Raw genomic sequence first — 110453 nt, 5'->3', positions numbered from 1 at the left:
GGCGTTGAACACGACCCGCACAAGCGGCCGACGCACGCGATGAAGAATTTTTCCAACGCCGAATTTTCTCCCGAGGTGATCGAGATCATGACGACCGCGCTGGAAGCTGCCGTTGCGACCCTGCCGGATCCCGTGCATTCCTCGCACGTCAACGCGCTCGCCGAATCCATCCTGCGCACCGCCGGCGCTGGCGAGCGGGACGTCTCCAACCTGCAAAGGATTGCCTTGATGGAGCTGCAACTGGCGCCGCGCAAATGACGAGGCGGACATGAAGACATTGCTTGCCGCAATCATCGCGCTCTGTGCGACATTCTCGATCGCCTCGGCAAGCGGCTGGAGGACTTACCGCATCCCGGAATCCGGAACGTCGGTCGACATTCCCGCCGCGATCTTCACCGAACCGGCCGGCAAGCCTGACGGATATGGGCAGCATTTCCGCAGCTCCGACGGCAATGCCGACTTCACCGTTCAGGCCGTCGAGAACCGGCAAGGTCTGTCGCCGGCCGAATTCCTCGCCAGCAAGAATCCGCCGACGGGGATCATCTACAAACGGATCAGCTCGAACTTCTTCGTGGTCTCGAGCATCAAGCGCGACAAGATCTGGTACAACCGCTGCAATTTCGCGCGCGGCTACGTGCACTGCGTTCTGATCAATTATCCGGCCGCCCAGAAGCGGCGATGGGATGCCGTCGTCACCCGGATCAGCCACAGCCTGCGTGGTGGCTGAGCCGGCTCGCAAGACGGAAAGTCGCAAACGGAAAAGCTGCCCGGGCCAAGCCGGGCAGCAGGTGGTGAGGAATAGAGCCGCGCGATTCTAGCGCGCCGTCGTCGTCGTCCTCGACATTGTCGGCTTCGAGCCCGGCACATGCGACATCGTCTTGGTGGTCGAGCCGACCTGCTCGCCGGCCTTGACCTTGGTGCGGGTGTGCGAGCGGCTGAACGTGCCGCCATCATGGGCTTGCGCGCGGGCATTGGAGTTCAGTACCGGACCGTTGCCCTTGTTCATGCTGACGCCGGTCTTGGTCTTGCCGTCGACGGTAGCGGCGCTTCCGCCGGCCGCGATCGAAGAGCCGGTGCGGCCCGTCGCCGAGGTGGACGTTCCGCCGGTGCCGACGGTGGAGGCGGAGGTGCCGCCTGCTGCAGCCGAGCCGCCGCTGCCGCCGGTGATGCTGGTCTGCGCCAGCGATGGTGAAGTGGCGGCAAGCAGAAGCGCGACCGCCGAGGTCGTAACGAGCGTTCTCATGATTCAATCCTTTCTGTACCCTAAGGCGACGAGGTCGAGATTGTGCAGCCGTTGACGGTGATGGTGCTGGCGCTGGTGGAGCCGGGCCCACCCGCCGTCGACGAGGAGCTCGAGACGTGGCCGCCGCCCGCTTGCACATTGACCGACGATCCGCCGGCAGAGCTCGAGCTCGACAGCGAGCCGCTCGATGCGGTCGAGCCCGTCGTGCCTGAACCCGATGCGCCCGCGGCCGTGATGCTGCCGTCCGCATGCTTCACCACCGTCACCTTGCACGTCTCGCCCGACGCCGTCTTGCCGGTCTTTTCCATGGTAGCCGCCTGAGCTGCGCTAAACGTCAGTGCCAACGCTGCGATCGCAATGATTGATCTGTTCATGCGAGTTCTCCTCCAACAAAGACGAAGGAGCGGCATCGCTGCCGCTCCTGGTCAAGGCACTAGTCCTTCTTCCACTCGTCCTTGTTATGGCCCTTGCCCTTTTCGAGGCCCATGTCGCTGGCGTGGCTACCGGACTTGCCGTCGCCCATGCCGGGCGATTTCGACGAACCGGACTGGCCAACGGTCGAGCCGCCCGCAGCCGAGCCGCCAGTGCCGACGCTGGATGAGCTCTTGCCATCGCCCGCCGATGAACCACCGGTGCCGAGCGTCGAGGCCGAGCCGCTGCCCGAGCCACTGCCGGCCGCCGATCCGCCGGTGCCGACGGTCGAAGAGCTGGTGCCGCCGCCGGCCGAAGAGCCGCCGGTGCCGAGCGTCGAAGCAGAGCCTGACCCGCTGCCGCCAGCCGAAGAGCCACCGGTGCCCACCGTCGAAGAACTGGTGCCGCCGCCGGCCGATGAACCGCCGGTGCCGACCGTCGAGCTCGATTGCGCAACGGCGAGCGCCGTGCCGGCCAGCAGCGCGGCCGCAGCCGCAGAGAGCTTCAGGATCCTCATGTGCATTTCCTCCAGGTTTCCAAAAATCAAATCGCCAATCAGGCCCGGGATAAATTGGCAATCGCGGAAACGTTCCTTGTGTCGGACACGTTGACGCTTCGATTCAGCCTGAGACAGTTCCGCGACGCGAAGCGCACAGCTTTTATTCATTCAGCGTTCATCTGGTGCTGCGGCCATGGAGTCGCGTTCGCTACGATCGCCGGCTCTCAGAATGCTCCGGCCGTCACCTGACGCGTGGAGAGGCGAGAGGAAGCCGCGCGGCCATTCCGATTCGAATGCAGACCGGCTGCGCGCGCCGTGTCGCGCCGAGATGCCGCGACGTCCGGCGTTCGCGTTTCAAGCATCGTCAATGCGCCGCTCGTACCGCGATCAGGCGCGTCGGCGGCGAGCAGGGGAGTGGAGACGGTGGCGGCGATCCGAGTGGATGTGTCGAAGATGATTTTTTCAGGCAGCGCCCGTGCGGAGTGGATGCGAATGGTGGCCCGAGCGGCCTCCGGGCCGGCAGCACGCTCCGCGGGCTGCGGCAGAGAGCGATCCAGCAACAAGAGCAGCGCCACCGCGAAAATGCTTGCAAATACGACGTATCGGACGATCGGCATCAGGCGCTACCGCAAACGAGCTGTCGAAAGAATGCACGGGCGGGCCGCCGCGACGACCCGCCGTGCGGCGGTTTAGTCGATCTCCTGGACGACCATGCGGCTGCCGGGATCGACCAACATCACGCGGTTGCCCGAGTAGACGTAGCGGTACTTGGTGAGCGAGGGACCCCAGTCACTCGGCACGGCTGCGAGCTCGACGTCGCTCGGCACGGGCGAACCGACGACGATCTTTTCGCGCGTTTCGACCGGACGGATCTTGCGCTCGGTGACGTAGGACCGGATCTTGGTGCGGTACTCCGGTTCGATCTGCACGGCCGCGCCGTGCCCGGCTCCGGTCGTGGTGGTGACGGTGGTTTGTGCCATCGCGCCCGTCGACACGAGCAGAGCGGCGGCCGAAATCAACATGAGCTTCTTCATTGCGTTCTCCCTCGCCGCTGCATGCGGCGCTGCAATGAACTCGCCATCAGCTGCGCCGTTCCGGCAAAATCCGGAACGTTTGCCGTTTTTTCCCGTTCTCTCCCGGGAGGATTCAACTGGAGGAGAGGAAAATGCCTGTGTTCATTCTTTGGGCAGTCCCCGCGCTCATCGTCCTGGGCGGCGGCATCTATCTCATCGGCTATCTGCACTGAATGTGAAGGTTCCGGTTTCCGGACAAAGGAAGAAACCGGACCCCCACATCCGCTCGCGCGCTCGAGGCCGGTGCTCCGGCCACGCCGTCGCCCTCGGCTTCCGATCATCGCATTGTCACGCTCCGGTCATCTCCGCTGCATCGTCCGTTGCTCTTGTCCCGCGCGCCAGAGCCTGCTTCGTCCGGTGACGTCGGAACGGAGCTCTGGATCGTCGTTTGGCGCTTTCGCGATGCGATTCCGACGCCGCTTCGCTCGAAAACGCTCTGGGGAGAGCTGACATGCAACTGATCAGGACGTTTTCAGCGGACCGCCGCGCGATGCTCAAGGGCCTCGCGGCAGCAGCCGTGGCGCCGCTTGCGGGGCCGGCCTTTGCCGCCGAGGGACTTCCGCCGCAGCCGACCGGCTCAGTGGCTGCCATCGCCACCGACAAGTCCTATTGGGCGGCCGTGAAAGGGCTCTATGCCGTGACGCCGGACATCGTCAATTTCGAGAACGGCTATTGGGGCATCATGGCCGAGCCCGTGCGGCGCGAGTTCATCCGCCAGTCCGACATGGTCAATTATCAGAACACCTATTACGCGCGGCTGCGTGCGGGTGCGGATTTCGAGGCGGTGCGCACCAAGGTGGCGGAGGCGGTCGGCGCGCTTCCAGCTGAGATCGCGCTCACCCGCGGCGCCACCGAAGCGCTCCAGCTCCTCATCGGCGGCTACAACAGGCTGAAGCCGGGCGACAGCGTGCTCTATGCCGATCTCGATTATGATTCGATGCAATATGCGATGAACGCGCTGAAGGCGCGCCGTGGCGTCAACGTGGTCAAGTTCGACGTGCCGGAGCCCGCCACCCGCCAGGCTGTGCTCGACGCCTATGCCCGCGCCATCGAGGCGAACCCGAAGACGAGGCTTCTGCTCCTGACCCATGTCAGCCACCGCACCGGCTTCGTCATGCCGGTCGCCGAGATCGCCCGCATGGCCAAGGCCAAGGGCATCGACACGATCGTCGATGCCGCCCATTCCTGGGGACAGCTCGACTTCCGGGTGAGCGAGCTCGAGGCCGATTTCGTCGGCTTCAATCTGCACAAATGGATCGGCGCGCCGCTCGGCGTCGGCTTCCTCTACATCAGGAAGGATCGCCTCGCCGCCATCGATCGCAACATGTGCGACGAGGATTTTCCGGAAAGCGACATCCGCTCGCGGGTGCATACCGGCACGGTCAATTTCGCCACGATGCTGACGGTGCCGACGGCGCTGGCGCTGCATCAGCAGATCGGCGGCGCGGCCAAGCAAGCGCGCCTGCGCCATCTGCGCGACTATTGGGTGAGCCGCGTCCGCGGCTTCAAGGATATCGAGATCCTGACGCCGGATGAGGCCGGCTCATATGGCGCGATCACGTCGTTCCGCCTCGCCGGCAAGACCGGCAAGGCCGACAACGAGGCCATCGTTGCGAAACTTCGGGACAGCTACCGGATCATGACGGTGCGCCGCGCCGGCGTCGCCAAAGGCCAGTGCATCCGCGTGACTCCGGCGCTCTTCACCGACGAGGCCGATCTCGACCGCCTCGTCGAGGCGCTGGCCGTCATCACGGGGACGAAGACGGGGTGAGCGTCGCGGAAGCGGCGTCGTCGGGCGTCAACTGCGGCTGGAGGGCTGGATGAGGTCCCAGCGGTTGCCGCATAGGTCCTCGAAAACCGCGACGACGCCATAGGCCTCGTGCCGCGGCGGCCGGACGAAACGCACGCCGGCGGCAACCATGCGCGCATGATCGCGCTCGAAATCATCCGTTTCCAGGAAGAGGAAGACGCGCCCGCCGGTCTGGTCGCCGATGCGCGCCGTCTGCGCCGGCCCGTCTGCTCGCGCCAGGAGCAGGCCAGAACCAGGATTGCCCCGCGGCCGCACCACCACCCAGCGCTTGCCGCCGCCGAGCGGCGTGTCCTCGCAAAGCTCGAAATCCAGAGCGCGCGTGAAGAAGGCGATCGCTTCATCATAGTCGGCGACCACGAGACTGACGAGTGACAGACGCTGATTCATCGCGCGACCCGGCGAATGGCGGCAAGCTCGCTGTGGAGGAGACAGGATAGCATAACACTGTCCAGCTCGCGTGATCCTGCCGCCGGTCCCAAGAGCTAGCACGGACACACGAAGATCGTCGAGCAATTGTTCGCTCGGCCAGAGCCCGCACGTTCATCTGCCGACGCTGACCCACTCCTGGACCTTCTTCCGCCATTCCTCATCGAATCGTAAGGTGAGTTGGTTGGCAGCGTCCGGTGAGAGAAGTTGGTCAACCGCGGACATTTGTATCTCGCCAACGTCAGGTACGTCGATGTATCCGAGGCTGGCCAACCGCTGGCCAAAAGGCGGATGTGTCGAATCGGGATCGTGCTGGCGGCTCAGACTGGCGACGGCGGCGGTCATGAATCCGGGCGCTCTTATAGCTGGAATCTGATCTAAGATTCGCGCGAATGGCGGCGATGGCGCCTTGATTGCGCCGAGCACCTCCTTCTGCAGGGGAGCGAAGACGAGATCGGCCAGACGTGCTCCACAAACCTCCATCATCACCAGCGCGCGTGCCATCTCCTCGCGTCCAACCTGCTCGGCCGCTTCCAGATCGGCGGCAAGCTCGTTCTCCCGTGACAATGCCTTGTATTCCTTCTCCAGCCTTTCGAGCAGGGAATGGAGTAGGATGCGAGCAATGTATCCGGTAATCGTGTGCTCCGGATCGGCGTAGAAGAAAACGTTCTCCGCGGCCGCCATGAAATCGGCGAGGTTGGTGCCTCCCGAAGTGTGCCGAAGCCGGGCGTGCGCCACTTCATGAGCGATAACGGCACGAACCGATCGCTGGTCCAGGATCATCAACAATGGCAGACCAATGGTCATCGTGACATGCTGCCCGAACACGCCCGCATACCGGCTTTCTTCCGAGATCGAAGCGTTGAAATCGGTGTCGACCAGCAGAGTGCGGTTCGATCTGACAAAACTGCGATCGAGCTCCCTCCATGCGGCCCAAAGCCCCGGGGCGGTCTGTTCGTCGGCTTCGAAACCGCCATGCTTGCGCGAAGGCAGGAACAGGAGCCCAATTGCGAGTGCTATGGTGGCCATGGAGCTTGTGAACACAATCGGTGCCGTGGCCAGCGCCGCAATCGTGTAGCGGTCCATGATCATCAGCCAGATGGCGAGAATCGTGCATGCCAGCGCGACGACGGGAAGCACCGCATAGCGACCAAGGCGCAAGACGATTTGCAGAATAAGGCGTTTCATCCGCGTTTCGGCCGCGGAGAGCCTCAGATCACGCCTTGCCACATGAGCTGTTGCTCTGATGCAAGCTGGCGACGTCGGCACGACCCTGGCTTTCCGTGACCTGAACCAACGTGATCGCACCGGGCGTGATGATTCCCACCTGTGGCTGGGCGGAGAGGTAGGTGGTGCTGCCGGCGCGCAGATCGAGGCTCACTTTCTCGCTTCCCTGCCCGAACAGGTTGGTACTCAGTGGAAGATTGTTGACCGCAACCTCGTGGCGGCCCGGAGGCAGCTCGCAGGCGACGAACCCTGCAGCCTGGCTGCCTCCAACGACGTTTCCATCGACCGCATAATTTGGCTGGATCGCAAAACCGAGGGCGGACGAGCGATAGATGACAAGCCGCGCAGTGTTGGCCTTGACGTTCTCTGTCAGCGCCGAGCTGCCCATCGGCCCTGACGCACACCCCGCTAGCAAGAATGCTGCAACGAAAATTCCTGGACGCAAGCCCATTCAACCCCCGATCAGTCCAACAATGCCCCGAGAGATCATTGGCGTCGGTGGTGCATGAAGTCAATCACGACTTGCGGTCGTGTCACGCCTTTCAGGTCACCGCCACCCCAGCGCCGGCGCCACCTGCGTGAGGATCGCCTCGATCGCATGCGCGCAATAATCCACGCCGAGCTGGTTCGGGATCGTCAGCAGCAGCGTATCGGCTTCGGTGATCGCCTCGTCCTGGCGCAGCTGTTCGATCAGAACGTCCGGCTCGGCCGCATAACTCCGCCCGAAGATCGCGCGCGTGCGCGGGTCGATGAAGCCGATCTGGTCTTCGCTGCCGCGCTCGCCGCCGAAATAGGCGCGGTCACGCTCGTCCATCAGCGCGAAGATGCTGCGGCTGACGGAGACGCGGGGCTCGCGGCTGTGGCCGGCTTCCTTCCACGCCGCGCGATAGGCGCGAATTTGTGCCGCCTGCTGCACGTGAAAGGCCTCGCCGGTCTCGTCGTTCTTCAGCGTCGAGCTCTGCAGGTTCATGCCGAGCTGCGCCGCCCACACCGCGGTGGCGTTCGAGCCGGCGCCCCACCAGATCCGCTCGCGCAGGCCCGGCGCATGCGGCTCCAGGCGCAACAGCCCGGGAGGATTGGGAAACATCGGCTGCGGGTTGGGCTCGGCAAAACCTTCGCCGCGCAGGAGATCGAGGAAGACCTCCGCATGGCGCCGCCCCATGTCGGCATCGCTCTGGCCCTCGGCCGGCCGATAGCCGAAATATCGCCAGCCGTCGATCACCTGCTCTGGCGAGCCGCGGCTGATGCCGAGCTGCAGCCGTCCGCCGGCGATGAGATCGGCGCTGCCGGCGTCCTCCACCATGTAGAGCGGGTTCTCGTAGCGCATGTCGATCACGGCCGTGCCGATCTCGATTCGGCTGGTCTTGGCACCGACGGCCGCGAGCAGCGGAAACGGCGAGGCCAGCTGCCGCGCGAAATGATGCACGCGGAAATAGGCGCCGTCGGCCCCGAGCTGTTCGGCCGCGACCGCCAGCTCGATCGATTGCAGCAGCGTATCCGCCGCCGAGCGCGTCCGGGATTGCGGCGAGGGCGTCCAGTGCCCGAAGGAGAGAAATCCGATCTTTTTCATGCGGGCAACATATGGCTGATCGGAAGAGTTTGCGAGACGTTCCTGGAGGCGGCCTCAGATTTCGCAGCCGGTCAAGTTCAAAGCCTTGAGCAGGCCGCCGAACGCCTTGAGGCGACACTGCTCGGTCTCGTTGGCGGCCTTTGCGCGCTGAACAGTGGCGGCTCGTTTGACGCCAAATGCCTTTGGCTTCGGCTTGGGAGGTTCAGCGGTCGCGATCCGTTTCGGTTTGCTTCGCGGACGGACGATCGGCGTCGGCGCGAATGAACGGACATGCACGTCCTGCGGAGCAACCGGGTTATCCACCGAAGCGGTCTGTGTCGGCATCGCGCGGCTCTCAGCGGCAACCTCGAGGCGGTCGGCCTTCGCCAGCGCATCGTGCGAAGCGGGGATGCTTGCGTTCTGCTCGGCAGGCGGCTGGACCGTGGCGGCGATGCGACGCGGTGGAGCGCTCAGCTCCATGGCCGACAGCATTCCCACACTCAACAGGATGAGGAGGCCCAACAACGCCATTCTCAGCATAACGCGCCTCTGACCCAGGTTAGCGCCGCTGAAAATTCTGCGCGTCAATGAGGCAACTTTGCCGGCGGCCGCCGCCCAACGGCAATCATTTGTCGATAGGGTTAATTCGGTGCCGCATCTTGCCAACGCAGACCGGCTTTGGTCGCGCAAGATGGTCTGTTCGGCCGTGGCTACCGACGTGAAGTGACGACTTGAATTGCTCTTTGTCCTCGGGGCAGAGCCAGGAGGAAGGACCGAACTACTGCACCTCGGCGATCCTCGGTCCGGGTGACGGCACCTGTGCGCTCGTTGCCGACGGCCGGTTCGATGGCGACGCCGGGTCCGGAGATCGGGATGCGGCATCGGGCGGCGTACCCTGGGACGGTCGACGGGCCGCATTCGTCGGAAGCACGATCACCTTCGCGCCGACTTTCACCCGCTCATAGAGGTCGACGACGTCCTCGTTGGTCAGGCGGATGCAGCCGGACGACACCCGCTTGCCGATCGTCTCGGGCTTGTTGGTGCCGTGAATTCGATATTCGGTCTCGCCGAGATACATCGCGCGGGCGCCGAGCGGATTGCCGGGCCCGCCCGCCATGAACCGCGGCAGATAAGGCTGACGCGAGACCATCTCCGCAGGCGGGCGCCAATCCGGCCATTCTGCCTTGCGCGCCACGGTCTGCTCACCGGACCACGCAAAACCTTCGCGGCCCACACCGATGCCGTAGCGCATCGCCTGCGTGTCGCTCAGGACGAGATAGAGGAACGTGTTGTTGGTATCGATGATCACGGTGCCCGGCGTCTGGCGGCTGGCATAGTCGACCACCTGCCGGACCAAGGCTCCGGGAATTTCGGCGTCGGCTTTGGGCGGTTCGACCAGCGGCGCCGGAGTAGGAACCGGGGGCGGCGCGGGCGCTGCTGCGTGAACCTGCGGTGCCACGTAGACCGGCGTTGACGATGCCATGGCCTGGGGCGCGGACGGCTTCCGCACCGGTTGCACGTTTCCCGGGCGAGCCAGCAGGCCATACCCCAATGCTGCGATGGCCACGGCGCCAATTCCGACTCTCGCTGCCATCGGCAGTGCGATCGTCTCGACCTTCCGGCGTTTGGCCCGCTTGCTCATGTCTTCTCCCAGGTCGCCACGCCCAGGAGGAGTACCCAGCAAGATTTAAGAAACTTCGAAGCGATTTTGCTGGGACCGGAACCGTCGACCATGGTTAACGCCGGCTGAGCCCGCGGCGGCCGCGCGGGAGACCGTCGAGCGAAGCGGCGTCATTCGTCCTCTTGCTTTGGCAGCTTCTGCTTGGTCAGCTACACAAACCAATCATGCACTGGATGATGCTCAACGCCCCTCGCGTGATCAACGGCACTTTGCTCCGCGTGCGAATGGCCAATCAGGTCTGCATCTGGGATCAGCGACAGTTCGGGATGTCCGGCGCGGTGCGGGCCGTGTTCTGCCGTGTCGGTGCCATAGCCACTCTCGCGATGATCCGAACCCTTGGCCGATGGCATATCGTTCCTGAAATGAAAGGAATCTCCGGCCCCGGGCGCGGCAGCCGCTTGTGCTGCACCGGCGCCGTGGTTCGCCGGGTTGTGGCCGTCAGCCTTTTGGCCCGGCTCTGCATGCGGATTTTGAGAAGCGTTTGGATGCGCCTGGTGCAAGTCACGCTGCGATTGGCCGGAATTGGCATGGCTTGCGGGTCCGTCATCGTCGGCAAGCTGCTTGGCAGCTGCGGAACCGGGTTCCGAAGCGTGATCCGATTGTCCATGATGGGGGTCGTGCCCGGTCGAGCCCTGCTTGTCCTGATGCTTTCCGGCCGCTGCACCGTTTTCCGAACCATGCAAATCACGCTGCGATTGTCCACGAGCGGAATCGCCCTCCGGCGGGCCGAGCTCGGCATGCTTGTTGCCGGCTGCTGCATCCTTCTCCGAAGCGTGCGATTTTCCCTGGCTTGATGCGTGGTCGGGTGGCCCGTGCTCGGTCTCCGGCTTGCCGGCTGCTGCGCCGTCTTCCGAAGCGTGCAAATCGCGCTGCGCTTGTCCATGATCGCGTGCGTCGATCGCCGCTGCCTGTGTCGTGCCGCGTTCGGCATTCCTCGCGCCCGTTGCGGCCGCCTGTTCCAAGCCGCTCTGATCACTCAGAGCGTCGATGGCGCCGGATCCGATATGAGGGTTGCCGTTGTCGCCGAAGCCGTCCTCGCGCGCGGCCGCATCGATGATCTGAACCTCGTCGGCTCTGGCCATGGCGTCGCCTCGAGCAGCTTCCAACGCGAATGGTTCATGGTGTGTGTCGGGATCGAGCCAGGGCAGCTTGTCGAAGCCGTCGAGATCGGGCCTGCCGGGACTATCGAGGGCGACCAACTCGCGGGGGGCGTTCGCGTCAGCCCACGCAAAGACATCGCTCGGCTTGTCCCAAGCAGTGAACGCCTGGGCGTGACTGCTCAGGAGCGAGACTCCGACTGCCGTCATCATGAACGTGCCGGCGCTGCTCAAGCCCGGCCTTGCAGGATTGAGTGGCGGCACTGTGATCGTGCTGCCAGCAATATCGGCTCGGGATTCGATGAGCTTGGCGGCTCGCGTCGGCATGTCGGCCGGGGAGCTCTCGATACGGACGGCTCTGGCCATCTTGCCCGGAGCAGGGGCCGTTTTTGCGGAGGTGATCTTGATCGTCACGACCGCGCCGGTGCCATCTGCGGTCATGACCGTGACAGTGTCGGCATCCACAGTATCGACTTCGGTCGCGCCGGCGGATCGAACGTCCTCGAGCGCCGCCCAAATCAGAGCTGCGAGCGCGCCGACCCCGCCGTAAAGGCGCGTCAGGGCGAAGCTTGCGAGCTCCGTCCGGCCGTTGATGTCGAGCCGCGCGGATATGCGATCGATCCGCGCCTGAATGGTGCCTCGGGCGAGCTTGAGCTCGCGCGCAATCTCCTTGTTCGACATGCCGCTGGCGACCAGACGCATGATCCTGCGCTCCTGGTCCGTCAGCGCTGCCAGGCCATTTTCGCCAGACGCGCCATTGCCTGCCTTGCGGGCCGCCGGGTGCGCGTTCGGCGCCACCAGCCGCAGCGACTGCAACAGGTTTTCGGGCTCCTCGCGCATCGGTATGGCGGTGCAGGCACCCGCTGCGACGGCCGCAGCGAGATCGCCGCGTGCGATCGATGCGGTGTAGAAGACCAGCCGTGTGCGAAGGCTTTCGGCGTTGACGGCGGCCAGCATGGCTGCGGCCGTCAGATCGGGAAATCCATCCTCGACAAGCGCGACGTCCGGCGCCAACGTCCGGACGGCTTCGAGACAATCGGCTCCATTGATGCAGGACGCAACGATCTCGAAGTCACGTTCGGTCGCAAATAGCGTGGCAAAACCCTGCAAGACGATCGGACGGCGATCTGCGATCACGAGTCGGATACGACGCATCTGGTTTGGCTCGCCCGGCTTTCCCGTCTTGATTGGCCCAGAAATGCGACCCGGCTTCAGCCGCGTCACCTTCAAGAGCAGCGCAGCAACGCGCGACACCCTCGTTGGTTCCACGAGGTGTGAAGCCCGTGCGTGGGGATGTTTTCGACTTTTTGTTGCGGGGGTGCAAAGATATCGGTCCGAGCCCGATCTGGTACGGCGCTCGCATTTTCATCCAATCATTTTCCGGAGGCGCGTCATGCAGGTTTACAACGTCGTCAAGTTCAAGGTGAAGCCGGGCCAGGAAGGCGCCTTCCTCGATGCGCACCGAGACGGCAAGGCCAAATGGCCGGGACTGGAGCACGGCGTCATCATCAGGACCGGCGATCAGACCTTCTGCCTCATCGGCACGTGGTCCAGCCAGGACGCGCTGGTCGCGGCCCGCTCGGCGATGATCAAGACCCTCGACAGCTTCAGGCCGGTGCTCGAGGACCAGGGCAACGGACGCGGCGTGACGGACGCGGTGTCGGGCGAGGTCGTGCTCGCGCTGTAGCGCGGGCCGGGCCGCGACTTCATCACCCGCAGGGGTCCTTGGTCGTGAACCGCTGCGTCTTGACGCCGGGGCCACGGGCTCGTCGGAACATGACGCAGGGTTGAGGCGTGTCGTCAGCTATTTGCCGGCTGCCGTTGTCCGCCATTGGCAGTCAGGCGCTACTTTCCCCCGTCAAAGATGGAATGAGCGTCGATATTGGGATGGGCTCTGGCCGGTCATTGACCGGAAGACGCGGGCAAAATGCGCGGGACTGAGAAAACCGACGCGTAGCGCCATCTGCGCAACCGAAAGCTTGCTGCTCGCCAGCAGTTGTTTTGCCATCGCGACTCGCCGCGCATGGACGAATGCCAGCGGCGTCTGCCCGGTCGCTGCCCTGAATGCGCGATGGAAATGGCCTTCCGAGAGCTGCGCAAGATCAGCGAGATCGGCAATCCGAATTGTCGCGCTTAAATGTGCGTCGATGAATTCGGTGACGCGCCGTAGCCTCCACGCCGGCAGCTTGATCGATGTATCCTTCACTCTTGCACCACCGTATCGGCGTGCAAGGTATACAACGAGAGCAAGGCTCATCGTGTCGCAATAGATCGCGTCGAGACCTCCCTCCAGCGCGTCAACTCGTTCGAACTCCGCGAGCATGTTCCAGACGAAGCTGTCTTCCGAGCCCGACAGGGGGCCGAGTCCTTCGATCGATGCACCGGCGATTGCTGAAATCTTGGCGGGGTCGAGGGCGATCGCTGCCCATCGCCAACCCACATTGTGAAGCCGAAGCCGTCGTTCGCAGCCAGCCGGGAGAAATGAAACGGTCGACGGCAAATCGGGCCCGTCATAGCGATGCCCGCCATCGGCCGAGATTTCATGTCGCTCGGCGCCGCCGGACAGGGTCGCCATGATGAGGTGATTTGGCGACAGGATGCGTCCTTCGACGATGGAGGTCATCGGCCGGTACGCCGTTTCGAATGCGCCGTTCGCCCATTGGGTGCGCCGCCAGCCATCCGGCCGGGAGCTCAACCGATCGATTGTCGACGCATTCTCAATGACACGGTGCATCGCGACTTCCTGCGAAGCGATGTCGCCTGAATACACATTCAAGCTTGGAACCGCAATTCCTTGCAGGCCGGAAAGGGAGCATCGTCGCGTCAGGATCGGGGTGATTTGATCAGAATCCCGCGCGACAAAGCGAGAGGTCGATCCTTTCTATTGGCAGGCGACAAGTGCCGCAGGCGAAATCACGGAGATTTGCAATGGACAAGACACCACAGGATTGGCCGACGGCGACCGATCGCCGCCAGTTTCTCGGCGCCGCCACCGCGATGGGTGCCATCGCGGCGACAGCTGTTCACGCAACTTCGGTTGGCGTTTCGAGCGCCAGTGCGCAAGCGCCAGCCGGCACTGCATCGCGGGCGCCTGCGGCGGGGCCGGTACTCACCCGAACGATCGGCCGCACCAACGAAAGTCTGCCCGCGCTCGGACTGGGAACGTTTCTGACTTTTGACCTGCTGCCCGGCAGCAATCGCGACGCGCTGCGAGAGGTCACCAGGAAATATATAGATGCCGGCGTCCGGGTGATCGATACATCGCCGCTCTACGGTACCGGCGAGGTCAGCGTCGGTGGATTTCTCAGCGCGATGGGCGTGACGGACCAGATGTTCATCAGCAACAAGATCTGGTCGACCGGCGACTACCTGGCCGACGAAAGCCACGCCTTGGCCAGCATGGAGCAATCGAGGCTTCGGCTGTGGCGCGACAAGATCGACGTGCTCCACTGCCACAGCCTGGTCAATGTCGACGCGATCGTGCCACTGCTGCGCGTATGGAAGAGAGAGGGCAGGATTCGCTATGTCGGCGCCTCGGTCCACGAGAATGACTATCACAACATTCTCGTAGGCTTGATCGACAAGGATCTGGTGGACATCATCCAGGTCAACTATTCGATCTTCAATCGTCACGCCGAGGAGCGCGTCCTTCGCGCGGCGAGCGACAAGGGCGTCGGCGTGCTCACAAATATGCCGCTCGAAAAAGGCCGCTTGCACAAGATCGTCGAGGGCCGGCCGCTGCCCGATTTTGCCCGCGATATCGCTGCGGAGAACTGGTCGCAGTTCTTCATCAAATGGGTCATGGGCCATCCGGCGGTGACGACCGTTCTTGCCGCGACATCGAACCCGGATCACGCGGCCGAGAATGTCGGCGCGCTGCGCGGTCCTCAGCCGGATCAATCCATGCGGCAGCGGATGGCACGGCATATGGAAAGCATTCCCGGCTTCGCCAATCTCGCGTCGATGCAATGGTATCCTGACAAGCAGAGCATGTACCAGGGCGTCATCCGCCGTTCGCAGGCGGCATTGCGTCAGCGCATGAGTTGATCGATGAATGGCAGGCGCGCAGGGTCGACGCCTGCCCTTCTCACCTGGAAGCAATACAGGAGAAGTTCATACATGAAATGGCGCTCGATTGCTTTGCGATGTGGCTTGATGGCCGTTACCGGCGTTGCATTCGCCGATCCTGCCCAACGCGAGAATCTGGGCAAGTTTGCCATCGACCGGACCGAGGTCACGATCGGCCAGTTTCGCAATTTCGCGGCTGACAAAGCTCTGAAGACCGCGGCCGAACAGGAAGGAGGCGGACACGAATTCGCGGGCGGCTGGATCCGTCGCCGTGGCTGGACATGGGCGACTCCGTTCGGAGAACCAGGCGGCGAAGATGAGCCGGCGGTGCATGTGTCGTGGAACGAAGCTCGTGACTACTGCTTAGCCGTGGGCGGACGCTTGCCGACCCTGGAAGAATGGGAAAGAGCCGCCTATACCGAAGCGCGTGCGAATCCTACCGACGATTTCGTAAATGGACGCACCTATCCTTATCCTGTCGGCGATAGACCTGACGGCATGAACACATCCGATAGAGATCGCTGGCCGCGGCATGCAGCCGTGGGTACCACCAAGCGGGGTGTCAACGGTCTGTACGACATGGGTGGCAATGTCTGGGAATGGCTCGCGGATCGGCGGGGCGATGAGGCACTGACGGCCGGCGGGTCGTGGTGGTATGGTGCGGACAAGACAAAAGCGTCAGCCGTACAGTGGAAATCGGCCGACTTTCACGCGGTCTATATCGGGTTTCGTTGCGTTTACACGGCTCAATAGCCCGTTCAGGTGAGGGCCCAACACACCCTGGGTAAAGGCCGACGGCCGGCGAGTTGCGCTAAAGACAAGCAAGCATGCGCGGCGCTGCCGACGACCGACTTATTGGTTTGCCGCCGCCGCAGCAGTCGCCACATATTTCGTGTAGAATTCGGCGACCCGGCCGCGCCACATGCCGACGAACGCTTCTGACGTCACGTTGTCGACCGATTTCCAGGTGCGCTTGAAGGCCGGAAGTGCATTGCCCCAAATCGCGCGTTTGCACCACCGCTCACCCTTCTCCTTGCCTTCGCTGGTGGCGCACATCGATTTCCACGCGGCGCGAGCGGGCCGGCTGATGTGCTCGGCGGCGCCTTCCCAGCCCTGCTGATGAATCAGGTAGAGATCGCTCATGTCCGGCTTACGGTGGGTGATCCACTCGAACAGGACGCCCTCGGTAATGATCTTGTAGGCGGCGGCGACGGCGTTATCCCGCGGACTGCGAATCTGCCCGAAGCCGAACTTCCCGAACTCATAATAGCTCAGCTGAAACAGCCCGATATAGGACCCGGTGCGTTGATTGGGGTTGAAACCGGATTCGATCTTGGCAACCGCCATCATGAAATTGAAATCGAGACCAAACGCGTCGGCAGCGCGCTTGATTTCTTCGGTCGGCGTTCCCAGCGGAATGTCCCTGAACGCACGCAAGACGATCTCCGCCGGTTTCTCGGCGGGCGGCAGTTCGGACCAGACGTAGTAGGCCAGATGACGGAAATCCCGCGTCGACGCCGCTTTCGGCGCACCGTTGGACGCATCGCGTTCCGGCGGCAGCGATTGGACGACATCCTGTCCCAACGAGGCCAATTTCGGCGCGACGGGTTGATCGACGATCTCGGCTTCGGTGCGTAGCGGTGCCGAACCTGCCGACATCACCGCGCCCGGCTCTGCTCTTTCTTCCCGAAGCGCTGCCGCAAGTCTGGCGGATGCCTCTGCGTAGGCGGCCGGCGTCACCACGTTCGTGGGAGCCGCCATGCTCGCTGCAGCCGGTATGCTCGCTGCCGCTTGCGACATGACATCGGGCACCGTCGCGGCCGGTCTGTTAGCGGCGGCCAGAAAGAGTCCCACGGATGCGAGAACAGCCACGATGCAGCTGGTCTGCCAGGCCTTCATTGCCCGAAGTCCAATGCTGGCTTCCGTACGAGGGCTGTTCGCATGTTCCTGCAGCCTGTGGGTGAGCACTCTTCGTACAATCTTAAGGTTTAAATGTGGTGAACGAGAGCAGGCATTCTGCTTCGCAACCCGATATGTCCCTCTTGGGCCACAAGCGGCTCCTGGCGGAGGACGCTCGTGGGTCGGCCATGGGCGCACATGCTGGCAATGGGATCCGATCTCAGCGGCTTCCGCGCTACACCCCGCAACCGACGCGCCGACAGCCACCGGAACCTTCGGCTACGGGCCAGAAGCGGAAAATGCGCCAATGGCTCTAGCGGGCAGCCTATGCGTCGCGGCGAGCTCGGCTACTCAGCGCCGCTCGTTCCGGAAGATGGATCTGAACAACTCAACTGAAGGCCGCACCAGCTGCCATCCTCGCAATCCAAGCACCTTCTTGCAGGCAAGAAACCACCAACGACGTGAATGTTGAACGCTTGGGTCAATACTCAACGCAAGTTCGGCAAGGCGTGCTGAGGTGTCTATCGCTCCTTCGTTGAAGGCAATGCTTGCGCGGACGATCGCGTCAAGTGCCAATTGGCGGGTCAACCAGTTCCTGAGATCGTTTGTCAGCATCGCGGCGCCGCCATTCAGGAAATGTTCGATAGCCGCCTTGCGTTGGAGCAGGTTTAGCTCCGGTGAAGGCTCACTCGACATGTTGAGTGAGTGGTATCGATACACGGCCTGGTCCGCACCAATGAATCCGACGTCGCCATGTGCGGCGAGCCGCAACCACATTTCCATGTCGGAGGCGTAGGGCAAGTCTGCTAGATACCCGCCCAGTTTTTTCTGCAGGCTCGTGCGAACTACGACGGTCGGTGACACCACAATACATTGTGCACGACTAAGAGTGATGAACTCGAGTCCGGACAAGATGCGCGTTCGGAGATCCACTTCCGTTCCATAATAGCTTCTGTAGAATGGATGATCCCCGCGCTGGTCTAGAACAACCGCGCCTCCGAAGGTGAAAGCGACAGAAGGGTGATTGTCCATCAGATCGACCGATCTCGACAGGGCACCGGGCAGCAGGTAGTCGTCCGCAGACAGCAGAAGCATATAGTCGGCGCTCGCCCAGGCAATGCCTTCGTTGGCGGTCGCGATGAGACCTTGATTCGAGATGTGCCTGCGGTAATCGACGCGGGAATCGGACCGTAACTCTTGCGCAACTTCCGCGGTATTGTCAGGTGACGCATCATCAATGATGAGCACGCGCAATTCGGGACCGGATTGCGTCAAAACGCTCTCGACGCACTCTCGCAGGAAGTGCCCATACCTGAAGCAGGGAACAACGACGTCTACGGAGCTCATTTTTTGTCGGATTCCACCGACGATCGAGCCTCGATCCATCTGTTCAAGAAAATACTATTGAAAGGGTTCCGGGCCGGCTGGCACCGGCCAGCTCATCTGCTCCAACGCTGCCGATGGCAAATCCCCTCCTTGGCAACACGGAGGCCGCGATGGGTCAATCGCGGCGATCTGGCCCGGCTTAGGTGAGGCCCGGTCTACCCTTGACAGCCGACATATCCTCGGTCGCGGGATGCCGCAGCGATGGGGCAAAAGCTGACATGCAGAGGTTTCGACGATCTAAAGGTTCGTTGCGCATGTATGACCCGATGCTTTTTCGAAGACTTCAGGCTCGGCTTGCCTCAAGAACTGAGATCGCCCGGGCGGTCGAAATGACCCGCTCAAGCCGCAGACCTGCGGCGGCAAGCAAAGCGGCAAATTCGCTCTCGGTTCGCTCGACGCCCCCCGTAACGACAAGCATGTTCGCATCGATTAGCTTGATCGTATTTCGTTCGTTTCCCGGGGGAATAATAGTCTCCGCAATTAACACTCGTCCGTGGGGTTTCATTACCTCTCGGCAATTGCGCAGGATGCGTACCGCTTGCTCGTCATTCCAATCGTGAATGACCTTTTTCATGATATAGACGTCCGCACCGGCTGGAACGGCGTTGAAGAAATTGCCGGCCACGAACGAGGTCTGTGGCGGGAAACTTGCCGCATCAGCCCGCGCTGCCTCAACCCCGGCCGGTAGGTCAAACAATATGCCGGAAAGGTGAGGGTGTCTCTTTAGGATCTCCGAAAGCAGCTGTCCATGGCCGCCGCCGACATCGACAATCTGAGAAAACGCACCAAAATCACACGCCTCTGCTACAGCTTCATTGGCGCCTTGGCTAAGCGCGATCATCGCCTGCTGGAATAGCGAAGCCGCGTCCGGATGGTCCGCCAGCCAATCGAACCTGGGCTTTCCAAATACGGTTTCGAACGTCGGCAAACCCGTTTGCACTGAATGAGTGAGCTGAGCGAAGGCGAGATAGGGCTCCCTGTTCATCATTCGGATCAGGTCGCGGGGACTTGAGGGCGCGTCGGAAAGCAAAGCTGCGCCCAATTCGGTGAGTTGGAAACGGCGGGCCGAGGTTTCGCTAAAGACCCCCTCGGCGGCGAGAAGCCGCATAATCCTATAGAGCGCATCGCAGTGACAATGCGTTTCCTCCGCCAGATCGTCGACGCTCCGCTCTCCGGCGACCAAGCGATCCGCAACGTTGAGATCTGTCGCAACGCGCAAGGCTTGGGAGACCATGAAGCCAAGGCCCAGGTGAATGAGTTGTTGAGAAGGACTATACATAGCTTTCCTTTCAAACAGCCGCCGCCTCACGGCGCCCGTGGTCTCAATATCACGACCTGAAGTGCCGGTAAGGGATGATAATTTAGCCGAGGGTGCAGTGTTTGTCGTTCGATGTAGACATCCCGCTCAGGTCGATGTCCGGTTCGGGTCGATAATCGACTCGGCTAATCCTTTATCGGGCGGAGATCACCTAGGCTGGATCGTCGTCCTGAGTGCGCGGCGGCTTCTTTTTCGCTACGGGCAATGGGCGCCTGATATGTCCAAATCTGGCGTTAGGATCAGTAAATGTCCCCGGAATCGGCTTCTGGTCGCATTTGCCCAATTTGAACCTGATGCAATTCAGTTGCTGACGAAAAGCGCAGGTGCATGTGCATGGTCAAAACTTCTTCTTACCTTTCGACATCTGGTCTAGCGCCGCGGATGTGCGACTTACGTGGTTGCGTAAGGTGGTTTATCCACCTCTCGCACCGAGAGGCTTTGGATCAAAGCCTAACGAAGTCGACCACCGTCGCGGACGTTCGGTCCGCCTTTGGCAGGCATTTCCAAGCGGACTGGAGGCGATGATCACGAACAGTCGGCTTCGGGTCAAAAGCTGACGTTAGGCGGGCAGCGCGGCAAGGTCAGCTTGGACCAGAAGCAGACAAAGTCACGACCATCTATTTGCCGCATCCACGACCGTTTCTGGCCAGCTTGATCACGAAACGAATACCTTCAACGTCGAGTGATGGAGCGGGCGCGAGCATCATTCTGTCGACGTCGCGCCGTGCGGGCAGCCAGTCTTCCCCACCCGATCAGCGCACAAAACACGATGGCGGCAGCCATCGTGGTGTGACCGCTGAACATCACGAGGCCCACGCTCCAGCTCTTTGCGGCCACGAGGATGCCGAGCGACAGCAGCAGCACCCCTGCACCGGCAGCGCGAAGTCCATAGGTCGTCACCCGCGGCAGCGCCGTGCCGAAAATATCGCGCTGCTGGCGGTGCGTGGCGAAAGCCAGCGCAGCAAAGCCCGCCAGACACAGCCCAAGGGCAAGTAGATGGATCATTCCGCCGCACCGCTGGAAGCAATGGCGACCGGCACCTGCGGCATGCGCTTCGATTGCACAATTGATCGGTTCCGGGCGGTGCGAACAGCCAGAACAACATGGAGCAGTGCGAGTGCCCAGCACGTCACGTCGATGCCGGCGAACACCCAGTCGCCTTGCGTCAGGCTGTGCCACAGCGGCCGCTGCGTCGTCAGCGCGTTGAGGACGGGCAACAGGGCGCTCGTCGCGAACCTGCAAGCCAAGCCGGAGAAATTCGGGCGCGGCGCGGTGAGCTCAAGCTATCGATACGGAGCAGCAGGACGGGTTCGTCTCATCCACGTTCCGCGATGGTGGCATCATACGCCTGTTTTGCCCGACGATCAAGCGAATTTCGCAAAAACGGAAATTGACCGTTTCCCCGGGCCGATCATGCCTCGATTTGCGGTGGATGTTCGCGCCGATCTCATCGCGCTCGTAAGCCGTTGATCTTGCTACCCCCGGCTACTGTGCATGGGGTTGTTTTCGAGCTTTCGTCTTGCCGACGCGAAGACGCCACACCAAACCGCGCCTCATCCGGCTCGCGCGCTACTTCATCACCCGCAGGCCCTTGGTCGTGAACCGCTGCGTCTTGCCGCCGGGCCGCATTGGCCGCTTGGTGCCGGCGGCCTTGCCGGTGCCGGGAGGCTGGTGCGCAGGCACGAGCTGGTGCGGCTGCGAGCCGATCAGGTCGCGGCGGCCCATCTCGATCAAGGCTTCGCGCAGCAGCGGCCAATTGTCGGGGTCGTGGTAGCGCAGGAATGCCTTGTGCAGGCGCCGCTGGCGCAGGCCCTTGATCGCCTCGACCTTGTCGCTGCCGCCGTGGCGCACGCCGCGCAAGGGGTTGACGCCCGTGTGGTACATCGCGGTCGCGGTCGCCATCGGCGAGGGCAGGAAGGTCTGCACCTGGTCGGCGCGGTAGCGGTTCTTCTTCAGCCACAGCGCGAGGTTCATCATGTCCTCGTCGGTCGTGCCCGGATGCGCCGCGATGAAGTAGGGGATCAGGTAATATTTCTTGCCGGCGCGTTCGGCCGCCTCGTCGAACATGCGCTTGAACTTGTTGTAGGCGCCGATGCCCGGCTTCATCATCTTGTCGAGCGGGCCGCGCTCGGTATGTTCAGGCGCGATCTTCAAGTAACCGCCGACGTGATGGGTGACGAGCTCCTTGATGTATTCGGGGCTCTCGACGGCGAGGTCGTAGCGCACGCCGGAGGCGACCATCACTTTCTTGATGCCCTTGGTCTCGCGCACCTTGCGATAGAGCCGGATCAGATCGTCATGCGAGGTGTTGAGGTTCGGGCAGATCTCGGGGAAGACGCAGGACGGCCGGCGGCATGCCGCCTCGACCTTCGGGTCCTTGCACGCCATCCGGTACATGTTGGCGGTGGGGCCGCCGATGTCCGAGATGACGCCGGTGAAGCCCGGCGTCTTGTCGCGGATGCGCTCGATCTCGCGCAGGATCGATCCTTCCGAACGGTTCTGGATGATGCGGCCCTCGTGCTCGGTGATCGAGCAGAAGGTGCAGCCGCCGAAGCAGCCGCGCATGATCGTCACGGAGAACTTGATCATCTCCCAGGCGGGAATTCTGGCATCGCCATAGGACGGGTGCGGCGCGCGCGCGTAAGGCAGATCGTAGACCGCGTCCATCTCTTCCGTCGTGAGCGGGATCGGCGGCGGATTGAGCCAGAGGTCGCGGTCGCCGTGACGCTGCACCAGCGGCCGCGCATTGCCAGGATTGCTCTCCCGGTGCAGCACGCGCGAAGCGCGCGCATAGGCTTCCTTGTCCTGCTCGACCTGCTCCAGCGCCGGCAGGCGGATCACGGTTAAGCCCTTCTGGCGCGATGCGCCCTCGTCGGCGGACTCGAGATCGTCGGCGTGCAGCTCGGCGTAATCGTCCGGGACCTTGCGGAACAGCGCCACGCCCCTGATGTCGTCGAGCTCGCGCGGCGCTTCGCCAGCCGCGAGCCGGTGCGCCACTTCGACCACGGCACGCTCGGCGTTGCCGTAGAGCAGCAAGTCCGCCTTGGCGTCCGCCAGCACCGAGCGGCGCACCTTGTCGGACCAGTAATCGTAATGCGCGATCCGGCGCAGCGAGGCCTCGATGCCGCCGAGCACGATCGGGGTGTCCTTGAACGCCTCGCGGCAGCGCTGGGCGTAGACGATGGTGCAGCGGTCCGGCCGCTTGCCGCCTTCGCCGCCCGCCGTATAGGCGTCATCGCTGCGGATGCGCCGGTCGGCGGTGTAGCGGTTCACCATGGAATCCATGTTGCCGCCGGTGACGCCGAAGAACACTCTTGGTTTGCCGAGCGCCTTGAACGGCTCCGCCGAATGCCAGTCCGGCTGCGCGATGATGCCGACCCGAAAACCCTGCGCCTCCAGCAGGCGGCCGATGATCGCCATGCCGAAGCTCGGATGGTCGACATAGGCATCCCCGGTCACCAGCACGATGTCGCAGGCGTCCCAGCCGAGCGCGTTCATCTCGGCGCGGCTCATGGGGAGGAACGGCGCCGGCTTGCGCGGGCGGGCCTGGGCCATCAGCGGCTTTTCGGCGGCAATCATCTGGGTGTCCATGGCGCCTACGCATAGGGCTCCGAGGCCATGAATTCAACCGACGGGCGCGTGAAAGATCAGGTTCCGCGGGACATCGCCTTTCCCTCAGGATGGCGAGGAAAACGCCTGCTCGATCCGCGCCGCGAAGGAGATCAGGCGCTCCTCGCTGTGCGGTGGGCCGACGACCTGCAAGGAGACCGGCATGCCGGCCCCATCGCGGCCGGCGGGCACCGCCAGCGCAGGGCAGCCGAGGATCGACCAGACATAGGTGATCATGATCCAGTCGATGTAGATCTTCGATGCGGTCCCCTCGATCTCGGTCGGCCACATGATCTCGACCGGAAAGGGCGCGACCTGCGCGGTCGGGCAGATCAGGATGTCGAACTCCCTGAAGAAGGTCTGCATGCGTCGATAGATCGCCGCCCGCTGCTCCATCGCGGCCGCGATGTCTCTCGCGGACAGGCTTTCGCCATGGGCGATGTCGCCGGCGACCTCAGGCGTGAAGCGTTCGCGCGATTGCGGCCAAAGCCTGCCCCAGGTGGCGAGATAGGCGAGACCACGCAGCGCGCGGATCACGCGCGGCAGCCCGGCGAGATCAGGGGCGGTCTCGCTCATCCTGCAGCCGGCGGGTTGAAGCCGGTCGATCGCGCCGCGGAAGGCGGAACGGATGTCGTGATCGACCGGCAGCAGGCCGAGATCCTCGGACACCGCTATTCGCTCCGCCCATCCGGGTCGTGCGGCGGCGTTGCGGAACGATGCGGGATGCTTGCGCGACAACAGATCGGGCGGATGGAAGCCGGCCATCGCATCCAGCATCAAGGCAAGATCGGGAATCGTCCGCGCCATCGGTCCCTCGACGAAAACGGTGTCGAATGGATCGGAGAGCGGCTTTCTCGGCACGAGGCCCGGTGTGGGCCTCAGCCCCGCAACACCGCAAAATGCGGCCGGCGTGCGCAGGCTGCCGCCGACATCGTTGCCATGGGCGAGATAGACCTGATGCGCGGCCAGCGCCGCTGCCGATCCGCCGGAGGAGCCGCCCGCGGTCAGCGCAGGAAAGAACGGATTGCGCGTCGCGCCGAACAGCGCGTTGGTGGTGTTGGCGCCGCCGAGCTCCGACAGATTGCTCTTGCCCACGACGATGGCGCCATTGCGCTGGAGACGATCGATCGCGGGATTCGATATCTCGGGGGCGCCGCGGGCCGTCAGCGCGCTGCCGCCGCTGGTCGGCACGCCTGCGACATCGGTGTTGTCCTTGACCGCGAGCGGAAGCCCGCAGAGCAGGGGCCAGTCCTCACCGGCCGCCTTTTTCTCCATAAGCCGCCGTGCTTCACCCCGTGCGGCCTCGAAGCAGCGAACCGGAATCGCGTTGATTCCCGCATCCGTCGCTTCGATCCTGTCGATCGCGGCATCGACCACGTCGAGCGGCGACAGATGGCCTTTGCGAATCTCGGCAATGGCGTCGACGGCGGACAGCGCAAGAATGCCGGTGGAAGGCGCAAGGCTGGGCGCATCACTCATCTCTATGTCCGGATCGCGGCGGTGGACCCGCGCACCACCAGCGCCGGCTGAAGCTGGATCGATCTCGCCTCTCCCTCGACGCCGGAACGTCCCTCCGAAACTCGCGACAGCAGGGTCGAGACCGTGGTTTGGGCAATCGCCTCGGACGGCTGCGTCACGATGGTCATGCCCGGCCGCACCAGGCCGGCCCACGGAGGCTCGTCAACCGCGATGACGGAGAGGTCGTCGGGAATGGTGAGCCCGCTCTCGGCAATGGCACGAAGCAGTCCGAGCGAAAGATGATTGTTGGTGGCGAAGATCGCGGTCGGTCGCTGCGCATGCCGCAGGAGCCGCATTGCGGCGGCATGGCCGGCGGCCTCGGAGAAATTGTCCTTCTCGATCAGCCGTTCGTCGAGGGTGGTGCCGCGCGAGGCCAGGCCGCTTCGGAGGCCATCGAGGCGGTGGCGCGCGATCTGATGCTCGGGCGATCCCATGATCACGGCGATGCGGCGATGGCCGAGATCGTCGAGATGTTCGGCCGCGAGCCGTCCCAGCGCAACGTTGTCGGTCGTGACCGAATCGAGGTCGAGCCCCTCGATGCGTCGGTCCACCAGAATGCCCGGCATCGGCAAGTCCGCCAGCGCGGCCTGGCGTCCGCTCCAGCCGCGCCGGGTCGGGATGACGATGACGCCGTCGGCGCGCTGCGACAGCAGCATGGCAAGATGCCGCTCCTCGCGCCCGGGGTCTTCGGCACTGTTGCAGAGAATGACGGAATAGCCCGCGGCGCTCGATAACCGCTCAATGCTCTCGACCAGCTTCAGGAAATAGGGATTGGCGAGATCCGCCACGAGCAGCCCGAGGATGCGCGTGGCGCCGCTGCGCAGGCTGCGGGCGCTGGCATGCGGTGCATAGCCGAGCTTGCGTGCTGCCGCATTGACGCGCGCCTGGAGGAGCTCGCTGACCTTGCCCGACCGGTTGAGCGTCTTCGACACGGTGGCCACGGAGACACCGGCGAGCCGGGCGACCTCGTGGATAGTGGGCAATGGCCCTGCCGGCATCAACCATTCTCCTGTTAAACGTTTTTGTATTGGTTGGATTGACTGGAGGCAAGCCAAAAGAGCATGAGAAGTGTACAATACCGTTGCGATAGACCAGCTTCCGTGCTTCATTAGAAAAACGTTTAACTGAAACCAGGGAGGCAATGGTGTGTGGGCTGGATGGCGTCCGGCGATCGCCGGTCTGCATTTGCAGGCGCTCGGCATGACCGGCTATGTGGTCGGTCGGCTGTTCGCGGCCATCCCCGTGCTGCTCGCCGTCGCGGTATTCGTCTTTCTGCTGCTCAGCCTCGTGCCGGGTGATCCCGCCGTGCTGATCGCCGGTGACTTCGCCTCGCCGCCACAGGTGGAGGCGGTGCGCCAGGCGCTCGGACTCAATCTGCCGCTGCTGCCGCGTTTCCTCGCATGGGCCGGCCGCATCCTGAGCGGCGATTTCGGCCTGTCGCTGTTCAGCCGCATCCCGGTCTCGCAGCTCGTCGCCCAGCGGATCGAGCCGACGCTGCTTCTCTCTCTCATGACGATCACGATCGCGGTCGTCGTCGCCGTGCCGCTCGGCCTCGTCGCCGCCTATCGTCCGAGGGGGCTCGTCGCGCGCCTGACCATGGCGGGGGCGGTGCTCGGCTTCTCATTGCCGGTCTTCGTCGTCGCTTTCGCGCTTGTCTATACGCTCGCACTCGGCCTGCACTGGTTTCCGGTGCAGGGCTATAAGCCGCTGTCGCAGGGCGTGCTGGCCTGCCTGCATTCGCTCGTGCTGCCCGCGATCTCGCTGAGCTTCCTCTATATCGCCTTGATCGCGAGGGTGACGCGCGCTGCGGTGTTGGAGGTGCTGCGCGAAGATTATGTCCGCACCGCCCATGCCAAGGGGCTCGCGGCCCGCAAAATCATCGTACGGCACGTGCTCAGCAATGCCGCAGTCCCGATCATCACGGTCGTCGGCATCGGATTTGCCGCGCTGCTTGGCGGCGTCGTCGTTACCGAGACCGTGTTTTCCATTCCCGGCCTCGGCCGGCTGACCGCAGACTCCATTCTCCGGCGCGACTATCCGGTGGTGCAAGCCCTGATCCTGCTGTTCGCCTTCGTCTATGTCGTCGTCAATCTCGTGGTCGACATTCTCTACGCCGTCGTCGATCCGCGGATCCGGTACTGATGCAGGACGAGCCGATGGCGATGACCCACGCAGCAGAAGGGCTCGATGCGCCGGACATCGGTGTCAACCGGTTTGCGCAGATCGCGAGCCTGCCGGTTCGCCAGCCCATACTGGCTCTGAGTTGCGTTCTGCTGCTCGCCTTTGGCGTGACGGCCGTCGTGAGCCCGTGGATCACCGCGGATCCCGCTGCGCTGGATCCGCTGAACCGGCTTCAACCGCCGTCGCCGGCGGAGCCCTTCGGCACCGATCAAGTCGGACGTTCCGTGTTTGCCCGCGCGCTGGTGGGAACGCGGGTTTCGCTGTCGGTCGGCATTGCCGTTGCTGTTCTCACCACGCTGATCGGCGTGTGCATCGGTGTCATCGCCGGTTATTTCCGCAGCGTCGACAAGATCGTAATGCGCGCGATGGATGCGGTGATGGCGATCCCCGCGATCCTGCTCGCGATCGCACTCGTGGCGCTGATTGGCGCTTCGCCCATCGTGATCGTCACGGCGATCAGCCTCCCGGAAATTCCCCGCATGGCGCGCGTGGTGCGCGCCAGCGTTCTCAGCTTGCGCGAACGCGTCTATGTCGAGGCCGCCATCACTTGTGGCGGGCGTACCGTGACCATCCTGCATCGTCACATCCTGCCCGGCGCTGCCGGGCCGATCATGGTGCAGTCGACCTACGTCTTTGCCTCCGCGATGATCCTGGAATCGATCCTGTCGTTTCTCGGTGCAGGCACGCCGCCCGACGTGCCGAGCTGGGGCAACATGATGTCGGAGGGACGGCAGTTCCTGCAGATCGCGCCGTGGATTCTCGGCTTCCCAGCCTTGATGCTGGCGATGACGGTGCTCGCCGCCAACCTGCTCGGAGATGTGCTTCGCGACCTGCTCGATCCGAGCTTTGTGGGAGGCGAGATGCGATGAGCGCGCCGCTGCTCTCCGTCGAGAACCTTTCCATCACGCTCAACACGCGGGGCGCCCCGGTCCCGCTCGTCCGCAACGTCTCGTTTGCAATCGACCCGGGTGAAACGCTGTGCCTCGTCGGCGAGAGCGGCTGTGGCAAGAGCCTGACCGCGCTCTCCATCATCGGCCTGCTCGACCAAAGCGTCATGCAGGTCGCTTCCGGCCGCATCCTCTTCGAGGGGCGCGATCTCGTCACGCTCGGCGCCGAGGAACTGCGCAAGCTCCGGGGCGACCGTCTCGCCATGGTGTTTCAGGAGCCGATGACGTCGCTCAATCCGCTGCTGCGGGTCGGCGAGCAGATCGCGGAGGTGATCGTCGAGCATCGTGGCGTGTCCGAGGCGGACGCGCGGCGGCAGGCGGTCGGATTGCTCGATCTCGTCCGCATTCCGGATGCGCGGCGGCGGGCCTCCGAATTTCCGCACCAGCTTTCCGGTGGCATGCGGCAGCGCGTGATGATCGCGATGGCGCTCGCCCTGCGCCCTGCATTGCTGATCGCCGACGAGCCGACCACCGCGCTCGACGTCACCATCCAGGCCCAGGTCTTGACCCTGATCGACGATCTGCGTCGCGAGTTCGGCACGTCCGTGCTCCTGATCACGCACGATCTCGGGGTCGTCGCGGAAATGGCCGACCGGGTCGTCGTGCTCTACGCCGGCAGCATCGTCGAGCAGGCCGGCGTCAACGGCATCTTCGATGCCGCGGCCCATCCCTATACGCGCGGCCTGCTTGGGGCGATCGGCCAGCTCAACAGCGGCATCCGCGATCGTCTCGTCGAGATTCCCGGCAGCGTGCCGAGCCCGGTCTCGCTCGGCACGGGCTGCGCCTTTCGCCAGCGCTGCGGCGCGGCGATGCCGGTGTGTCACTCGGAGCCGCCGTTGTTGTCGGGCGCTGACGAGCACCTGACGGCATGCTGGCTGGGCAAGGCCGGCGCGATGGTGCCGGCATGAGCGCCGTCCTCGAGGTCTCAGGTCTGACCCAGATCTTCACCTCACGGCAGGGGCCGTTCGGATTGTTCGGCCGGCGCGATCTTCGCGCCGTCGACGACGTCAGCTTCGTCGTCGCGCGCGGACGTACCTTCTGCCTCGTTGGTGAAAGCGGCTGCGGCAAGACCACGATCGGCCGCATGGTCGTGCGCCTGTTGCGGCCGACGGCCGGCTCGGTCCACATCAATGGCGAGGACTTCGGCAATCTCTCCGGCGAGACGCTGCGCAGGAAGCGCCAGCAGGTGCAGATGGTGTTCCAGGATCCCTTCGCCTGCCTCAACTCGCGCATGACCGCGGCGGAGATCGTCGAAGAGCCCTTGCAGAATTTCGGCATCGGCGATGCGGTGTCGCGACGGCGGAAGGTCGCGCGTCTGTTCGACCAGGTCGGACTGCCCCAACATTTTCGCGCACGTCTGCCGCATCATCTGTCGGGCGGACAGCGGCAGCGCCTCGGCATCGCGCGGGCGCTCGCCGCGGATCCCGCGCTGATCGTCGCGGACGAGGCGGTCGCGGCGCTGGACGTGTCGATCCGCTCCCAGATCCTGAATCTCCTGAAGGATGTCCAGCGCGAGATCGGGATCTCCTATCTGTTCATCTCGCATGATCTCGCCGTGGTGCGCTATCTCGCGGACGACGTGGCGGTGATGTATCTCGGCGCCATCGTCGAGCAGGGGCCGGCGAAAGCCGTGTTCGCTGCACCGGTGCATCCCTATACGCGGGCGTTGATCGATTCCGTCCCTGCGGTCCACCCGCGCAACCGGCGCCGCCTCGCGGCTCTCGAAGGCGAGGTGCCGAGTGCCGCTTCGCTGCCGTCCGGATGCCGCTTTCGCACGCGCTGTCCGTTCGCGACGGACATTTGCGCGCAAGCGGCGCCGGCGATGACTGAAGTCACGCCCGGCCATGCCGTCGCCTGTCATCACGCAGGATCGCTGCCACGCTTCGACGCGCCGGGTCCGGGCCGGGCCGTAGCCCCCGACGCAGTTGCCTAGAAACAGAAAACGGGAGGAGTATCAAATGAGATCGCCGAACGGAATATTTGCGGTCATGATGGCGGCAGGTTGGCTTGGTGCAATATCGCCTGCCGTTGCGGAGACGGTGCTCAAGATCCGCCCCTTCGGCGATCTCAAGCAGATCGATCCCGTGATCACGTCCGACTATATGGTTCGTAACCACGGCTATATGGTGTACGACACGCTGTTCTCGCTGGATGAGAAGCTCGTCGCGCAGCCGCAGATGCTGGAGTCCTTTGCGGTCGGCAGCGATCAACTCACCTACACCTTCACGCTGCGCGGCGGCCTGACCTTCAGCAACGGCCAGCCGGTCACCGCGGAGGATGCGGTCGTATCGCTGAAGCGCTGGTGGCAGCGCGATGGCCTTGGCCAACAGCTTGCCTCCGTCAGCGACAGCCTGACGGTCAAGGACGAAAAAACCTTCGAGCTGAAGCTCAAACGTCCTTGGGGGCTGGTGATCGAGGCGCTCTCCAAGCCGAGCTCCAACGTGCCCTTCATCATGCCGAAGGGGATCGCTGCGACGCCGGCGGACACCGCCATCACGGATGCGACCGGCTCGGGTCCCTTCATCATGAAGAAGGACGAGTGGGTTCCGGGCTCCAAGGTCGTTTACGTCAAGAGCCCGTCCTACAAGTCGCGCGCGGAGCCGGCGAGCGGGCTTGCCGGCGGCAAGCTCGCCAAGGTCGACCGGGTCGAATGGCATTACATCCCGGATGCGCAGACCGCGCTCAATGCACTCCAGGCCGGCGAGATCGACATTTTCGAGGAGGTGCCGCCGGACTTCCTGCCGACGCTTGCCGGCAATCCCGACATCAAGACGATGCCGCAGGACACGCTCGGCATGCAGATGGTGTTCCGCATGAACATTTCGGTCCCGCCGTTCAATAATCCAAAGGTCCGGCAGGCGATCAGCTACATGATCGACCAGGACAAGTTCGCGCGAGCCTATGTCAGCGACCCCAAGCTCTACAAGAGCTGCCCGAGCTTCTACATGTGCTCGTCACCCTATTTCACGGCCGCCGGCTGGACCAAGCCCGATATCGAAAAAGCCAAGAAGCTGATTGCCGAGAGCGGTTATGACGGTACGCCGGTCGTGGTGCTGCATGCGACCGAAAGCGGGCCCACGAATACGTTCAGCCTCGTTGCCGAGCAGTTGATGCGTCAGATCGGCCTCAAGGTCGAACCTCAGGCGATGGACTGGGGCACGCTGGTTGGACGGCGCGCGTCCAAGGAAACCGTCGACAAGGGCGGCTGGTCACTGTTCATGTCGGGACCGACGGGCGCCGACATGTTCGAGCCGGTCGGCCACCTTGGGCTGCGCGCAAACTGCGACAAGGCCTGGTTCGGCTGGCCTTGCGACGAGCAGATCGAAAAGCTGCGCAACGAATTCGCGTTGGCGACAGATCCCGAGCAGAAAAAGAAGATCGCAGCCGACCTCCAGCTCCGCGCCGTCGACTATGTGCCGTATTGGCCGGCTGCACAGCTCTATCTGGTGCGGGCGGTACGCAGCAACGTTGACGGCATCGTAAAGGGGGCGGTCCCGGTCTACTGGAATATCACCAAGAAGTAGTGCGATCCGGCACGGCGCCGGAGGAACCAATCGCTCCCAGCAACATTCAAATGGAGGGTTCGACGCGGGCCCGGGTTGCGCGCGCCTCCATCGTCTCGGCGTCCGTGACGTCGCCTCTGGCGATGGGGGAATCGTGGGTACGGTCATAGAGAACTTGCTGATGCGGAAGCAGAAGCTGGTGGAACAGCTCGAACAGGCGCCATCGGTGGAGGATCGCGACCGAATCGAGCACCAGCTCGAGCAGATCAACACCGCGCTGGATTTTCTGGACAGGCCGGGATCGAAGGAGGAGCGGTAGACGCGCTCAATCCACCTTCAGCGCCGTGGCATAGACCATTCCCGAATTCGTGATGTGCGTCGTCATCAGGCCTTCGAAGGCGGCGAACTCGCCGCGCGCGAACAGATCGAGCAGCTTGCGGTGCTCGTCGAAGGACGTGCGGGTGCGCACGTCGATCGGCGAGGTCAGATTGGTGCGCAGCGCGGCGACGCGGCCGGAGACGAGCTGATAGGATTCGGCGAGATAGCGGTTGCCGCAATGGGCGAACAGCGCCTCGTGAAAAGCGGTGTCGGCGCGGCCATAGGCGATGTTGTCCTTTGCCGCGACGGCCGGCTCCATCGCCGCGATCGCCGCGCTCATGGACGCAATCGCGCCGTCGCGGTCATTGCGGAAGGCGAGCTCGGCGGCCTTGGGCTCGAGCGCAATGCGGAAGGTGCAGAGCGCATGGATGTCGTCCGCACTCGGCGTGAAGACGAAGCTGCCGACCTGGGGTCGGATCACCACGAGTCCCTGCGCCTGCAGCTGGCCCATGGCCTCGCGCACCGGTGTGCGGCTGACGCCGAAGGAATTGGCCACCATCTCCTCGGAGATGGCAGCGCCTAACGCGAACTCGCCGTCGATGATGGCCTGGCGCAGCCGCAGCATCACCCGCTGCGACAGCGATTTCGGCGTATCGAGCTTGAGCGATCGCATGGTGCGTTCAGATCACCTTGCCGGGATTGAGCAGGTGATCGGGGTCGAGCGCCGCCTTGAGCGTGCGCATCAGCGCGATCTCGGCCTCGCCCCTCGCATGGCCCAGCCATTGCTTCTTCAAGGTGCCGATGCCGTGCTCGGCGGAGACGCTGCCGCCGAGCTCGCGGACCAGACCGTAGATGATCGCGTCCATCTCCTCCTTCGGCTGCTGCGCGACGGAAAGGCCGGTGACCCAGGCGACGAGATGCAGATTGCCGTCGCCGATATGGCCGTAATAGACACTCTCGCAACCCTTGATGCCTGAAGTGAGCGCGGCCTTGCAGCGTGTGACGAACTCGTCCATCCGTGCCACCGCAAGGCCGATGTCGTAGGAGATGTGCGGCCCCAGCACCTGGCCGAACTCGGCGCAGATGTCGCGCACGCGCCAGAAGCTCTGCGTCTGCGCCAGCGATTGCGCCACCGCGGCATCCGCCAGCAGCCCGCGCTCCATCAGCTCCTCGAGCCAGTTCTGGAAGCGCGGCGCATCGATGCTCTCGTCGGTGCCCTGCGCTTCCACCAGCACGTAGAGACCGTGGCCTGGGGCGACCGGCGGCTTCACGCCGGCGCGATTCGTGATCACGTCCCAATAATCCGGCCACATCACCTCGAAGGCGGACAGCAGCGGGCCGAGCCCTGAGCGCGCCGCGTCGAGCAGCTCGATCACCGCGGCATAATCCTTCAGCGCGCACAGCGCGGCCATGGTCGAGCGCGGCTTCGGGAACAGTTTTAGCACCACGCGGGTGATGATGCCGAGGGTGCCTTCCGAGCCGATGAACAGATGCTTCAGGTCATAGCCTGCATTGTTCTTCATCAGCTTGTTGAGGCTGGTGATGATGGTGCCGTCCGGCAGCACCACTTCAAGACCAAGCACCAGCTCGCGCGTCATGCCGTAACGGATCACGCGGTTGCCGCCGGCGTTGGTCGAGAGATTGCCGCCGATCGCGCAGGAGCCGCGGGAGCCGAGATCGAGCGGAAAGAAGAAGCCGGCTTCGTCGGCCGCCTTCTGGATCGTCTCCAGCGGCGTGCCGGCTTTCACCGTCATCGTCATCGAGGCGCGATCGATCTCCTCGATGCCGGTCATGCGCTCCAGCGAGATCGCGACCCAGCCCGCTTCGGGCGAAGCGCCGCGGCACAGTCCGGTCAGTCCGCCCTGCGGCACGAACGGCAGATGCGCCTGCCGGCAAGTCGTAATCGCGTCGGCAACGCCCTGCGCATCGACGGGGCGGATCACCGCGCGCGGCGTCTGCGGCAGGCTCGCGCTCCAGTCGTTGCAATTGCGCGCCGGCACATCTGTGCCAACAAGCACTGCCAGCGCGCCGAGCCTGTCGCGCAACGCGCCGAGCAATTGGTCGGGGCGTCCGATGGGGGTCACCATGTCCATGCGAGACCTCCTCAAGATCTGGCCGCGCACATGGCGCGGAGGATTTGCATGAACGTTGTATGTAAGGTACAAGAGTAAAAGTAAAGTGAAAACAAGGTCTCGGCAAGCGCGAAAGACGTTGGAGATCAGCGGCTTGGCCGGGTGCGGCAGCAAAGGGTGGTGTGATGGCCGAGGCAATTTGCGGGTTCTGGGTGGCGTCGGCGACGCCGCTGGCGACGGACGGCAGTGTCGACGCCGCCAAGCTCGCCTCTCACGCCAAGCACCTCTTCGGCAAGGGCGTCGACGGCGTCGTGCTGTTCGGCACCACCGGCGAGGGGACCTCATTCAACGCCGCCGAACGGATTGCGACGATCGAAGCGATGCTCAAGGCCGGGGTCGCGGCGGAGCGCATCGGAATCGGCGGCGGCTTTCCGGCCATCACCGACAGCATTGCGCTGACGCGCGCCGTGCTCGGCCTCGGCCTGCGCCACGTGTTGCTGCTGCCGCCCTATTTCGATCGGAGTGTCACGCATGAAGGCATCGAGGACGCCTTTGCCGCCATCATCGACGGTGTTGCCGACGATCGCCTGCGCGCCTCGCTCTACCACATTCCGCAAGTCTCGGGCGTTGCGATCCCGACGACAGTCGCCGCAAGCCTGCGCAAGCGCTACGGCCAAGTGGTTGCCGGTCTGAAGGACTCCAGCGGCGACTTCAAGCAGTTCCAGGCATTCCGTGCCGCCGCGCCCGAGCTCGCCATCACCGTCGGCAACGAAGCCGATATCACTCGCGCGATCGCCGCCGGCGGCGCCGGCACCATCTGCGGCATGGCCAACATTGCGCCGGAGCTGGTCAAGGCGATGGTTGACGGCAAGAACGTCGAAGCGCGCATGCAGGCGGCGGTCGACGTCGTGCTGAAGACGCCCTCCCTTGTCGCAACGCTGAAGGCGATCCTTGCGGCGCAGACCGGCGATGCAGGTTGGTTGCGCGTGCGTCCGCCGCTCCGCGCTTTGTCGGACGGCAGTGCGTTCAAGCGGAAGCTCGACGAGTTGATCGCTCCCGCCATCGCGTGATCGTGAAATCTCGGGCCGCGATTTCGCGTGCAGCGTGTCATGCGCGGTGCACCGGCAATTCATGATTGCTGTTCAGCATCCGCCTCCTCTTAGAACAATTCAACACTAGAGCGATTCAAGCTCGGCTACGGTTCTCCTCGATCTCGGCGGCTGTTACAGGCGCACACTTCAATGCTCCTGACTTGAAGTGGAATGAAAGTGCGTGCCTTCGTGGATGGCCAACGTGACAACGGCCATCGAACCCGTGCCGGCAAGAGCCGTGCAGGTCTTCTCATGGGAGCAGCGGTGCTGCTCATCGAATATTCCTTCACGACGACGAGCGCACAGGCGCAATCGGCTCTGCCGCCGGTGACGGTGGAGGCGCCGGCGCCACGACCGAAGCCGGCACGTGCATCGGAGCAGTCGTCACGCCGCGCGCAAACGGCGGCGCGCCGCCAGCCCAGCCGCAATCCCGCACCCGCGGCGCCGACGCTGTCGGAGCGCGCCGCTGCCGAAGCCGCCGCACAGCAAGCCGCAAAGCTCGGCTACCGCGCGATGCCGAGCGCGACCACGCTGCGCAGCGGCGCCTCGCCGCTCGACACCTCGCAGGCCGTCAACGTCGTGCCCGCGCAGGTGCTGAAGGACCAGCTCCCGCGCAACATCGACGACGCGCTGAGCAACGTCTCCGGTGTCACCCAGACCAACACGCTCGCCGGCAGCCAGGACGCGGTGATCCGCCGTGGCTTCGGCGACAACCGCGACGGCTCGATCATGCGCAACGGCATGCCGCTGGTGCAGGGCCGCAGCCTCAATCCTGCGGTCGAAAGCGTCGAGGTGCTGAAAGGTCCGGCTTCGCTGCTCTACGGCATCATGGATCCCGGCGGCATCGTCAACACCATCAGCAAGCGGCCCGAGCTCTATCAGCATGGCTCGGTCACGCTGCTCGGCTCGGCCTTCAGTGCCTCCAAGACCGGTGCCGACGGCCTGCTCGACGTCACCGGTCCGATCGGCGACCAGGGGCTCGCCTATCGTTTCATCGGCTACGGCGTCAGCGAGGATTATTGGCGGAATTTCGGTCGTCACCGCGAGATGCTGGTTGCGCCCTCGCTCGCGTGGTACGGCCAGGACACCACGGTGCAGCTGAACTACGAGCACCGCGAGTTCATCTATCCGTTCGACCGCGGCACCGCGTTCAATCCGGTGACGAAGGCGCCGCTGGCCGTACCAGCTACGCGCCGGCTGGATGAGCCTTTCAACAACACCTGGGGCACGTCCGATCTGATCCAGGCTTCGGTCGAGCACCGCTTCAACCAGGATTGGAAGCTCTACGCAGGCTACAGCTACAACACCGAAACCTTCAGCGCCAACCAGCTCCGCATCACCGGCATCAATTTCACGACGGGCGTCGAGACGCGCAGCAACGACGGCACGGGAAGCTCGCTGAGCAATGTCAGCTATGGGACATCCTATGTCTCGGGCGGCTTCTGGCTCGGCGACATGCGCAACGAGATGCTATTCGGCGGCGACGGTCAGTATCGCACGATCTACCGCGACGTCTTGATCCGGCAGACAACTCCCGCCTTCAACGTCTACGATCCTGTCTATGGGCTGATCGGGCCTGGAACCAGGGTGTCGAACCCCGACAGCGCCCAGACCGACAAGCTTGGCCAGTGGTCGCTGTTCTTCCAGGACACGCTGCATCTGACCGAGCGGTTCGCACTGGTCGGTGGTGTGCGCTATATGGACTACGATCAGATCGCCGGACGCGGAAAGCCGTTCAACACCAACACAAACGTGTCGCAAGACAAGGTGCTCCCGCTTGGCGGCGCGATTTTCAAGCTGACCGACCAGATCTCGCTTTATGCGAGCTACACCGAATCGCTGAAGCCGAATTCGACGATTGCGCCGATCGGCGTGGTGATCGACTCCAGGGTCGCGCCCGAGGAGGGTGTGTCGTACGAGACCGGCGTGAAGTTCGACATCAACCAGCGCATCTCCGGGACGGTCGCATTCTACGACCTCGACAAGAAGAATGTGCAAACGACGAAGACGAACAGCGCGGGCGTGGTGGAGCTTCACACCGTCGGCCGCGCTCATTCGCGCGGCCTCGAAATCGACGTCACCGGCAGGCTCACCGACAGTTGGGCATTGATTGGGAGCTATGGCTATACCGACGCCCGCGTGACGGCCTCCGAGGATCTGACGTTGCTCGGCAAGAAGCTGCAAAACGTCGCCTTGAACACCGCTTCGCTCTATCTGGTCCACGACTTCGGCACCGCATTGCCCGGCCAGCTCCGTCTCGGCGGCGGGGCGCGCTATGTCGGCGATCGTCCCGGCGATTCGATCAACAGCTTCTTCCTGCCGTCCTATGTCGTCGCTGACCTCTTTGCGACTTACGAGACGAAACACGAGCAGTTTCCGGTGGTGTACCAGGTGAACGTCAAGAACCTGTTCGACACGGTCTACTATCCCTCAGCCGTGAATAATTTAAACGTCGCTATCGGCGACGCGCGCCGGGTGTCTCTCTCGGCGACGGTGAAGTTCTAGCCATGGCCGCGCGGCCCGGGCACATGATCAAAACTGTCCTGCTCCAGGTCCATTCCATCGCAGGCCTGGTGCTCGCGCTGCTGCTCGCTCTGATCGCGCTGACCGGCGCGATCATGAGTTTCGAGGACGAGATCGTCGATCATCTCAACGCCGGCATCATGCACGTCGTGCCGCGCGAGATGCCGGCGCTGATGCCGGACGAGCTGGTCGCGCGGCTGGGGGCGGGGCAAAATTTCGGTCAGGTCTCGGCCGTCATGTTGTCGAGCGATCCGACTGCGGCCGTGCGGGTCCGCTTCGCGCGCGACGAGCAGGGCGAGCGGCCGAATTCGCTCTATGTCGACCCCTATGATGCGCGCGTGCTGGGTGCGCCGCGTGGCGAGGCGTTCTTCGCGACGGTTCGGAAGCTGCATCGCTGGCTGCTGATCCCTGGCGATGCCAAGGGCTGGGGACGCCAGATCACCGGTGTGGCCGCGCTCGGCCTGATCGTCATGCTGGTCTCGGGCCTCGTGCTGCGCTGGCCCCGCCGCGTGCGCAGCGTGAAGATGTGGCTCAAGCCCAATCTCGGTCTCGGCGGACGCGGGCTGCATCGCTCGCTGCATGCGGTGATCGGCACCTGGGTTCTTCCGGTCTATCTGGTGATGACGCTCACGGGCCTGTGGTATTCGTTCGACTGGTACAAGGACGGCGTCGTCTGGCTGCTGTCGCGTCCAGAAGTCTCTGCCGCGAAGATGCAACCAAGAATGTCCGCGAAGGCGCCGCGTGCGGCGGCTCGTTCCGAGCCGGCCCAGCCGATCGGGTTCGACCTGGCATGGACGACGTTCCGGCGTGAGGAGGGCGACCGCTTCGCCAGGGCTTGGCTGACGCTGCCGCCGGGGCCTGGCACGTTGATACGGATCCGGTCTTGGGGAAAGGACTCGGCGCTCGATACTACGCGCGATGAATTCCGCATCGATGCCGTCACCGGTCAGGTCGCCTCCACGGAACGTTACGCCGACAAGACGTTCGGCGAGAAGATCATCGCCAACGTGCTCGATATCCATCGCGGCGCGGTCCTGGGCTGGCCCGGCAAGCTCGCCTTCATGATTGCTGCGGCACTGATGCCGCTGTTCTCGGTCACCGGCATTTTGCTCTATCTGTCGCGCCGCAAGCTGCGGCGCCCGGCGCAGCCGCCGCTTGGGCGGCTCGTTCCGGGCGAGTGAGTTGCAGCCGAAGAGGCTAGCCAACACCTCGACAATCGTTCAAAAGCCCGTGGCACGTCCTTGTCAGGTTTTCGCCATGAAGCTTCCGACCGTCACCCCCGCCGATATCCGCCGCGCCCTGCTTCTGCGCGAGGAGATCGCGCTGCTCGATCTCAGATACGAGGCCGCCTTTGCCACCGGCCATCCGCTGTTCGCCGCCAACATGGCCGCCGACCGGATCGCGATCGAGGCCGAGGTGCGGCTGCCGCGCAAGGACGTGGCGATCGTGCTCTATGATGACGGCGAGGGGCTCATCGCGTCCGGCGCCGAGGGTCTGGCTGCACTCGGCTACAGCAATGTCAGCGCACTCGACGGCGGGCTGAAGGCGTGGCGCGATGCAGGCTTCGAGGTTTTCGAGGACGTCAATTCCTATTCCAAGGCCTTCGGTGAGCTGGTCGAGTCGCGTCGCCACACGCCCTCGCTGAGTGCCGATGAGGTGGCAAAGCTGATCGCCGACAAGGCCAACATCGCCATCCTCGACGTCCGCCGCTTCGACGAATACGCGACCATGAACATCCCGGGCTCGGTCAGCGTGCCCGGCGCGGAGCTGGTGCTGCGGGCAGGCCAGGCCGCGCCCGACCCTGAAACCACGATCATCGTCAATTGCGCCGGCCGCACCCGCTCCATCATCGGCACCCAGTCGCTGATCAATGCCGGCGTGCCCAACAAGGTGCGGGCGCTGCGCAACGGCACCATCGGCTGGACCCTGGCGCGGCACGGGCTCAATCACGGCGCCGACAGGCGCGGCGCGATCGGCCCGTTCGAGGGCGGCCCGGCCAATGCCCGCGACGTCGCCTATCGCGCCGGTGTCCGCCATATCGGAGCGAACGAGATGGCGGGGCTGGTCGCAGAAACCCATCGCACGCTGTATCGCTTCGACGTGCGCGGTGCCGAGGACTATGCGGCCGGGCATCTTCCCGGCTTCCGCCATTATCCCGGCGGCCAGCTCGTGCAGGAAACCGACATGGCCGCGCCCGTGCGCGGCGCGCGCATCGTCCTGACCGATGACAGATGCGTCCGCGCCGACATGACGGCGTCCTGGCTGGCGCAGATGGGTTGGGAAGTCTATGTGCTCGAGGGCGGCTATGATTGCGCGCTGGAAATCGGTCCACCGCAGGTCTTGCCGAAGCCCAACCCGGCCCACCGCTATCGCCGGCCCTATGAAGGCACCGATGTGGCCGAATCCGCGATGCAGGCCTATCTCGATTGGGAATACGGCCTCGTCGAGCAGCTCCGCCGCGACGGCACGCATGGGTTCTATGTGATTTGACCGAGCTCTGGGATGCCAATCGCATCCTCGGCTCCGGCCGTCTTCTCCCCGTATCCGTTCCCTATTGTGCTGCGCACCGCCCGCGGTCTATGTGCGAAGGCAAAGCTGCCATCTACGGAGATGCCATGTCCGCCCCAGGCCAAAGCCCTGAGCGAAGCGCCAAGGCGCTGCTGCTCGAAGGCGTCAATGATAGCGCTGTCGACCTGTTCGCGAGCGCCGGCTTCACCAATGTCGAACGGCTGACCAAGGCGCTGGACGGCGCGGATCTGCGGCACGCGCTCGAGGGCGTGTCGCTGCTCGGCATCCGTTCGCGCACCCAGATAACCGATGAGGTGCTGGGGGCGGCCGGCCAGCTTCTCGCGGTCGGCTGCTTCAGCGTCGGCACCAACCAGGTCGATCTTTCGGCGGCGCGCAAGCGCGGTATTCCCGTCTTCAACGCCCCGTTCTCCAACACGCGCAGTGTCGCCGAGCTCGTCATCGGCGAGATCGTGATGCTGCTGCGGCGGATCTTTCCGCGCTCGGTGTCGGCCCATGCCGGGGGCTGGGACAAATCGGCGGCGGGCAGCCGCGAGGTGCGCGGCCGCACGCTCGGCATCGTCGGCTACGGCAATATCGGCTCGCAGCTTTCGACGTTGGCCGAAGCCATGGGCATGCGCGTGATCTATTTCGACCGCACCGACAAGCTTCGCCACGGCAACACCGAGCCGGTCGAGAAGCTGGAAGATCTGCTGGCGCAGAGCGATGTGGTCAGCCTGCACGTGCCGGAGACGCCGGAGACCGCGGGCATGATCGGCGAGAGGGAGCTGCGGGCGATGAAGCCGGGCTCGTTTCTGATCAACAATAGCCGCGGCACCGTGGTCGATCTCGATGCGCTGGCGCGTGCCTTGCGCGACGGTCATCTCGCCGGTGCGGCCGTCGACGTCTTTCCCGTCGAGCCTTCGTCGAATGCCGATCGTTTCAATAGTCCCATTCAGGGCATCGAGAACATCATCCTCACCCCCCATATCGGTGGGTCGACTGAGGAGGCGCAGGAGCGCATCGGCGGCGAGGTCGCGCGAAAACTGGTCGACTATTTCATTACCGGCTCGACGATGGGCGCGGTCAACTTCCCGGAGGTGCAGCTGCATCTTCGTCCCTCCGGTGCACGCTTCAGCCATGTCCATCGCAACGTGCCCGGCATGTTGCGGCGGCTGAACGAGGTCTTCCTTCAGCGCGACATCAACATCGCCGCGCAATATCTGGAGACCGCCGGCGACCTCGGCTACGTCGTGCTCGACGCCGATCTCGGCGGTCAGGATTCCGGCGAGCTGCTGCGGCAGATCCGCGGCCTCGAGGGAACGGTCGGGGCGCGGCTGGTATTTGAGCACTAAACCGCCCACGTTCCGGTTGCATCTTGCGGCCGGTGCTCCCACACTGCGGTCGAATTCGACGTGTTCCAATCACGTCGAATTTCAGCTTCAGTTGCGTGAGTGTCCGCCATGGAACGGGACGCCGTACTGATTGATCTCGCGCTGCAGGGCGGCGGTTCGCATGGCGCCTTCTCCTGGGGTGTGCTCGACCGTCTTCTGGAAGAGAAATGGCTGGAGATCGCCGCGATCTCCGGAACCTCCGCAGGCGCGATGAATGCGGCGGTCCTGGCGGACGGGTGGACGGCCGGCGGCGCCGAGGGGGCGCGTGAGGCGCTCGACCGATACTGGCGTCGTATCTCGAAGGCCGCGGCCTTCAGCCCGCTACAGCGCTCTCCGCTCGACCGCTTGATGGGGCGCTGGACCCTCGATACGTCGCCGTTCTACATCCTCACCGATTTGATGTCGCGTGTGCTCTCGCCCTACGACCTCAATCCTACCGGTTACAATCCGCTGCGCGCGGTGCTGGCCGAGAGCATCGATTTCGAACGGCTCGTGCGATCGCCGATCCAGCTATTCATCACCGCGACCCGGGTACGCACCGGGCGCGGACGTATCTTCCGCAACGCGGAGATCACGGCCGACGTGCTGCTGGCATCGGCCTGTCTTCCAACCATGTTCCGCGCGATCGAGATCGACGGCGAGCCCTATTGGGACGGCGGCTATGCCGGCAACCCGACCATCACGCCGCTGGTCCGCGAAAGCGACGCGCATGACACCATTCTCGTCCAGATCAATCCGACCGAGCGGCCGGAGCAACCGCGGACGGCTGCGGAGATCCTCAACCGTCTCAACGAAATCTCCTTCAACTCGCCGCTGATGAAGGAGCTGCGCATGATCGCGCTGCTGCGCCAGGCGGCCGATCCGGGCAGCGGCGAGGGCGCGCGCTGGGCGAAGATGCGCACGCACCGGATCAAGAGCGACATGCTGGCGAAGTTCGGGGCCTCCTCGAAGCTCAACGCGGAGTGGGAGTTCGTCTCGATGCTGCGCGCCGAGGGACGCATGGCCGCGGACAACTTCCTCGCCGAGCACGGCGCGGAGATCGGCCGCCGCTCGACCGCCGATCTCGATGTCCTGCTGTCGGAGTGCTGAGGCATGGGTCTCCTCGGCCTCCTCGTCGGACTCGGTCTGCTCGTCCTATTCGCCTTCCGCGGTTGGAGCGTCCTGCTGCTCGCGCCGTTCGCCGCACTCATTGCTGCGTTGTTCGGCGGTGAGCCGCTGCTCGCGAACCTGACCCAGGTGTTCATGGTGAACGCGGCGGGATTTCTGGCGCAGTTCTTTCCGATCTTTCTGCTTGGTGCCGTCTTCGGCAAGTTGATGGACGACAGTGGCGCGGTGACGTCGGTCGCCGGCTTCATGGCGGAGCGCCTCGGCGAACGCCGCGTGATCCCGGCGGTCGTGCTCGCCGGCGCGCTGGTCACCTATGGTGGTGTCAGCCTGTTCGTTGCGTTCTTCGTCATCGTTCCAATGGCCCGCTCGCTGTTTCGTGCCGCTTCGATTCCGCGTCGTCTGATCCCGGCCGCGATCGTGCTGGGAACGTCGACCTTCACCATGTCGGCCCTACCTGGCACGCCGTCGATCCAGAATGCGATTCCGATGCCGTTCTTCGGCACGACGCCGTTTGCCGCGCCGGGCCTCGGCATCGTCGGCTCGCTCATCATGCTCGGCGCGGGATTGTGGTGGCTGCATCGCGCCGAAGCTGCGGCGCGCCGCGCCGGGGAAGGCTATGGCTACGACGCCGAGGGCGCGATCGAGCAGGCCGCTGCTGACGAGCTCGTGCGCGAGCGCGCGACGACTGCCCGCGAGTTCGATCCGGCGGAGCTACAGCACGGTCATCGCAGCGAGCGGCCGTCGCCCGTGCTGAACGCCATGGCGCCGCTCGTCGTTGTCGTGACCGTCAACCTGGTGATGTCGCTGGTGGTGCTGCCGCGGCTCGATGTCAGCTATCTCGCCGAGCCGCGCTTTGGCGACACGACGCTTGCGGCGGTCGCAGGCGTGTGGTCGGTCGCGGTGGCGCTGGCTGCCGCCATCGTCACGACCATCGCGCTGAACTGGGCGCGCCTGCCGGTGCTGCGCCGGACCATGGACGCCGGGGCCAATGCGTCGGTCCTGCCTGCGTTCAGCGTCGCCAGCCTCGTCGGCTTCGGCGCCGTCGTGGCCTCGCTGCCGGCGTTCACGATCGTGCGCGACTGGGTGCTGGCGATCGAAGGGGGACCGCTGGTCTCGCTCGCCGTCGCGACCAACATCCTGGCCGCGCTGACCGGGTCGGCGTCGGGCGGCCTGACCATCGCCCTCGATGCTCTCGGCCCGACCTATGTCGAACTTGCCGCGCGCCACGGCATCGACCTTGCGCTGATGCATCGCGTGGCGGTGATCGGCGCGGGAACGCTGGACATCCTGCCGCATAACGGTGCGGTGGTCAGCCTGCTCGCGATCTGCGGCCTGACCCATCGCGACAGCTATTTCGATATCGTCATGGTCGGTATCGTGACCTCGCTCCTGGCGCTGCTGGCGGTGATCGCCCTGGGCACTGCACTGGGCTCGTTCTGACGGAAAGCCGGCGTCAGCGATTGACGGACGGGCGAAGGTTGCATTGAATGCGGCCAAGTGCCGAACGCAACAGGACAAGCCGGGTGGAAACGATGAAGCGCAACAGAGCGAAGCTGTGTGCATGGCTGGTGGGCACTGCGGCCGCAATGAGCGCGAGTGGTGCCTCAGCGGCAACGCTGGCCGAAGACGCCGAGACCGTCTGCAAAGGCCTCGTCGGCGGCGCTGACGCCGTCAAGATCGATTCCGCGACCTTGCAGGCGCCATCGCAATTGGCCGTCGCCGAGCGTGGGCCGACGCCGTCGGGACGCATCACGCCGGCCAATCCGCGCTTCTGCAAGGTGCTCGGCCATATCGATCCCACCGATCCCAAGGCGCCTCCGATCAAATTCCAGGTCAACCTTCCCGTCGAATGGAACGGTCGCTCGCTGCAATATGGCGGCGGCGGCTTCAATGGTGTGCTGATCACCGGCCTTGCGCTGCCGCCGGCCTACCCCTTCGACAAGCCCTCGCCGCTGGCGCGCGGCTTCGTCACCTACGGCACCGACTCCGGCCACGAGACCAAGCAGGGCGAGCCGCCGCAGGTCTTTGCGCTGAACGACGAAGCGTTCGAGAATTTCGCCCATCGCGCCTACAAGAAGGTGCGCGACGCTGCGGTCGGGCTGATGCAGCGTGCCTACGGCAGGAAGCCGGAGAAGCTGTACTTCATGGGCTCGTCGGAGGGCGGCCGCGAAGGCCTCGCCATGGCGCAGCGCTATCCCGATGATTTCGACGGAATCTTCGCCCGCGTGCCCGTGATCAACTGGGTCGGACTGCAGCATGCCGGCACGCGCTCGGGTCTCGTCACCATGGGCGAGGGCTGGATCAACCCGGCGCAGGTCAAGCTCGTAGGCGAGGCCGTGCGCGCGGCTTGCGACAAGGCCGACGGCTCCGACGATGCGCTGGTGCAGGATCCCGTCGGCTGCAAGGCGGCGTTCAAGGTCGAGACGCTGCGCTGCGCGGCCGGGCAGAGCGGCGACCAGTGTCTCACCGATGCACAGATCAAGGCGGTGAACACGCTGCACGCCACCTACAAATTCCCCTTCGCGCTCGCCAATGGCCTCGACGATTATCCGGGCTGGGGCGTCTCCGGCGAGGACATCCCCGCGGTCGGGCCGACCGGCGGCTGGGTCTCCTGGTGGCTCGGCACCGCGCCGCCGGCGCAGCCGCCCGCGCCGAACAACGGCATCGCCTGGATCTACGGCGCCGGCGGCATCCAATATGTCTTCGCGCGCGATCCGAAGCTCGACGTCACCACCTACAAGGTGGAAGAGCACAAGGCGCGGCTGCTCGAAGTGTCCAGCCTGATGGATTCCACCGATCCCGATCTCAGTCGGTTCCGGGCGCGGGGTGGCCGGCTGATCGTGCTCGAGCACATGGCCGACTACGCCCAGAGCCCCTATGCCGGCATCCGCTACTTCGAGAGCGTCGAGCGCAAGATGGGCAAGGCCGAGACCGCGGAGTTCGCGCGCCTCTACACCGCGCCCGGCGTCGACCATGTCGGCTCCGGCGCGCCCGCCAATGTCGACATGCTGAGCGTTCTGGTCGACTGGGTCGAGAATGGCAAAGCGCCCGGCGACTTAGAGGTCAGGGAGCAGAAGGTCGAGGCACCCTCGTTTGCCGCGACGCGCGCGCTGCCGCTGTGCCGCTGGCCGGCCTGGCCACACTACAAGAGCGGCCCGGTGACGGAAGCGGCGAGCTTCACCTGCGCGCCATAACCAAGAGGGCCCGTTTGACAACGCGCCTGCGTTTCACTATCTATTTCGCATGCGAAATAACAGCGCCGGCGCGCAGCACCATCGGCTGATCTACCTGCTGAGTGTCGCCCAGCGCCGGCTGCAGCGCTGGATGGCGGCGCGGCCCGAGAGCGCGGTGACGCCGGCGCAGGCGGGGCTACTGTTCATCCTTGGCAAGCAGGATGGCGTCCTGATGGGCGAGGCTGGGGCGGCGCTCGACATGGGACCGGCCGGCATTTCGGGTCTCGTCGACCGGACGGTGGCTGCGAAGCTGGTCGAGCGGCGGGCCGATCGCGAGGACGGCCGCGCCTTTCGCATCTGGCTGACGCCGAAGGGGCGCACCGCGCTGGCGCAGGCCAAGACCAGCGCGGCGGAGGTCAATGCGGCGCTGACGGAAGGTTTCACGGCCGCGGAAATCGACATCGTCGCACGCTGGCTGACGAGCATTCAGGACAAGTTTCCAAGACGTTCAGACGAATAACACGGAGCAGACTAATGACCGAGCACGTCCGGATCGAGAATAGCGGCGGAATCCTCACCCTCACGCTGGCACGTCCCGACAAGAAGAACGCGCTGACGGATGCGATGTACGGCAAGCTCGCCGACGCGATCGAATCCGCCGAGTTCGACCCGTCCGCCCGCGTGATTCTGATCCGCGGCGAGGGCGACATGTTCACCGCCGGCAACGACGTCGGCGAGTTTGCGGCGGTCGCGGCCGGCAAGTCCGAAGGCAGCCGCAACGTGGTGCGCTTTATCCAGTCGCTGGCGCGTTGCACCCGGCCGCTGGTCGCGGCCGTGCAGGGCCGTGCCGTCGGCGTCGGCACCACGATGCTGCTGCATTGCGACCTCGTCGTGCTCGCCGACAACGCGCAATTGTCGACGCCGTTCGTCAGCCTCGCGCTGGTGCCTGAAGCCGCCTCCAGCCTGTTGATGCCGGCGCGCATCGGCTACGCCCGCGCCTACGAGATGTTCGCGCTTGGCGAAACCGTGCCGGCCAGGTCGGCGCTGGAATGGGGCCTCGCCAACCGTGTGGTGCCGCTCGACAAGCTCGATGCGGAAGCGCTTGCGCTGGCGCAGCGTCTCGCCCGCCAGCCGGCCGGGGCCCTCGTCGCGACCAAGCGGCTGATGCGCAACGGCGAGGCGCTGGTCGCGCAGATGCAGGCCGAAGGCGAGCAGTTCGCGCAGCGCCTGCGCACCGCCGAAGCGCGCGAGGCGTTTACGGCGTTTGCGGAGCGCCGCCCGCCGGATTTCACCAGAATAGGATAGTATTCCGAATGCGTGCAGGTTGGATCGCTTCGATTCAACTCAAACCTTAACGAAACATTGGCACGTGGCGGTGCAAGGTGGGCCTCTCCTGAGAGTTAGATCCCTCGACCCATGTCCATTTTTAAGAAATCGGTAAGCACGCTTCTCCTGGTCCTGATGACGCTGCTGGCGGCCGGCGCGCTGACCAGCACGGCCATCCAGATGGTCGGGGCTTTCGGCCGCTACAGCGACAGTCTGGAGACCGAGCGGCTCGCGAATGCCGACAAGTCGATCTTCCATGGCGTGGTTGCCCTGCGCAGCAATCGTGGCGATGCCCAGAGCGCCCTGCTCGGTGAGGACGATCCGCGCGCCAAGCTCGGCGTTGCCGAGAAGGCGGAACAGGCCGGCTTCGATGCCATCAGCGCGGCGCTCTCTACCGTCGAATTCGCCCGCCGCGACGAGCTCGCCAGCACGCTGAAGCAGCGCTGGAGCGAGGCCGCGCCAAAATTCCAGTTGTTCTACGACGAGGCCAAGCTGCCGCGCGCCGAGCGCAAGCTGGAGCGGACCGCGCCCTGGTACGATGCGGTCACCAAGGTGATCGAGACCGCCAATCTCGCGTCCACCGCGGTGTCGAACCGCGCCTGGATGAACGATCCTTACATCGCCCGCATGATCCAGGCCCGCCGCCTCGCCTGGCAGGTGCGCGACCGCTACGGCATCCAGTGCTCGACCCTGCGGCCGAACGTCAACGCCAGCAAGCCGCTCGACGATGCCCAGAAGCAGACCGTGGCCGGATGGAATGGCGTCGTCACCGCCGGCTGGACCGGCATGGAGGAGCTGCTGGCTGCGCCTGACGTGCCGGCCGACCTCGTCAACACGGCCAAGGAGGCGAAGGCCAAGACCGACGGCGCTCTCAAGCAGATCGGCGAGCTCACCAAGGGCTTCGACGGCAGCGGCCGGCCCGCGATGCCCGCCGCGGAATGGAACACGTTGTGCCAGGCTCCGTTCGCGTCGATCGTCGCGGTCGCGAGCAAGGCGCTCGACCTGTCGATCGCGCACGCGGAGGCGGTTCAGGCGAAAGCCCTCACCAATCTCATCGTGCAATCCTTCGGCTTCCTGCTCGCACTGGCCGTGACTGTCGTGGGCGTGTTTGTGGTGCGCAACCGGCTGATGCGCCCGGTGCGCGCCATCCTCGACGCCATCGCCCGCATCGGCGCCCGCGACTATGCGACGCCGGTGCCGCAATCGCGGCATCCCGACGAGTTCGGCACCATGGCGGCTGCGCTCGAAAGCCTGCGCGAGAGCGCGGCGACCGCGGAGCGGCTGGGTAAGGAACGCGAATCGCAGCAGGCGCTGCAGCTCGCCCGCTCCGGCACCGTCGATGCCGCCTGCCGCACCTTCGACGACACGGTGCAGGCGGTGATCCAGAGCGTTGCGGCCTCGACGCGGGAGCTCGACGCTACCGCAAGCGGCGTGCGCTCGCTGGTCACAGAATCGAGCAGCCAGACCGCGGCGGTGTCCTCGGCAGCCGAGCAGGCCACCAATAATCTCGAGACCATCGCCGCCGCGACCGAGGAGCTCTCCGCATCCGTGGGCGAGATCTCCGCGCAGGTGCAGTCGAGCGCCCGCGAGGCCCGCGAGGCCGTGGCCCAGGCCGAGCAGACCAATGCGACGGTCGAGATCCTCGATCAGACGGCGAGCCGCATCGGCGAGGTCGTGAAGATGATCAACGCGATCGCGGCCCAGACCAATCTGCTGGCATTGAACGCCACCATCGAAGCCGCGCGCGCCGGCGAGGCCGGCCGCGGCTTCGCGGTGGTTGCAGGCGAGGTCAAGAGCCTTGCGGCGCAGACCGCGACGGCGACGGAAGAGATCTCGCGCCAGGTCGAGGAGATCCAAGGCGCGACCGGCCAGGCGGTCGCCGCGATCCGGTTGATCGGCGGCGCCATCGGCGGCATCGACGAGAAGATGACGGCGATTGCCGCCGCGGTCGAACAGCAGCGCGCGGCCACGACGGAGATCTCGCGCAACTTCCAGCAGGCGGCCCAGGGCACCCGCGAGGTCACCGATACCATCGGCAGCGTCGCCAGGCTCAACCAGGAGACCGGCAATGCCGGGACGGTGCTGTCGGAGTCCGTCAAGAAGATGTCGGCGGATGCCGATCGTCTTCGCGTCGCGGTCGAGGGTTTCCTGGGCGCCGTGAAGAGCGCCTGATTTTCGTACTCTTTCCATCGGACGTCGCGCGGGCATTGCCGCAGCTCGGCACTGCGGGTACATCTGTGCCGCCTCGCTCCCGCGGGCGCGGCGGCAGACGCAAGACACATCAGGGATGGAGAGTTCGATGCCGGTCACCCCACACAAGGCCCAACGCCCCTATCGCGGCGTGTTCCCGGTCGCGCCCACCATCTTCGACGAGCGCGGCGAGCTCGACCTCGAGGGGCAGCGCCGCTGCATCGATTTCATGATCGATGCCGGTTCGCACGGCATTTGCATTCTCGCCAATTTCTCCGAGCAGTTCGTGCTCACCGATGCCGAGCGCGACACGGTGATGCATGCGGTGCTGGACCATGTGGCCGGCCGGGTTCCCGTGATCGTCACCACCACCCATTTCAGCTCGGCCGTATGCGCCGCGCGCAGCAAGCAGGCGGAGGCGGCCGGCGCCGCCATGGTGATGGTGATGCCGCCCTATCACGGCGCGACCTTCCGCGTCCCCGAGAAAGGCATCGTCGAATTCTTCAAGGTGCTCTCCGGCGCGATCAACATCCCGATCATGATCCAGGACGCGCCGGTTGCCGGCACGCCGCTGTCGGTCGAGTTGCTCGCGCGGCTGTCGCGCGAGTTTTCCAACATCCGCTATTTCAAGATCGAGGTGCCGGGCGCGGCCTCGAAGCTCCGCAGCCTGATCGAGGCGGGCGGCAAGGACATCGAGGGCCCCTGGGACGGCGAGGAGGCGATCACGCTGCTCGCCGATCTCGACGCCGGCGCCACCGGCGCCATGACCGGCGGCGGCTATCCCGACGGCATCCGCCAGATCATCGATCCCTATTTCGCGGGCGATCGCGAAAAGGCGAAGGCCGCCTACGAGCGCTGGCTGCCGCTGATCAACTACGAGAACCGCCAATGCGGCCTGATCGCCTGCAAGGTGATGATGCAGGCCGGCGGCGTGATCAAGTCGGAGGCGGTGCGCCATCCGCTGCAGCCGCTGCATCCGGCGACGCGCGCCGGGGTATTGGAGCTCGCCAAGGAGCGCGACGCGTTGGCGCTCAGGTGGGGGAAGTAATTCTCTCCCCCGTCATTGCGTGAAGCTGTCGTAGGGTGGGCAAAGCGAAGCGTGCCCACCAACTTGCGCGCCCGCGGGAAGAGCGGTGGGCACGGCGCTTTGCGCCTTTGCCCACCCTACGAAGGCTTCGAGGAGCGACTTGTGCGCCCTCGCTCGAAATGAACGAGGGATGCCCATTTCGCCTGAAGGCGTCGAATTAGCGCGTTCCGGGCCGTTCCCCATAGCCCCGCGATGGCATAATGTACGCGCGCCAACCGGCGCCTTGCGGAGATTCCCAGGACATCGCGCAACAGCTCTTCTTTTGCCACTATCCCGAGCCAGGTTGGTGCAAACCGACAGAACAGGGAGGCAGTGCCATGACGATGAGGCCGGATCCTACCTTTCACGCATCGCCCAAGCTTGCGATGGAAGCGCCTGCGGAGAATTTTGCTTACACCTTGCTGCTCAGTCCGGATTTCTCAAAGCCGGATGCTCTCGCGGTCATCGACGTCAAGCCGGGATCGCCGACCTATAGCCAGATCGTCCATACCGTAGCGATGCCCAACAAGGGCGATGAGTTTCATCACTTCGGCTGGAATGCTTGCTCCTCCGCCCTGTCGCCGCTCGCCGGACACGCCTTCATCGAGCGGCGCTATCTCATCATCCCGGGGCTGCGCTCGTCGCGGATCTACGTGATCGATACCAAGCCCGATCCGACGCAGGCCAAGATCCACAAGATCATCGAGCCAGAGGAAGTCTTCAAGAAGACCGGCTACTCGCGGCCGCACACGATCCATTGCGGGCCGGACGGCATTTACGTGAGCACGCTGGGCGGCGGCGGCAAGGACGGCACCAATGGACCTCCGGGCGTCTTCATCATGGATTGCGAGACGTTCGAAGTTCTTGGACGATGGGAGATCGACCGTGGCCCGCAGACGCTGCATTATGATTTCTGGTGGAATCTGCCGCGCGATTACATGGTGACGAGCGAATGGGCGTTACCGCCGCAGTTCGAGAACGGGATCGTCCCGGAAGATCTGCTTGCGAACAAATATGGCCATCATCTCCACTTCTGGGACCTTCGCGCGCGTCGCAACGTCCAGACCATCGACCTCGGCGCCAATCATCAGATGGCGCTGGAGGTGCGCCCCGCGCACGATCCGGTTCGCGAGTACGGCTTCGTTGGCGTCGTGGTCGACACCACCAACCTCGAAGCGTCGATCTGGACCTGGTGGCGCGAGGACGGAAGATTCCATGCCGAGAAGACGGCGACGATCCCTCCCGAACCCGCGCCCAAGGAGAAGCTGCCGCCGCTGCTGCAGGGATTTGGCGCCGTGCCGCCGCTGGTGACGGACATCGACCTGTCGATGGACGACCGGTTTCTCTATGTCTCGTGCTGGGGCACGGGTGAGATGCGCCAGTACGACGTCAGCGATCCCAGAAAGCCGAAGCTTGCGGGCTCAGTCCACATCGGCGGCATCGCGCGCCGCACGCCCCATCCGAACGGCAAGCCCTTTGCGGCGGGTCCGCAGATGGTCGAGATCAGCCGCGACGGCCGGCGCGTGTACTGGACCAATTCGCTCTATTCCACCTGGGACGACCAGTTCTATCCCGACGGGGTTCCGGGCGTGGAAGTCATGGCCAATGTCGGTCGGAACGGCGGCCTCGAACTCGACAAGGACTATTTCGTGAGCTTCCCCGACGGATATCGTGCGCACCAGATCAGGCTCGAGGGCGGCGATTGTTCGACGGACTCATTTTGCTACCCGTCGGTCTAGATGGGACGCAGGCGAGCCCGGCCCTTGGCTGGCTGTGGCTCGCGCTTGTTGCGAGCGGTCTCTACCACGGGGTCAATCCGGGAATGGGATGGCCGCTCGCCGTTTCGGCCGGGCTCATGGACAAGAGCCCCCTCGCGCTCTTCCGTGCATTGTGGGCTCTGGCGGCCGGGCACCTCCTGGCAACACTTCTCGTGCTGCTGCCGTTCGCCTTCCTGCTCGTACTGGCCGAATGGCAGCGTCCAATCCAGATCGTCGCGAGTCTTCTCGTCATCGGCTTTGGCGTCTACCGGCTGATCGACCGGCGTCATCCGCGCGCGCTGGCACGAATTCCGCCGACGCAATTGGTGCTCTGGTCATTTGCCGTCGCCATCGCTCACGGCGCTGCCCTGATGCTCGTGCCGATCTATCTCGGGCTCTGCCAGGCCTTCGAGCTCGATGCCGGCCATCAGGCGGCGGGCGCGCTGATGACGGCAAATCTCGGGATGGCGGTGCTGGTGTCGCTGGTGCACGTTGCCGCCATGGTCGGCGCCGGCGGATGTCTGGCGTGGCTGGTCTACCGCCATCTGGGACTGAGGTTCGTCTCGCGAAGCTGGTTCAACCTGGATGCAGTCTGGGCGACCAGCCTCGTTCTGGTTGGCGCGGTGGCACTCGCTTTCAATCTTGCGGCCTCGCGCTGAGGTCTACCGCACCAAAGCCCACTCGTCGATGATGCGAAACCGCGCCTTGGCATCATCCTGCTTGAACAGGGCAATGCGATCGATCGCGAGCGTCTCAATCCCCAGCGCCGCAAACCGTGTTCGCAGCATCTGAAGGATCGGCCCGCGCCGCTCCGCATCCAGCCGCCCCGTCAGCGTCATGTGGAAGCGGAATTCTTCCATCACGTAAGGATAGCCCCAGCGGTCGAGATAATCGCGCTGCCGCTCGCTGAGCTTCTCCGGCTTGCGCCGAGCGCGATCTTCCGCCGTCAGCGCGGCGCGAAACGGGTCGAACTCGCGAACGCAATCAGCGGCAAGTTGCTGGAGCGTTTCCATCGGCTCGGCCGGAATAACGGCAATGAAGCCGCTGATGGCATCGACCATCGGTCGAATTGCCGGGATAGGCCGTGTCTTGCCCGCGAAGGCCGCGCAGGCGGCCATCAGCTCGGCTTCGGTCTTGCCAGGCGCCAGTGCCATCGGTGCCTTCAGCGTGGCGTGAAAGCCGTATTTGCGAGGATCGGCGCTGACCTCGCGCCAGTCCGGCGCGACCTGCAGCGCTTGTTGCAGAAACGGCAGCTCGTCTCCGGTATAGGCGTCATAGCCGAGCAGCTCGGCGCCGAAGCGGGAGAGGGCGCTGTCGCGGCCTGCGGCATAATAGATCGCGTAGCGGGGGAAACCTGTCATTGCCTCAGCATAACCAATTTACGCCGCGACGACAGTCTCGCGCGGCGCCGCCATTGCGGTGAGCAGCCGCGTCGCGTCGGTGAGATGCACGAGCCTGCCGCCTGAGATCACCGCGATCAGCCGCGGCCGCAGCTTCACGTTGTCGTCGACGAGGAGAATGTCAGCGCGGCGTCCCTCCGCGAGCAGGCCGCGATCGGTGAGGCCGGTCGCGCGCGCCGGGCCGGCGGAGACCAGATCCCAGGCCTGAGCCAGAGGCACCACGCCATCGGCGGCCAGGCGGAACGCGGCGAGCAGCTGCGCGGGATAATAATAGTCAGACGCCAGCACCGAGCAGAGCCCCTTGGCGATCATGTCGGAGGCCCTGGTCCAGCCGGTGTGGCTGCCGCCGCGCACGACGTTCGGCGCGCCATAGACGATGGCATCGCCGTGGCTGGCCGCAGCCTGCGCCGTCTCCTCGTTGATCGGAAACTCCGCGATCAAGGCGCCGAGCTCGCGAAAGTCCCGGCGCGTCGCCGGGCTCGAATCGTCGTGCGAGAGCATCCGCACCTCGGCCCCGCGGGCCGCAGCGGCCAGGCGTGACACCGAGGCGGGCACCTCGTCGGCGCGCGAGACCACGCGCTCGACCAGCCGGTCGAATTCTTCACTCGACAGACCGGTGCGCTCCACCATGCGGTTGCGCTTGCGTGGGTTGGAGATGTCGGCAACGACGCCGTCCATATGATCGTTGAAGGCGAACAGGTCGACGCGGCCCTCGCTGAGCCACTGTGCGATCTCCGCTTCGGCATCGAGATTGAAGGTCTCGTGCCGCAGGTGGAAGCGGGTGTCGGCAGCGAACTGCGGACGCTGCCGCTCGATCGCCTCCATCAGGCCGCGCGCATTGTCGGCGCTTCGCAGGCCCGGCTCCCACGAGCAGGTCGTGGCGTGAAACACGGTGGTGATGCCGTTGCTGATCGCCTGGCGGTCGCTGTCGGCGAGCGCGACGTCGATCGGAAAGTCGACGCCGGCGCGCGGCATCATCTGCCGCTCGAAGGCATCGCCATGCAGATCGACGATGCCGGGCAGCACCAGCAGGTCACGGGCATCCAGTGCCAGCCGCGCCCGGCCGCGAGAAGCATCGACCTCTGCAATGTCTGTTCCGGAGACGAGAAGAGAGGTTTCGACGAGCTCGGCGCCGATCAGGGCCCGGCCGCCTTCGATGAATATGTCTGTCACGCGACCGCGCTTCGTTTGCTGGCAGGAGAATTGGCGAGTGAGCTCGCTTTTGCTTCGTATGCCGAGAGGAAATCTTCAATCCCGAGCTTGCGGAAATTGGGCAGCGCCTCGCGCAACTTGTCGTGATCCCAGTCCCACCAAGCAAGCCTTGCGAGCCGTCCGGCGATCTCCTCCGAGAATCGCCGCCGCACGATGCGGGCCGGATTGCCGGCGACGATGCTGTAGGCCGGCACGTCCTTGGTGACGATCGCGCCGGCGGCGATCACCGCGCCGGTGCCGATGTTGCGGCCCGGCAGCACGATCGCGCCATGGCCGATCCAGACGTCATGGCCGATATGAACGTGATGCCGGCGGCGCCAGTCGAAGAACTCGAGATCGTCGCTCTCACCTTCGAAATAGGCGCTGGATCGGTAAGTGAAATGCGCCTGAGTGGCGCGATGCATCGGATGGTTGCCGGGATTGATGCGGGTCATCGCCGCGATCGAGCAGAACTTTCCGATGGTGGCGTAGGTGATCTGCGCATCGTTCACGACATAGGAATAATCGCCCATCGCGACTTCATGCAGGATCGTGCGCGCGCCGACTTCGGTGTAGGCGCCAAGCCTGGTCTCATGCAGCTTGGCCGAGGGATCGACGGTCGGCTGAACCGAAAGAGCTTTGGCCATGTTGCATCCGAAGTGCGAGGGCGGGAGTCTTTCTTCGAGCGGCCGGATGACGGTGTCGTGACAATGAGATGACAGGGGATGACGTGCGTAGGATGGCCGCACTGCAGCAGCCTTGTCACACAAGTGTTAACCACGGGCGTTAGCGGTTGGCTCCAGCTACTCTGGAGCCCCTCGATGCTGGTGGTTGAAGGCCTGACGTGTCGCTTCGGCGCGAAGGCCGCTGTGGACGATGCTTCGTTTCAAGTTTCCCCTGGCGGCTTCGTCGGGGTGATCGGGCGATCCGGCGCCGGCAAGTCGACATTGCTGCGGTCCATCAACCGCCTCATCGAGCCCTCCGAAGGCCGCATCCTGTTCGAAGGCGTCGACGTCACCGCGCTGCGCGGCAAGGAGCTGCGGCAGTGGCGTGCGCGGTCGGCGATGATTTTTCAGCAGTTCAACCTCGTCGGCCGGCTCGACGTCCTCACCAATGTGCTGATGGGGCGGCTGTCGACGGTGCCGACATGGCGGTCGCTGCTGCAGCTTTGGCCCGAAGAAGACAAGGCCATCGCGATGTCGGCGCTCGAGCAGTTCGACATGGCTGCCATCGCGGCCCAGCGCGCCGACCAGCTCTCGGGCGGTCAGCAGCAGCGCGTGGCGATCGCGCGGGCGCTGGTTCAGCAGCCCGACATTATCCTTGCCGACGAGCCGATCGCCTCGCTCGATCCCCGCAACACCAAGATCGTGATGGATGCGCTTCTGCGCATCAACAAGCATTTCGGTATCACCGTGCTCTGCAACCTGCATTCGCTCGATCTCGCCCGCAGCTATTGCGACCGCCTGATCGGCATGGCGGCCGGACGCGTGGTGTTCGACGGCGCGCCGGCGGCCTTGACCGATCATATCGCGCGCGAGCTGTACGATCTCGAGGCGAATGAGGTCATGGATGTTGCGCCCGCGGATGCATCGGTCGGCACAGCAGTTCCTGCCCTCCGCACGGTTGCCGTGGCCTGATCGCTGCTTCTTTAAATCGAGCCTAGCGCAGAGCCGGAACTCGACAGTTTCATAACCTTGAAATGGGGGACGTCATGATAGACCGTCGTACGATCGTTGCCGCTGCGGCGGCCCTGGCATTTTCAGTTTCAGCCGCTGCGGCGCAGGACTGGAAGGCGAGATATCCTGAGTTGATCTTCGCAAAAGTCCCCGACGAGAATGCCTCCGGCACCACCAACCGCTGGACGCCTTTGACGGAGTACCTGTCCCGCGAGCTTGGAACGAAGGTCACGCTGCGCATCGCCAATGACTACGCCGCGGTGATCGAAGGTCAGCGTGCAGGAAACATTCACATCGCGATGTACGGCCCGGCGTCCTACGCGCGTGCCTACATCATTGGCGCGAAGGTCGAACCGTTCGCGATCGAGGTGAACGGCGACGGCACCAAAGGCTATTACTCGGTTCTCTATGTCAAAAGCGATTCGAGCTACAAGGACGTCAAGGACCTGCAAGGCAAGAACCTCTGCCTCGTCGATCCCAATTCGACTTCCGGCAACAACGTGCCGCGTTTCGCGATGAACAAGATGGGCATCGACCCGGAAAAGTTCTTCGCCAAGGTGGTCTATTCGGGGAGCCATGAAAACGCGGTGATCGGGCTTTCCCAGGGCACCTGCGACGCGGCGTTCAACTGGTGGAACGACGAGAAGGAATCGAACCTGCTCCGGATGGAACGGAAGGGCATGGCGAAGGCCGCTGATTTCAAGATCATCATGAAGTCCGAGCAGATCGTGAACTCGCCGATGGCCTATCTCAGCAGCCTGCCTGACGACCTCAAGGCGGCGATCAAGAAAGCCGTGCTGGAAATTGCGGTGAAGGACAAGGCGGCTTTCGACAAGATCTATGAGGGGAAGCAATTGCCCTACGTCGAGGTCGACCACAAGGCGTATGAGGCCGTGATCGAACTGACCAAGTTTGTCGACAGCATTCGTAAGCAGAAATCCTGAGGGAAACGAAGGGTTGGACAAGGCGGGCAGATTGCAAGATCTGCCCGTCGGCTCTTCCGAACATCCCATGCGAACAGCAGTTCCCGAATTTCCGGAAGCCAGGCTGCGTGAGCTTGCCGATCGCTATGCGGCTGCAATTGCCGCCAAGCGCCGCCGCGTATGGCTCGGTGCCGCCGTCCTGATCGCCGTTGCCATTGCCGCGGGCTGGATGGGCGAGGTCAGTCTCGGAAATTTTGTCGAGAACTTCTGGCGCTTCCCGGCCTATTTCCTCAGCATCGCACCCAAATTTTCGTTCGCGACCGCATGGAGCGATTTGGCGGACTGGCTGTGGGGATTGCCGCGCTGGGCACGGCTTCTCGGGGATACGTTGCTGATAGCCTATATGGGCACCCTCTCGGGTGCGCTGTGCGGTTTCGCGCTTTGCTTCCTCGCCTCGGCCAATCTCGTGAAATCAGGAACGACTGTTTTCGTCACCCGGCGCGTTCTGGAGTTTTTCAGGACCGTGCCGGAGATCGTGTTTGCCCTGATCTTCGTGCTGGCCTTTGGTCTCGGGCCGCTGCCGGGCGTTCTGGCGATTGCAATCCATACCGCCGGAGCGTTGGGCAAGCAATTCGCCGAGGTTGTCGAGAACATCGACAGCAAGCCGGTCGAAGGGGTGGCGGCAAGCGGGGGCAGCTGGGTTCAGGTTGTTCGGTTCGGCGCGTTGCCTCAGGTCCTCTCGAACTTCGTGAGCTATGCCTTGCTCAGGTTCGAGATCAACGTGCGTGGCGCGGCCGTGATGGGCTTCGTCGGCGCCGGCGGGATCGGCCAGGATCTGATCGAGGCGGTTCGCAAGTTCTACTTCACCGACGTCAGCGCCATCCTGCTGCTCATCGTCCTTACCGTCATGTTGATCGACTTCCTGACGGAACGGTTGCGACACCGCCTGCTCGGGCTGGAGGGAAGCACCCGATGAGCTCCTTCAGTTTTGAAAACCGGGCCGGCATTGCCGAACGGTATCCCGACGTCTTCCGGACCGATTGGTGGCAGCGGGGAAGGATCGCAATACTCGTCGGCGGGACGGTCGGGCTGTTCCTGTTCGGGATCGTCCAGCTCGATATTCCCTTTAATCGGCTCTCCCAGGGCATGGTCAGGCTGGGCGAATTCGTCCAGCTCATGTTGCCGCCCAGCCCGGGTTCTTGGGCGGAGGTTCTGAAATATCTGCATGCGCTCGGAGAGACGGTGTCGATCGCGTTTCTCGGCACCCTTGGCGGCGCGCTGCTCGCGCTGCCGGTATCCCTGCTCGCGGCGCGCAACGTGGTTGCAAACCGGATCATCCGCCTATTGACCCGTCGTGGCCTCGATACTATCCGTGGAGTCGATACCTTGATCTGGGCACTGATCTGGGTCGGCGTCGTGGGGCTGGGGCCGTTTGCCGGCATCCTGGCCGTGATCTGCAGCGATTTCGGAACGTTCGGCAAGCTGTTCTCGGAAGCGATCGAGGTCGCCGACAAGAACCCCGCGGAAGGCGTTCGGTCATCGGGCGGCAGCCATCTCCACAGCGTCCGCTTCGGATTGCTGCCGCAGGTGTTCCCGGTCTTGCTGAGCCAGGTGCTCTACTATTTCGAGTCGAATACGCGATCGGCGACGATCATCGGAATCGTTGGCGCTGGCGGCATTGGCCTTCAGCTTGCCGAACAGATCCGGGTGCTGGAATGGCAGAAGGTATCGTTTCTGATCCTGCTGATCCTGGTAACTGTATCGTCGATCGACTGGATTTCCGGCAAGCTGCGCTTCGCGATCATCGGCAAGCGGACGGTCGCCTAACGTCGTGCTGCAGTCTTATCCGATTGGATCGGAACGGAGCTCTGATTTTTGTTTTGACGCGTTTTCTCGACGCAAATCGTTTCCACCCCGGATCAAGTCCGAGGGCAGGCTTCGCTGGAAAACGCTCTGATCTAAGCGTTCTCCACCAGAAACTCCACCCGCTCTGCCGCAAAGCGCGAGTGCTTCGTCACCAGCGGCTTGCCCGTGAGATCGTGGTCGGTGGCGTCCACCACCAGGATCGGCCGCCCCAGCGCCAGGTCGAGCCGTGCGGCGTCGCTCGCGTCGACGATCCCCGCGGTGATTCGCGTCGCACCGCGGCGATAGTCGCGCACGCCAAAATGCTCCAGCAGCTTCGTCATCGAGCGCGTTGCCGCGAACACGGCGCCCGCCTCCGGAAACCGCTCCGCCGATAGCCAGGTGGTGGAAACACAGATCGGCGTGCGGTCGGCGAGGCGAATCGCCTCGATCCGCACCAGCAGCGCGCCGGTCTTCAATCCCAGCTCTCGTGCGAGCTCGCGCGTCGCAACGTCATCGGTCGCCTCGATCAGCCGGCCATGCGGTTCGCGGCCATCGGCGCCGACGATCTCGGAGAAGCGCGTGCGCGAGCGCAGGGGATAAGCGAGCTTCTGCGCCTCGACATAGGTTCCGCTGCCGCGCTCGGCGCGCACCAGGCCGCGCTCGGCAAGCGCTGCCAGCGCGCGCCGCACGGTGTGGCGGTTGACGCGATAGGTTTCGGCGATCTCCATCTCGCCCGGCAATTTGTCGCCGGCCGCAAAGCGGCCGTCGGCGATGCCGCGCTCGATGCCATCGGCCACGAGGCGCCATAGCGCGACGCCCGAGGAGGCTGTGTCCTGCATGCTCATGTCGCGGGAAACCTACTCCAGAAATCACGGCATTGTCACGAAACAGTCATGGCGCGTCCGTATGAAGTTGTCTATTATCATAGACAACTTCGACGCGGCAAGTTCTGTCAAAAAGCTCGGTGGACCAGGTGACCCAGCACAACGACCAGCAAGCCCAGCGCAAGGCCGCAATGGCGGTGCTGGCGCACGCGGAGGCGGGCGAGATCGCCGCTCGCCTCCGCAACTTGTCTCTCCCGGATCACCACGATCTGCGCACGCCGGAGAACGGCCTCGTCATGCTGCGCGGCCGGGTCGGCGGCGACGGCGCGCCGTTCAATCTCGGCGAAGCCACGGTGTCGCGCGCCGCGGTGCGGCTTGCGAGCGGCGAGGTCGGGTTCGGCTACACGCTCGGCCGCGACCGTGAGAAGGCGCGGCTGATCGCGCTGTGCGATGCGCTGGTGCAGTCCCGCGATTTCGGCGGCGCGGTGGAGCGCGACGTTATCGCGCCGTTGCGCGAGCAGCTTATGGTCAGGCGCAAGCAGGCGGCGGCAGCGGCCGCCGCAACGAAGGTTGATTTCTACACCATGGTGCGCGGTGAGGGGTGAGATCATGACCACGATTGCGGAACTGCCGCCGGGTTTCGCCGACAAGGTGCTGTCGGCGCAATCGACCTTTCGCTCGGTCATGGACGCCATGGCGCGGCCGGGCTCGGTCCAGCGCATCGTGCCGATGGCGGGCGCGCCAGGGCCGATGATGCGCGGCACCGCAGCGATCGCGCTGACGCTGTTCGATCACGACACGCCGCTCTGGCTCGATGCGCGGATGGCGGAAAGCTCGGACGTGACGAAGTGGCTGAAGTTCCACACCGGCGCGCCGGTCGTGCAGGATTCGTCGATCGCTTCCTTCGCGCTCATCAGTGACGGCGGCGCCTTGCCTGCGCTCGAGCGCTTCGCGTTCGGCACCAGCGAGTATCCGGACCGTTCGACCACGGTGGTCATCCAGGTCGACAGCCTCGCCGCCGGGCGCAGCTTCGAACTGCGCGGCCCCGGCATTGACGGTGTCGCCACGCTGCAGGCGTCGATCAAGCCTTTCGACCTGTTCGAGCGCCTGCAGATGAACGAAGCGCTGTTTCCGCGCGGCATCGATGTGGTGCTGGTCGCCGATGACGCCGTGGTCGCGATCCCCCGCACCACGCGCGTCGTGAGCAAGGGAAGCTAGAAGCATGTATGTCGCAGTCAAAGGCGGCGAACGCGCCATCGAGAACGCCCATCGCCTGCTCGCGCATAAGCGGCGCGGCGACCAGAGCGTTGCGGAAATCACGCTCGACCAGATCTCGGAGCAGCTCGGCCTGGCCGTCGATCGCGTCATGAGCGAAGGCTCGCTCTATGACCGCGAGCTCGCGTCGCTTGCGATCAAGCAGGCGCGCGGCGATTTGATCGAGGCGATCTTCCTGGTTCGCGCCTTCCGCGCCACGCTGCCGCGCTTCGGTGCCAGCGAGCCCGTCGACACCGGCACCATGCGGGTGCAGCGGCGGGTGTCGGCGACCTTCAAGGACATTCCCGGCGGCCAGATCCTGGGGCCGACCTTCGACTACACGCACCGCCTGCTCGATCCATCGCTCGCCCAAGGTTTTGTGCCGGAGAGCCCGGCTGCGGCCGAAGCCTCCACCGCGCCGACGCCGCGCGTGACAGACATTCTCGGGCGCGACGGGCTGATCGAAGCATCGCCGGAAGCCGAGGATGGCGCAAGCGTCGGCGATCTCACCCGCGAGCCGCTGAATTTCCCCGCGGACCGTGATTTGCGCCTGCAAAACCTCGCGCGTGGTGACGAAGGCTTTCTGCTCGCGATGGGCTATTCCACCCAGCGCGGCTACGGCCGCAACCATCCCTTCGTCGGCGAGATCCGTTTCGGCGAGGTCGAGGTCGAATTTGTCGCGGAAGATGTCGGCTTTGCCGTGCCGCTCGGGGCGATCGAGCTCACCGAGTGCCAGATGGTCAACCAGTTCAAGGGCTCCGCGACCGAGGCGCCGTGCTTCACCCGCGGCTATGGCCTCGCCTTCGGCCAGAGCGAGCGCAAAACCATGTCGATGGCGCTGGTCGATCGCGCGCTGCGCGCCCGTGAGCTCGGCGAGGAGGCGCTGGCCCCGGCGCAGGACGAGGAGTTCGTGATGTCGCATTCGGACAACGTCCAGGCGACCGGCTTCGTCGAGCACCTGAAGCTGCCGCACTATGTCGACTTCCAGTCCGAGCTCGGCCTGCTCCGAAAGCTGCGTCAGGAGTTCGCCGATGCCAATACGCCCGATTCCATGAAGGAGGCCGCGGAATGAACGCGCCCGCCTACAATTTCGCCTATCTCGACGAGCAGACCAAGCGCATGATCCGCCGCGCGATCCTCAAGGCGATCGCCATCCCCGGCTATCAGGTGCCGTTCGCCAGCCGCGAAATGCCGATGCCCTATGGCTGGGGCACCGGCGGCGTGCAGGTCACCGCCGCGATCCTGGGCCCGCAGGACGTGCTGAAGGTGATCGACCAGGGCTCCGACGACACCACCAACGCGATCTCGATCCGCAAATTCTTCGCCAAGACCGCGGGCGTTGCGACCACGACGGCGACGGACGAGGCAACCGTGATCCAGACCCGTCACCGCATCCCGGAGACGGCGCTGCGTGCGAACCAGGTGCTGGTCTATCAGGTACCGATCCCCGAGCCCCTGCGCTTCCTCGAGCCACGCGAGACCGAGACGCGGCGCATGCACGCGCTGGCCGAATACGGCCTGATGCATGTGAAGCTCTACGAGGACATCGCCCGCTTCGGCCACATCGCCACCGCCTATGCCTATCCCGTGAAGGTCAACGCGCGCTACGTGATGGACCCGTCGCCGACACCGAAATTCGACAATCCCAAGATGGACAATTCCCCGGCGCTGCAATTGTTCGGCGCCGGCCGCGAGAAGCGCATCTACGCCATCCCGCCCTACACCCAGGTGGTGTCGCTCGATTTCGAGGATCACCCGTTCGAGCCCTACCGCTTCAACGCGCCCTGCGCGCTCTGTGGCGCGGAGAATTCCTATCTCGACGAGATCGTGACCGACGACAAGGGCGGGCGCATGTTCGTGTGCTCGGATACCGATTATTGCGAGGGCCGCCAGGCCGCCGGCCATCACGGCAGCCTCAGTGCCGCGCCGTACAAGGATAAGGCGCAGGAGGCCGCGAATGGCTGATCAGAATCTGGTCGAGAACGACGAGCCGCTGCTGGTCGCAAAATCCCTCAGCAAGTCGTTCGGCCGCATCAATGCCTGTCGCGACGTGTCGTTCTCGCTCTATCCCGGCGAGGTGTTGGCGATCGTCGGCGAATCCGGCTCGGGCAAGTCGACGCTGCTGCAAATGCTGTCGGGCCAGCTCGCGCCGAGTGCAGGCCATGTGTCCTATCGGATGCGTGATGGCGTCACCCGCGATCTCACGACGCTCGGCGAGGCCGAGCGCCGCTTCCTGTTCCGCACCGATTGGGGCTTTGTGCATCAAGACCCCGCGCAGGGCCTGCGCATGGCGGTCTCGGCCGGCGCCAATGTCGGCGAGCGGCTGATGGCGGTGGGGTGGAATCACTACGGCCGCATCCGTGAGACCGCGTCGGATTGGCTGACGCGCGTCGAGATCGACGTCGCGCGCATCGACGATGCGCCGCGCACCTATTCCGGCGGCATGCGCCAGCGCCTCCAGATCGCCCGCAACCTCGTTACCGAGCCGCGGCTCGTGTTCATGGACGAGCCGACCGGCGGCCTTGACGTATCGGTGCAGGCGCGCCTGCTCGATCTCTTGCGCAGCCTCGTCGCCGAGCTGAACCTCGCCGTCATCATCGTCACCCACGATCTCGCGGTGGCGCGCCTCTTGTCGCACCGCGTGATGGTGATGAAAGGCGGCCGCGTCATCGAGACCGGTCTCACGGACCAGGTGCTCGACGACCCGCGCGAGCCCTATACCCAGCTCCTCGTCTCCTCGATCCTGCCGCCATGAACTTTACGATATGAGCTTTCCAATGACCGCCATGATCGACATCACTGACGCCAGCAAGACCTTTACGATGCACCTGCAGGGCGGCATCGAGCTGCCTGTCGTGCGTGGCGTGACCTTCCAGGTCAATCCAGGCGAGTGCGTCGTGCTGTCGGGGCCGTCGGGCGCCGGCAAGTCGTCCATCCTGAAGATGATCTTCGGCAATTATCGCTGCGATAGCGGCTGCATCGGCATCCGCCATCGCGGCAAAGTGGTCGATCTTGCCACCGCCGAGCCACGCCAGGTGCTCAACATCCGCCGCTCCACCATCGGCTATGTCAGCCAGTTCCTGCGCGCGGTGCCGCGCGTCGCCACCATCGACGTCGTCGCGGAGCCGCTGATCGCGAATGGCATGAGCCGGGCAGACGCACAGGCGCGCGCCGGCGAGCTGCTGCATCGTCTCAACATCCCCGAACGGCTCTGGCAGCTTCCCCCCGCGACCTTCTCCGGCGGCGAGCAGCAGCGCGTGAACATCGCCCGTGGCTTCATCTCCGACCTGCCGATCCTTCTGCTGGACGAGCCGACCGCCTCGCTCGATGCGGCCAATCGCGCCGTGGTGGTCGAGCTGGTCGCTGAAAAGAAACGTCAGGGCGTCGCCATGGTCGCCATTGTCCATGACGACGAAATCCGTCATTTGATTGCCGACCGCATCGTCGACGTCACCGGCTTTGCCGCCGCGGCCTGAAGGAATGGGGAAATGAAGAAGGAATCCGTGATCGCCAACGCCAGGATCGTGCTGGCTGACCGGGTGATCGAACAGGGCTGGCTCGCGCTTGCCGACGGCCGCATTGCGGAGATCGGCGAGGGGACTGCGCCCGCGGGTGCCGAGGATGCCGGCGGCGATCTGATCATGCCCGGCCTGATCGAACTCCACACCGACCATCTCGAGGCGCATTACGTGCCGCGGCCAAAGGTGTTCTGGAATCCTGTCGCCGCCGTCATCTCCTATGACGGCCAGCTCGCGACCTCGGGCATCACCACCGTGTTCGATTCGCTCCGGGTCTGGCGCGAGGACGGCGCCGAGGAGGTCGATGGCCGCGCCGGCGTGCTCGCCGCCGCGATCACCACCGCGCGCGAGGCCAACCTGCTGCGCGCCGATCACTTCCTGCATCTGCGCTGCGAGATCCCGATGCCGAGCGTGGTCGAGGAGGCCAAGGAGCTGATCGACCGTCCCGACGTCAAGCTGATGTCGCTGATGGACCACACGCCGGGCCAACGCCAGTTTCGCGACGAGGTCAAGCTGCGCGACTATTACCGCGGCAAGGGCGGCGGCAAGACCGATGCCGAGCTCGACGAATTATTCGCAAAGCGCTTCGAGTATCAGAGGCTCTACGCCGCGGCCAACATGCGCGAGATCGTAGCGCTGGCGCATGAGTACAACATTCCGCTGGCGAGCCACGACGACACCACCGAGGAGAACGTCGCGGACGCCGTGCGCGACCGCGTCTCCGTCGCGGAATTCCCGACCACGCTTGAGGCCGCGCGCGGCCTGCACCAGGCCGGCATCGACATCCTGATGGGCGCGCCGAACGTGGTGCGCGGCGGCTCGCACTCCGGCAACATCGCCGCGGTCGATCTCGCCCGCGAGGGCCTGCTCGACATCCTGTCGTCGGACTACATCCCGTCGAGCCTTTTGATGGCCGCGTTGCAATTGCCCGAGCATGTGCCCGCGATCAGCCTTCCGGCCGCGGTCCGCACCGTGACGAAAGCGCCCGCCGAAGCGGTCGGCCTCACCGACCGCGGCGAGGTCGCGACCGGCAAGCGCGCCGATCTGATCCGCGTCCATGTCGCAGGCCACGTTCCCGTGGTCCGCAGCGTCTGGCGCGAAGGACACCGCGTCGCATGAGCGAGATGGCGGCCACGGGCGAAGGCGAGACGGGTGCGATCGGCCCCGGCCGGCTCGTGCTCGTGGTCGGCCCCAGCGGCGCCGGCAAGGATACCTTGCTGCGGCTGGCCCAGGCGGCTTGCAGCGACGATCCCGACATCGTCTTCCCGCGCCGCATCGTGACGCGTGCGTCCTCGGCCGATGAAGACAATATCGCGGTCAGTCCCGACGAATTCCGCCGCGCGTGCGAGCACGGCGACTTTGCCGTGCACTGGGAGGCGCATGGGCATTCCTATGCACTGCCGCTCGAGATCAACGACGACGTCCGCGCGGGCCGCACCATCGTTGCCAACGTCTCACGCACCGTGATCGCTGCCTTGCGCCGCGCCTATGCCAACGTCGTGGTGGTCGCGATCACGGCGCCGCCGGACGTATTGGCGCAGCGGCTTGCCGCGCGCGCCCGGAAAAGCGATGGCAACATCGCCGAGCGGCTGTCGCGCAGCGTCGATGACGCCTCGGCACACGCCGATGTCACCATCCTCAATGCCGGCAGCGCCGACTATCACAGCCGCCAGCTCGTGCGCGTGATCAGGAATCAAGGCTGGCAAGATTAGTTGCGGGCAATAACACGGAGAGAGTGGAATGACGGTGATTGAAACGGTCGAGCAGCTGGAGGCCATCTACGGCGTCACGAACGATGCCTCGACCGTCAAAGTTGCCGACCACGTCACCCCGCTCTACCGCATCTTCATCGAGAAGGCGCCGTTCGCCGCGCTCGCCACCATCGGGCCCGAAGGCATCGACTGCTCGCCGCGCGGCGATCTGCCCGGCTTTGTCCGCATCCATGACCCCAAGACGCTGATGCTGCCCGACCGCCGCGGCAACAACCGAGTCGATTCCTTGCGCAATATCGTGCGCGACCCGCGCGTGTCGCTGATGTTCCTGATCCCCGGCTCGGGCAATGCGGTGCGGGCCAACGGCCGCGCGCATCTGTCGATCGATCCGGAGCTGCTGGCCTCGTTCAAGGTCGAGGGTAAGGCGCCGCGTAGCGTCATGGTGATGAACGTGGACGAGATCTACTTCCAGTGCGCCCGCGCCATCGTCCGCGCCGATCTCTGGAATCCCGACAAGCGCGTCGATCCGAAGACGCTGCCGACACCGGGGCAGATTCTTGCGGAGATGAGCGACAACAAAGTCGGCGGCGCGGAATACGACCGCATCTGGCCGGAGCGCGCCGCCGCGACGATGTGGTGAGTGAGCCGTCTCTTTCCACGATCGACGGAATCGTAGGGTGGGCAAAGGCGCATTTGCGCCGTGCCCACGACCTGCCCAACGCGGCGAAGAAATCGTGGGCACGCCTCGCTTTGCCCACCCCACAGACGCCCGCGATGTGGTGCCGACCACTTCTGACCGCGCCAGATGAATCCGCCTGACGCCGCCTGAGCTGATCAGCTCTGGCGGCGCGCCCTGGTGCGCGCCGCCTTCTTCGCGGCGGCGGAGCGCACCTTGGCACCCTTGGTGTGGCTTGCCTTGCGCGCGGCGGCTGAACGGGACGCTGCGGTTCGGCGGCTTGCGGCTCGCTTGGCCTGTTTCGACAGCGCACTGCGCGATGCGGTCGATCGCGGTTCCTTCTTCAGAGCGTTCGTGGCGGCGCGCGATACTTTTGGCCTCCGCTTCGGCGTGCGTTTGCCCTGGCCGACCTCGTAAGCGTACTTGGCACTACGGCGCGTCGACTTCTTAGTGCTTCCCTTGCGCGGTGGCGGCAGATCGACACCGGCGCGACGCGCTTCGGAGAGGCCGATCGCGATGGCCTGCTTGGTCGAGCGTGCGCCGTGCTTGCCTTTCCGGATCCTGTCGATCTCGTCCTTGACGAATTCGCCGGCCTGCGTGCTGGCCGACTTGCCGGCGCGCTTGTCTTGCCTGGCTTTGCGAATGACTTCCTGTCTCGGCATGGTCCAGTTCCCTTCTTGAGTGAGAGGGATGTCTGACCGCAACGCGCAAGACGGAAGATTGATCCGCCTAAAGCATGATCCGGAAAAGTGCGAAGCGGCTTTCCGGAAAGATCATGCGTAGACAACTTTAGTTCCTCAGCGCCGCCAGCAGCTCGTCCGGCCGCTCGGCCATGATCATGTGGCCGGCGCCGGGCACCACGACGGTCTTTGCATGCGGGATCGCCGCGGCGAGCGCCTTGCCGGCCTTCGCCGGCGTCATCATGTCCCGCTCGCCGAGGATGAGCGTCGTCGGCACCTTCACGGTCGCCGCAGCGGCAAGCGCATTCGTATAGGAGTTGCAGGCCGACAGATCCCTGAACAGCACGCCCGGCTCGCATGCCCTGAGCACCGCCTGCGCGCCGCCATGCATCCACAGGCCCGGCGCCAGGCTGCCGCCGAGCTCCGCGTTGAAGCCGAGGCCCCAGATCGAGACCATGTCGTTGGCATCCTGCGAGTTGGCTTCGGCGGCTTTCAACAGATCCGGACCCACCGTCATGGTCGCGGCGGTGCCGATCAGGCTCAGCGCTGACACCTTGTTGGGATGTCGCGCGGCGGTCTCCAGCGAGATCAGCGAGCCCATGGAGTGACCGATCAGATGCGCCTTTGCGGCGCCCGCCGCATCGAGCAGCGCCGCCGTCCAGTCGGCCATCTCGGCGATGCTGCCGAGCGAAGGCCCAGTAGAGCGGCCGTGGCCGGGCAGGTCGGGCGCCAGCACGGCAAAGCCGTGATGGGCGAACCAGCGCGTATGCAACGCCCAGGTCGAATGGTCGAAGCCGGCGCCGTGGATGAAGACGACCGCGGGCAGGGACTTGTCGAAGTCGCGGCCACCGGTTGCGACAAACACATCGGTGCCGTTGACGGAGAGCTTCATGGTGTCAGGCCTTTTGCGAGATGCGCAGCGCTTGGTTGAGGTCGTCGATGATGTCGCTTGCGGTCTCGATGCCGACCGAGAGCCGCACCAGCTCTTCGCCGATGCCGGCCGCCTTGAGCTGCTCGGCATCCATCTGCTGATGCGTGGTCGAGGCCGGATGGATCACCAGCGTCTTGGCGTCGCCGACATTGGCGAGATGGCTGATCATGCGTAAGCTCTCGATGAACTTGCGTCCGGCAGGCCGGCCGCCCTTGATGCCGAAGGAGACGATCGAGCCGGCACCGCGCGGCAGCAGCGTCTTGGCAAGCTGGTAGTCCGTATGGTCCTCGAGCGACGGGTGCAGCACCCAGTCCACGGCCTTGTTGGACTTCAGCGCCTCCAGCACCAGATGCGTGTTCTGCATATGCCGGTCCATGCGCACGCCGAGCGTCTCGACGCCCTGGAGCAGCTGGAACGCGTTGGTCGGCGAGAGGCAGGCGCCGAAATCGCGCAGGCCTTCTGTGCGGGCGCGCATGATGAAAGCGGCGGTGCCGAACTGCTCGTCGAAGACGATGCCGTGATAGCCGCCATAGGGCTCGGTCAGCACGCCGAACTTGCCGGAGGAGCGCCAGTCGAAGCGGCCGCCGTCCACGATAGCGCCGCCGATCGCAATGCCGTGGCCGCCGATCCATTTGGTTGCCGAATGCATCACGATGTCGGCACCGAGCTCGATCGGGCGGCTGAGATAGGGCGTGGCGAAGGTGTTGTCGATCAGAAGTGGAATCTTGGCCTCATGCGCGATCGCCGCAACCTTCGGGATGTCGAGCACCTCGAGGCCAGGGTTGCCGATGGTCTCGCCGATCACGAGCTTCGTGTTCGGCTTGATCGCTGTGCGGAACGCGTCGAGATCGCGCGGCTTGACGAAGGTGGTGGTGATGCCGAAGCGGGGCAGCGTGTGCGCCAAGAGGTTGATGGTGCCGCCGTAGAGCGAGCTCGACGCCACGATGTGGTCGCCGGCATTGAGCAGCGTGGCGATGGCGAGGTGCAGCGCCGCCTGGCCGCTCGCCGTGCAGATCGCGCCGACGCCGCCTTCCAGCGCCGCAAGCCGCTCCTCCAGCACGCCGGTGGTCGGATTGGAGATGCGCGTATAGATGTGGCCGGCGCGCTCCAGATTGAACAGCGCGGCGGCGTGATCGGAATCCTGGAACACGTAGGACGTGGTCTGGTAGATCGGCACCGCCCGGGCGCCGGTCGTGGGATCCGGATGCTGGCCCGCATGCAGGCTCAGGGTCTCGAAGGCAGGCGGTTTCGGCGCGGGCATGCGTGGCCTCGTTGATCGGTCGGCGATGGCGGCCGTTGTGCCACAAAACGGAGCGGTACGTCAGCCCATTGACAGCGCTGGGTTTGAAGCGAGCTCCAGCCGCGCCGGCGGTGCGCTCCCTCGCCCCGTTCTTACGGGGGAGGGTTGGGGTGAGGGGCTCTCTCCACGAAGATGATGGCAGCTGGACTCGCGGAGGCTCCCCCTCACCCGGAATTTGCTGCGCAAATTTCCGGCCTCTCCCCGCAAGCGGGAGAGGCGAAGAGGCGCCGTCCGCGCTTCACCCCCCGATCGCCTGCTCGATGGTCCGCGCCTCCCGCAGCAGGATCTCCGCGACCTCCTGCTCGCGCCTTGGCCCGAGCCTCGTGCGAACGGCGGAGACCGTCATCGCTGCAGCCGGTTGCCCGTCCGGCGTCTTGATCCAGGTCGAGATCGATTTCGTCCCCTGCACCAGTCCGATCTCTCTCATGCCATATCCCAGCCGCCTGGCGGCGGTGACCTCGCCGAGCACGGTCGCGACGTCGGTCCGGTAGGCCTCGAACCGCTTCTCGTTCGCCGCGACGATCTTGCGCGCCTCCTGCGCCGGCATCGCGGCGAGGATGGCAACGCCGGCGCTGGAGACGCCGAGCGGCCGGCGCGCGCCGACCTCGATCGACAGCACCTGGATCGGATAGACGCCGATCCGGCGATCGACGCAGAGCGTGTCGTTGCCGGTGCGCACCGTCAGGAACAGCGTGTCGCCGATCGCGGCGGACGCGCGCTGCAGCGACGGATTTGCGGCGACCAGCAGCCGCGAGGGCCGGGGACGCGCCAGCGCCAGTTCCGGTACCTGGTTGCCGATCGCGTAGCGGCCACTCCTGCCGTGCCGCTCGACGATGCCTTCCTCGATCAGCACGTGGACGATGCGATGCACGGTCGGGCGGGTGAGGCCGGTGGTGCGGACCACCTCTGCCAATGGCACACCGTCCTCGCGCCCTGCGGCCAGGATGCGCAGCACCGCGAGCGCGCGCCGGATCGCCTGCGCGCCATGTCGCGGCTCCACGGCGCTGCGGGTGGATTTCGTTGCGCGTCGTTTGTCCATAATATGGACAAGAACGCCACAATTCGCTCGACAGGGCAAGCGCGCATCTGGAGATTGCGCTTCGATCGGGATGCCATGCACGAAAGTCTGCGCCCGATATGGAATTGGAAGCGCCGCCGGGAGGTTAACATGAGATTAATCTGGATTGCCATCGCTGCAGCAGCCGCAATGTTGGCGGGACCCGCCTCCGGCCAGCAATGGCCGGCGCGCAACGTCAAGCTGATCGTGCCCTATCCCGCCGGCGGCAATGTCGACAGCGCCGCGCGCATCGTCGCCGACAAGCTCCAGGAAAAGCTCGGCCAACCCTTCGTCATCGAGAACAAGGCCGGCGCCGGCGGCATGATCGCGGGCGAAGCCTTCGCGAAATCGGCGCCCGACGGCTACACGCTGTTCGTCGGCGCCAACGGCCCGGTGCTGTTCGCGACCGAGATCAACAAGCGCGACGCCTATAATTGGAAGAAGGACTTTCTTCCGATCTCGACGATCTCGATGACGCCGCTGGTGCTCGAGGTTCATCCCTCGGTGCAGGCGACCACGCTCAAGGAGTTTCTCGACCTCGCCAAGCGCGAGCCCGGCAAGCTGACCATGGCCTCGCCCGGTCCCGGCACCACCAACCATCTGCTCAGCGAGCTGATGCAGTCGAATCTCGGCCTGCAATGGGTCACGGCGCATTATCGCGGCAATGCGCCGGCCATCAACGATCTCCTGGGCGGTCAGGTGCAGTTCGCCTTCGACCAGCTCACGGTCAGCCTCCAGCACATCAAGGCCGGCCTGTTCCGCGCGCTCGCCGTCACCTCACCGCATCGATTGAAATCGCTGCCCGACGTGCCGACCTTCGCCGAGCTCGGCTACAAGGACTTCGACGGCCAGACCTTCACCGGCCTGTTCGCGCCCGCTGGCACGCCTGCGCCCATCGTCGAGAAGCTGCACGAGACGCTGGTCGCGATCCTCAAGGACCCTGCCATTGCGGACAAGTTCGAGAAGCTCGGCGGCGAAGCCACGCCGATGACGCCGGCCGAGTTCAAGGCTTATCTCGAGCGCGAGGACGCCAAGTGGATTCCGGTGGTGCGCAAGGCCAATATCAGGGCGGATTGATCGATGCGGATCGATCCGACCGAGCTCGGCGCCGAGCGCATCTACCGCCTGATGACCGGCATCGTGGTGCCGCGCCCGATCGCCTGGGTGACGAGCCTGTCAGCTACGGGCGTGCTCAATCTCGCTCCGTTCAGCGCCTTCACCTTCGTCTCGCAGAAGCCGCCGATGCTCGCCATCAGCGTCGGCCGCAAGGGCGCCGACTACAAGGACACCGCGCACAACATCCTCGATACCGAGGAATATGTGATCCACATCGCGGATACGCCGCTGATGAATGCCGTGCACGACTCATCGGTCGAGCATCCGCCTGAAATCAGCGAAGTGGAGCATCTCGGCCTGGAGACGCTCGCGAGCGAGCGCATCAAGGTGCCGCGGCTTGCCGCCGCGCCGGTCGCGATGGAGTGCCGTTTCCGGCAGTGCCTCGAGTTCGGTGACGCCAAGAGCCGGCTCATTGTCGGCGAGGTCGTGCTGCTCCATTTGCGCGACGGTCTCGTCAACGACGGCAAGGTCGAGACCAGGGCGCTCGACCCGATCGCGCGCATCGGCGGGCCGCGCTACGCCCGCCTCGGCGAGATCGTGACGCTGGGCAGCGTGTTCCAGACTCCCAAGTCGAAAGACTGAGCGTGCGGGCCTCATCGCCGGCCGCCGCCCCAAGATCATCGGAGGACATACAATGCGACTGCTGAGCTATCTGCTGGACGGCGAGGCGCGCTACGGCGCGGCCGTGGACGGCGGCGTGGTCGATCTGACCAGGCGCATCGGCCGCGACTATTCGGACGTCAAGGCGCTGATCGCGGCCAACGCACTCGCCGAAGCGCAGGAGGCCGTCGCGGGGCAAAAGCCGGATCATGCGCTGGACAAGCTCGTCCTGTTGCCGCCGGTGCTGGCGCCGGAGAAGCTCTGGTGCATCGGCGTCAATTACGCCGAGCGCAATGCGGAGTATAAAGACAATTCGGACCTGCCCAAATATCCCAGCCTGTTCGTGCGCAGCATGTCCTCGATGACGGGCTCCGGCCAGCCGATCGAGAAGCCGAAGGTTTCGGACCAGCTCGACTATGAAGGCGAGCTCGTCATCGTGGTCGGGCAGGGCGGCCGCCACATTCCGCGCGAAAAAGCGTGGTCGCACATCTTCGGCATGACACTGTGCAATGAGGGCACGATCCGCGACTGGCTGCGCCACGGCAAGTTCAACGTCACGCAGGGCAAGAATTTTGATCGCTCCGGCAGCATCGGTCCGTGGATTGTGACGTCGGACGAGCTCGATCCGCGCGGGCCGCACGACATCACAACGCGCGTCAACGGCGAGGTGCGCCAGCAGGACACCACCGAGCGGCTGATGTTCCCGTTCGACTTCCTGATCTCCTATCTCTCGACCTTCGCGACCCTCAAGCCCGGCGACATGATCGTGACAGGGACGCCGACCGGCGCGGGTGCGCGGTTCGATCCGCCACGCTGGCTGAGGGACGGCGACGTCGTCGAGGTCGAGTCCAGTCGCATCGGCGTGCTGCGCAACACCGTGGCGGCGGAGCAGTAAACGATGCTGGATTCCGCCACGATCGAACGCCTCGCCGCGCGCCTCGACGAAGCCGAGCGCACGAAATCGCTGATCCCGATGTTCACCAACGACTATCCGGAGTTCAGCATCGAGGATGCCTACGCGGTCCAGCGCGCCTGGACGAAACTCCAGCTCGGCCGCGGCCGCATCATCAAGGGCCACAAGATCGGCCTGACCTCGAAGGCGATGCAGAACGCGGTCGGTATCAACGAGCCCGATTACGGCGTGCTGTTCGCCGACATGTTCTACGCCGATGCCACGCCTGTTCCGTTCGACCGCTTCCACGCGCCGCGGATCGAGGTCGAGCTCGCGTTCGTGCTGAAGGCGCCGCTGCGCGGACCGGATTGCACCATTTTCGACGTGCTCAACGCCACCGACTACGTCACGCCTGCGCTGGAGATTCTGGAGACGCGCATGCACCGCGTCGACCCCGAGACGGGCAGGACCCGCAAGGTGATGGACACGATCTCGGACAACGCGGCCAATGCCGCGCTGGTGCTCGGCGGCCGGCCGATCCGCCCGATGGATGCGGATCTGCGCTGGATCGGCGCCTTGCTGTTCCGCAACGGCGAGGTCGAGGAGACCGGGCTTGCCGCTGGCGTGCTCAATCACCCCGCCAACGGCATCGCCTGGCTCGCCAACCGCCTCGCACCGCATGACGAGCATCTCAAAGCCGGCGAGGTCGTGCTGGCGGGATCGTTCACGCGTCCCGTCGACATCCGCCGCGGCGACACCTTCCATGCCGATTACGGCGCCTTCGGCTCGGTCTCGTGCCGATTCGTCTGAAGCAACAGAAAAGGGAGCGCACCATGAGTGGTCAAACGCGGCGCAGGAGCATCCACATCGGCGGCTTCAAGCACGTCAACCCGATTCCGAACGCCTGCCGCATCGGCAATCTCGTGATGTCCGGCGTCATCCTCGGCCGCGATCCCGCGACCAATGCGATGCCCGAAAGCCTGGATGCCCAATGCGCCAACATGTTCGCGCATATGAAGGCGACGGTGGAGGCCGCCGGCGGCTCGACCTCCGACATCATCAAGATGACGGTGTGGCTGAAGGACCGCTCGCAGCGCGGCCCCGTTAATGTCGAGTGGTTGAAGATGTTTCCGGACGAGCATTCGCGCCCCGCGCGCCACGCGCTGCCGATGGACAACATGGATGGCGGCGCCCTGGTCCAATGCGACTTCACCGCCGTGATCGACTGAAGGAGCGCTCGCATGCCGACCTATCTGCCGTTCGACCCCAACCCGCGCCGCCCTATCAAGGCGCCGCCGCCGAAGACCATCGACAGCCAGTTCCACGTGCTGGGGCCGATCGACAAATATCCTGAGCGTCCCGGCGCCGCCTATCGGATGCCGACCGCGACCTGGGAAGCGGCCCTGCGCATGCACAAGACGCTCGGCATCGAGCGCGGCATCATCGTGCAGACCACGACCTACGGCGCCGACCATGCCGTCGTGCTCGACGGCCTTGCCGCGATGGGCCCGAACTATCGCGGCTGCGCCAATGCGCTGGTGTTCGCGGAAGCGAACGACGCCTATCTCGCCAAGCTGCATGACGCCGGCGTGCGCGGCGCGCGCTTCAGTTTCCGCCAAGAGCTCGGCGCCGTGCTGTCGGACGCCGATTTCGCCCGTGCCATCGCCCGCATCCGCGAGCTCGGCTGGTACGTTAAGATCCAGCCGGAGAAGGACGGCATCATGTCGAGCGTCGCCAAATACGAAGATCTCGACGTGCCCGTGCTGATCGACCACATGGCGCGCCCCGACCCCGACGCCGGCAGGAACGATCCGAATCTGCGCAAGATGCTGGAGCTGCTCGCCAAGGGCAATTTCTGGGTCATGCTCTCGCTCGGCGAGAAGACCTCGAAGACCGGCGCGCCTTACGACGACGTGATCCCGATCGCGCGCGCCTATATCGAGGCCGCTCCCGATCGCTGCGTCTGGGCCAGCGACTGGCCGCATCCGGTCTCGGTGAAGCAGCCGCCGAACGATGCCGATCTGTTAGAGCTGATGTACCGTTACGCGCCCGACCAGGCGGAGCTGGAGAAGATCCTGGTGCACAATCCGGCCAAGCTGTTCGGCTTTCCGGACTAAAAGCATGATCCGGAAAAGCGTGTCGCGGTTCTCCGAAAAGATCATGCGCAAACATCGACCCGCAGCACGACGGCTCAGGGCGAGATCATCCGGTTGCGCATGGCGATCATCACGGCCTGCGTGCGGGTGGTCGCGCCGAGCTTCTTGCAGCAGCTCTTGACGTGCGCCTTCACGGTGCGCGGCGTAATCGCCAGGGCGTCGGCGATCTCCTCGGTGGATCGTCCGACTGCGGCCAGAGTCAGCACCTCGCACTCGCGCAGAGACAGCACCAGTGTCCGCGCTTCGGGCTGGCCGCGCAGCGTTAGCGCCCGGTCGAAGGCATAAAGCGCCATGAGATGGAGAGCCGGCAGATCACGCTCCGGCAGATCGATCTCGCGGCCGCCGAAGAACACATGACCGATGCGGTAGGCGGGTGAAGCGATCGGGACCATCACGCCGTCGTTCAGCCCGAAGTCGCGGGCGCGGCGAACCAGTTCGACCGCGCGCGGCTCACGGGTCGGATCGAACGGCGCTTCCCTGAGCCATCGGAACGGGCGCAGCGTCGTCTTGCAATGGCGCAGCGCCGGATCGTCCCAGACGAACTGCTCGGCGGAATACATATCCAGAAAGCCGCGCGGCAACCGATGGGCGAGAACGGCCTCACGCGGGGCTTCGGTCGAGAGCGGGGCGACATAGGCGCAACAGAACTGGTCGGCGCCGTGCTGGCCGAGCATGCGTCCCATTGCGTCCAGGACACTCGCGGCGTCGGAAAGCTCTTGCACCGTCTCGATGAACTCGAAGGCGCGGGTGCGGATCACATCCATCGTCGATCCTCCGATCTGGCCTTGAGGGATCGGCGCTGCGCTACCGTTCCATATGCCGAGTTTAGGACGCCATTGCGGAGCCTGCAATCTCACGCTGTTTTTCAGCCGGAGCCAGTTCAGCGATTGAGCGACGCCGCCAGCCTATCCCGCACCTCCGCTGCGATCTCGAACGAGCGCAGCCGTGCCGTGTGGTCGTAGATCTGCCCCGTCGTCATCAATTCGTCCGCGCCGGTTTCAGTGATCAGCGCCTTCAGCTTCGCTTCGACCACATCGGGCGACCCGACCGCTGAGCACGACAGCGCTTGCGCAACGCCGGCCTTCTCGGCCGGCGACCACAACGCGTCCATGTCCTCCACCGGCGGCGGCAGCGGCCCCGGCGTGCCGCGGCGCAGGTTGATGAATTGCTGCTGCAGCGAGGAGAACATCCGCTGTGCCTCTTCATCGCTGTCGGCCGCGAACACGTTGACGCCGATCATCGCATAGGGCTTGTCGAGCAGCGCCGAGGGCTCGAAGCGCGCACGATATTCGCGCAGCGCCGGCATCATCATCTGCGGCGCGAAATGCGAGGCGAACGCGAAGGGCAGGCCGAGCATTGCCGCCAGCTGCGCGCCAAAGGTGCTCGATCCCAAGATCCACAGCGGCACCTTGGTCCCCATGCCGGGCACGGCGCGGATCGCCTGGTTCGGCTGCACGTCGCCGAGCAGCGCCTGCAGCTCCAGCACGTCATGCGGAAAGTTCTCGGACGTCGTGGCAAGGTCGCGCCGCAGCGCCCGCGCGGTGAACTGGTCGGTGCCCGGCGCCCGGCCGAGCCCGAGATCGATCCGCCCGGGATAGAGCGATTCCAGCGTGCCGAACTGCTCGGCGATGACGAGCGGCGAGTGGTTCGGCAGCATGATCCCGCCGGAGCCGACGCGGATCGTTTTCGTTCCGCCCGCGATGTGGCCGATCACTACCGACGTCGCCGCGCTCGCGATGCCCGTCATGTTGTGATGCTCGGCCAGCCAGAACCGCTTGAAGCCCCACGTCTCGGCATGCCGGGCCAGATCGAGCGAATTGCGGAACGCCTGCGACGCGTCGCCGCCCTGGCAGATGGGGGCGAGGTCGAGCACGGAGAAGGGGATCATGGGAGGGCTGCCGGTGTGGAGGGGCCGCGTGACGGTGCGCGCTTGCAGGACACACATGTAATGGCAGCGCGCCGAATAGGTAGAGCACTTGCGGGCCCCTCTTGTCAGCTCATCTGAGAGATGCACGCCGCGAAGACGGCCGTTCACAACACTGTTATTGCAGGCCCTGGCGCCCCTCGCGCCAACTGGGCGTTTTACACCTGGTATTGTAGCTTGCGGGAAGCAGCTGCGCTGCTGCCAGGAGGAACTGACATGACCACGGTCGTCTTCACCCGCCGCAACCTCCTCGCTGCCGGCGGCTCCGTCCTCGCAACGGGCCTTCTGGCAACCGGCGCTTCCGGCGTCCTGCTGCCCGCCCGTGCGAGCGGCCTCGCACCGACCGAATCGATGTCGGGCGGCGCGAACAATTACCGCAAGGGCGCGGCGATCGTGGAGCGGATCGGCAAGGGCGGTTTCTGGATGAGCGGCACCGTGCGCCGCGCCGGCGACGGGGCTCCGCTGGCCGGGCAGCGCATCCAGATCTGGGCGCACACCGTCGAAGGGCGGGAGCACGAGCCGCAGAGCCACGGCGCAACGCTCACCGACAAGGACGGCAGGTTCCGGCTGGAGATGCCGCAGATCATTCCGATCTTCGGCCAGCCGCACGGCCACCTCGCCTATGACAGCGGCGAGTTCAAGACCGTCTTCCTGCGGCCGGTGATGCGGAGCGCCAAGGAGACCAGCCTGGAGGCGCACTTCGTGCTGCAGCCGGCTTGAACCCCACTTGCAGATGACGCGATGGAGATCGGCCCGGGCGCCCCTGATCTGGGTCGCCCTTGGCTTGGCGATCGGCGTGCCGGTTGCGCTTGCTGCAGCCAGCGAGCAGCTGGCATGGCGCGATCCTGTCTACATTATCGCCGGCTTCGCCGGCATCATCGCCCTCGGTCTCGTGCTCGTGCAGCCCTTGCTGATCGGCGGCTACCTGCCGCGATTGTCGGCCTATCGCGGCAGGCGCGCCCATCTCTGGATCGGCGGCGCGCTTGCTCTCGCGATTCTGATCCACGTCGCCGGCCTCTGGATCACCAGCCCGCCCGACATGGTGGACGCACTGACCTTCTCATCGCCGACGCCGTTCTCTCCCTTCGGCGTGACCGCGATGTGGGCCATCTTCGCGGTTGCATTCCTGGCTCTGTTGCGAAGGCGGTTGGGATTGCGGCCGCGAACCTGGCGCATCATCCATATTCCCCTCGCCATCGTCATCGTCGCAGGCAGCGTGGTCCATTGCCTGCTGATCGAGGGGACGATGGAGACGATCTCCAAGGTGGCACTCTGTGCGCTCGTCCTCGCGGCGGCCGTGAAAGTCATGATTGACCTGCAGGTGAGGCGGAAGCGACAGGCGCCGCGCGGGGAGAATGTCGCACGGCAATAATCCGGCGGATCTGGTCAGCTCCAGGACTTCCCCAGGGGGCTATCGCATTTGGGAGCTTTCCCCGCGGCCATCCTTCGAGACGCCCGCTTTGGGCGGGCTCCTCAGGATGAGGGTGGAGTGCGCGGCAGCAAATTTCAACGAGCACTGATGCTGATTAGCCTCATCCTGAGGAGGCGCGTCAGCGCCGTCTCGAAGGACGAGGCGTGCGCGCTGGCCGCTGGTACGAGTCATCTGCGATAACCTGGGGACTTCCCCAGTCCCATCTCTTGTGCGCAGAATGGCGCGCGCCAAGCATCGTCATCGGGCCGGGAGGATCTCGACATGGCAGAGCAGACCATTCGCTTCGACGACGGTGCCGCCTACGAGCAGATGATGGGAATCTGGAGCCGGTTCGCAGGCGAGATATTCCTTGATTGGCTGGCACCTCCTGCAGGCTTGCGGTGGATCGACATCGGTTGCGGCAACGGCGCCTTCACTGAACTCCTGGTCGAGCGCTGCAACCCCGCCGAGGTCCAGGGCATTGACCCCTCGGCCGAGCAGCTTGCTTTTGCGCGCACACGACCTACGGCGCGCGCGGCAAAGTTTCACCAGGGCGATGCGATGGCACTTCCTTTCGCCGACGCCAGCTTCGACGCGGCCGTGATGGCGTTGGTTCTCGTATTCGTTCCGGATCCCGCCAGGGGCGTCAGCGAAATGGTGCGGGTCGTTGTCCCCGGCGGTGCGGTCATGACGTATATGTGGGACATGTTGGGCGGCGGCTTTCCGCTCGACCCGATCTACGACGAGATGAAGGCGATGGGCATTCCGGCAACGCGCCCGCCGCGGATGGACGCCTCTCGCATGGAAGCGTTGCGGGACCTGTGGCGAGGAGCAGGTCTCGAGGACGTGCAAACGCGAGAGATTACGGTGCAACGGACGTTTTCAGGTTTCGACGACTTCTGGGCAATCAGTCTGAAGTCCCCCGCGCTCCGGCCTTCCGTTGCCGCCATGAGGCCCGCAGACGTCGAGACGCTCATAGCGCGGGTGCGTGCGGGCCTGCCGGCGCATGCGGACGGTCGCATCACCTGCACTGCGCGCGCGCACGCGATCACGGGGCGCCGGCCCAAATAGCTCGCACTGTGCGGCCCGTAGGATGGATAGAGCACTTGCGAAATCCATCATCTTCGCCACCGCACGGGTCTGATGGGTTTCGCTGCGCGCGGCAGTGGTCCAGAGTCGAGAGGTGAAATCTCTCGCCGCGTCATTGCGAGGAGCCCTTGCGACGAAGCAATCCAGACTGTTTCCGCGGACACATTCCTGGATTGCTTCGATACGCTCGCAATGACGGAACCTGGCTGCACCGCTTAGCTTGCCGCAGCCTTCGACCGGGCGTAACCTCGCGCAATGCTCGTCACGTCCCCCGATCTGAAAGCGTTCCTGCTGGCGACGCCGTTCTTCGGCGGGCTTTCGGAGGCAGGCCTCGACCTCTTGATCTCGATGCTGGTCGAGCGCCGCTTCGAGGCCGACGCGACCGTTGTGGCCGAGGGCGAGCCGGGACGTTCGATGTTCATCGTCAAGTCCGGCCGGCTGGCGGTGAGCAAACGCACGCATGCGGGCAGGGTCATCCCGATATCGCGTTTGGAGCCTGGCGATTTCTTCGGCGAGATGACGCTGATCGAAATGCAGAACCGCTCCGCCACTGTTATCGCGGAGGCGCCGACCGTGCTGTACGAGATGACGGCCCAAAAGCTCTATGCCTGCTACAAGGCCGACATCCGCGCCTACGTGATCGTTCTGCAGAACATCAATCGCGAGCTGTGCCGGCGGTTGCGCCGTTCGGACGACCGCTTCGCAGCACTGCAAATGAATGGCGACCATTGATGGTGCGCAGTGCGTAGGATGGGTAGAGCCCTTGCGAAACCCATCATGTTTCGTGGCTCGACAAGGAGCAGATGGGTTTCGCTTCGCTCTACCCATCCTACGGGCTACTGAGATCCTCGACGCGCATCACGACTTGTCGTGCGCGTACTTCTCCAGGACCAGCCGATTATACTCGTCCCTGACGGCTCTGCGGGAAACATGTCCCTTCCGGTCCTTGGCGATTTTCAAAAGATCAGGATCGGTCGGTGCTTTTGATTTCCGCCGAAATCTCGCAAGAAGAGGAATCGTCGGCTCCGACATCCTTCCAAACAGGCGGTCGAACCATCCCATCGTGTCCTCCCGGACAGGTCGCGAGCGAAAAGACTAGCACCATGAAATGAGGGGTCAACGTGCCGTGTGGCCGCAACCTTTCGAAGAGGCGCAACCGGAAGGACACCGATCGCAACGCTTCTGGCCCGTCGGGCAAAACACCACCTCTCCCGCGCAGCCCCCGTCAATCCCTTCCCGCAAATATATTCCACTTTACCGAAATTCGGAATTGCAGTATCCATCGCTCATCCCGGCCCAAGGAGAGGGGCGATCGTACGTCGTCACGAACGAGGGCCAGGGTGCGGTGGACGCGGCTGCGTCGGGCACGCGGGGCGGGACCAGGGCGAGATGAACCTCGTGAGGTCTCACAGCGTGCGGAACGGACGGCGCCAACATCCGGCGAAGCCTCTTGGCGGAGCCGGAAGCTGCGTACGGCAAAACCGTGTGGTCCTGACCGTCGTTGCTACGGTCAAACCTTGCGGAGATGCATCTGGGCTCAACCGGGCCTTGAGGCATCGTCAATTCGCGAGGTGACGGAGGCCAGAAGGAACTCGGCTCCGGGGAGAGCAGGCATAAGCCGTCAAACCACTGCGCAGGGAAGGCCGTGTGTTGGGCTTCACCTGTATGCCGCTGTGCAGTTTTCTGCGTGTGCTGTCGCACAGCGGACCGTGGGTGCCAGCCGGCACCCGGCCTTCCCTGCGCCCTCTTCATAGAAGAGGGACAAGGAAACGAGCAAAACTCGGGCGTTTCGGGCCGCGAGAATGCCAAGCCATGTGTGGAAGACTGACGAAACGACCGAGCTTGCTCTTCTCGCCCGTGAGGATCAGCGGCGCGCGGCGATCGCCGTCAGCTCCAGCTTGACGCCCGGGCCGAGATCCGCAACGCCGATCGCGGCCCGCGCCGGCAGATGCTCCGCAGTGAAATAGCGCTTCCACACCTGGTTGAACGCGGCCTTCTCCGTGAGGTCGGCCACGAAGATCGTCACCTGCAGAACGCAGGACAGATCGGAGCCGGCTCCCTCGAGCAGGGTCCTCAACTGGCGCAGCACATCCTCGGCCTGGCCCGCCATGTCGAGCCCGGCATCTTCAGGGACGATGCCGCCGAGATAGAGCACGCCATTGTGCTCGACGATCTCGTGGAGCAGTCCTTCATAGGGCAGGGAGCGTGTGATCACGATCGCATCCATGGGTGTTGCGGGCGCGCTGGCCAGGCACAAGGCTTGGTTCAACACGGCTCGCGTCGGTGAGGAAAGCTGGTGCTGCCAGACAGGATTGAACTGTCGACCTCTCCATTACCAATGGAGTGCTCTACCACTGAGCTACGGCAGCATGTGCTGGGACAAGAATCGGCCGCCCGAGGGGCCTACCAAGCGGGCCGATATCTGCCACAAGCCCCCCTCCTGTGCAAGCTTGCTAGCCCCGCCAAAACGAGAAAATCGGCCCGATATCGGCGTCAAAATGCCCGTTTTCGCGCGAAACGACCGAGTTCACGCCGATTCACGGTCTGGTATCCCTGCCCAACTGGTCAGTTGGCCGGGGAGCCGGATTCGATCCATCTCGCGTTTCGCAAGGGTCCTATCGCCTCACCCTCTTGAGCTGCCACACTTCGATGGCATCCTGTGGCCGGTTGCTGTGATGGAGCCGCGATGGGCGACGAGACTGACAAGAGCGCGAGGCAGCCGAGGGCGTCCCGGGACGACCGGCTGAAATCGGCGCTGCGCGAAAACCTGAAGCGGCGGAAGTTGCAGGCGCGCGAACGCGCCGCAAGCACCGACCCCTCGCAGAACGACGATGGTTCCCTAAATGAGGGGGCCGCCGGTAAGACCTCTCGTTGAACGCCGGCGGCTGGAAATTTTGGAGTGCATGCAGTGGCCATGGGGCAGGACGAAACACAACGAACCGACCGTGATGCGCAGCTGTTGCGGTTCACCCGCCCCGAGCAGACCTTTCCGGCGCTGACGCCCGCCGAGATCGAACGGATCAGGCACTTCGGCGAAATGCGCACCTATGCGGACGGCGAGTTGCTGTTCGAGACCGGCAAGCCCGGGCCCGGCATGTTCGTGGTGCTGGCGGGCCACGTCGCCATCACCCAGCGCGACGGTCTCGGTCACGTCACTCCGGTGATCGATCAGGGGCCGGGTCAATTTCTGGCCGAGCTTGGCCAGCTCTCGGGCAGGCCGGCGCTGGTCGACGGCCGCGCCGAAGGCAATGTCGAGGTGCTGCTCGTCCCGCCGGACCGGCTGCGCGCGCTGCTGGTGGCCGAAGCCGAGCTTGGCGAGCGCATCATGCGCGCGCTGATCCTGCGCCGGGTCAATCTGATCCAGGGCGGCATCGGCGGCCCCGTGCTGATCGGGCCCTCGAACTCCGCGGGCGTGGTGCGCCTGCAGGGCTTTCTCACCCGCAATGGCCAGCCGCATCATCTGCTCGATCCCGAGAGCGAGCATGACGCCGCCGAACTGATCGCGCGCTATTCGCCGAAGCCGGAGGATTGGCCGCTCGTCGTCACGGCCGGCGGCACGGTGCTGCGCAATCCCAGCGAGACCGAGCTCGGCCGCGCCATCGGCATGATTGGCGGGGCCAAGGACGACCGTATCTACGATGTCGCCATCGTCGGCTGCGGGCCGGCGGGGCTCGCGACCGCGGTCTATGCGGCGTCCGAAGGTCTCTCGGTCGCGGTCGTCGACACCCGCGCCTTTGGCGGCCAAGCCGGCGCCAGCGCGCGCATCGAGAACTATCTGGGCTTCCCGACCGGCATCTCCGGCCAGGCGCTGGCGGGCCGCGCCTTCACCCAGGCGCAGAAGTTCGGCGCCGACATCATGATTCCGATGTCGGTGAGCTCGCTGGATTGCTCGCGCGCCAACGGCACCTTCGCGCTGGCGCTGGATTGCGGCGAGACCTTGCGCTCCCGTTCGGTGGTGGTCGCCAGCGGCGCGCGCTACCGCCGTCCCCATATCGCCAACCTCGACAAGTTCGAGGGCCGCGGCGTCTGGTACTGGGCATCGCCCGTGGAGGCGCGACTCTGCGCCGGCGAGGAGGTGGCTCTGGTCGGCGCCGGTAATTCGGCTGGCCAGGCGGCCGTGTTCCTGTCGGGCCATGCCAAACGCGTGTTGATGATCATCCGCGGCGGCGGCCTTGGCGCCAGCATGTCGCGCTATCTCATCGAGCGCATCGAAGCGACTCCGAACATCGAACTGATGTTCAACACCGAGATCACCGCGCTCGAGGGCGACGAGGCCTCGCTGCTGCGGCGCATCGGCTGGAAGAGCCGGCTCTCGGATGACGAGGATTCCGCCGACATCCGCAATCTCTTCCTGTTCGTCGGCGCCGATCCCGCCACGTCCTGGCTCGACGGTTGCGGCGTGACGCTCGATCGCGGCGGCTTCGTGGTCACGGGCGCGCAGTCGGAGCAGAACCAGGGCAAGCTGGTGGCGCCGCTGGAGACCTCCGTGCCCGGCGTCTACGCCGTCGGCGACGTCCGCTCCGGCTCGGTCAAGCGCGTCGGCGGCGCCATCGGCGAGGGCGCGCAGGTCGTTGCCTCCCTGCATGGCTATCTCGGCGACGCCGCAAAACCGGCGCTTTAGTCAAGGACAAGGCAAGGCAATGGCAAGCCAAATCCGGCTTGTCATCTTGCTGCGCAATGCGTGACTATCCCCTCGTCGCGAGGCAAATCGCGCGCGGAAAAAACAACGATTCAACGGGAGGACCAAATGGCTGAAGTCGTCGTGCTCTACAAGACACCCAAGGATGCTGCCGCCTTCGACAAGTACTATGCCGAGACGCACATTCCACTCGCCAAGAAACTTCCCGGCCTGAAGAACTACGCCGTCAGTAAAGGGCCGGTCGCATCTCCCGCAGGCCCTTCCGGAATCCATCTCGTCGCCATCCTCACCTTCGACAGCGTGGCCGACGTTCAGGCCGCCTTTGGCAGCGAGGAAGGCAAGGCAACCGGCGCCGACGTGCCGAAATTCGCCAGCGGCGGTGCCGACATCCTGATCTTCGATACCAAGAACGCGTGAGTTCGATTCAACTTTCGTCGAAAGCCTGCCGTCGTTTGTGACAGCGCTGCAAAAAGTTCAGCCATGCGTTTTTCGATTTCGCACGATGACGCATGGCTGCGCTCATGCATGTGACGACAACGCAGGTGGTAATCCGATGAGGACCGTAATACTATTCTCGTCACCTCAACGCCGAGAGTAGGAGAGATGTCATGGTGCTTGGCCTAAGCCTGCCCGCCCTTACGCTGATCCATGTCATCATCAGCCTGATTGCCATCGTCGCCGGGCTTGTCGTGATGTTCGGCCTGCTCGGCTCTAAGTCGATGCCTGGCCTGACTGCGATCTTCCTGCTGTTCACCATTCTCACCAGCGCGACTGGTTTCCTGTTTCCATTCAAGGAGCTGCTGCCCTCGCACATCATCGGCATCATCTCGCTGGTGCTGCTCGCGATCGCCTGTTTCGCGCTCTACGGTATGAAGCTCGGCGGCGTCTGGCGCCCGGTCTACATCGTGACCGCGATGATCTCGCTCTACTTCAACGTCTTCGTGCTGGTGATCCAGTCGTTCCTCAAGGTGCCCGCACTTGCCGCGCTCGCGCCCGCCGTGCCCCCGGCGCCGCCATCGGGGCCGGTCTTCGCCGTGGTGCAGGGCATCGTGCTGGTGTTCTTCGTCGTGCTGACCATCGGCGCCTGGCGCCGCTACAAGCCCCTGGCGTTTGCCTGATTGGCCCCTCTCGTCATTCCGGCCATCGCACAGCGATAAACTCTGGTGCGCAATCGCGCACCAGAGAATCCCGATTTATCAATCTCCAGATTCCGGGTTCGCGCTGACGCGCGTCCCGGAATGACGTCTCTCATTGAAAGGAGCCCCACCATGCCCACCATCACCACCAAAGACGGCGTCGAGATCTTCTACAAGGACTGGGGCTCGGGCCAGCCGATCGTGTTCAGCCATGGCTGGCCGCTGTCCTCGGACGATTGGGACGCGCAGATGATGTACTTCGTCACGCGCGGCTATCGCGTCATCGCCCATGACCGCCGCGGCCACGGCCGCTCGGCGCAGGTCGCCGACGGCCACGACATGGATCATTATGCCGACGATCTCGCCGCGCTCACCGCGCATCTCGACCTCAAGAACGCCCTCCATGTCGGCCATTCCACCGGCGGCGGCGAGGTCGTGCACTACATCGCCCGTCACGGCGAGAGCCGCGTCGCGAAGGCCGCGATCCTCTCCGCGGTGCCGCCGCTGATGGTGCAGACCGCAGCCAATCCCGGAGGCCTGCCCAGAAGCGTGTTCGACGATTTCCAGGCCCAGCTTGCCGCCGGCCGCTCGGCCTTCTACCGCGACATCGCCGCCGGCCCGTTCTACGGCTACAACCGCCCCGGCGCAAAACCGCTGGAAGCGGTGATCGAGAACTGGTGGCGCCAGGGCATGATGGGTGGCGCGAAAGCGCATTACGACGGCATCGTCGCGTTCTCGCAAACCGATTTCACTGAGGATCTGAAGAAGATCAACGTGCCGGTTCTGGTGATGCACGGCGACGACGACCAGATCGTGCCATACGCGGACTCGGCGCCGCTCTCGGCCAAGCTGCTCAAGAAAGGCATCCTGAAGACCTACAAGGGATTCCCCCACGGCATGCCGACCACGCATGCCGAGACGATCAACGCGGATCTCCTGGCGTTCTTCAGGGAGTGAGGTTTCACGACTCTCACCCTCCCTTGTTGTGGGAATGGGTGGCTCGCCGCGTAGCGGCGAGCCGGACGAGGGCTTAACTTGTGTGTGGAAATTTCGGGGCTCGTGCGCGTTGAGCCCCGTCCACCCAAGGAGAGGCGCGGCGATGTCGCCCCAGCTCAAACTGATCGCTCTCGACGCCGACGACCTCGCCGTGATCTCGACCCATGTCCAGGACGCCCGCGTCCAGGCTTCCGATATCATTTGGCGGCAGGGCGAGAAACGGCTTGTGGTCGGAATGAGCCGGCTGGACTGGGAGCAGACCTTGGAGGGCGAGACCGAGCCGCGCCGGCTGGTCGCAGCGCTCCGTTTCGACCGTGTGCTCGCCTGCAAGTCGCGCAACATTGACCTCGCCGCGCCGGACAAGATCCTGGATCTCGTCGGCATTGAATTTCACCCCCGGGACGGCCGCGCCGAGGAGCCCGGCGGCAGCGCCCTGCTTTTGTTCGCCCAGGGCGGCGCCATCCGCCTGGACGTCGAGTGTCTGGAATGCGAGCTGACCGACCTCGGGGCCGACACGCTGGGCACTGGAGTCCAGGGGGAGGGCTGAAGAGGCCGTATACCAGCCGAATGGGCCCTGGCTGGGATGGCATCTGCCGAGGGTTGACGCAGCTTTCCCGCCGCGCCATTGAGCAGGGGACCTGGTGCGCCGACCCGCCCCTCAAGACCAGCCGGAAGCCAAGCGAAACATGCCCGTTCGCCTCGACCGCAGCAGCGCCGATTTCGACCAGCGATTCGCAGCCTTCCTCGCCGCCAAGCGCGAGGCTTCGGCCGACGTCGAGGCCGCCGCGCGCGCGATCGTCGACGACGTCGCCAAGCGTGGCGACGCCGCCCTGCTCGAGGCGACGGCCAAGTTCGACCGCCTGAAGCTGGACGCATCCTCCTTGCGCGTCTCCGCCGCCGAGATCGAGGCCGCCGTGAAGGCCTGCGAGCCTGCGACGCTAGATGCACTCGAGCTCGCGCGCGACCGCATCGAGACCTATCATCGGCGCCAACTGCCGAAAGACGAGCGCTTCACCGATCCGCTCGGCGTCGAGCTCGGCTGGCGCTACACCGCGATCGAATCCGCCGGCCTCTACGTCCCCGGCGGCACGGCGGCCTATCCGTCGTCGGTGCTGATGAACGCGGTGCCGGCGAAAGTCGCCGGCGTGTCGCGCGTCGTGATGGTGGTGCCCTCGCCTGACGGCAAGCTCAATCCGCTGGTCCTGGCGGCCGCCCATCTCGGCGGCGTCACCGAGATCTACCGTGTCGGTGGTGCGCAGGCGGTGGCCGCGCTCGCGCACGGCACCGCGACCATCGCGCCGGTCGCCAAGATCGTCGGCCCCGGCAATGCCTATGTCGCTGCCGCCAAGCGGCTGGTGTTCGGCAAGGTCGGTATCGACATGATCGCCGGCCCCTCGGAGGTGCTCGTCATTGCCGACGACACCGGCAACGCCGATTGGATCGCCGCTGACCTCTTGGCGCAGGCCGAGCACGATTCCAGCGCGCAGTCGATCCTGATCACGGACTCGGCGCGCCTTGCCGCCGACGTCGAAAAGGCGGTCGAGGCGCAGCTGAAGACGCTGCCGCGCGCCGCGATCGCCAGCGCGTCCTGGGCCGATTTCGGCGCCGTTATCATGGTGAAGAACCTGGGCGACGCCGTCCCGCTTGCCGACGCCATCGCGGCCGAGCATCTCGAGATCATGACCGTCGATCCCGACGCGCTCGCGGCGAAGATCCGCAATGCCGGCGCGGTGTTCCTCGGACCGCACACGCCCGAAGCGATCGGCGATTATGTCGGCGGCTCCAACCACGTTCTGCCGACGGCGCGCTCGGCGCGGTTTTCCTCCGGCCTCTCGGTGCACGACTTCATGAAGCGCACCTCGATCCTGAAATGCGGGCCCGACCAATTGCGTGCGCTGGGTCCGGCCGCGATGACGCTCGGCAAGGCGGAGGGGCTGGATGCCCATTCCCGCTCGATTGGATTGCGCCTCAATCTGTCATGACAAAGCCGCCCGCACAGGACGACTCAACTAATCGCATCGTCGGCGTCACGCTCGACGAGGAATCGATTGGCCGTTCCGGGCCCGACATCGAGCACGAGCGGGCGATCGCGATCTACGATCTGATCGAGCAGAACCTGTTTGCGCCCGAGGGCGCGGACGGCAAGGGCCCGTTCACGCTGCATATCGGCATCACCGGCAACCGGCTGATGTTCGACATCCGCCGCGAGGACGGCACTCCCGTGGTCGCGCATCTGTTGTCGCTGACGCCGTTCCGGCGGATCGTGAAGGACTATTTCATGATCTGCGACAGCTATTACCAGGCGATCCGCACCGCGACCCCCGACAAGATCGAGGCCATCGACATGGGCCGCCGCGGCATCCATGACGAAGGATCGCGCACGCTGCAGGAGCGGCTGAAAGGCAAGGTGCGGGTCGACTTCGAGACCTCGCGCCGGCTGTTCACGCTCATTACTGTTCTCCATTGGAAGGGTTGATCACGGATGGCTGCGCCCCCACGCGCACGCGATCCGCAATCGGTGCTGTTCGCCTGTGCGATGAACAGCGTGCGCTCGCCGATGGCCGAGAGCCTGTTGCAGCACATGTTTCCGCAAGGCCTCTACGTGAAGTCGGCCGGCAACAGGAAGGGCGAGCTCGATCCCTTCGCCGTCGCCGTGATGAGCGAGCTCGGCCAGGACATCTCCGGCCACAAGCCGCAGACCTTCGAGGAGCTGGAGGATTGGGAGGGACTGAATTTCGACCTCATCATCACGCTCTCGCCCGAGGCGCATCACAAGGCGCTGGAGCTGACGCGAACGCTCGCGGCCGAGGTCGAATACTGGCCGACGCAGGATCCCACCACCATCGAAGGCAGCCGCGACCAGAAGTTAGCTGCCTATCGCGAGGTCTGTGATCAGCTCCTGATGCGCATCCGGCGGCGCTTCGCCAAGGTCGGCGCGGCGAGCGGGTAGCATCAGCCCGCCGTAACACCCGCGTCACAGAGAGCAGGCACAGCCGTGGCGGATACCTCGAATCACCAAACTCCGGTTCCCGGGTTGTGAAATCAGCCCCCTTCCGATAGGTTCCGCGCGCAATTCACCCCTGCCTCATCTTCCAAATCACCTGATGCTTGGCCGCCCCAAATTCGTACTTGCCTCCGGCTCGCCGCGTCGGCTGTCGCTGCTCAACCAGGCCGGCATCGAGCCGGATGCGCTCCGGCCGGCCGACGTCGATGAGACGCCGAGGCGGGGCGAGCTGCCGCGCGCCTGTGCCAACCGGCTGGCCAGAGCCAAGGCCGACGCTGCGCTGAAGTCGGTGCAGCTCGACGACGAGCTGCGCGGCGCCTTCATCCTCGCCGCGGACACGGTGGTGGCGGTCGGCCGCCGCATCCTGCCGAAGGCCAATCTGGTCGACGAGGCCGCGCAGTGCCTGCGGCTGCTGTCGGGCCGCAACCACCGCGTCTACACCGCGATCTGCCTGGTCACGCCGCGCGAGGCTTTCCGCCAGCGTCTGGTCGAGACGCGCGTGCGCTTCAAGCGCCTGTCCGAGGACGACATCCAGGCCTATATCGGCTCCGGCGAATGGCGCGGCAAAGCCGGCGGCTACGCCGTGCAGGGCATCGCCGGATCCTTCGTGGTCAAGATGGTGGGGTCCTACACCAACGTCGTCGGCCTGCCGCTGTACGAGACCACGACGCTGCTCGGCGGCGAGGGCTTTCCGATCCGCTTCGGCTGGCTCAATACCACCGCGGTGTGAGCCCAAGTGAGCCCAAGGGCCACGCCGACAAAAACCTCGAAAACAACCCCATGCACAGTAGAATGGCCCCGCCGGGTCCGACCAGCGGCGCATGCGCAGCTGCACCGGGAACCCGTTTCCGGGCAGGCTCTTGAATCCCGTCACCCCGTGTAAGCTGCCGACATCCATGGACGACCAGGTCAACAAGCCCACCGGCCCGCTCAAAACCTGCCCGATCTGCGGCAAGCCGCAGACGCAGGCCACCCGTCCGTTCTGCTCCTCGCGCTGCCGCGACGTCGATCTGAACCGCTGGCTTAAGGGCTCCTACGTCATCCCCGGCCGCGACGACGAAACCGACGACGTCGAATAATTTCGTTTTATCAAGGCGTTAATGGCTTTACCGAGGCGCCAAGCGCCAGCCACAGCAACCCCGCCCGATCTTGTGCACAGACGGGCCGCGCCCGGCGAAGCCTCTTGGCGAAGCCGGGTGGACAGGCCGCCTCGAGCCCACTATAAACCGCCCGCTCGATGGGCTTTGGCCCCTCTCTTGGAGCACGCCCAGGTAGCTCAGTTGGTAGAGCATGCGACTGAAAATCGCAGTGTCGGTGGTTCGATTCCGCCCCTGGGCACCAATCTACGCTTTTCCACACTGAAGCACGATCTCGTACGATAGCGCTTGCCAGATGACCGGCGCGAAGCGCGCTCGCGTTTTTCTTTTCTCTTCCTGGAGCTTGCCAAGAGGCATCTGGAAAACCCGGCGCGCGGCGGCGTCTGGAATCAAGGCATCTAAGTCGTTCGGCAGGCTTGGCCGACCGCCTAGGCTCCCGCTAAAGGCTGCGCGATCCCGCGCGGCTTCCGCAGGAGCCCAACCATGAAGCAACTCAAGGATATAGCCATCGAAGCCCATGGAGGCCTCGATCGGTGGCGGCAGTTCGAGCAGGTGTCGGCCGATCTTGTGCAGGGCGGCGTCCTGTGGTCCTTGAAGGGACAGGCAGTCACCCTCGAGCGGACCAACGTCACCGTGGGTCTGAAGAGGCAGTGGGCGTCACACGCTCCGTTCGGCGCTGACCATCGCCGCTCGCGCTTTGAGCCGAGCCGGGTGGCTCTGGAAGCAGACAACGGAACGGTTCTCGAAGAGCTGCTTGAGCCGCGCGCGAGCTTTGCCGGCCATGAGTTGCAAACGCCGTGGACTGAACTGCAACTCGCCTACTTCGCCGGCTGCGCGATGTGGACCTATCTGAACATGCCGTTCCTGCTTGCCTGGCCGAGACTTGAGACCGAGGAACTGGAGCCCTGGCCGACCGACAGCGGAGACTGGCGCCGCCTTGCGGTGCGATTTCCGGCAGAGATCGCGACGCACAGCACCGTGCAGACGCTCTATTTCGACGGTGAGGGGCTGCTGAAGCGCCACGACTACAACGTCGAGATCTCCGGCAACACGCCCGGCGCGCATATCATCGAAGACTACACGGAAGTCTCGGGCATCAAACTCCCGACGAAACGCCGGATCTATTCCCGCCAGCCAGACGGCAGCTTCAGCACCGAGCCCCTCGTCGTTTCGATCGATCTTTCCAACATCCGGCTCAGCTAGCGATGAGCCTTTGGAATCCAAACTCGACGGCGTGAGAAGCCGGTGGCCTTATGACGATTGATCCGACATGGGCCGCCTTCTCACACGCATTGCCGCGGTCGCGCGTCGATCATAGTGCGGCCAGCGGTCCGGCATCATTGCGGATGGCTCTAGGGACCTCCCCAAGCACGCGCGCAAACGCCAGACGCATCCGCTCTCGGTTCGCGAACCCCACCTCGCGAGCGATGACCTCGATCGGCAACCGACTTTGTTCCAGCATCAACTTCGCGGCTTCGACACGCAACGCTTCGACCGCCTTTGCGGGCGTGGTGCCGGTTTCCGCCCGAAACAGCCGCGTGAACTGCCGGGGGCTGAGGCACGCGGCCTCGGCAAGCTCGTCAACGGTGAGGTTTTCGGCAAGGTTCTGACGAGCGTAGTTCAGCACGCGCTGGACCCGATCTTCATTCGCGCCGAGGTCCAGCAAAGTGGAATGCTGGGACTGTCCGCCTGAGCGGCGATGGTACATGACCATGCCCTTCGCGACCGAACGGGCAATATCGGAGCCGTGGTCGCGCTCGATCATGCCCACGACCAGGTCCGTTCCCGCGGTCATGCCGGCTGACGTCCATATCGGTCCGTCCGCGATGAAGATCTTGTCCATGTCGACCTCGCAGCTGGGGAAACGGTCCTGCAGCGCCTGCGCGTAACGCCAATGCGTGGTGGCGCGCCGGCCGTTCAGCAAGCCCGCATCTCCCAGGACGAACGAGCCCAGGCAGATGGCGGCGACGCGGCGCGCGTCGCGAGCAGCAGCGCGAAGCAGCCGGACCAATCCCGGCGACGAGGTCGGTATCTCCAGGCCCGCGGCGACGATCAGCGTGTCATAGCGAGCATCGTCGATTGGGTCCGTCATGACCTGCATGCCGGATGACGAGGCGACCAGTCCTCCTTCCTCCGAGAGGACGCGCACGTCATAGACCTTCTCGCCGGCCTGCTTGTTGGCCACGTCGAACGCTGCGACGGCTCCGAAGCAGACGGGTTGGAAACTCGGGCAAAGGACGAGGCCGATCTTCATGCTTTCTCCGCGACGGTTGCTAATCGCCTAGATGGTCGTTCCAGCGATGTTTCGCCATGCATGGCCGGAATGATGGCATCTACGTCCTGTCGGCTTGGGCAGGCCGCTGGTAGCGCTCCGACAGGTTTTTCAGACCTTGGAGCTTTCATGTCGAGCGATCCGACGACATACAGCGCTGTTCAGGCCGTCGCGCCGGGACAGCTCGAACTGACGCAAAAGCCGCTTGTCGATCCCGGCCCCGGGCAGGTCCGCCTTCGCGTCGAGGCCTGCGGTGTCTGCCACTCCGACGCCGCGACCGTCGAAGGGGCTTTTCCGATCCAATGGCCGCGCGTGCCGGGCCACGAGGCTGTAGGCGTGATCGACGCGGTCGGCAGCAACGTCGAGGGTTGGACGCTCGGGCAGCGCGTCGGCATCGGCTTCCTCGGAGGTAGTTGCGGACACTGTGCAGAGTGCCGCGGCGGCGATCTCGTCAATTGCCGGAACCAGGAGTTCACCGGCGTTCATCATGACGGGGGCTACGCGCAGTACATGCTCGCGCGCTCAAGTGGCCTCGTGTCGATTCCCGATGGGCTCGCCTCGGAAGACGCCGCTCCGCTGCTCTGCGCCGGACTGACGACCTTCAGCGCGCTCCGCAACTCTCCCGCTCGCGCCGGCGATCTGGTCGCCGTGATCGGCATTGGCGGCCTCGGGCACCTCGCCGTGCAGTTCGCCCGGCGCATGGGCTTCGAGGTCGTGGCGATTGGGCGCGGACCGGACAAAGGTGGTCTCGCCGGAAAGCTTGGCGCCCACCATTATGTCGACAGCTCGAGCGTCGCGGTTGCTTCCGCGCTGCAGGATCTGGGCGGCGCGCAGCTCGTCGTCATCACCGCGTCAGGTGGTAGAGCTGTGGCAGACGCGGTGAAGGGGCTTCGGCCGCGCGGCCGGATCATCGCGCTCGGCGCATCTCCCGAACCTGCGGAGATCGCGACGTCCGACCTCCTGTTCGGCGAGCGTTCGATCGAAGGCGCCTTGACCGGCGATCCAGCGACCGCCGATGCCACCTTGCGGTTCAGCTCGCTCGCTGGCGTTGCCGCCATGATCGAGACGATGCCGCTAGAACGCGCGCCGGAAGCGTATCGCAAGATGATGGCGGGCGAAGCCCGCTTTCGCATCGTCCTCACCATGTAGATGCGCTGCCAATCATCAGGATCGACTCCGCATCAAGCAAATGCAACTCACAAAGGAGCAACCATGTCGCTCGAAACCGCTAGAACAGAATCTTTGAACGTCGGCGATGTGCGCTTCGCCTTCCGGCGGCTCGGCCCGACGGCCGGGACGCCGCTCATCCTGCTGCAGCACTTCACCGGGACGATGGATGCCTGGGATCCGGCAGTGGTGAATAGCCTTGCTGAAACGCGGCCGGTCATTGCGTTCAACAATCTCGGCATAGGCACCTCCACCGGCCGGACGCCCGACACGGTGGAGCAGATGGCCTCGGATGCCGAGACATTCATACGAGGCCTTGATCTGCCAAAGGTTGACCTCCTCGGCTTCTCCCTCGGCGGCATGCTCACCCAAGTGCTTGCCGTGCAGCACCCCGGCTTGATCCGCAAGCTCATCATCGCCGGCGCTGCACCGCGCGGGGGCGAGGAACATCTGCTCGCCGTAGTCGACGAAGCCTTCGCTCAAAGCGGGACGGATGTGCGGTTGCCCCTGTTCTTCACACCCTCCGAAGAAAGTCAGCGCGCCGGCCGCGCTTTCGTCGCCCGCGCAACGATGCGCAAGGAGGATCGTGATCCGGACAGCGGCGAGGATGTCAGCAACGCGCAGGCGAAGGCAATCATTGGCTGGTGCGCCAGGAAGCATGAAGGCGAAGCGACGCTCCGCGCCATCGCGCAGCCTACGCTCATCGTGCACGGCAGCGACGACACGATGTTTCCGAGCATCAACGCCTACAACATGTTCAAGGCTATGAAGAACGCCCAGCTCGTTCTCTATCCGGACTCCGGCCACGGCGCGATGTTCCAGTATCCAGCGAGGTTCGTCGCCCATTGCCGAACCTTCCTGGACGAGTGAGGGAAGAGATCGATGCCAATCTTCAGCAACTGGCGATCGAAGCCCATGGCGGCCTCGATCGGTTTCGGCAGTTCTCGTTCCTCACGGCGCGGCTTCACCAATTTGGCATCCTCTGGAATCCGAAGGGAAAGCCGGACGTGCTCACTCATGCCAATACGTTCTTGTTGCTTGCTAGAAATTCTCTCGATATTTCAATTACAAGAGCGTCGGAGAGCGCATCCCGCCCCTGCGCACCACGCCCCGGACGTCGGACATCCCCCGAGCTGTAGCTGCCCCCGAGCCACGACCCTCGTCCGCTATACGTGGCCGGCGGCCGCTGATATGATCCTCGGACGGTAAACGGCAGCTCGCCACCATACTTTTCTGCGATGCCGGCCTTCTGATCGGATCTCGATCCCGCTCGCGCCTTTTCGCATTGCTTCGACAAGAACGCTGAACAAATTCGTCAACGGCTGCCGCGTCCCCGCTCATATCAGGAGATGTGCCATGGCTGCATCGGACTGGCGTCTCGAAGGCGAATGGATGAAGAACTGCACCTGTTCGTTCGGCTGCCCCTGCGATTTCAACGCACGGCCGACCCAAGGCTATTGCAAGGGATTGGTCGCCATGCGGATCGCCAAGGGACATTTCGAAGGGACCAGGCTCGATGGTCTTTGCTTTGCGATCACGGTCGATTTCCCCGGGCCGCTGCATGAGGGCAACGGGACAATCCAGCCCATCATCGACGAACGCGCCACGGCGGAGCAGCGACAGGCGTTGTTCGATATCTTCTCCGGTAAGCATTCGGCCGAAGGCACGCTGTTCCAGATCGTCAGCATGATCGTCACCAGGATCCATGATCCCGTGTTTGTGCCGTTCGAGTTCTCCTTCGACAAGGACGGACGCGTCGCAAGACTCGTCGCCAAGGGCGTGCTCGAGACCGATGTCGAGCCGATCAAGAATCCGGTGACCGGTGATCCGCACCGCATCCAGGTGGTCATGCCCGAAGGGTTCGAACATCGGGCGGCCGAGGTCGCATCCGCCGACATCCGCTCGACTGGCGCGATCCGGTTCGAGACCCGCGCTACGCATAGCTCGCTCGCCAATGTCGTGCAGACGCCCAAGGGCGTTGCGGCATGATGCGGCGCTGACACCGACACAAGATCTCGGTGTCAGCTCCTCGTCGCCATGGACAAGTCGATGCAGGAGCGCTCGATACTCGAACACTTGCTCCACCGCGACCGGCTGATCGTCGCGATCGGGACCGCCGCAGTGGTCGCGCTCGCCTGGGCCTATCTCGCTGCGGGCGCCGGCATGGACACCGAGATGATGGCCGACATGCCGGACATGGCGCCGATGCCGTGGACGCCGTTCTATGGCGCGCTGCTGTTCGTGATGTGGTGGGTGATGATGGTCGCGATGATGGCGCCGAGCGCGGTGCCCACCGTTCTCCTGTATGCGACCATCAAGCGCAGGCAGGAGGCTGCCTCCCGCGCCGCAATCGATAGCTGGATCTTTCTCGCCGGTTATCTCGTGACGTGGGCCGGGTTCAGTCTCGCTGCGGTCTTGGTGCAAGGAGCATTCGAACGCTTCGGGTTGTTGTCGATGGCGATGGCAAGCACCAGCGCGATTTTGGGCGGCGGCGTGCTGATTGCAGCAGGGCTCTATCAGTTCACGCCGCTCAAACAGGCCTGCCTGCGCTACTGCGACAGTCCGCTGTTGTTTCTCAGTCGATATTGGCGGCCCGGCACGCGCGGCGCATTCCGGATGGGACTTCGCCACGGCAGCTACTGCGTCGGCTGCTGCTGGTTTCTGATGGTATTGCTGTTCGTCGGCGGCGTGATGAACTTGGCCTGGATCATCGGCATCGCGCTCTATGTCGCCGCCGAGAAGCTGCTGCCGTTCGGCCAACGGTTGAGTTATGCGGCAGGCGCGCTCCTCATCCTGTCCGGCACGATCGTCCTTGCGCGCGCGATGTGAAAAACGGTCCAAAGACGGTTAAAATGTGCCGCTTGCGACGTGGCGATGTGCCTGATTTCCCAATACCAGCCGACCTCCGTGATGATACGGAGGCTTTGAGCTGAAGAATTGAGCTTCCTCCAAACAAAAACTTAAGGCTGTTTCGGCTACCTTCGCGCTATGAACGGCACCCGCGCGGGTGTCCCTGTGCAGTCGAGGCGGAGACAAGGCGATGCCAATACTGCGGGCGAGCGCAGTTCTGCCCTGGCGGCCGAAGCGGGGGTGCGCGTCGTGATTCCCGCAGGGGCAGTTCGCAAAGCCGGAAGAGCGATCCTGCGGAATGCTCCGCTGCAGATCGCATTGTTCTTTCTCCCCCTGGTCTGGATCGGCTATTTCGCAATCACCGCCTCCGAGCGGATGGACGCGATCCAGCAAGCGCGGTCGCACGGCAACAGCGTCGCCGAATTGTTCGAGGAGAACACCGAGCGCATCTTCGAGCGCGTGGATCAGTCGTTGCTGGTGGTACAGGCACTCTACGCCCAGGATCCGCAGGCCTTCAGCCTGAAGTTCTGGTCCGACAAGGCCCGCCTCGCCACCGGCGACGTGGTCCAGTTCGCTCTGATCGGATCGGACGGATACATGACCGAGACGACGGCGGGCTATTCCGGTCCGCCACTTTATCTCGGTGATCGCGAGCACTTCATTCATACCATGTCGCAGGTCGACGATCGCCTTTACGTGGCGAAGCCGGTGCTGGGCCGCGCGTCCAAAAAGTGGACGATACAGCTCGCGAGAAAGCTGTTCGATCTCGCCGGCAATCGGGTCGGCGTGGTTGTCGGCTCGATCAGCGTCGACGTCGTCGGCAGGTTCTACGACACCGCAAAGCTCGGCGTCGGGGGAACGCTGGTGCTCAGGAATGCGAGCCACGTGGTGCTCGCCGCCCGGGGCGTGGACCAGGGGTCAGTGCTGGGACAAAGCGCGCCGAGCCGCGTCGCGGGCGAACTGGGCGACGGCTTCTATGCGCAATATTGGAACGAGAACCGACCGGACCGCAGCGACCGACTGATCACGGCGCGCAGGTCGCGCGCGTTTCCGCTCATCTTCACCGTCGGCATTTCGGAGCAGGAGATCTATTCCCGCTCCGCCTTCAGGCAGAAGGTCTATCTCGGCGGCGCGGTGCTGCTCACGTTCATCATCCTCGCCGCGACGACATTTCATTGGCGACGGCAGCAGGCGCTGGATCGCGCCCACCGCGAGCGGCGCGATTTCGCCAGCAAGTTCGAGGATGCGCTCAGGAACCTCCCCCAGGGCTTGAGCATGTTCGATGGCCGCGACCGTCTGATCGCGTTCAACCGGCAATGGCTCGAACTTTACGACCTCGTGCCGGAAGACATCCGGATCGGCATGGACTTCCGGGAGGTGTTCGCGAAGCAGACCGCCGTGCTCGACGTCGAAGCGTACCTCGTCGATTTGAAGAACCGGCTCGCCCAGTCGGAGCAGATCTCGAACACCGTGCAGTTTCCGGACGGACGGGTCGTCTACATCTCGTACGGCCGGCGCGAGGGCGGCGGCTGGGTTGCCACGCATGAGGACATCACCGAGCGCAAGGCGTCGGCGGACCGCATCGAGCGGCTCGCGCATTACGACAGCCTGACCGGCCTTGCCAATCGCAACCTGTTCAAGGAGCGCATCGACGAGGCGCTGGCCCGCCCGCGCCGGCCGGAGCCCGCGTTCGCCGTACTCCTGCTCGATCTCGACAAGTTCAAGTCGGTCAATGATGCGCTCGGCCACCAATGCGGCGACGCGTTGCTGAAGCAGGTTGCCGACCGGATCAAGGCGCAGATCCGTGATGCCGATACGGCGGCGCGAATCGGCGGCGATGAATTTGCCGTCATCGTCGCACCCGGCGGGGCCGCGATGCGCGACGGCGCTGAAAGCCTGGCCGCGCGGCTGGTCGAGGCCATTGCCGAACCCTTTCACATCGATGGCCACCCCGTCGTGAGCGGCTGTAGCATTGGCCTTGCGCTCGTGCCCGAGCACGGCACGCGGGTCGACGAGATCCTTCGCAACGCCGATCTTGCGCTCTACAGGTCAAAGAATGCCGGCAGAAACTGCTTCCACGTCTATTCACCGGAGCTCAAGGCGGAAGCGGATCAACGCAACGTGCTCGAGATCGAGCTGCGTGAAGCGATCTGGCGTGAGGAGATAGAGCTGTTTTATCAGCCTGTGATCGAGCTCGGCACTGGTCGGGTAAAATCGGTCGAGGCCCTGGCGCGCTGGCATCACGCCACCAGGGGCTACGTCCCTCCGGCGGAGTTCATTGCGGTTGCCGAGGCGGGGGGACTGATCGTCGAGCTCGGCCACCAGGTGCTCGCCAGGGCCTGCCGCGATGCGATGAGCATGCCGGGCGACATCAAGGTCGCTGTCAATCTCTCCGCCCTGCAATTTGTCAGCGCCAATCTCGTCGACACCGTGACCTTTGCGTTGACGCAGAGCGGGCTTCCGCAGACCCGGCTCGAGCTCGAGATCACCGAAAGCGTATTTCTCGCCGACACCGAGGAGAACCTCAGGACGCTCCAGCGCCTCAAGGCGCTCGGCGTCTCCATTGCCCTCGACGATTTCGGTGTCGGATACTCGTCGTTGTCCTATTTGACGGCCTTTCCTTTCGACAAGGTCAAGATCGACAAATCCTTCATCGACAGGATCGATCGCTGCGAGACCGTCGCCGTGCTGAAATCCATCGTGCAGCTCGCAAAGACGCTGAAGCTGTCGATCGTCGCCGAGGGGGTCGAGTCCTCCGAACAGGTCAGACGGCTCCAATCACTCGGCATCCCGCTCGGCCAGGGATTTCACTTCAGCAAGCCCGTGCCGCTTGCAAGCCTCTCCTGGCAAGCCCCCACGGCGCGCCGGAAACGGCGGGTGGCGTGAGGTCAATGCCTCAGGCGTTTTCATCATACCCCGCCACTAGAGCCCCTTGGGCCGAAGAGCGTTCCTCAATTGCCGGTTCGGAAGCTGCGCCCGCCCGTCCTGGCACTCCCCTTGCTCAGTCCTGATCCAAGCCCGGGCCTCGGTGGAGAGGCCGTTTCAGGTTGAGGCAAGTGATGCAGGAAGTGTCCCGTTCTGGTGCTGCTGACGAACTCCGGCTCGACGCGTTGATCGCCGATTTATGGTGGCGCGTTCGGCTGATTAATACCGACATTCTCGAGGAAGAGGCGCGCGCCGGGGTGTTCGACCCGGTTCAGCCGACCTACCCGCTTCTCGCGGCCAACCTTCGCGCCCGACGCGACAATCTGGTCGCGACGATCGGCTTGCTCGAGCAGCGTGCGAGATCGGTGTCGGAAGCGGCTTGAAGCGGTCGCGGGGACGCGCCAGCCTCGACGTCTTCGTCAACCGGCCCGGCTGCAGCGCCAGAGGCGGGCGCGGGATGCAATGCGCATCCTCGCATGGCTCGAATGCCTCCGACGCTGTGCCGCTAACAGTTGAATTCAGGCCGCCGCCTGCCCGTGTTATGGCTGGTCTCTGCACCCCCGCGAGGCCGCCATGCTCCCCATTCCCGCCGATATCTTCACCGAACCCGAGGACGTCTCGCCCGACGGCCTGGCCAATCTCGGCCCGCTTCGTCGTCTTGCCGGCACCTGGCAGGCGGACAAGGGCATCGACATCAATCCGAAGGCGGAAGGGCCGGAGCGGCGGACCTTCATCGAGCACATCCGCATGGATCCGATCGATCCGCAGGCCAACGGGCCGCAGCTGTTGTACGGGCTGCGGTACCACATCCACATCAACACGCCCGAGGAAGACATTACCTTCCACGACCAGGTCGGCTACTGGCTGTGGGAGCCGGCGACCGGGCTGATCATGCAGACCCTGGCGATCCCGCGCGGGCAGGTGCTGCTGGCCTCGGGCAAGGCCGGGCCCGACGACAAGACGATCTCGGTCACCGCCAAGCGCGGCGACACCGCCTACGGGATCTGCTCGACCGATTTTCTGGAGCAGGCCTTTCGCACCGATGCTTACCGCTGCGACATCACCTTCAACGACGACCGCAGCTGGACTTATCTGATCCAGACCGAGTTGTTCGTGCGCGGCGCGCCGTTCAATCACCACGACACCAACACGCTCCAGCTCATAGCGCCACCCAGGCTCAATCCGCTGGCGGCGATCGTGAACGATCGTGCCGCGCGCGGTGGATCCGCGGCCTGAGTGCTGCCCGGAGGATTGCATGAAGCCCCACGTCATCTGCCTGATGCACTCCAGCCTCGACGGGCGCACGCATCCCAGCCGCTGGCGTCCGAAGGGCGCGGGCACGGACTGGTTCGAGAAGATCCATGATGAGCTCGGCGGCGATGCCTGGGTGATCGGCCGCGTCACGGGTTCGGAGTTCGCCAAGGGCAGGCCCTATCCCTCGACAGACGCGAAATTTCCGCGCGAAAACTGGTTCGCCCGGCGCGACGCGAAGACCTATGGCGTCGTGCTCGATGCAGAGGGCAAGATCGGCTGGGGGCGCGCGGAGATCGGCGGCGATCCGATCGTCGTCGTGCTGACCGAGAACGTCCCGGATTCGCATCTCGCTGGCCTCCGCGGCGAGGGCGTGTCCTACATCTTTGCCGGCAAATCCGAGATCGACCTCGCACTGACGCTGGACATTCTCAGCCGCGAGCTCGGCGTGAAGCGCCTGCTGGTCGAGGGCGGCGGCGTCGCCAACGGCGCGTTCCTGCGCGCCGGCCTCATCGACGAATTCAACCTGATCCTCAGCCCTGCGATCGACGGCGCAAAGGGCGCCCCGTTCATGTTCGATTCCACCGAGGCGGACAGCGACCGGCGCGCGCCGATCGCCGCGATGACGCTGGAGAGCACGCGCGAGCTCGGCGGCGGCGTCCTGCTGCTGCGCTATCTGATCCAGAACGACCCGCAAGCCGTGAGCCGGTAAGGCGCGGCCATGTCCGATCCGTCCGAGCACATCGTCATCGTCGGCGCCGGCGCGGCCGGCCTGATGGCGGCGCGCGAGCTGGCGCGTGCGGGGCGCAAGGTGACGATCCTGGAGGCGCGCCAGCGCTGCGGCGGCCGCATTCATGCGCTGCCGGCCTCGCAGTTCGGCTATGCCGCCGACGGCGGCGCCGAGTTCGTCCATGGCGAGGCGCCGGTCACACGCGCATTGCTGCGCGAAGCCGGCCTGTCGCTTCAGGAGATCGAAGGCGAGCAGTGGCGCTTTGACGGGACGAAGCTCACGCGCGAGCGCGACGATCCCCATGAAGCGGAGCTTCAGGCCAAGCTGGCGGACTTGAAGGACGACCTCACGGTCGCCGACTTCCTGCGCCGGCATTTTGCAGGCGACAATTACGCGCCGCTGCGCCATTCGATCGAGCGGATGGTCGAAGGCTATGACGCGGCCGATCCCGAACGCGCCTCCACGCTGGCGCTGCGCGCGGAATGGATGGACGGCGGGCACGCTCCGCAGGCGCGCATCGAAGGCGGCTACGGCGCGATGATCGACGTGATGACGGCCGACTGCCGCAGGCACGGCGTCACCATCCGCCTCGGCAGCGTCGTGTCGGCGATTGCGGAGGAGGGCGGCGCGGTGATCGTTCGCTGCGCCGGCGGCGACGTGCACGCCTGCGACCGCATGATCCTCACCGTGCCGCTGCCGCTGCTGCGCGAGATCGCGCTACCGGCAGGCGCGCGTGCCAAGCTGGCTGCTGTCGACGACATCGGCTTTGGCAACGTCATCAAGATCCTGCTGCGCTTCGCGCGGCCATGGTGGCGCGAGCGCAAGGAAGACCTTGCGGACATGACATTCCTGCTCTCGGACGAGGCGATCCCGGTCTGGTGGACGCGCTATCCGGACCAGCATCCCGTGCTGACGGGCTGGTTCGGCGGCCCGCGCACGGCGGAGCTGGAAAGCCTCGACGCGCGAGCATTGATCGATGCCGGGCTCGGCTCGCTCGCCGCAATCTTCGGCCTGCCGCGCGATCACATCGCGCGCGAGCTGGTGGCGTCCGCCGCGACCAACTGGGCGCATGATCCGTTCGCGCGCGGCGCCTATTCGTGGGCGACGCCGCGCACGCGCGCGGCACAGGCGATCCTCGCGCGCGGCGACGGCTCGGTGCTGTTTTCCGGTGAAGCGCTCTATCGCGGCCGCGACATGGGCACGGTCGAGGCGGCACTGGCGAGCGGCCTGGAGACGGCGGACATGATCCTTCGGGGACAATGAAAAGAGGCCCGCATCTGATGCGGGCCTCTCGTCGCGTGTCTCTCCAGATCTTACCAGCGGCCGCCGCCGAAGCTGAACGTCACGCCGGGGCCTCCGCCGTAATAGCCGTAGGGCCCGCCGCCGTAATAGCCGTGGTGCCGCGGGTAATAACCGTAGCTCCTGTAATACGGCCGGTAATAGCCGTGATGATGCCGCCAATGATGATGGTGGCGGTAATGCCTGCGGTGCGCGCTGATGTCGGTGGTTTGGCTTTCCTGCGCGGTCTGCTTGGCACTTGTATTGCCGGCCGCGCTCGCCGATCCACCGGCCAACGCCGCAGCACCAAGGGCGATCGCGGCAATGAGATATTTCATGTCATCACTCCAGTTGAAGGTCGTGTGACAACACATGAGTATCCCGCGCGTTCCAGCCACTGCGGGCGTCGAAACGACGCAGATTTTCAGTTCCCCGATGAACGCACGTTAACGTTTGTGAACGAGCGAAGGCCGCGCGATCTATCGTCGCATGAAGAGGCATGGCCTGCGACTCGCGCCCCGAACGCGGCGCAGCGTCTCTTCGACGATGCGGTGCGAGTCCGGGACACGAGAGTGGCGCATGTAGATTTTCGCAACTGTCACGGATGCGGATTAGGAAAGCGGTGTCGCTCGGAGAGCGCAGCGAGGATCGCGTCCTTGTCTGCGATGAATGTACGACCGTGATAGCTGAGCGCAGTGCCAGGGCTGCGTGGCATCAGCGCGATCGTACACGTTGACGCCAGCGGACACGGACCTACTTGAACGGGTCCTGGATCGACGGGGCCGACTGGCGGATGCGGCGCACGCTGACCGGCGTGCCGTCGGAGACGAACAGCAGCTCGTATTTGCGGCCCTCGCTATCGGTCGCCGAGCAGGTGACGTCGTTCACCTTTCTGGCGGCGAAGTTGCCGGTCTGCCGGCAGATGCCGGTCGAGGTCTGCTCGGCGGGCACGGGCAGGCCGTCGACCTTGGGGCGGTTCTTGGAGTTGAGCAGCACGCGGTCGATCCGCAGCTCGTAGGAATTGTCGTCGGCGCGCTTGCCGTTCTCGCCGGAGAACGACACCACGTGGCTGTCATCGGAGGGATCGTCGACCGCGACGGCGAAATTGACCCGTCCCGTGTCGCCATGGGCGTAGGCCACCGTCTTGCACGGGAAGGTGCGGCCTGCGACCCTGAACGTCTTGCAGTGGCCGGACATCAGCGCCAGGAGATCGATGAAGGCGTTCGGCCGCGCCGGCGGATTGTTGACCGGAATCGGTTTGGAAGTCTCGGCAAAACAAGGACTTGCCGCAAGCACGAGCAGCGCGGCGAGGACCAATCGGCGAAGGCGCATCGTCGGGCTCATGAGCCAGAGGGCTATGGCGGAAGAGTTCCGCACCATAGCCATCGAGCCGCAAATTGGTTGCGATCCCGTTTGTGCTGCAAATCCCGTCTGGAATACCACCACGGCCACCCCGACGGCGATTCGTTCAAATCGCCCGATCCATCCCGGCGGGCACATGCCATCAGGGCGGTGTTTTTTTCGTGGCATGATCCGGAAAAGTGCGTAGCGATTTTCCGAAAGGCTCATGCTCAAACAATAACCTAACCCATCGCCGCCTGCCAGCGCCTGTCGCGGAAGGAGGGGCGGCGGTGGAGGCGGGCGTCCAGCACGGCGCGGGCGCGGGGCAGCTCACCGCTGCGCATGAGCGCGACGATATAGGTGTCCTCGATCAGCTCGCGCTGGGCGTGGCTGCCGCCGATGCGCACCACCTCGCCGAGCACCGGCGCGAGCATCTGCACGCAAGTCCGGTAATCCTCATCGGCGAAAGCCGCGAGTGCGCGGAAGATCGCCGGCACCACAGGGCCCGCCGGCAGCTTGCCGTCGGCCAGCCGCTGCTCGATCGCCGCAAGGCGGGCGGCGAGCGCTTCGCGATTCTGCGTCGCGGCTGCGAATAGCGCCATGTGGACGTCGGCAAAGGACAGGCTCGATTTCGGAAACAGTTTTTGCGCGGCGGCGTCGGCTTCCTGCCACAGCGCCTTCGGTACCGCATGACCGTACATCGACAGGCGCCACAGCAGCGAAGCGCTGTCGGTGATGACGTTGAGCGGCGGCGCCTGCGTGGCAGTGGGCCGAAGCACGTCGGCATAGATCGCGAGCGCCCGCGCCGCATCGCCATGCTCGAGCGCGCCGAGCGCCTGATGCCAACGGATATGGCCGTGGAGGATTCCGGAGCGGTCATAAGCCGGCAGCCATTCGTCGACGAGACGATCGGCGTCCTCGGTCGATCCATCCTCGAACATCGCATGCAGCACCGCGTGCGCGGCGTGGGCATTTTCCCGGCGCAGATTGAAGCCGCGCTCGGTGACGGCGCGGCCGCGCGCGACGTCGCCATTCTCCGTCATCGCCCAGCCGGACATGGTGAGGAACCACCAGTCCTCGCCGTAATGTGGGGCGACGCATTCGCAGAGCTCGTGCCGGGCGCGGTCGTGATCGGCCATGCCTGAGAAGGCGAACAGGCCGAACGCGCCAAGCGGCAGCGACAGCACCAATGCGTCGCGGGGCCATGCGTCGATATGCTTCAGCGTCGATGCGATCGCCTCCGGCAGCCGGCCCTCGATCGCGAGCGCCAGCGTCTCGACATGCGAGCGCTCGCGCTCGCTGCCGCGCTCGGCCACGAGCTCGCGCGCGCGTGCCGCCTTTTGCCGCGCGAGGTCGCCCTGCTGGTAGAAGGCATGCACGCGGCCGCGGGCGATGTGGGCCAGCGCGAAATCAGGATCGGCCGCGATCGCGCGCTCCAGCATCTCCGCCGTGCCGGTCCAGCCCGCGAGCATGAGGTCGACGCCGTCGCGATAGGCGGATGCTGCCTCGTGCGAGGTGGTGGAGAGCGGCAGGCCGTAGCGGTCTTGAAGCGCCATCGAAGGCCCCCCTCACGCCGTCCGCGCGCGGCGGCCTTCGATCGGATAGGCCGGGTCGTTATAGCCCGGCGTCGAGGGATGGCCTGGTGTCACCAGGCGGTCGATCAGCGCCTCGTCCTCCGCGGTGAAACGATAATCGAGCGCGCTGATGTAGCCGTCCCATTGCTCCTCGGTGCGGGGACCGGCGATCACCGACGAGACGAAGGCGGAGTTGAGCACCCAGGCGACCGCGAACTGGCCGGCGGTGATGCCTTTCTTCTCGGCGTGAGCCTTGATCTCCTGCGCAAGCTGGAGCGATTCCGGCCGCCATTCGGTTTGCATCATGCGGGTGTCGTTGCGCCCCGCGCGCGTCTCCTTGTCGGGAGCTGCATCCACCTTGTACTTGCCGGTGAGCACGCCGCGCGCAAGCGGGCTGTAGGGCACGATGCCGAGGCCGTAATAAGCGCAAGCCGGAAAGTGCTCGACCTCCGGCATGCGGTTCATGGCGTTGTAATAAGGCTGGCTCACCGCGGGCCGGTCGATGCCGAGTCGGTCGCAGATGTTGCAGATCTCGGCGACGCGCCAGGCGCGGTAGTTGGAGACGCCGAAATAGCGCACCTTGCCGGCGTGGATCAGGTCGCTCATGGCGCGCACCGTCTCCTCCAACGGCGTGGCATGGTCTTCCTTGTGCAGATAGTAGATGTCGATGTGATCGGTGCCGAGCCGCATCAAGCTCTCGTCCGCCGCCTGCAACACCCAGCGCCGCGACAGCCCGCCGCGATTGGGATCGTCCCCCATGGGGTTTGCGAGCTTTGTGGCAAGCACCCAGGCACCACGATTGCGCGCGATGGCGCGGCCGACGACCTCCTCGGAGGCGCCTTTGGAATAAGCGTCCGCTGTGTCGATGAAATTGATCCCGGAATCGCGTGCCTTGTCGATGATCCGCTTCGACGTGGCCTCATCGGTCGGCCCGCCGAACATCATGGTGCCCAGGCAAATCGGCGAGACCTTGAGGCCGCTGCGGCCGAGCTGGCGGTATTGCATGGGCGAGTCCTCGATGTTGGTGGACGGCAGCATAGCCAGCAAAGTCCGTCATTGCGAGCGCAGCGAAGCAATCCAGAGATGTGTCCGCGGAGGGATGCTGGATTGCTTCGCTGCGCTCGCAATGACGGTGGGGCACGTTTGCGCCTCACATTCAGTGTCATCGCCCGCGAAGGCGGGCGATCCAGTACGCCGAGACAGTCGTGATCGATCGAGGGGCCGCGACGTACTGGATTCCCCGCCTTCGCGGGGAATGACGGCTGCGGGTGTGGCGCGCAGCAGCGCCGGCCTGATCGCCCGCTACCCCGGCCCCTTCAAGATCTTGAACACGCCGTTCGCCATCACGATGCAGCGGTCGTCCACGGTCACCTCGGTGCTCATGAAGATCAGGCTGCGGGTCGAGCGCACCACCCGCGGGCGGGAGATCAGGGTGTCGCCGATCTGGCCGGCCTCGACGAAATGGGTGTCGAGCTGCACCGTCGCCAAGTACTCCTTGCCGGAGACGTAACGGGCCGTCATGCCGCAGGTGCGATCGGCGAACGTCATCATCACGCCGCCCTGGACCATGCCGCGGCGGTTGTGGTGCTTGTCCTCGGTCGCGAGCGCGAATTCGTAATGGCCGTCGACCTTGCGCTCCCACAACGGGCCGATCAGATGCAGGAAGCCCGTGGTCTCCAGGATGCTCCAGCCCTCTGATTTCAACCTTGCGGCGGCCTTGCTGGTCATGTCGTCGTTCGTCCTTGCAACGCGATGTCTCCTCGTTTCATCAGATGCAGTCCTGGTGTAGTCAAGCATCATGAGAGCGTTCGACGATGCCACCAGACGGAATATCGCAGAGGCCTGCGCGGCCTTCGCGCGGCTGCCCGACACAGCCGAGCCGCCGGCGCTGAAGCGCGCCGCGGTGGTGCTGGCGCTGACCGAATCCGACGACGGTGGCGACACCGCCTTCTTGCTCACCAGGCGCGCCTCGCACCTGCGCGCCCATCGCGGCCAATGGGCGCTGCCCGGCGGACGCTGCGATGCCGGCGAGACGCCGGTCGAGGCGGCGCTGCGCGAGCTCGACGAAGAGCTCGCACTCGCGCTGTCAGCCGATGCGGTGCTCGGCCTGCTCGACGATTATCCGACGCGCTCGGGCTATCTGATCACGCCGGTCGTCGTCTGGGCGGCCGATAGTGCTGCGATCCGCCCGAACCCGGACGAGGTCGCCTCCGTTCATCGCATCGCGCTGGCCACGATCGAGCGCGACGATGCCTTCGATTTCACTGAGATCCCCGAGAGCAACCGCCGCGTGATCCGCTTCCATCATCAGATGAGCCTGATCCATGCCCCGACCGCGGCGCTGATCTACCAGTTCCGCGAGGTGCTGGCGGGGCGGCACACCCGCGTCACCGACCTGGAACAGCCGGTATTCGCCTGGACGTGACGATGGTAAACGGCGCGTTAACGCGACGGTTACCGGATGCCTGCTAAGAAGGCAGCATGCATCATTCGATTCGAAACAAATTGGCGCTGGTTCCGCTCGCGCTCGTCCTGATCTCGCCCGCGGCGCGCGGCGCCGAGGCCGAGGCGCTGCCGCCCGCCGTTCGAAATGCCAACGCCCAGCTGCTGTCGCAGTTTTTCGCACAAGGCGGGGGGGCTTCGCCGGCCGTGCTCGAATATCGCCGCAAGCTCGCGGAATATCAGGCCGCGCGCGCCGCCTACGATGCCGAGGCCGGCGCCTATTGGAGCCAGATCTCCGAGAAGCGGAAGACGCGGAACGCCAAGCGGCGCAATGGGCAGCAGATCACGCTCGATGATTACGTGCTGGAGCATCCGCCGCTCTATACCGGGCCGAAGAAGCCGGTGAATCCGGAGCCGGAGGAAACGCCGGATCGCCCCGCGAGAAGACCGATCCCCGTGGTCGCCGATTTCCTGCGTGCGGCGCAGGAACTCTACCAGTTCACGCCGCAACGCCCGTCCAGCGAGCTCGAGTTCAAGCGCGCCTATGCGCGCTACGCTCTGGCCCATGGCCTGACGCGCGAGCAGGCGGTGCGGGTCTATTCGTTCGAGACCGGCGGCACCGGCAGTTACGACGTGCAGGCGGGCATCGAGCATGGCGGCAAGCGCGCGATCTCGACCGCGATGGGCTACAACCAGCTGCTCACCACCAACAGCGTCGAGCTGCTCGCCGAGCAGGGCCATGAACTGATCCGCGCGCTGTCCGAGAAGGTGACGCGCACATCTGGACCGGCGCGGCATGCGCTCGAGCACAAGCTCGCTGTCCTGAAGAAGATGGTGGCCCACGCCAAGTCCGTGCCCGACACCTGGTCGGAGCACGAGAAAATGGGCAGCACTCCCCAAGGCTGGGCCATGCACGCGATGGTGCTCGACGTCGATATCGGTCCGATGCTGCAGACCCACAAGCTGCTGACTTCGGTGCATTTCGCCCGCGCCAAGGGACACTCGCGCCCGCTGTCGGCGGCCGAGCTCGAGATGATGAACCTCACCGGCGACGGCACCGGCCTCGACATGGTGACGATGCCGCAGGCGCTGCGCGAGCGGGTGCCGACCTCGAACTTCTTCCAGCGCGGCGGCTATGAGCGCAACCCGGTCGCGATCCGCCACAACACGGTGGCGAAGCTGCTGGCCGTGACCGACGAGCGCATGGACGTGAACAGCGGCAAACCCGGCGCAAGGGAATTGGCAGGGGCGTTCTAGGACGCTGTCGTAGGATGGGCAAAGCGAAGCGTGCCCACCATTGTTGATTCGACGATATGAGATGGTGGGCACGGCACTAACGCGCCTTTGCCCACCCTACGCTCTGTCGCCTGCGAGCGCGGCCCCTACTGATCCGGCCCGAACTTGAACTTGCCGTCACCCTCCAGATACGGGCCGGTGCGCATGTAGAGCTGGCCGTTCTGGCCGATGAAGAACAGTGTGCCCTTGGGCACCTTCTTGGCGCCCTTCAAGAGCTCGCCGGCGTTGCTGGTGCCCATCTTGTAGGAATAGGTCTTGCCCTCCCTGTCGTAGGCGTAGCCGGTGTCGGTCTTCAGCTCCCAGGGCGTCGCTG

114 protein-coding genes and 2 tRNA genes (1 of these 116 only partly in view) are annotated in these 110453 nt (G+C 64.8%); 75 read left to right on the top strand and 41 right to left on the bottom strand.

Annotation, left to right across the window (positions count from 1 at the left end):
* The first annotated feature begins 39 nt into the window (after positions 1-39).
* Positions 40-258 carry a hypothetical protein gene (locus I6F33_RS30100; RefSeq protein WP_225144972.1) on the top strand — a complete coding sequence of 73 codons (219 nt, stop codon included), beginning with the start codon at positions 40-42 and terminating at the stop codon, positions 256-258.
* Positions 259-268: 10 nt separating this feature from the next.
* Positions 269-727, top strand: coding sequence for a hypothetical protein (locus I6F33_RS30095; RefSeq protein ID WP_225144971.1), 459 nt, complete (start codon positions 269-271; stop codon positions 725-727).
* A gap of 87 nt (positions 728-814) precedes the next feature.
* Here the strand turns inward: I6F33_RS30095 and I6F33_RS30090 are convergent, their stop codons facing one another.
* The gene (locus I6F33_RS30090; protein ID WP_225114320.1) at positions 815-1243 is read right to left on the bottom strand and encodes a hypothetical protein; all 429 of its coding nucleotides are present in this window, start codon (positions 1241-1243) and stop codon (positions 815-817) included.
* Between the two features lie 42 nt (positions 1244-1285).
* Here I6F33_RS30090 and I6F33_RS30085 point away from each other — a divergent pair, with 42 nt between their 5' ends.
* Positions 1286-1564, top strand: a complete 279-nt coding sequence (locus tag I6F33_RS30085) for a hypothetical protein (protein ID WP_192893365.1) — start codon at positions 1286-1288, stop codon at positions 1562-1564.
* Positions 1565-1676: 112 nt separating this feature from the next.
* On the opposite strand, the gene I6F33_RS30080 is transcribed toward I6F33_RS30085, so the two are convergent.
* The 3 genes from I6F33_RS30080 to I6F33_RS30070 form a co-directional block, all read right to left on the bottom strand.
* On the bottom strand, positions 1677-2171 hold the full coding sequence (locus tag I6F33_RS30080) for a hypothetical protein (RefSeq protein ID WP_225144970.1): 495 nt from the start codon (positions 2169-2171) through the stop codon (positions 1677-1679).
* Between the two features lie 206 nt (positions 2172-2377).
* The gene (locus I6F33_RS30075; RefSeq protein WP_051057172.1) at positions 2378-2770 is read right to left on the bottom strand and encodes a hypothetical protein; all 393 of its coding nucleotides are present in this window, start codon (positions 2768-2770) and stop codon (positions 2378-2380) included.
* Between the two features lie 72 nt (positions 2771-2842).
* Complete coding sequence (locus I6F33_RS30070) at positions 2843-3187, bottom strand: DUF1236 domain-containing protein (RefSeq protein ID WP_036026829.1); 345 nt, start codon at positions 3185-3187, stop codon at positions 2843-2845.
* Between the two features lie 490 nt (positions 3188-3677).
* Between I6F33_RS30070 and I6F33_RS30065 the strand changes: the two genes are divergently transcribed.
* Positions 3678-4997 (top strand): aminotransferase class V-fold PLP-dependent enzyme, encoded by a 1320-nt coding sequence (locus I6F33_RS30065; protein WP_225144969.1) that lies wholly within the window; start codon positions 3678-3680, stop codon positions 4995-4997.
* A gap of 27 nt (positions 4998-5024) precedes the next feature.
* Here the strand turns inward: I6F33_RS30065 and I6F33_RS30060 are convergent, their stop codons facing one another.
* The 7 genes from I6F33_RS30060 to I6F33_RS30030 form a co-directional block, all read right to left on the bottom strand.
* Entirely contained in the window at positions 5025-5423 is a 399-nt protein-coding gene (locus tag I6F33_RS30060) for a VOC family protein (RefSeq protein WP_225126981.1), read from the bottom strand.
* A 153-nt stretch (positions 5424-5576) separates the two neighbouring features.
* Complete coding sequence (locus I6F33_RS30055) at positions 5577-6650, bottom strand: M48 family metallopeptidase (RefSeq protein WP_050995992.1); 1074 nt, start codon at positions 6648-6650, stop codon at positions 5577-5579.
* Between the two features lie 28 nt (positions 6651-6678).
* Entirely contained in the window at positions 6679-7077 is a 399-nt protein-coding gene (locus tag I6F33_RS30050; protein WP_225114314.1) for a DUF2846 domain-containing protein, read from the bottom strand.
* A 159-nt stretch (positions 7078-7236) separates the two neighbouring features.
* The gene (locus tag I6F33_RS30045) at positions 7237-8259 is read right to left on the bottom strand and encodes an LLM class flavin-dependent oxidoreductase (RefSeq protein WP_225144968.1); all 1023 of its coding nucleotides are present in this window, start codon (positions 8257-8259) and stop codon (positions 7237-7239) included.
* Between the two features lie 54 nt (positions 8260-8313).
* Positions 8314-8778: a hypothetical protein gene (locus I6F33_RS30040; protein WP_109145435.1), complete on the bottom strand. Its 465-nt coding sequence runs from the start codon at positions 8776-8778 to the stop codon at positions 8314-8316.
* 238 nt (positions 8779-9016) lie between these two features.
* The gene (locus I6F33_RS30035; protein WP_225144967.1) at positions 9017-9880 is read right to left on the bottom strand and encodes a L,D-transpeptidase; all 864 of its coding nucleotides are present in this window, start codon (positions 9878-9880) and stop codon (positions 9017-9019) included.
* A gap of 188 nt (positions 9881-10068) precedes the next feature.
* Positions 10069-12270: a LuxR C-terminal-related transcriptional regulator gene (locus I6F33_RS30030; RefSeq protein ID WP_225144966.1), complete on the bottom strand. Its 2202-nt coding sequence runs from the start codon at positions 12268-12270 to the stop codon at positions 10069-10071.
* A 139-nt stretch (positions 12271-12409) separates the two neighbouring features.
* Between I6F33_RS30030 and I6F33_RS30025 the strand changes: the two genes are divergently transcribed.
* Positions 12410-12703 carry a hypothetical protein gene (locus tag I6F33_RS30025; RefSeq protein WP_036014479.1) on the top strand — a complete coding sequence of 98 codons (294 nt, stop codon included), beginning with the start codon at positions 12410-12412 and terminating at the stop codon, positions 12701-12703.
* 171 nt (positions 12704-12874) lie between these two features.
* Here the strand turns inward: I6F33_RS30025 and I6F33_RS30020 are convergent, their stop codons facing one another.
* A complete protein-coding gene (locus tag I6F33_RS30020; protein WP_225144965.1) occupies positions 12875-13750 on the bottom strand; it encodes an AraC family transcriptional regulator in 876 nt (291 codons plus the stop codon).
* Positions 13751-13944: 194 nt separating this feature from the next.
* On the opposite strand from I6F33_RS30020, the gene I6F33_RS30015 reads away from it, so the two are divergent.
* Positions 13945-15063 (top strand): aldo/keto reductase, encoded by a 1119-nt coding sequence (locus tag I6F33_RS30015; protein ID WP_225144964.1) that lies wholly within the window; start codon positions 13945-13947, stop codon positions 15061-15063.
* 72 nt (positions 15064-15135) lie between these two features.
* Entirely contained in the window at positions 15136-15837 is a 702-nt protein-coding gene (locus I6F33_RS30010; RefSeq protein WP_225144963.1) for a formylglycine-generating enzyme family protein, read from the top strand.
* Positions 15838-15936: 99 nt separating this feature from the next.
* Here I6F33_RS30010 and I6F33_RS30005 read toward each other — a convergent pair whose 3' ends face one another.
* The 4 genes from I6F33_RS30005 to I6F33_RS29990 form a co-directional block, all read right to left on the bottom strand.
* The gene (locus tag I6F33_RS30005; protein ID WP_225144962.1) at positions 15937-16983 is read right to left on the bottom strand and encodes a lytic transglycosylase domain-containing protein; all 1047 of its coding nucleotides are present in this window, start codon (positions 16981-16983) and stop codon (positions 15937-15939) included.
* A 351-nt stretch (positions 16984-17334) separates the two neighbouring features.
* A complete protein-coding gene (locus tag I6F33_RS30000) occupies positions 17335-18330 on the bottom strand; it encodes a glycosyltransferase (RefSeq protein ID WP_036026842.1) in 996 nt (331 codons plus the stop codon).
* A gap of 322 nt (positions 18331-18652) precedes the next feature.
* Positions 18653-19648 carry a methyltransferase gene (locus I6F33_RS29995; RefSeq protein WP_057028272.1) on the bottom strand — a complete coding sequence of 332 codons (996 nt, stop codon included), beginning with the start codon at positions 19646-19648 and terminating at the stop codon, positions 18653-18655.
* A 711-nt stretch (positions 19649-20359) separates the two neighbouring features.
* On the bottom strand, positions 20360-20692 hold the full coding sequence (locus I6F33_RS29990; protein WP_225144961.1) for a DUF3325 family protein: 333 nt from the start codon (positions 20690-20692) through the stop codon (positions 20360-20362).
* Between I6F33_RS29990 and I6F33_RS29985 the strand changes: the two genes are divergently transcribed.
* Positions 20684-21157, top strand: a complete 474-nt coding sequence (locus I6F33_RS29985) for a hypothetical protein (RefSeq protein WP_225144960.1) — start codon at positions 20684-20686, stop codon at positions 21155-21157. The genes I6F33_RS29990 and I6F33_RS29985 overlap by 9 nt on opposite strands.
* Before the next feature lie 99 nt (positions 21158-21256).
* Here I6F33_RS29985 and I6F33_RS29980 read toward each other — a convergent pair whose 3' ends face one another.
* From I6F33_RS29980 to I6F33_RS29970, 3 genes are all read right to left on the bottom strand, one after another.
* Positions 21257-23278, bottom strand: coding sequence for a YgiQ family radical SAM protein (locus I6F33_RS29980; protein ID WP_225144959.1), 2022 nt, complete (start codon positions 23276-23278; stop codon positions 21257-21259).
* An 84-nt stretch (positions 23279-23362) separates the two neighbouring features.
* Positions 23363-24775 carry an amidase gene (locus I6F33_RS29975; RefSeq protein WP_225144958.1) on the bottom strand — a complete coding sequence of 471 codons (1413 nt, stop codon included), beginning with the start codon at positions 24773-24775 and terminating at the stop codon, positions 23363-23365.
* A gap of 2 nt (positions 24776-24777) precedes the next feature.
* The gene (locus tag I6F33_RS29970) at positions 24778-25812 is read right to left on the bottom strand and encodes a LacI family DNA-binding transcriptional regulator (protein WP_162131184.1); all 1035 of its coding nucleotides are present in this window, start codon (positions 25810-25812) and stop codon (positions 24778-24780) included.
* 202 nt (positions 25813-26014) lie between these two features.
* On the opposite strand from I6F33_RS29970, the gene I6F33_RS29965 reads away from it, so the two are divergent.
* The 6 genes from I6F33_RS29965 to I6F33_RS29940 all read left to right on the top strand — a co-directional run bounded on the left by I6F33_RS29965 (position 26015) and on the right by I6F33_RS29940 (position 31764).
* On the top strand, positions 26015-26956 hold the full coding sequence (locus I6F33_RS29965) for an ABC transporter permease (RefSeq protein WP_036014490.1): 942 nt from the start codon (positions 26015-26017) through the stop codon (positions 26954-26956).
* A complete protein-coding gene (locus tag I6F33_RS29960) occupies positions 26956-27864 on the top strand; it encodes an ABC transporter permease (protein ID WP_225144957.1) in 909 nt (302 codons plus the stop codon). Before I6F33_RS29965 ends, I6F33_RS29960 begins: the two co-directional genes overlap by 1 nt.
* Positions 27861-28850, top strand: coding sequence for an ABC transporter ATP-binding protein (locus I6F33_RS29955; RefSeq protein WP_225144956.1), 990 nt, complete (start codon positions 27861-27863; stop codon positions 28848-28850). The genes I6F33_RS29960 and I6F33_RS29955 overlap by 4 nt, the downstream gene beginning before the upstream one ends.
* The gene (locus tag I6F33_RS29950; protein ID WP_225144955.1) at positions 28847-29875 is read left to right on the top strand and encodes an ABC transporter ATP-binding protein; all 1029 of its coding nucleotides are present in this window, start codon (positions 28847-28849) and stop codon (positions 29873-29875) included. The genes I6F33_RS29955 and I6F33_RS29950 overlap by 4 nt, the downstream gene beginning before the upstream one ends.
* Before the next feature lie 25 nt (positions 29876-29900).
* Positions 29901-31466 carry an ABC transporter substrate-binding protein gene (locus I6F33_RS29945; protein ID WP_225113405.1) on the top strand — a complete coding sequence of 522 codons (1566 nt, stop codon included), beginning with the start codon at positions 29901-29903 and terminating at the stop codon, positions 31464-31466.
* A gap of 160 nt (positions 31467-31626) precedes the next feature.
* On the top strand, positions 31627-31764 hold the full coding sequence (locus I6F33_RS29940) for a hypothetical protein (RefSeq protein ID WP_162130853.1): 138 nt from the start codon (positions 31627-31629) through the stop codon (positions 31762-31764).
* 6 nt (positions 31765-31770) lie between these two features.
* Here I6F33_RS29940 and I6F33_RS29935 read toward each other — a convergent pair whose 3' ends face one another.
* Both I6F33_RS29935 and I6F33_RS29930 read right to left on the bottom strand, forming a co-directional pair.
* Positions 31771-32436: a GntR family transcriptional regulator gene (locus I6F33_RS29935; RefSeq protein ID WP_036014455.1), complete on the bottom strand. Its 666-nt coding sequence runs from the start codon at positions 32434-32436 to the stop codon at positions 31771-31773.
* Between the two features lie 7 nt (positions 32437-32443).
* The gene (locus I6F33_RS29930) at positions 32444-33856 is read right to left on the bottom strand and encodes an FAD-binding oxidoreductase (RefSeq protein WP_225144954.1); all 1413 of its coding nucleotides are present in this window, start codon (positions 33854-33856) and stop codon (positions 32444-32446) included.
* A 164-nt stretch (positions 33857-34020) separates the two neighbouring features.
* Here I6F33_RS29930 and I6F33_RS29925 point away from each other — a divergent pair, with 164 nt between their 5' ends.
* From I6F33_RS29925 to I6F33_RS29860, 14 genes are all read left to right on the top strand, one after another.
* Positions 34021-34905 (top strand): dihydrodipicolinate synthase family protein, encoded by an 885-nt coding sequence (locus I6F33_RS29925; RefSeq protein WP_225144953.1) that lies wholly within the window; start codon positions 34021-34023, stop codon positions 34903-34905.
* A 192-nt stretch (positions 34906-35097) separates the two neighbouring features.
* Positions 35098-37431, top strand: a complete 2334-nt coding sequence (locus tag I6F33_RS29920) for a TonB-dependent siderophore receptor (RefSeq protein ID WP_225144952.1) — start codon at positions 35098-35100, stop codon at positions 37429-37431.
* A 2-nt stretch (positions 37432-37433) separates the two neighbouring features.
* On the top strand, positions 37434-38630 hold the full coding sequence (locus tag I6F33_RS29915) for a PepSY domain-containing protein (RefSeq protein WP_225144951.1): 1197 nt from the start codon (positions 37434-37436) through the stop codon (positions 38628-38630).
* 76 nt (positions 38631-38706) lie between these two features.
* Positions 38707-39939: a rhodanese-like domain-containing protein gene (locus I6F33_RS29910; protein ID WP_225144950.1), complete on the top strand. Its 1233-nt coding sequence runs from the start codon at positions 38707-38709 to the stop codon at positions 39937-39939.
* A 125-nt stretch (positions 39940-40064) separates the two neighbouring features.
* Complete coding sequence (gene serA, locus I6F33_RS29905; protein ID WP_225144949.1) at positions 40065-41309, top strand: phosphoglycerate dehydrogenase; 1245 nt, start codon at positions 40065-40067, stop codon at positions 41307-41309.
* 108 nt (positions 41310-41417) lie between these two features.
* Entirely contained in the window at positions 41418-42437 is a 1020-nt protein-coding gene (locus I6F33_RS29900; protein WP_036026863.1) for a patatin-like phospholipase family protein, read from the top strand.
* Positions 42438-42440: 3 nt separating this feature from the next.
* The gene (locus I6F33_RS29895; protein WP_225144948.1) at positions 42441-43895 is read left to right on the top strand and encodes a GntP family permease; all 1455 of its coding nucleotides are present in this window, start codon (positions 42441-42443) and stop codon (positions 43893-43895) included.
* A 92-nt stretch (positions 43896-43987) separates the two neighbouring features.
* The gene (locus tag I6F33_RS29890) at positions 43988-45649 is read left to right on the top strand and encodes a tannase/feruloyl esterase family alpha/beta hydrolase (RefSeq protein WP_225144947.1); all 1662 of its coding nucleotides are present in this window, start codon (positions 43988-43990) and stop codon (positions 45647-45649) included.
* A 49-nt stretch (positions 45650-45698) separates the two neighbouring features.
* Positions 45699-46148, top strand: a complete 450-nt coding sequence (locus tag I6F33_RS29885) for a MarR family winged helix-turn-helix transcriptional regulator (protein ID WP_225144946.1) — start codon at positions 45699-45701, stop codon at positions 46146-46148.
* Positions 46149-46162: 14 nt separating this feature from the next.
* Complete coding sequence (locus I6F33_RS29880) at positions 46163-46933, top strand: enoyl-CoA hydratase (RefSeq protein WP_036014430.1); 771 nt, start codon at positions 46163-46165, stop codon at positions 46931-46933.
* Positions 46934-47044: 111 nt separating this feature from the next.
* On the top strand, positions 47045-49126 hold the full coding sequence (locus tag I6F33_RS29875; protein WP_225144945.1) for a methyl-accepting chemotaxis protein: 2082 nt from the start codon (positions 47045-47047) through the stop codon (positions 49124-49126).
* Positions 49127-49253: 127 nt separating this feature from the next.
* On the top strand, positions 49254-50192 hold the full coding sequence (locus tag I6F33_RS29870; protein ID WP_225144944.1) for a dihydrodipicolinate synthase family protein: 939 nt from the start codon (positions 49254-49256) through the stop codon (positions 50190-50192).
* A gap of 356 nt (positions 50193-50548) precedes the next feature.
* A complete protein-coding gene (locus I6F33_RS29865; protein WP_225144943.1) occupies positions 50549-51949 on the top strand; it encodes a selenium-binding family protein in 1401 nt (466 codons plus the stop codon).
* An 83-nt stretch (positions 51950-52032) separates the two neighbouring features.
* Positions 52033-52626 (top strand): hypothetical protein, encoded by a 594-nt coding sequence (locus I6F33_RS29860; protein WP_085969233.1) that lies wholly within the window; start codon positions 52033-52035, stop codon positions 52624-52626.
* 3 nt (positions 52627-52629) lie between these two features.
* Here I6F33_RS29860 and I6F33_RS29855 read toward each other — a convergent pair whose 3' ends face one another.
* The 3 genes from I6F33_RS29855 to I6F33_RS29845 are packed head-to-tail and all read right to left on the bottom strand — an operon-like array spanning position 52630 to position 55205.
* A complete protein-coding gene (locus I6F33_RS29855) occupies positions 52630-53328 on the bottom strand; it encodes a DUF1045 domain-containing protein (protein WP_225144942.1) in 699 nt (232 codons plus the stop codon).
* Positions 53329-53346: 18 nt separating this feature from the next.
* Positions 53347-54540: an alpha-D-ribose 1-methylphosphonate 5-triphosphate diphosphatase gene (locus I6F33_RS29850; protein ID WP_225144941.1), complete on the bottom strand. Its 1194-nt coding sequence runs from the start codon at positions 54538-54540 to the stop codon at positions 53347-53349.
* A complete protein-coding gene (locus tag I6F33_RS29845; protein ID WP_036026920.1) occupies positions 54537-55205 on the bottom strand; it encodes a chloramphenicol acetyltransferase in 669 nt (222 codons plus the stop codon). Before I6F33_RS29845 ends, I6F33_RS29850 begins: the two co-directional genes overlap by 4 nt.
* Before the next feature lie 174 nt (positions 55206-55379).
* Between I6F33_RS29845 and phnC the strand changes: the two genes are divergently transcribed.
* The 4 genes from phnC to phnE (I6F33_RS29825) all read left to right on the top strand — a co-directional run bounded on the left by phnC (position 55380) and on the right by phnE (I6F33_RS29825) (position 58984).
* Complete coding sequence (gene phnC, locus I6F33_RS29840) at positions 55380-56195, top strand: phosphonate ABC transporter ATP-binding protein (protein WP_225144940.1); 816 nt, start codon at positions 55380-55382, stop codon at positions 56193-56195.
* Positions 56196-56269: 74 nt separating this feature from the next.
* A complete protein-coding gene (phnD, locus tag I6F33_RS29835; RefSeq protein WP_225144939.1) occupies positions 56270-57178 on the top strand; it encodes a phosphonate ABC transporter substrate-binding protein in 909 nt (302 codons plus the stop codon).
* Between the two features lie 67 nt (positions 57179-57245).
* The gene (phnE, locus tag I6F33_RS29830; RefSeq protein ID WP_225144984.1) at positions 57246-58133 is read left to right on the top strand and encodes a phosphonate ABC transporter, permease protein PhnE; all 888 of its coding nucleotides are present in this window, start codon (positions 57246-57248) and stop codon (positions 58131-58133) included.
* Entirely contained in the window at positions 58130-58984 is an 855-nt protein-coding gene (gene phnE / locus I6F33_RS29825; RefSeq protein ID WP_225144938.1) for a phosphonate ABC transporter, permease protein PhnE, read from the top strand. The genes phnE (I6F33_RS29830) and phnE (I6F33_RS29825) overlap by 4 nt, the downstream gene beginning before the upstream one ends.
* A 131-nt stretch (positions 58985-59115) precedes the next feature.
* On the opposite strand, the gene phnF is transcribed toward phnE (I6F33_RS29825), so the two are convergent.
* Positions 59116-59847 (bottom strand): phosphonate metabolism transcriptional regulator PhnF, encoded by a 732-nt coding sequence (gene phnF, locus I6F33_RS29820; protein ID WP_225144937.1) that lies wholly within the window; start codon positions 59845-59847, stop codon positions 59116-59118.
* 119 nt (positions 59848-59966) lie between these two features.
* On the opposite strand from phnF, the gene phnG reads away from it, so the two are divergent.
* From phnG to I6F33_RS29775, 9 genes are read left to right on the top strand one after another with little or no spacing between them, the layout of a single operon-like run.
* Positions 59967-60431 carry a phosphonate C-P lyase system protein PhnG gene (gene phnG, locus I6F33_RS29815; protein WP_225144936.1) on the top strand — a complete coding sequence of 155 codons (465 nt, stop codon included), beginning with the start codon at positions 59967-59969 and terminating at the stop codon, positions 60429-60431.
* A gap of 4 nt (positions 60432-60435) precedes the next feature.
* Positions 60436-61044: a phosphonate C-P lyase system protein PhnH gene (gene phnH / locus I6F33_RS29810; RefSeq protein WP_225144935.1), complete on the top strand. Its 609-nt coding sequence runs from the start codon at positions 60436-60438 to the stop codon at positions 61042-61044.
* A 4-nt stretch (positions 61045-61048) separates the two neighbouring features.
* On the top strand, positions 61049-62152 hold the full coding sequence (locus tag I6F33_RS29805) for a carbon-phosphorus lyase complex subunit PhnI (protein ID WP_225144934.1): 1104 nt from the start codon (positions 61049-61051) through the stop codon (positions 62150-62152).
* The gene (locus I6F33_RS29800) at positions 62149-63045 is read left to right on the top strand and encodes an alpha-D-ribose 1-methylphosphonate 5-phosphate C-P-lyase PhnJ (protein ID WP_225144933.1); all 897 of its coding nucleotides are present in this window, start codon (positions 62149-62151) and stop codon (positions 63043-63045) included. Before I6F33_RS29805 ends, I6F33_RS29800 begins: the two co-directional genes overlap by 4 nt.
* On the top strand, positions 63038-63835 hold the full coding sequence (phnK, locus tag I6F33_RS29795; protein ID WP_036014398.1) for a phosphonate C-P lyase system protein PhnK: 798 nt from the start codon (positions 63038-63040) through the stop codon (positions 63833-63835). Before I6F33_RS29800 ends, phnK begins: the two co-directional genes overlap by 8 nt.
* Before the next feature lie 22 nt (positions 63836-63857).
* Positions 63858-64556, top strand: a complete 699-nt coding sequence (gene phnL / locus I6F33_RS29790; protein ID WP_225144932.1) for a phosphonate C-P lyase system protein PhnL — start codon at positions 63858-63860, stop codon at positions 64554-64556.
* A gap of 12 nt (positions 64557-64568) precedes the next feature.
* On the top strand, positions 64569-65717 hold the full coding sequence (locus I6F33_RS29785; protein WP_128264913.1) for an alpha-D-ribose 1-methylphosphonate 5-triphosphate diphosphatase: 1149 nt from the start codon (positions 64569-64571) through the stop codon (positions 65715-65717).
* Positions 65714-66310, top strand: coding sequence for a phosphonate metabolism protein/1,5-bisphosphokinase (PRPP-forming) PhnN (gene phnN, locus I6F33_RS29780; protein WP_036026943.1), 597 nt, complete (start codon positions 65714-65716; stop codon positions 66308-66310). Before I6F33_RS29785 ends, phnN begins: the two co-directional genes overlap by 4 nt.
* A 28-nt stretch (positions 66311-66338) precedes the next feature.
* Positions 66339-66950, top strand: coding sequence for a pyridoxamine 5'-phosphate oxidase family protein (locus I6F33_RS29775; RefSeq protein ID WP_036026947.1), 612 nt, complete (start codon positions 66339-66341; stop codon positions 66948-66950).
* Between the two features lie 194 nt (positions 66951-67144).
* On the opposite strand, the gene I6F33_RS29770 is transcribed toward I6F33_RS29775, so the two are convergent.
* The 4 genes from I6F33_RS29770 to I6F33_RS29755 all read right to left on the bottom strand — a co-directional run bounded on the left by I6F33_RS29770 (position 67145) and on the right by I6F33_RS29755 (position 70936).
* Entirely contained in the window at positions 67145-67648 is a 504-nt protein-coding gene (locus tag I6F33_RS29770; RefSeq protein WP_036026948.1) for a DUF6496 domain-containing protein, read from the bottom strand.
* Between the two features lie 127 nt (positions 67649-67775).
* A complete protein-coding gene (locus I6F33_RS29765; RefSeq protein ID WP_225144931.1) occupies positions 67776-68558 on the bottom strand; it encodes an alpha/beta fold hydrolase in 783 nt (260 codons plus the stop codon).
* Between the two features lie 4 nt (positions 68559-68562).
* The gene (locus I6F33_RS29760) at positions 68563-69858 is read right to left on the bottom strand and encodes an O-acetylhomoserine aminocarboxypropyltransferase (protein WP_128264909.1); all 1296 of its coding nucleotides are present in this window, start codon (positions 69856-69858) and stop codon (positions 68563-68565) included.
* A 277-nt stretch (positions 69859-70135) separates the two neighbouring features.
* Positions 70136-70936: an IclR family transcriptional regulator gene (locus tag I6F33_RS29755; protein WP_225144930.1), complete on the bottom strand. Its 801-nt coding sequence runs from the start codon at positions 70934-70936 to the stop codon at positions 70136-70138.
* A gap of 129 nt (positions 70937-71065) precedes the next feature.
* On the opposite strand from I6F33_RS29755, the gene I6F33_RS29750 reads away from it, so the two are divergent.
* From I6F33_RS29750 to I6F33_RS29725, 6 genes are read left to right on the top strand one after another with little or no spacing between them, the layout of a single operon-like run.
* Positions 71066-72031 carry a tripartite tricarboxylate transporter substrate binding protein gene (locus tag I6F33_RS29750; RefSeq protein WP_057027821.1) on the top strand — a complete coding sequence of 322 codons (966 nt, stop codon included), beginning with the start codon at positions 71066-71068 and terminating at the stop codon, positions 72029-72031.
* Positions 72032-72034: 3 nt separating this feature from the next.
* Positions 72035-72652, top strand: coding sequence for a flavin reductase family protein (locus I6F33_RS29745; protein WP_225144929.1), 618 nt, complete (start codon positions 72035-72037; stop codon positions 72650-72652).
* A gap of 52 nt (positions 72653-72704) precedes the next feature.
* A complete protein-coding gene (locus tag I6F33_RS29740) occupies positions 72705-73565 on the top strand; it encodes a fumarylacetoacetate hydrolase family protein (protein ID WP_036026966.1) in 861 nt (286 codons plus the stop codon).
* A gap of 3 nt (positions 73566-73568) precedes the next feature.
* Positions 73569-74372 (top strand): 2-oxo-hept-4-ene-1,7-dioate hydratase, encoded by an 804-nt coding sequence (gene hpaH, locus I6F33_RS29735; RefSeq protein ID WP_225144928.1) that lies wholly within the window; start codon positions 73569-73571, stop codon positions 74370-74372.
* 23 nt (positions 74373-74395) lie between these two features.
* Positions 74396-74791 carry a RidA family protein gene (locus I6F33_RS29730; RefSeq protein WP_225133946.1) on the top strand — a complete coding sequence of 132 codons (396 nt, stop codon included), beginning with the start codon at positions 74396-74398 and terminating at the stop codon, positions 74789-74791.
* A 12-nt stretch (positions 74792-74803) separates the two neighbouring features.
* Positions 74804-75679: an amidohydrolase gene (locus I6F33_RS29725; RefSeq protein WP_225144927.1), complete on the top strand. Its 876-nt coding sequence runs from the start codon at positions 74804-74806 to the stop codon at positions 75677-75679.
* 74 nt (positions 75680-75753) lie between these two features.
* Here the strand turns inward: I6F33_RS29725 and I6F33_RS29720 are convergent, their stop codons facing one another.
* Positions 75754-76482, bottom strand: a complete 729-nt coding sequence (locus I6F33_RS29720; RefSeq protein WP_225144926.1) for a LuxR family transcriptional regulator — start codon at positions 76480-76482, stop codon at positions 75754-75756.
* 116 nt (positions 76483-76598) lie between these two features.
* Positions 76599-77606, bottom strand: a complete 1008-nt coding sequence (locus I6F33_RS29715; RefSeq protein WP_225144925.1) for an LLM class flavin-dependent oxidoreductase — start codon at positions 77604-77606, stop codon at positions 76599-76601.
* A 252-nt stretch (positions 77607-77858) separates the two neighbouring features.
* Here I6F33_RS29715 and I6F33_RS29710 point away from each other — a divergent pair, with 252 nt between their 5' ends.
* From I6F33_RS29710 to I6F33_RS29695, 4 genes are all read left to right on the top strand, one after another.
* Complete coding sequence (locus I6F33_RS29710) at positions 77859-78362, top strand: twin-arginine translocation pathway signal (protein WP_036014379.1); 504 nt, start codon at positions 77859-77861, stop codon at positions 78360-78362.
* A gap of 13 nt (positions 78363-78375) precedes the next feature.
* Positions 78376-79014 (top strand): ferric reductase-like transmembrane domain-containing protein, encoded by a 639-nt coding sequence (locus tag I6F33_RS29705; RefSeq protein ID WP_225144924.1) that lies wholly within the window; start codon positions 78376-78378, stop codon positions 79012-79014.
* 321 nt (positions 79015-79335) lie between these two features.
* On the top strand, positions 79336-80124 hold the full coding sequence (locus I6F33_RS29700) for a class I SAM-dependent methyltransferase (protein WP_225144923.1): 789 nt from the start codon (positions 79336-79338) through the stop codon (positions 80122-80124).
* 273 nt (positions 80125-80397) lie between these two features.
* Entirely contained in the window at positions 80398-80874 is a 477-nt protein-coding gene (locus I6F33_RS29695) for a Crp/Fnr family transcriptional regulator (protein ID WP_225144922.1), read from the top strand.
* 126 nt (positions 80875-81000) lie between these two features.
* Here I6F33_RS29695 and I6F33_RS29690 read toward each other — a convergent pair whose 3' ends face one another.
* From I6F33_RS29690 to I6F33_RS29680, 3 genes are all read right to left on the bottom strand, one after another.
* Entirely contained in the window at positions 81001-81204 is a 204-nt protein-coding gene (locus I6F33_RS29690) for a hypothetical protein (protein WP_036026980.1), read from the bottom strand.
* A gap of 802 nt (positions 81205-82006) precedes the next feature.
* Positions 82007-82357 (bottom strand): RidA family protein, encoded by a 351-nt coding sequence (locus tag I6F33_RS29685; protein ID WP_225144921.1) that lies wholly within the window; start codon positions 82355-82357, stop codon positions 82007-82009.
* A 79-nt stretch (positions 82358-82436) separates the two neighbouring features.
* A tRNA-Thr gene (locus I6F33_RS29680) sits at positions 82437-82511 on the bottom strand.
* A gap of 317 nt (positions 82512-82828) precedes the next feature.
* On the opposite strand from I6F33_RS29680, the gene I6F33_RS29675 reads away from it, so the two are divergent.
* The 13 genes from I6F33_RS29675 (at position 82829) to I6F33_RS29615 (ending at position 92217) form a co-directional block, all read left to right on the top strand.
* Positions 82829-83017 carry a hypothetical protein gene (locus I6F33_RS29675; protein ID WP_036014369.1) on the top strand — a complete coding sequence of 63 codons (189 nt, stop codon included), beginning with the start codon at positions 82829-82831 and terminating at the stop codon, positions 83015-83017.
* A 39-nt stretch (positions 83018-83056) separates the two neighbouring features.
* Positions 83057-84763 carry an FAD-dependent oxidoreductase gene (locus I6F33_RS29670; protein ID WP_225144983.1) on the top strand — a complete coding sequence of 569 codons (1707 nt, stop codon included), beginning with the start codon at positions 83057-83059 and terminating at the stop codon, positions 84761-84763.
* A 126-nt stretch (positions 84764-84889) separates the two neighbouring features.
* Complete coding sequence (locus I6F33_RS29665) at positions 84890-85198, top strand: EthD family reductase (RefSeq protein WP_225144920.1); 309 nt, start codon at positions 84890-84892, stop codon at positions 85196-85198.
* Between the two features lie 191 nt (positions 85199-85389).
* A complete protein-coding gene (locus I6F33_RS29660) occupies positions 85390-85899 on the top strand; it encodes a hypothetical protein (protein ID WP_036014365.1) in 510 nt (169 codons plus the stop codon).
* A 150-nt stretch (positions 85900-86049) separates the two neighbouring features.
* Positions 86050-86874, top strand: coding sequence for an alpha/beta fold hydrolase (locus I6F33_RS29655; protein WP_036039828.1), 825 nt, complete (start codon positions 86050-86052; stop codon positions 86872-86874).
* A 142-nt stretch (positions 86875-87016) separates the two neighbouring features.
* Entirely contained in the window at positions 87017-87460 is a 444-nt protein-coding gene (locus tag I6F33_RS29650) for a DUF2948 family protein (RefSeq protein WP_036014359.1), read from the top strand.
* Between the two features lie 139 nt (positions 87461-87599).
* Positions 87600-88895: a histidinol dehydrogenase gene (hisD, locus tag I6F33_RS29645; RefSeq protein ID WP_225144919.1), complete on the top strand. Its 1296-nt coding sequence runs from the start codon at positions 87600-87602 to the stop codon at positions 88893-88895.
* Positions 88892-89389 (top strand): UPF0262 family protein, encoded by a 498-nt coding sequence (locus tag I6F33_RS29640; protein WP_025032375.1) that lies wholly within the window; start codon positions 88892-88894, stop codon positions 89387-89389. The genes hisD and I6F33_RS29640 overlap by 4 nt, the downstream gene beginning before the upstream one ends.
* Positions 89390-89395: 6 nt before the next feature.
* A complete protein-coding gene (locus I6F33_RS29635; RefSeq protein ID WP_225140517.1) occupies positions 89396-89863 on the top strand; it encodes a low molecular weight phosphatase family protein in 468 nt (155 codons plus the stop codon).
* A 154-nt stretch (positions 89864-90017) separates the two neighbouring features.
* Positions 90018-90647, top strand: coding sequence for a Maf-like protein (locus I6F33_RS29630; protein WP_025032373.1), 630 nt, complete (start codon positions 90018-90020; stop codon positions 90645-90647).
* A 166-nt stretch (positions 90648-90813) separates the two neighbouring features.
* Positions 90814-90996 (top strand): DNA gyrase inhibitor YacG, encoded by a 183-nt coding sequence (yacG, locus tag I6F33_RS29625; RefSeq protein ID WP_036027000.1) that lies wholly within the window; start codon positions 90814-90816, stop codon positions 90994-90996.
* A gap of 186 nt (positions 90997-91182) precedes the next feature.
* Positions 91183-91258: transfer RNA gene (locus tag I6F33_RS29620), tRNA-Phe, on the top strand.
* A gap of 239 nt (positions 91259-91497) precedes the next feature.
* A complete protein-coding gene (locus I6F33_RS29615) occupies positions 91498-92217 on the top strand; it encodes a hypothetical protein (protein ID WP_225144918.1) in 720 nt (239 codons plus the stop codon).
* A 109-nt stretch (positions 92218-92326) separates the two neighbouring features.
* On the opposite strand, the gene I6F33_RS29610 is transcribed toward I6F33_RS29615, so the two are convergent.
* The gene (locus I6F33_RS29610) at positions 92327-93268 is read right to left on the bottom strand and encodes a GlxA family transcriptional regulator (protein WP_225126902.1); all 942 of its coding nucleotides are present in this window, start codon (positions 93266-93268) and stop codon (positions 92327-92329) included.
* Positions 93269-93415: 147 nt separating this feature from the next.
* On the opposite strand from I6F33_RS29610, the gene I6F33_RS29605 reads away from it, so the two are divergent.
* The 9 genes from I6F33_RS29605 to I6F33_RS29555 all read left to right on the top strand — a co-directional run bounded on the left by I6F33_RS29605 (position 93416) and on the right by I6F33_RS29555 (position 103472).
* Positions 93416-94435, top strand: a complete 1020-nt coding sequence (locus tag I6F33_RS29605; RefSeq protein ID WP_036027006.1) for an alcohol dehydrogenase — start codon at positions 93416-93418, stop codon at positions 94433-94435.
* A gap of 63 nt (positions 94436-94498) precedes the next feature.
* The gene (locus I6F33_RS29600) at positions 94499-95323 is read left to right on the top strand and encodes an alpha/beta fold hydrolase (protein ID WP_225144917.1); all 825 of its coding nucleotides are present in this window, start codon (positions 94499-94501) and stop codon (positions 95321-95323) included.
* Between the two features lie 486 nt (positions 95324-95809).
* The gene (locus I6F33_RS29595) at positions 95810-96442 is read left to right on the top strand and encodes a DUF1326 domain-containing protein (RefSeq protein WP_225144916.1); all 633 of its coding nucleotides are present in this window, start codon (positions 95810-95812) and stop codon (positions 96440-96442) included.
* Between the two features lie 60 nt (positions 96443-96502).
* Entirely contained in the window at positions 96503-97282 is a 780-nt protein-coding gene (locus I6F33_RS29590) for a DUF2182 domain-containing protein (protein WP_225144915.1), read from the top strand.
* Between the two features lie 339 nt (positions 97283-97621).
* Positions 97622-100189, top strand: a complete 2568-nt coding sequence (locus tag I6F33_RS38400; RefSeq protein WP_276573706.1) for an EAL domain-containing protein — start codon at positions 97622-97624, stop codon at positions 100187-100189.
* A gap of 173 nt (positions 100190-100362) precedes the next feature.
* Positions 100363-100611 carry a hypothetical protein gene (locus tag I6F33_RS29570; RefSeq protein WP_036014349.1) on the top strand — a complete coding sequence of 83 codons (249 nt, stop codon included), beginning with the start codon at positions 100363-100365 and terminating at the stop codon, positions 100609-100611.
* 190 nt (positions 100612-100801) lie between these two features.
* A complete protein-coding gene (locus I6F33_RS29565; RefSeq protein ID WP_036014348.1) occupies positions 100802-101464 on the top strand; it encodes an FABP family protein in 663 nt (220 codons plus the stop codon).
* 19 nt (positions 101465-101483) lie between these two features.
* A complete protein-coding gene (locus I6F33_RS29560; RefSeq protein WP_225144914.1) occupies positions 101484-102191 on the top strand; it encodes a RibD family protein in 708 nt (235 codons plus the stop codon).
* A gap of 9 nt (positions 102192-102200) precedes the next feature.
* Positions 102201-103472 (top strand): NAD(P)/FAD-dependent oxidoreductase, encoded by a 1272-nt coding sequence (locus I6F33_RS29555; protein WP_225144913.1) that lies wholly within the window; start codon positions 102201-102203, stop codon positions 103470-103472.
* Positions 103473-103522: 50 nt separating this feature from the next.
* On the opposite strand, the gene I6F33_RS29550 is transcribed toward I6F33_RS29555, so the two are convergent.
* The 5 genes from I6F33_RS29550 to I6F33_RS29530 form a co-directional block, all read right to left on the bottom strand.
* Entirely contained in the window at positions 103523-103825 is a 303-nt protein-coding gene (locus tag I6F33_RS29550; RefSeq protein ID WP_036027019.1) for a hypothetical protein, read from the bottom strand.
* 415 nt (positions 103826-104240) lie between these two features.
* On the bottom strand, positions 104241-104819 hold the full coding sequence (locus I6F33_RS29545; RefSeq protein ID WP_225144912.1) for a hypothetical protein: 579 nt from the start codon (positions 104817-104819) through the stop codon (positions 104241-104243).
* Positions 104820-105070: 251 nt separating this feature from the next.
* Positions 105071-106384 (bottom strand): tetratricopeptide repeat protein, encoded by a 1314-nt coding sequence (locus tag I6F33_RS29540; RefSeq protein WP_225144911.1) that lies wholly within the window; start codon positions 106382-106384, stop codon positions 105071-105073.
* A gap of 12 nt (positions 106385-106396) precedes the next feature.
* Complete coding sequence (locus I6F33_RS29535; protein WP_225144910.1) at positions 106397-107407, bottom strand: aldo/keto reductase; 1011 nt, start codon at positions 107405-107407, stop codon at positions 106397-106399.
* Positions 107408-107704: 297 nt separating this feature from the next.
* Positions 107705-108130 carry a PaaI family thioesterase gene (locus tag I6F33_RS29530; protein WP_036014328.1) on the bottom strand — a complete coding sequence of 142 codons (426 nt, stop codon included), beginning with the start codon at positions 108128-108130 and terminating at the stop codon, positions 107705-107707.
* A gap of 70 nt (positions 108131-108200) precedes the next feature.
* Between I6F33_RS29530 and I6F33_RS29525 the strand changes: the two genes are divergently transcribed.
* Positions 108201-108827, top strand: a complete 627-nt coding sequence (locus I6F33_RS29525; RefSeq protein ID WP_225144909.1) for a CoA pyrophosphatase — start codon at positions 108201-108203, stop codon at positions 108825-108827.
* Positions 108828-108883: 56 nt separating this feature from the next.
* The gene (locus I6F33_RS29520; RefSeq protein WP_225144908.1) at positions 108884-110101 is read left to right on the top strand and encodes a hypothetical protein; all 1218 of its coding nucleotides are present in this window, start codon (positions 108884-108886) and stop codon (positions 110099-110101) included.
* Positions 110102-110226: 125 nt separating this feature from the next.
* On the opposite strand, the gene I6F33_RS29515 is transcribed toward I6F33_RS29520, so the two are convergent.
* On the bottom strand, positions 110227-110453 hold the 3' portion of the coding sequence (locus I6F33_RS29515) for a hypothetical protein (RefSeq protein ID WP_036014324.1). It continues 79 nt past the right edge of the window; the window shows 227 of its 306 coding nt (coding positions 80-306); its start codon lies beyond the right edge, outside the window; the stop codon is at positions 110227-110229.

The organism is Bradyrhizobium sp. BRP20 (genome assembly GCF_020194215.1).
Classification (GTDB): domain Bacteria; phylum Pseudomonadota; class Alphaproteobacteria; order Rhizobiales; family Xanthobacteraceae; genus Bradyrhizobium; species Bradyrhizobium yuanmingense.
Note: the sequence above shows the minus strand (reverse complement) of the source record. Positions and strands in the feature narration are given on the sequence as shown.

What these genes read in the sequence shown, in the direction of transcription:
- I6F33_RS30100 (WP_225144972.1), top strand. Translation starts at nt 40, where the DNA reads ATGAAGAATTTTTCCAACGCCGAATTTTCTCCCGAGGTGATCGAGATC.
- I6F33_RS30095 (WP_225144971.1), top strand. Translation starts at nt 269, where the DNA reads ATGAAGACATTGCTTGCCGCAATCATCGCGCTCTGTGCGACATTCTCG.
- I6F33_RS30090 (WP_225114320.1), bottom strand. Translation starts at nt 1,243, where the DNA reads ATGAGAACGCTCGTTACGACCTCGGCGGTCGCGCTTCTGCTTGCCGCC.
- I6F33_RS30080 (WP_225144970.1), bottom strand. Translation starts at nt 2,171, where the DNA reads ATGAGGATCCTGAAGCTCTCTGCGGCTGCGGCCGCGCTGCTGGCCGGC.
- I6F33_RS30075 (WP_051057172.1), bottom strand. Translation starts at nt 2,770, where the DNA reads ATGCCGATCGTCCGATACGTCGTATTTGCAAGCATTTTCGCGGTGGCG.
- I6F33_RS30070 (WP_036026829.1), bottom strand. Translation starts at nt 3,187, where the DNA reads ATGAAGAAGCTCATGTTGATTTCGGCCGCCGCTCTGCTCGTGTCGACG.
- I6F33_RS30065 (WP_225144969.1), top strand. Translation starts at nt 3,678, where the DNA reads ATGCAACTGATCAGGACGTTTTCAGCGGACCGCCGCGCGATGCTCAAG.
- I6F33_RS30060 (WP_225126981.1), bottom strand. Translation starts at nt 5,423, where the DNA reads ATGAATCAGCGTCTGTCACTCGTCAGTCTCGTGGTCGCCGACTATGAT.
- I6F33_RS30055 (WP_050995992.1), bottom strand. Translation starts at nt 6,650, where the DNA reads ATGAAACGCCTTATTCTGCAAATCGTCTTGCGCCTTGGTCGCTATGCG.
- I6F33_RS30050 (WP_225114314.1), bottom strand. Translation starts at nt 7,077, where the DNA reads ATGGGCAGCTCGGCGCTGACAGAGAACGTCAAGGCCAACACTGCGCGG.
- I6F33_RS30045 (WP_225144968.1), bottom strand. Translation starts at nt 8,259, where the DNA reads ATGAAAAAGATCGGATTTCTCTCCTTCGGGCACTGGACGCCCTCGCCG.
- I6F33_RS30040 (WP_109145435.1), bottom strand. Translation starts at nt 8,778, where the DNA reads ATGCTGAGAATGGCGTTGTTGGGCCTCCTCATCCTGTTGAGTGTGGGA.
- I6F33_RS30035 (WP_225144967.1), bottom strand. Translation starts at nt 9,880, where the DNA reads ATGAGCAAGCGGGCCAAACGCCGGAAGGTCGAGACGATCGCACTGCCG.
- I6F33_RS30025 (WP_036014479.1), top strand. Translation starts at nt 12,410, where the DNA reads ATGCAGGTTTACAACGTCGTCAAGTTCAAGGTGAAGCCGGGCCAGGAA.
- I6F33_RS30020 (WP_225144965.1), bottom strand. Translation starts at nt 13,750, where the DNA reads ATGCACCGTGTCATTGAGAATGCGTCGACAATCGATCGGTTGAGCTCC.
- I6F33_RS30015 (WP_225144964.1), top strand. Translation starts at nt 13,945, where the DNA reads ATGGACAAGACACCACAGGATTGGCCGACGGCGACCGATCGCCGCCAG.
- I6F33_RS30010 (WP_225144963.1), top strand. Translation starts at nt 15,136, where the DNA reads ATGAAATGGCGCTCGATTGCTTTGCGATGTGGCTTGATGGCCGTTACC.
- I6F33_RS30005 (WP_225144962.1), bottom strand. Translation starts at nt 16,983, where the DNA reads ATGAAGGCCTGGCAGACCAGCTGCATCGTGGCTGTTCTCGCATCCGTG.
- I6F33_RS30000 (WP_036026842.1), bottom strand. Translation starts at nt 18,330, where the DNA reads ATGAGCTCCGTAGACGTCGTTGTTCCCTGCTTCAGGTATGGGCACTTC.
- I6F33_RS29995 (WP_057028272.1), bottom strand. Translation starts at nt 19,648, where the DNA reads ATGTATAGTCCTTCTCAACAACTCATTCACCTGGGCCTTGGCTTCATG.
- I6F33_RS29985 (WP_225144960.1), top strand. Translation starts at nt 20,684, where the DNA reads ATGGATCATTCCGCCGCACCGCTGGAAGCAATGGCGACCGGCACCTGC.
- I6F33_RS29990 (WP_225144961.1), bottom strand. Translation starts at nt 20,692, where the DNA reads ATGATCCATCTACTTGCCCTTGGGCTGTGTCTGGCGGGCTTTGCTGCG.
- I6F33_RS29980 (WP_225144959.1), bottom strand. Translation starts at nt 23,278, where the DNA reads ATGGACACCCAGATGATTGCCGCCGAAAAGCCGCTGATGGCCCAGGCC.
- I6F33_RS29975 (WP_225144958.1), bottom strand. Translation starts at nt 24,775, where the DNA reads ATGAGTGATGCGCCCAGCCTTGCGCCTTCCACCGGCATTCTTGCGCTG.
- I6F33_RS29970 (WP_162131184.1), bottom strand. Translation starts at nt 25,812, where the DNA reads ATGCCGGCAGGGCCATTGCCCACTATCCACGAGGTCGCCCGGCTCGCC.
- I6F33_RS29965 (WP_036014490.1), top strand. Translation starts at nt 26,015, where the DNA reads ATGACCGGCTATGTGGTCGGTCGGCTGTTCGCGGCCATCCCCGTGCTG.
- I6F33_RS29960 (WP_225144957.1), top strand. Translation starts at nt 26,956, where the DNA reads ATGCAGGACGAGCCGATGGCGATGACCCACGCAGCAGAAGGGCTCGAT.
- I6F33_RS29955 (WP_225144956.1), top strand. Translation starts at nt 27,861, where the DNA reads ATGAGCGCGCCGCTGCTCTCCGTCGAGAACCTTTCCATCACGCTCAAC.
- I6F33_RS29950 (WP_225144955.1), top strand. Translation starts at nt 28,847, where the DNA reads ATGAGCGCCGTCCTCGAGGTCTCAGGTCTGACCCAGATCTTCACCTCA.
- I6F33_RS29945 (WP_225113405.1), top strand. Translation starts at nt 29,901, where the DNA reads ATGAGATCGCCGAACGGAATATTTGCGGTCATGATGGCGGCAGGTTGG.
- I6F33_RS29940 (WP_162130853.1), top strand. Translation starts at nt 31,627, where the DNA reads ATGCGGAAGCAGAAGCTGGTGGAACAGCTCGAACAGGCGCCATCGGTG.
- I6F33_RS29935 (WP_036014455.1), bottom strand. Translation starts at nt 32,436, where the DNA reads ATGCGATCGCTCAAGCTCGATACGCCGAAATCGCTGTCGCAGCGGGTG.
- I6F33_RS29930 (WP_225144954.1), bottom strand. Translation starts at nt 33,856, where the DNA reads ATGGACATGGTGACCCCCATCGGACGCCCCGACCAATTGCTCGGCGCG.
- I6F33_RS29925 (WP_225144953.1), top strand. Translation starts at nt 34,021, where the DNA reads ATGGCCGAGGCAATTTGCGGGTTCTGGGTGGCGTCGGCGACGCCGCTG.
- I6F33_RS29920 (WP_225144952.1), top strand. Translation starts at nt 35,098, where the DNA reads ATGAAAGTGCGTGCCTTCGTGGATGGCCAACGTGACAACGGCCATCGA.
- I6F33_RS29915 (WP_225144951.1), top strand. Translation starts at nt 37,434, where the DNA reads ATGGCCGCGCGGCCCGGGCACATGATCAAAACTGTCCTGCTCCAGGTC.
- I6F33_RS29910 (WP_225144950.1), top strand. Translation starts at nt 38,707, where the DNA reads ATGAAGCTTCCGACCGTCACCCCCGCCGATATCCGCCGCGCCCTGCTT.
- serA (WP_225144949.1), top strand. Translation starts at nt 40,065, where the DNA reads ATGTCCGCCCCAGGCCAAAGCCCTGAGCGAAGCGCCAAGGCGCTGCTG.
- I6F33_RS29900 (WP_036026863.1), top strand. Translation starts at nt 41,418, where the DNA reads ATGGAACGGGACGCCGTACTGATTGATCTCGCGCTGCAGGGCGGCGGT.
- I6F33_RS29895 (WP_225144948.1), top strand. Translation starts at nt 42,441, where the DNA reads ATGGGTCTCCTCGGCCTCCTCGTCGGACTCGGTCTGCTCGTCCTATTC.
- I6F33_RS29890 (WP_225144947.1), top strand. Translation starts at nt 43,988, where the DNA reads ATGAAGCGCAACAGAGCGAAGCTGTGTGCATGGCTGGTGGGCACTGCG.
- I6F33_RS29885 (WP_225144946.1), top strand. Translation starts at nt 45,699, where the DNA reads ATGCGAAATAACAGCGCCGGCGCGCAGCACCATCGGCTGATCTACCTG.
- I6F33_RS29880 (WP_036014430.1), top strand. Translation starts at nt 46,163, where the DNA reads ATGACCGAGCACGTCCGGATCGAGAATAGCGGCGGAATCCTCACCCTC.
- I6F33_RS29875 (WP_225144945.1), top strand. Translation starts at nt 47,045, where the DNA reads ATGTCCATTTTTAAGAAATCGGTAAGCACGCTTCTCCTGGTCCTGATG.
- I6F33_RS29870 (WP_225144944.1), top strand. Translation starts at nt 49,254, where the DNA reads ATGCCGGTCACCCCACACAAGGCCCAACGCCCCTATCGCGGCGTGTTC.
- I6F33_RS29865 (WP_225144943.1), top strand. Translation starts at nt 50,549, where the DNA reads ATGACGATGAGGCCGGATCCTACCTTTCACGCATCGCCCAAGCTTGCG.
- I6F33_RS29860 (WP_085969233.1), top strand. Translation starts at nt 52,033, where the DNA reads ATGGGATGGCCGCTCGCCGTTTCGGCCGGGCTCATGGACAAGAGCCCC.
- I6F33_RS29855 (WP_225144942.1), bottom strand. Translation starts at nt 53,328, where the DNA reads ATGACAGGTTTCCCCCGCTACGCGATCTATTATGCCGCAGGCCGCGAC.
- I6F33_RS29845 (WP_036026920.1), bottom strand. Translation starts at nt 55,205, where the DNA reads ATGGCCAAAGCTCTTTCGGTTCAGCCGACCGTCGATCCCTCGGCCAAG.
- phnC (WP_225144940.1), top strand. Translation starts at nt 55,380, where the DNA reads ATGCTGGTGGTTGAAGGCCTGACGTGTCGCTTCGGCGCGAAGGCCGCT.
- phnD (WP_225144939.1), top strand. Translation starts at nt 56,270, where the DNA reads ATGATAGACCGTCGTACGATCGTTGCCGCTGCGGCGGCCCTGGCATTT.
- phnE (WP_225144984.1), top strand. Translation starts at nt 57,246, where the DNA reads ATGCGAACAGCAGTTCCCGAATTTCCGGAAGCCAGGCTGCGTGAGCTT.
- phnE (WP_225144938.1), top strand. Translation starts at nt 58,130, where the DNA reads ATGAGCTCCTTCAGTTTTGAAAACCGGGCCGGCATTGCCGAACGGTAT.
- phnF (WP_225144937.1), bottom strand. Translation starts at nt 59,847, where the DNA reads ATGAGCATGCAGGACACAGCCTCCTCGGGCGTCGCGCTATGGCGCCTC.
- phnH (WP_225144935.1), top strand. Translation starts at nt 60,436, where the DNA reads ATGACCACGATTGCGGAACTGCCGCCGGGTTTCGCCGACAAGGTGCTG.
- I6F33_RS29805 (WP_225144934.1), top strand. Translation starts at nt 61,049, where the DNA reads ATGTATGTCGCAGTCAAAGGCGGCGAACGCGCCATCGAGAACGCCCAT.
- I6F33_RS29800 (WP_225144933.1), top strand. Translation starts at nt 62,149, where the DNA reads ATGAACGCGCCCGCCTACAATTTCGCCTATCTCGACGAGCAGACCAAG.
- phnK (WP_036014398.1), top strand. Translation starts at nt 63,038, where the DNA reads ATGGCTGATCAGAATCTGGTCGAGAACGACGAGCCGCTGCTGGTCGCA.
- phnL (WP_225144932.1), top strand. Translation starts at nt 63,858, where the DNA reads ATGACCGCCATGATCGACATCACTGACGCCAGCAAGACCTTTACGATG.
- I6F33_RS29785 (WP_128264913.1), top strand. Translation starts at nt 64,569, where the DNA reads ATGAAGAAGGAATCCGTGATCGCCAACGCCAGGATCGTGCTGGCTGAC.
- phnN (WP_036026943.1), top strand. Translation starts at nt 65,714, where the DNA reads ATGAGCGAGATGGCGGCCACGGGCGAAGGCGAGACGGGTGCGATCGGC.
- I6F33_RS29775 (WP_036026947.1), top strand. Translation starts at nt 66,339, where the DNA reads ATGACGGTGATTGAAACGGTCGAGCAGCTGGAGGCCATCTACGGCGTC.
- I6F33_RS29770 (WP_036026948.1), bottom strand. Translation starts at nt 67,648, where the DNA reads ATGCCGAGACAGGAAGTCATTCGCAAAGCCAGGCAAGACAAGCGCGCC.
- I6F33_RS29765 (WP_225144931.1), bottom strand. Translation starts at nt 68,558, where the DNA reads ATGAAGCTCTCCGTCAACGGCACCGATGTGTTTGTCGCAACCGGTGGC.
- I6F33_RS29760 (WP_128264909.1), bottom strand. Translation starts at nt 69,858, where the DNA reads ATGCCCGCGCCGAAACCGCCTGCCTTCGAGACCCTGAGCCTGCATGCG.
- I6F33_RS29755 (WP_225144930.1), bottom strand. Translation starts at nt 70,936, where the DNA reads ATGGACAAACGACGCGCAACGAAATCCACCCGCAGCGCCGTGGAGCCG.
- I6F33_RS29750 (WP_057027821.1), top strand. Translation starts at nt 71,066, where the DNA reads ATGAGATTAATCTGGATTGCCATCGCTGCAGCAGCCGCAATGTTGGCG.
- I6F33_RS29745 (WP_225144929.1), top strand. Translation starts at nt 72,035, where the DNA reads ATGCGGATCGATCCGACCGAGCTCGGCGCCGAGCGCATCTACCGCCTG.
- I6F33_RS29740 (WP_036026966.1), top strand. Translation starts at nt 72,705, where the DNA reads ATGCGACTGCTGAGCTATCTGCTGGACGGCGAGGCGCGCTACGGCGCG.
- hpaH (WP_225144928.1), top strand. Translation starts at nt 73,569, where the DNA reads ATGCTGGATTCCGCCACGATCGAACGCCTCGCCGCGCGCCTCGACGAA.
- I6F33_RS29730 (WP_225133946.1), top strand. Translation starts at nt 74,396, where the DNA reads ATGAGTGGTCAAACGCGGCGCAGGAGCATCCACATCGGCGGCTTCAAG.
- I6F33_RS29725 (WP_225144927.1), top strand. Translation starts at nt 74,804, where the DNA reads ATGCCGACCTATCTGCCGTTCGACCCCAACCCGCGCCGCCCTATCAAG.
- I6F33_RS29720 (WP_225144926.1), bottom strand. Translation starts at nt 76,482, where the DNA reads ATGGATGTGATCCGCACCCGCGCCTTCGAGTTCATCGAGACGGTGCAA.
- I6F33_RS29715 (WP_225144925.1), bottom strand. Translation starts at nt 77,606, where the DNA reads ATGATCCCCTTCTCCGTGCTCGACCTCGCCCCCATCTGCCAGGGCGGC.
- I6F33_RS29710 (WP_036014379.1), top strand. Translation starts at nt 77,859, where the DNA reads ATGACCACGGTCGTCTTCACCCGCCGCAACCTCCTCGCTGCCGGCGGC.
- I6F33_RS29705 (WP_225144924.1), top strand. Translation starts at nt 78,376, where the DNA reads ATGACGCGATGGAGATCGGCCCGGGCGCCCCTGATCTGGGTCGCCCTT.
- I6F33_RS29700 (WP_225144923.1), top strand. Translation starts at nt 79,336, where the DNA reads ATGGCAGAGCAGACCATTCGCTTCGACGACGGTGCCGCCTACGAGCAG.
- I6F33_RS29695 (WP_225144922.1), top strand. Translation starts at nt 80,398, where the DNA reads ATGCTCGTCACGTCCCCCGATCTGAAAGCGTTCCTGCTGGCGACGCCG.
- I6F33_RS29690 (WP_036026980.1), bottom strand. Translation starts at nt 81,204, where the DNA reads ATGGGATGGTTCGACCGCCTGTTTGGAAGGATGTCGGAGCCGACGATT.
- I6F33_RS29675 (WP_036014369.1), top strand. Translation starts at nt 82,829, where the DNA reads ATGGGCGACGAGACTGACAAGAGCGCGAGGCAGCCGAGGGCGTCCCGG.
- I6F33_RS29670 (WP_225144983.1), top strand. Translation starts at nt 83,057, where the DNA reads ATGGGGCAGGACGAAACACAACGAACCGACCGTGATGCGCAGCTGTTG.
- I6F33_RS29665 (WP_225144920.1), top strand. Translation starts at nt 84,890, where the DNA reads ATGGCTGAAGTCGTCGTGCTCTACAAGACACCCAAGGATGCTGCCGCC.
- I6F33_RS29660 (WP_036014365.1), top strand. Translation starts at nt 85,390, where the DNA reads ATGGTGCTTGGCCTAAGCCTGCCCGCCCTTACGCTGATCCATGTCATC.
- I6F33_RS29655 (WP_036039828.1), top strand. Translation starts at nt 86,050, where the DNA reads ATGCCCACCATCACCACCAAAGACGGCGTCGAGATCTTCTACAAGGAC.
- I6F33_RS29650 (WP_036014359.1), top strand. Translation starts at nt 87,017, where the DNA reads ATGTCGCCCCAGCTCAAACTGATCGCTCTCGACGCCGACGACCTCGCC.
- hisD (WP_225144919.1), top strand. Translation starts at nt 87,600, where the DNA reads ATGCCCGTTCGCCTCGACCGCAGCAGCGCCGATTTCGACCAGCGATTC.
- I6F33_RS29640 (WP_025032375.1), top strand. Translation starts at nt 88,892, where the DNA reads ATGACAAAGCCGCCCGCACAGGACGACTCAACTAATCGCATCGTCGGC.
- I6F33_RS29635 (WP_225140517.1), top strand. Translation starts at nt 89,396, where the DNA reads ATGGCTGCGCCCCCACGCGCACGCGATCCGCAATCGGTGCTGTTCGCC.
- I6F33_RS29630 (WP_025032373.1), top strand. Translation starts at nt 90,018, where the DNA reads ATGCTTGGCCGCCCCAAATTCGTACTTGCCTCCGGCTCGCCGCGTCGG.
- yacG (WP_036027000.1), top strand. Translation starts at nt 90,814, where the DNA reads ATGGACGACCAGGTCAACAAGCCCACCGGCCCGCTCAAAACCTGCCCG.
- I6F33_RS29615 (WP_225144918.1), top strand. Translation starts at nt 91,498, where the DNA reads ATGAAGCAACTCAAGGATATAGCCATCGAAGCCCATGGAGGCCTCGAT.
- I6F33_RS29610 (WP_225126902.1), bottom strand. Translation starts at nt 93,268, where the DNA reads ATGAAGATCGGCCTCGTCCTTTGCCCGAGTTTCCAACCCGTCTGCTTC.
- I6F33_RS29605 (WP_036027006.1), top strand. Translation starts at nt 93,416, where the DNA reads ATGTCGAGCGATCCGACGACATACAGCGCTGTTCAGGCCGTCGCGCCG.
- I6F33_RS29600 (WP_225144917.1), top strand. Translation starts at nt 94,499, where the DNA reads ATGTCGCTCGAAACCGCTAGAACAGAATCTTTGAACGTCGGCGATGTG.
- I6F33_RS29595 (WP_225144916.1), top strand. Translation starts at nt 95,810, where the DNA reads ATGGCTGCATCGGACTGGCGTCTCGAAGGCGAATGGATGAAGAACTGC.
- I6F33_RS29590 (WP_225144915.1), top strand. Translation starts at nt 96,503, where the DNA reads ATGCAGGAGCGCTCGATACTCGAACACTTGCTCCACCGCGACCGGCTG.
- I6F33_RS29570 (WP_036014349.1), top strand. Translation starts at nt 100,363, where the DNA reads ATGCAGGAAGTGTCCCGTTCTGGTGCTGCTGACGAACTCCGGCTCGAC.
- I6F33_RS29565 (WP_036014348.1), top strand. Translation starts at nt 100,802, where the DNA reads ATGCTCCCCATTCCCGCCGATATCTTCACCGAACCCGAGGACGTCTCG.
- I6F33_RS29560 (WP_225144914.1), top strand. Translation starts at nt 101,484, where the DNA reads ATGAAGCCCCACGTCATCTGCCTGATGCACTCCAGCCTCGACGGGCGC.
- I6F33_RS29555 (WP_225144913.1), top strand. Translation starts at nt 102,201, where the DNA reads ATGTCCGATCCGTCCGAGCACATCGTCATCGTCGGCGCCGGCGCGGCC.
- I6F33_RS29550 (WP_036027019.1), bottom strand. Translation starts at nt 103,825, where the DNA reads ATGAAATATCTCATTGCCGCGATCGCCCTTGGTGCTGCGGCGTTGGCC.
- I6F33_RS29545 (WP_225144912.1), bottom strand. Translation starts at nt 104,819, where the DNA reads ATGCGCCTTCGCCGATTGGTCCTCGCCGCGCTGCTCGTGCTTGCGGCA.
- I6F33_RS29540 (WP_225144911.1), bottom strand. Translation starts at nt 106,384, where the DNA reads ATGGCGCTTCAAGACCGCTACGGCCTGCCGCTCTCCACCACCTCGCAC.
- I6F33_RS29535 (WP_225144910.1), bottom strand. Translation starts at nt 107,407, where the DNA reads ATGCAATACCGCCAGCTCGGCCGCAGCGGCCTCAAGGTCTCGCCGATT.
- I6F33_RS29530 (WP_036014328.1), bottom strand. Translation starts at nt 108,130, where the DNA reads ATGACCAGCAAGGCCGCCGCAAGGTTGAAATCAGAGGGCTGGAGCATC.
- I6F33_RS29525 (WP_225144909.1), top strand. Translation starts at nt 108,201, where the DNA reads ATGAGAGCGTTCGACGATGCCACCAGACGGAATATCGCAGAGGCCTGC.
- I6F33_RS29520 (WP_225144908.1), top strand. Translation starts at nt 108,884, where the DNA reads ATGCATCATTCGATTCGAAACAAATTGGCGCTGGTTCCGCTCGCGCTC.